Annotated in this window: 100 protein-coding genes and 1 pseudogene (2 of these 101 cut by a window edge); 59 read left to right on the top strand and 42 right to left on the bottom strand. The window is 51.8% G+C overall.

Annotated elements, in window-relative coordinates:
• The 3 genes in view from P6574_RS16005 to P6574_RS15995 are tightly spaced (each overlapping or abutting the next) and all read right to left on the bottom strand, a layout consistent with a single transcriptional unit that may run on beyond the window.
• Window positions 1–1,522 carry the 5' portion of a DUF1998 domain-containing protein gene (locus P6574_RS16005; RefSeq protein WP_310621265.1) on the bottom strand. It extends 308 nt beyond the left edge of the window, so 1,522 of the gene's 1,830 nt are visible here — the first part of the coding sequence; the start codon lies at window positions 1,520–1,522; its stop codon lies beyond the left edge, outside the window.
• Window positions 1,519–4,761 (bottom strand): helicase-related protein, encoded by a 3,243-nt coding sequence (locus tag P6574_RS16000; protein WP_310621264.1) that lies wholly within the window; start codon window positions 4,759–4,761, stop codon window positions 1,519–1,521. The genes P6574_RS16005 and P6574_RS16000 overlap by 4 nt, the downstream gene beginning before the upstream one ends.
• Complete coding sequence (locus P6574_RS15995) at window positions 4,751–7,213, bottom strand: UvrD-helicase domain-containing protein (RefSeq protein WP_310621263.1); 2,463 nt, start codon at window positions 7,211–7,213, stop codon at window positions 4,751–4,753. Before P6574_RS15995 ends, P6574_RS16000 begins: the two co-directional genes overlap by 11 nt.
• 135 nt (window positions 7,214–7,348) lie before the next feature.
• On the opposite strand from P6574_RS15995, the gene P6574_RS15990 reads away from it, so the two are divergent.
• Both P6574_RS15990 and P6574_RS15985 read left to right on the top strand, forming a co-directional pair.
• The gene (locus P6574_RS15990; RefSeq protein ID WP_310621262.1) at window positions 7,349–10,315 is read left to right on the top strand and encodes a hypothetical protein; all 2,967 of its coding nucleotides are present in this window, start codon (window positions 7,349–7,351) and stop codon (window positions 10,313–10,315) included.
• On the top strand, window positions 10,312–13,266 hold the full coding sequence (locus P6574_RS15985) for an SNF2-related protein (protein WP_310621261.1): 2,955 nt from the start codon (window positions 10,312–10,314) through the stop codon (window positions 13,264–13,266). Before P6574_RS15990 ends, P6574_RS15985 begins: the two co-directional genes overlap by 4 nt.
• Before the next feature lie 991 nt (window positions 13,267–14,257).
• Here the strand turns inward: P6574_RS15985 and P6574_RS15980 are convergent.
• Window positions 14,258–14,968: pseudogene (locus P6574_RS15980) on the bottom strand (IS6 family transposase).
• A 116-nt stretch (window positions 14,969–15,084) separates the two neighbouring features.
• On the opposite strand from P6574_RS15980, the gene P6574_RS15975 reads away from it, so the two are divergent.
• Window positions 15,085–16,113 carry an IS110 family RNA-guided transposase gene (locus P6574_RS15975; protein ID WP_310621260.1) on the top strand — a complete coding sequence of 343 codons (1,029 nt, stop codon included), beginning with the start codon at window positions 15,085–15,087 and terminating at the stop codon, window positions 16,111–16,113.
• Between the two features lie 68 nt (window positions 16,114–16,181).
• Here the strand turns inward: P6574_RS15975 and P6574_RS15970 are convergent, their stop codons facing one another.
• Window positions 16,182–16,319: a hypothetical protein gene (locus P6574_RS15970; protein ID WP_310620039.1), complete on the bottom strand. Its 138-nt coding sequence runs from the start codon at window positions 16,317–16,319 to the stop codon at window positions 16,182–16,184.
• Between the two features lie 21 nt (window positions 16,320–16,340).
• Here P6574_RS15970 and P6574_RS15965 point away from each other — a divergent pair, with 21 nt between their 5' ends.
• Window positions 16,341–16,592, top strand: coding sequence for an AMP-binding enzyme (locus P6574_RS15965; RefSeq protein ID WP_310621259.1), 252 nt, complete (start codon window positions 16,341–16,343; stop codon window positions 16,590–16,592).
• Window positions 16,593–16,754: 162 nt separating this feature from the next.
• On the opposite strand, the gene P6574_RS15960 is transcribed toward P6574_RS15965, so the two are convergent.
• A complete protein-coding gene (locus tag P6574_RS15960) occupies window positions 16,755–18,536 on the bottom strand; it encodes a Na/Pi cotransporter family protein (RefSeq protein ID WP_310621258.1) in 1,782 nt (593 codons plus the stop codon).
• A 494-nt stretch (window positions 18,537–19,030) separates the two neighbouring features.
• Entirely contained in the window at window positions 19,031–19,879 is an 849-nt protein-coding gene (gene phnX / locus P6574_RS15955) for a phosphonoacetaldehyde hydrolase (protein WP_310621257.1), read from the bottom strand.
• Between the two features lie 179 nt (window positions 19,880–20,058).
• Here phnX and P6574_RS15950 point away from each other — a divergent pair, with 179 nt between their 5' ends.
• Window positions 20,059–20,535: a hypothetical protein gene (locus P6574_RS15950; RefSeq protein WP_310621256.1), complete on the top strand. Its 477-nt coding sequence runs from the start codon at window positions 20,059–20,061 to the stop codon at window positions 20,533–20,535.
• On the opposite strand, the gene P6574_RS15945 is transcribed toward P6574_RS15950, so the two are convergent.
• The 5 genes from P6574_RS15945 to P6574_RS15925 all read right to left on the bottom strand — a co-directional run bounded on the left by P6574_RS15945 (window position 20,530) and on the right by P6574_RS15925 (window position 27,375).
• Window positions 20,530–21,593, bottom strand: a protein-coding gene (locus tag P6574_RS15945) for an IS630 family transposase (RefSeq protein ID WP_310621255.1) whose coding sequence is annotated in 2 segments (ribosomal slippage) — window positions 20,530–21,110 and window positions 21,110–21,593 — 1,065 coding nt in all. Because the reading frame shifts where the segments join, the coding sequence is not laid out codon by codon here. The genes P6574_RS15950 and P6574_RS15945 overlap by 6 nt on opposite strands.
• A gap of 366 nt (window positions 21,594–21,959) precedes the next feature.
• Complete coding sequence (gene pbfA / locus P6574_RS15940; protein ID WP_310621254.1) at window positions 21,960–23,333, bottom strand: (R)-1-hydroxy-2-aminoethylphosphonate ammonia-lyase; 1,374 nt, start codon at window positions 23,331–23,333, stop codon at window positions 21,960–21,962.
• Window positions 23,334–23,357: 24 nt separating this feature from the next.
• Entirely contained in the window at window positions 23,358–25,097 is a 1,740-nt protein-coding gene (locus P6574_RS15935) for a putative 2-aminoethylphosphonate ABC transporter permease subunit (RefSeq protein WP_310621253.1), read from the bottom strand.
• Window positions 25,098–25,100: 3 nt separating this feature from the next.
• Window positions 25,101–26,252: a putative 2-aminoethylphosphonate ABC transporter ATP-binding protein gene (locus P6574_RS15930; RefSeq protein ID WP_310621252.1), complete on the bottom strand. Its 1,152-nt coding sequence runs from the start codon at window positions 26,250–26,252 to the stop codon at window positions 25,101–25,103.
• 85 nt (window positions 26,253–26,337) lie between these two features.
• Window positions 26,338–27,375 carry a putative 2-aminoethylphosphonate ABC transporter substrate-binding protein gene (locus P6574_RS15925; protein ID WP_310621251.1) on the bottom strand — a complete coding sequence of 346 codons (1,038 nt, stop codon included), beginning with the start codon at window positions 27,373–27,375 and terminating at the stop codon, window positions 26,338–26,340.
• A gap of 321 nt (window positions 27,376–27,696) precedes the next feature.
• On the opposite strand from P6574_RS15925, the gene P6574_RS15920 reads away from it, so the two are divergent.
• From P6574_RS15920 to P6574_RS15905, 4 genes are all read left to right on the top strand, one after another.
• Entirely contained in the window at window positions 27,697–28,569 is an 873-nt protein-coding gene (locus P6574_RS15920; RefSeq protein ID WP_310621250.1) for a LysR substrate-binding domain-containing protein, read from the top strand.
• 167 nt (window positions 28,570–28,736) lie between these two features.
• The gene (locus tag P6574_RS15915) at window positions 28,737–29,462 is read left to right on the top strand and encodes a SpoIIAA family protein (RefSeq protein ID WP_310621249.1); all 726 of its coding nucleotides are present in this window, start codon (window positions 28,737–28,739) and stop codon (window positions 29,460–29,462) included.
• Window positions 29,463–29,678: 216 nt separating this feature from the next.
• Complete coding sequence (locus P6574_RS15910; RefSeq protein WP_310621248.1) at window positions 29,679–30,470, top strand: phosphodiesterase; 792 nt, start codon at window positions 29,679–29,681, stop codon at window positions 30,468–30,470.
• Window positions 30,471–30,499: 29 nt separating this feature from the next.
• Window positions 30,500–30,628, top strand: coding sequence for a SpoIIAA family protein (locus tag P6574_RS15905; RefSeq protein WP_310621247.1), 129 nt, complete (start codon window positions 30,500–30,502; stop codon window positions 30,626–30,628).
• 78 nt (window positions 30,629–30,706) lie between these two features.
• Here P6574_RS15905 and P6574_RS15900 read toward each other — a convergent pair whose 3' ends face one another.
• Window positions 30,707–31,879, bottom strand: coding sequence for a 2-aminoethylphosphonate--pyruvate transaminase (locus P6574_RS15900; RefSeq protein ID WP_310621246.1), 1,173 nt, complete (start codon window positions 31,877–31,879; stop codon window positions 30,707–30,709).
• A gap of 206 nt (window positions 31,880–32,085) precedes the next feature.
• Here P6574_RS15900 and P6574_RS15895 point away from each other — a divergent pair, with 206 nt between their 5' ends.
• Window positions 32,086–32,940, top strand: coding sequence for a GNAT family N-acetyltransferase (locus P6574_RS15895; RefSeq protein WP_310621245.1), 855 nt, complete (start codon window positions 32,086–32,088; stop codon window positions 32,938–32,940).
• Between the two features lie 66 nt (window positions 32,941–33,006).
• On the opposite strand, the gene P6574_RS15890 is transcribed toward P6574_RS15895, so the two are convergent.
• On the bottom strand, window positions 33,007–33,279 hold the full coding sequence (locus P6574_RS15890; RefSeq protein WP_310621244.1) for a hypothetical protein: 273 nt from the start codon (window positions 33,277–33,279) through the stop codon (window positions 33,007–33,009).
• Window positions 33,280–33,491: 212 nt separating this feature from the next.
• A complete protein-coding gene (locus P6574_RS15885; RefSeq protein WP_310621243.1) occupies window positions 33,492–34,091 on the bottom strand; it encodes a hypothetical protein in 600 nt (199 codons plus the stop codon).
• A 279-nt stretch (window positions 34,092–34,370) separates the two neighbouring features.
• Between P6574_RS15885 and P6574_RS15880 the strand changes: the two genes are divergently transcribed.
• Together P6574_RS15880 and P6574_RS15875 are read left to right on the top strand one after the other, a co-directional pair.
• On the top strand, window positions 34,371–35,888 hold the full coding sequence (locus tag P6574_RS15880; RefSeq protein ID WP_310621242.1) for a hypothetical protein: 1,518 nt from the start codon (window positions 34,371–34,373) through the stop codon (window positions 35,886–35,888).
• A gap of 106 nt (window positions 35,889–35,994) precedes the next feature.
• Window positions 35,995–37,158: a pyridoxal phosphate-dependent aminotransferase gene (locus P6574_RS15875; RefSeq protein WP_310621241.1), complete on the top strand. Its 1,164-nt coding sequence runs from the start codon at window positions 35,995–35,997 to the stop codon at window positions 37,156–37,158.
• A 90-nt stretch (window positions 37,159–37,248) separates the two neighbouring features.
• On the opposite strand, the gene P6574_RS15870 is transcribed toward P6574_RS15875, so the two are convergent.
• Window positions 37,249–37,659, bottom strand: coding sequence for a winged helix-turn-helix transcriptional regulator (locus tag P6574_RS15870; RefSeq protein ID WP_310621240.1), 411 nt, complete (start codon window positions 37,657–37,659; stop codon window positions 37,249–37,251).
• A gap of 123 nt (window positions 37,660–37,782) precedes the next feature.
• Here P6574_RS15870 and P6574_RS15865 point away from each other — a divergent pair, with 123 nt between their 5' ends.
• Both P6574_RS15865 and P6574_RS15860 read left to right on the top strand, forming a co-directional pair.
• Window positions 37,783–38,445, top strand: a complete 663-nt coding sequence (locus tag P6574_RS15865; protein WP_310621239.1) for a glutathione S-transferase family protein — start codon at window positions 37,783–37,785, stop codon at window positions 38,443–38,445.
• Window positions 38,446–38,515: 70 nt separating this feature from the next.
• Window positions 38,516–39,148, top strand: a complete 633-nt coding sequence (locus P6574_RS15860; RefSeq protein ID WP_310621238.1) for a LysE family translocator — start codon at window positions 38,516–38,518, stop codon at window positions 39,146–39,148.
• Between the two features lie 192 nt (window positions 39,149–39,340).
• Here P6574_RS15860 and P6574_RS15855 read toward each other — a convergent pair whose 3' ends face one another.
• Window positions 39,341–40,273 carry an MBL fold metallo-hydrolase gene (locus tag P6574_RS15855; protein WP_310621237.1) on the bottom strand — a complete coding sequence of 311 codons (933 nt, stop codon included), beginning with the start codon at window positions 40,271–40,273 and terminating at the stop codon, window positions 39,341–39,343.
• A 106-nt stretch (window positions 40,274–40,379) separates the two neighbouring features.
• On the opposite strand from P6574_RS15855, the gene P6574_RS15850 reads away from it, so the two are divergent.
• Window positions 40,380–41,231: a LysR family transcriptional regulator gene (locus P6574_RS15850; RefSeq protein WP_310621236.1), complete on the top strand. Its 852-nt coding sequence runs from the start codon at window positions 40,380–40,382 to the stop codon at window positions 41,229–41,231.
• A 92-nt stretch (window positions 41,232–41,323) separates the two neighbouring features.
• Here P6574_RS15850 and P6574_RS15845 read toward each other — a convergent pair whose 3' ends face one another.
• The gene (locus P6574_RS15845) at window positions 41,324–43,504 is read right to left on the bottom strand and encodes a xanthine dehydrogenase family protein molybdopterin-binding subunit (protein ID WP_310621235.1); all 2,181 of its coding nucleotides are present in this window, start codon (window positions 43,502–43,504) and stop codon (window positions 41,324–41,326) included.
• 4 nt (window positions 43,505–43,508) lie between these two features.
• Window positions 43,509–43,970, bottom strand: a complete 462-nt coding sequence (locus tag P6574_RS15840) for a (2Fe-2S)-binding protein (RefSeq protein ID WP_310621234.1) — start codon at window positions 43,968–43,970, stop codon at window positions 43,509–43,511.
• Window positions 43,971–44,170: 200 nt separating this feature from the next.
• On the opposite strand from P6574_RS15840, the gene P6574_RS15835 reads away from it, so the two are divergent.
• Window positions 44,171–44,776, top strand: a complete 606-nt coding sequence (locus tag P6574_RS15835) for a TetR/AcrR family transcriptional regulator (RefSeq protein ID WP_310621233.1) — start codon at window positions 44,171–44,173, stop codon at window positions 44,774–44,776.
• Window positions 44,777–44,919: 143 nt separating this feature from the next.
• Here P6574_RS15835 and P6574_RS15830 read toward each other — a convergent pair whose 3' ends face one another.
• From P6574_RS15830 to P6574_RS15820, 3 genes are all read right to left on the bottom strand, one after another.
• Window positions 44,920–45,927 carry an alpha/beta hydrolase gene (locus P6574_RS15830; RefSeq protein ID WP_310621232.1) on the bottom strand — a complete coding sequence of 336 codons (1,008 nt, stop codon included), beginning with the start codon at window positions 45,925–45,927 and terminating at the stop codon, window positions 44,920–44,922.
• Window positions 45,928–46,285: 358 nt separating this feature from the next.
• A complete protein-coding gene (locus P6574_RS15825) occupies window positions 46,286–46,495 on the bottom strand; it encodes a cold-shock protein (protein ID WP_310622179.1) in 210 nt (69 codons plus the stop codon).
• A 301-nt stretch (window positions 46,496–46,796) separates the two neighbouring features.
• Window positions 46,797–47,087: a hypothetical protein gene (locus tag P6574_RS15820; protein ID WP_310621231.1), complete on the bottom strand. Its 291-nt coding sequence runs from the start codon at window positions 47,085–47,087 to the stop codon at window positions 46,797–46,799.
• A gap of 293 nt (window positions 47,088–47,380) precedes the next feature.
• Here P6574_RS15820 and P6574_RS15815 point away from each other — a divergent pair, with 293 nt between their 5' ends.
• Window positions 47,381–47,713 carry a hypothetical protein gene (locus P6574_RS15815; protein WP_310621230.1) on the top strand — a complete coding sequence of 111 codons (333 nt, stop codon included), beginning with the start codon at window positions 47,381–47,383 and terminating at the stop codon, window positions 47,711–47,713.
• A 231-nt stretch (window positions 47,714–47,944) separates the two neighbouring features.
• Here P6574_RS15815 and P6574_RS15810 read toward each other — a convergent pair whose 3' ends face one another.
• Entirely contained in the window at window positions 47,945–48,574 is a 630-nt protein-coding gene (locus P6574_RS15810) for a glutathione S-transferase family protein (RefSeq protein ID WP_310621229.1), read from the bottom strand.
• Window positions 48,575–48,808: 234 nt separating this feature from the next.
• Between P6574_RS15810 and P6574_RS15805 the strand changes: the two genes are divergently transcribed.
• Window positions 48,809–49,492 carry a fumarylacetoacetate hydrolase family protein gene (locus P6574_RS15805; protein WP_310621228.1) on the top strand — a complete coding sequence of 228 codons (684 nt, stop codon included), beginning with the start codon at window positions 48,809–48,811 and terminating at the stop codon, window positions 49,490–49,492.
• Between the two features lie 60 nt (window positions 49,493–49,552).
• Here the strand turns inward: P6574_RS15805 and P6574_RS15800 are convergent, their stop codons facing one another.
• Both P6574_RS15800 and P6574_RS15795 read right to left on the bottom strand, forming a co-directional pair.
• Entirely contained in the window at window positions 49,553–49,927 is a 375-nt protein-coding gene (locus P6574_RS15800) for a DUF4345 domain-containing protein (RefSeq protein ID WP_310621227.1), read from the bottom strand.
• Between the two features lie 78 nt (window positions 49,928–50,005).
• Window positions 50,006–51,673: an arylsulfatase gene (locus P6574_RS15795; RefSeq protein ID WP_310621226.1), complete on the bottom strand. Its 1,668-nt coding sequence runs from the start codon at window positions 51,671–51,673 to the stop codon at window positions 50,006–50,008.
• Window positions 51,674–52,175: 502 nt separating this feature from the next.
• Between P6574_RS15795 and P6574_RS15790 the strand changes: the two genes are divergently transcribed.
• From P6574_RS15790 to P6574_RS15725, 14 genes are all read left to right on the top strand, one after another.
• A complete protein-coding gene (locus tag P6574_RS15790) occupies window positions 52,176–54,470 on the top strand; it encodes a bifunctional salicylyl-CoA 5-hydroxylase/oxidoreductase (RefSeq protein WP_310621225.1) in 2,295 nt (764 codons plus the stop codon).
• Window positions 54,425–55,225, top strand: coding sequence for an SDR family NAD(P)-dependent oxidoreductase (locus tag P6574_RS15785; RefSeq protein WP_310621224.1), 801 nt, complete (start codon window positions 54,425–54,427; stop codon window positions 55,223–55,225). Before P6574_RS15790 ends, P6574_RS15785 begins: the two co-directional genes overlap by 46 nt.
• The gene (locus P6574_RS15780; RefSeq protein ID WP_310621223.1) at window positions 55,222–55,674 is read left to right on the top strand and encodes a MarR family winged helix-turn-helix transcriptional regulator; all 453 of its coding nucleotides are present in this window, start codon (window positions 55,222–55,224) and stop codon (window positions 55,672–55,674) included. Before P6574_RS15785 ends, P6574_RS15780 begins: the two co-directional genes overlap by 4 nt.
• The gene (locus P6574_RS15775; protein WP_310621222.1) at window positions 55,671–56,480 is read left to right on the top strand and encodes an enoyl-CoA hydratase family protein; all 810 of its coding nucleotides are present in this window, start codon (window positions 55,671–55,673) and stop codon (window positions 56,478–56,480) included. The genes P6574_RS15780 and P6574_RS15775 overlap by 4 nt, the downstream gene beginning before the upstream one ends.
• A gap of 2 nt (window positions 56,481–56,482) precedes the next feature.
• Entirely contained in the window at window positions 56,483–57,646 is a 1,164-nt protein-coding gene (locus P6574_RS15770) for an acyl-CoA dehydrogenase family protein (protein ID WP_310621221.1), read from the top strand.
• A 1-nt stretch (window position 57,647) separates the two neighbouring features.
• On the top strand, window positions 57,648–59,261 hold the full coding sequence (locus tag P6574_RS15765; RefSeq protein ID WP_310621220.1) for an AMP-binding protein: 1,614 nt from the start codon (window positions 57,648–57,650) through the stop codon (window positions 59,259–59,261).
• A 145-nt stretch (window positions 59,262–59,406) separates the two neighbouring features.
• Window positions 59,407–60,516 carry an ABC transporter substrate-binding protein gene (locus tag P6574_RS15760; protein WP_405048154.1) on the top strand — a complete coding sequence of 370 codons (1,110 nt, stop codon included), beginning with the start codon at window positions 59,407–59,409 and terminating at the stop codon, window positions 60,514–60,516.
• A gap of 53 nt (window positions 60,517–60,569) precedes the next feature.
• The gene (locus P6574_RS15755; protein ID WP_310622178.1) at window positions 60,570–61,490 is read left to right on the top strand and encodes a branched-chain amino acid ABC transporter permease; all 921 of its coding nucleotides are present in this window, start codon (window positions 60,570–60,572) and stop codon (window positions 61,488–61,490) included.
• Window positions 61,490–62,473, top strand: coding sequence for a branched-chain amino acid ABC transporter permease (locus P6574_RS15750; protein ID WP_310621218.1), 984 nt, complete (start codon window positions 61,490–61,492; stop codon window positions 62,471–62,473). Before P6574_RS15755 ends, P6574_RS15750 begins: the two co-directional genes overlap by 1 nt.
• Entirely contained in the window at window positions 62,466–63,215 is a 750-nt protein-coding gene (locus P6574_RS15745) for an ABC transporter ATP-binding protein (protein ID WP_310621217.1), read from the top strand. Before P6574_RS15750 ends, P6574_RS15745 begins: the two co-directional genes overlap by 8 nt.
• Window positions 63,216–63,905, top strand: a complete 690-nt coding sequence (locus tag P6574_RS15740; RefSeq protein WP_310621216.1) for an ABC transporter ATP-binding protein — start codon at window positions 63,216–63,218, stop codon at window positions 63,903–63,905.
• A gap of 3 nt (window positions 63,906–63,908) precedes the next feature.
• Complete coding sequence (locus P6574_RS15735; protein WP_310621215.1) at window positions 63,909–64,316, top strand: acyl-CoA thioesterase; 408 nt, start codon at window positions 63,909–63,911, stop codon at window positions 64,314–64,316.
• Window positions 64,313–64,711 (top strand): RidA family protein, encoded by a 399-nt coding sequence (locus P6574_RS15730; protein ID WP_310621214.1) that lies wholly within the window; start codon window positions 64,313–64,315, stop codon window positions 64,709–64,711. Before P6574_RS15735 ends, P6574_RS15730 begins: the two co-directional genes overlap by 4 nt.
• 28 nt (window positions 64,712–64,739) lie before the next feature.
• Window positions 64,740–65,381 carry a glutathione S-transferase family protein gene (locus P6574_RS15725; protein ID WP_310621213.1) on the top strand — a complete coding sequence of 214 codons (642 nt, stop codon included), beginning with the start codon at window positions 64,740–64,742 and terminating at the stop codon, window positions 65,379–65,381.
• 6 nt (window positions 65,382–65,387) lie between these two features.
• Here the strand turns inward: P6574_RS15725 and P6574_RS15720 are convergent, their stop codons facing one another.
• The 3 genes from P6574_RS15720 to P6574_RS15710 all read right to left on the bottom strand — a co-directional run bounded on the left by P6574_RS15720 (window position 65,388) and on the right by P6574_RS15710 (window position 68,801).
• A complete protein-coding gene (locus P6574_RS15720; RefSeq protein WP_310621212.1) occupies window positions 65,388–66,353 on the bottom strand; it encodes a GDP-L-fucose synthase family protein in 966 nt (321 codons plus the stop codon).
• On the bottom strand, window positions 66,353–67,420 hold the full coding sequence (gmd, locus tag P6574_RS15715) for a GDP-mannose 4,6-dehydratase (RefSeq protein ID WP_310621211.1): 1,068 nt from the start codon (window positions 67,418–67,420) through the stop codon (window positions 66,353–66,355). Before gmd ends, P6574_RS15720 begins: the two co-directional genes overlap by 1 nt.
• Before the next feature lie 355 nt (window positions 67,421–67,775).
• Complete coding sequence (locus P6574_RS15710; RefSeq protein ID WP_310621210.1) at window positions 67,776–68,801, bottom strand: NAD-dependent epimerase/dehydratase family protein; 1,026 nt, start codon at window positions 68,799–68,801, stop codon at window positions 67,776–67,778.
• 279 nt (window positions 68,802–69,080) lie between these two features.
• Between P6574_RS15710 and P6574_RS15705 the strand changes: the two genes are divergently transcribed.
• Complete coding sequence (locus P6574_RS15705) at window positions 69,081–69,899, top strand: EF-hand domain-containing protein (protein WP_310621209.1); 819 nt, start codon at window positions 69,081–69,083, stop codon at window positions 69,897–69,899.
• A 101-nt stretch (window positions 69,900–70,000) separates the two neighbouring features.
• On the opposite strand, the gene P6574_RS15700 is transcribed toward P6574_RS15705, so the two are convergent.
• Both P6574_RS15700 and P6574_RS15695 read right to left on the bottom strand, forming a co-directional pair.
• Window positions 70,001–70,183 carry a hypothetical protein gene (locus P6574_RS15700; protein WP_310621208.1) on the bottom strand — a complete coding sequence of 61 codons (183 nt, stop codon included), beginning with the start codon at window positions 70,181–70,183 and terminating at the stop codon, window positions 70,001–70,003.
• A gap of 97 nt (window positions 70,184–70,280) precedes the next feature.
• A complete protein-coding gene (locus tag P6574_RS15695) occupies window positions 70,281–71,117 on the bottom strand; it encodes a PhzF family phenazine biosynthesis protein (RefSeq protein WP_310622177.1) in 837 nt (278 codons plus the stop codon).
• Between the two features lie 148 nt (window positions 71,118–71,265).
• Between P6574_RS15695 and P6574_RS15690 the strand changes: the two genes are divergently transcribed.
• Window positions 71,266–71,703: an Lrp/AsnC family transcriptional regulator gene (locus P6574_RS15690; protein WP_310621207.1), complete on the top strand. Its 438-nt coding sequence runs from the start codon at window positions 71,266–71,268 to the stop codon at window positions 71,701–71,703.
• Window positions 71,704–71,852: 149 nt separating this feature from the next.
• On the top strand, window positions 71,853–72,581 hold the full coding sequence (locus P6574_RS15685; RefSeq protein WP_310621206.1) for an N-formylglutamate amidohydrolase: 729 nt from the start codon (window positions 71,853–71,855) through the stop codon (window positions 72,579–72,581).
• 205 nt (window positions 72,582–72,786) lie between these two features.
• Here P6574_RS15685 and P6574_RS15680 read toward each other — a convergent pair whose 3' ends face one another.
• Window positions 72,787–73,353, bottom strand: a complete 567-nt coding sequence (locus P6574_RS15680) for a DUF6931 family protein (protein ID WP_310621205.1) — start codon at window positions 73,351–73,353, stop codon at window positions 72,787–72,789.
• A gap of 2 nt (window positions 73,354–73,355) precedes the next feature.
• Window positions 73,356–75,323 carry a type VI secretion system Vgr family protein gene (locus tag P6574_RS15675; RefSeq protein ID WP_310621204.1) on the bottom strand — a complete coding sequence of 656 codons (1,968 nt, stop codon included), beginning with the start codon at window positions 75,321–75,323 and terminating at the stop codon, window positions 73,356–73,358.
• Between the two features lie 775 nt (window positions 75,324–76,098).
• On the opposite strand from P6574_RS15675, the gene P6574_RS15670 reads away from it, so the two are divergent.
• The 20 genes from P6574_RS15670 (at window position 76,099) to P6574_RS15575 (ending at window position 99,970) form a co-directional block, all read left to right on the top strand.
• Window positions 76,099–76,869, top strand: coding sequence for a hypothetical protein (locus tag P6574_RS15670; RefSeq protein ID WP_310621203.1), 771 nt, complete (start codon window positions 76,099–76,101; stop codon window positions 76,867–76,869).
• Between the two features lies 1 nt (window position 76,870).
• Window positions 76,871–78,934, top strand: a complete 2,064-nt coding sequence (locus P6574_RS15665; protein ID WP_310621202.1) for an MFS transporter — start codon at window positions 76,871–76,873, stop codon at window positions 78,932–78,934.
• Window positions 78,927–79,937 (top strand): ABC transporter substrate binding protein, encoded by a 1,011-nt coding sequence (locus tag P6574_RS15660; protein WP_310621201.1) that lies wholly within the window; start codon window positions 78,927–78,929, stop codon window positions 79,935–79,937. Before P6574_RS15665 ends, P6574_RS15660 begins: the two co-directional genes overlap by 8 nt.
• The gene (locus tag P6574_RS15655) at window positions 79,934–81,352 is read left to right on the top strand and encodes a type VI secretion system protein TssA (RefSeq protein ID WP_310621200.1); all 1,419 of its coding nucleotides are present in this window, start codon (window positions 79,934–79,936) and stop codon (window positions 81,350–81,352) included. Before P6574_RS15660 ends, P6574_RS15655 begins: the two co-directional genes overlap by 4 nt.
• Before the next feature lie 37 nt (window positions 81,353–81,389).
• Window positions 81,390–81,911, top strand: coding sequence for a type VI secretion system tube protein Hcp (locus P6574_RS15650; protein ID WP_310621199.1), 522 nt, complete (start codon window positions 81,390–81,392; stop codon window positions 81,909–81,911).
• A gap of 12 nt (window positions 81,912–81,923) precedes the next feature.
• Window positions 81,924–82,427 (top strand): type VI secretion system contractile sheath small subunit, encoded by a 504-nt coding sequence (tssB, locus tag P6574_RS15645; RefSeq protein WP_310621198.1) that lies wholly within the window; start codon window positions 81,924–81,926, stop codon window positions 82,425–82,427.
• A complete protein-coding gene (gene tssC, locus P6574_RS15640) occupies window positions 82,427–83,905 on the top strand; it encodes a type VI secretion system contractile sheath large subunit (protein WP_310621197.1) in 1,479 nt (492 codons plus the stop codon). The genes tssB and tssC overlap by 1 nt, the downstream gene beginning before the upstream one ends.
• Window positions 83,906–83,929: 24 nt before the next feature.
• Entirely contained in the window at window positions 83,930–85,327 is a 1,398-nt protein-coding gene (locus P6574_RS15635; protein WP_310621196.1) for a type VI secretion system contractile sheath domain-containing protein, read from the top strand.
• On the top strand, window positions 85,324–85,731 hold the full coding sequence (locus P6574_RS15630) for a hypothetical protein (protein WP_310621195.1): 408 nt from the start codon (window positions 85,324–85,326) through the stop codon (window positions 85,729–85,731). Before P6574_RS15635 ends, P6574_RS15630 begins: the two co-directional genes overlap by 4 nt.
• Entirely contained in the window at window positions 85,728–87,524 is a 1,797-nt protein-coding gene (gene tssF, locus P6574_RS15625) for a type VI secretion system baseplate subunit TssF (protein ID WP_310621194.1), read from the top strand. Before P6574_RS15630 ends, tssF begins: the two co-directional genes overlap by 4 nt.
• Complete coding sequence (locus P6574_RS15620) at window positions 87,521–88,474, top strand: type VI secretion system baseplate subunit TssG (protein WP_310621193.1); 954 nt, start codon at window positions 87,521–87,523, stop codon at window positions 88,472–88,474. Before tssF ends, P6574_RS15620 begins: the two co-directional genes overlap by 4 nt.
• A gap of 10 nt (window positions 88,475–88,484) precedes the next feature.
• Window positions 88,485–91,043 carry a type VI secretion system ATPase TssH gene (gene tssH, locus P6574_RS15615; protein WP_310621192.1) on the top strand — a complete coding sequence of 853 codons (2,559 nt, stop codon included), beginning with the start codon at window positions 88,485–88,487 and terminating at the stop codon, window positions 91,041–91,043.
• Between the two features lie 3 nt (window positions 91,044–91,046).
• Window positions 91,047–91,760 (top strand): hypothetical protein, encoded by a 714-nt coding sequence (locus tag P6574_RS15610; RefSeq protein ID WP_310621191.1) that lies wholly within the window; start codon window positions 91,047–91,049, stop codon window positions 91,758–91,760.
• Complete coding sequence (locus P6574_RS15605; protein ID WP_310621190.1) at window positions 91,757–92,623, top strand: FHA domain-containing protein; 867 nt, start codon at window positions 91,757–91,759, stop codon at window positions 92,621–92,623. Before P6574_RS15610 ends, P6574_RS15605 begins: the two co-directional genes overlap by 4 nt.
• On the top strand, window positions 92,620–93,126 hold the full coding sequence (gene tssJ / locus P6574_RS15600) for a type VI secretion system lipoprotein TssJ (RefSeq protein WP_310621189.1): 507 nt from the start codon (window positions 92,620–92,622) through the stop codon (window positions 93,124–93,126). The genes P6574_RS15605 and tssJ overlap by 4 nt, the downstream gene beginning before the upstream one ends.
• Entirely contained in the window at window positions 93,126–94,445 is a 1,320-nt protein-coding gene (tssK, locus tag P6574_RS15595) for a type VI secretion system baseplate subunit TssK (protein ID WP_310621188.1), read from the top strand. The genes tssJ and tssK overlap by 1 nt, the downstream gene beginning before the upstream one ends.
• Window positions 94,446–94,454: 9 nt before the next feature.
• Window positions 94,455–95,330, top strand: coding sequence for a type IVB secretion system protein IcmH/DotU (icmH, locus tag P6574_RS15590; protein ID WP_310621187.1), 876 nt, complete (start codon window positions 94,455–94,457; stop codon window positions 95,328–95,330).
• Entirely contained in the window at window positions 95,330–98,713 is a 3,384-nt protein-coding gene (locus tag P6574_RS15585) for an ImcF-related family protein (RefSeq protein ID WP_310621186.1), read from the top strand. Before icmH ends, P6574_RS15585 begins: the two co-directional genes overlap by 1 nt.
• A gap of 48 nt (window positions 98,714–98,761) precedes the next feature.
• On the top strand, window positions 98,762–99,574 hold the full coding sequence (locus P6574_RS15580) for a hypothetical protein (RefSeq protein WP_310621185.1): 813 nt from the start codon (window positions 98,762–98,764) through the stop codon (window positions 99,572–99,574).
• Between the two features lie 102 nt (window positions 99,575–99,676).
• Complete coding sequence (locus tag P6574_RS15575) at window positions 99,677–99,970, top strand: PAAR domain-containing protein (RefSeq protein ID WP_310621184.1); 294 nt, start codon at window positions 99,677–99,679, stop codon at window positions 99,968–99,970.
• 124 nt (window positions 99,971–100,094) lie between these two features.
• Here P6574_RS15575 and P6574_RS15570 read toward each other — a convergent pair whose 3' ends face one another.
• Window positions 100,095–100,664 carry a serine/threonine-protein kinase gene (locus P6574_RS15570; protein WP_310621183.1) on the bottom strand — a complete coding sequence of 190 codons (570 nt, stop codon included), beginning with the start codon at window positions 100,662–100,664 and terminating at the stop codon, window positions 100,095–100,097.
• Window positions 100,665–100,787: 123 nt separating this feature from the next.
• On the bottom strand, window positions 100,788–101,219 hold the full coding sequence (locus P6574_RS15565; RefSeq protein ID WP_310621182.1) for a hypothetical protein: 432 nt from the start codon (window positions 101,217–101,219) through the stop codon (window positions 100,788–100,790).
• Window positions 101,220–101,882: 663 nt separating this feature from the next.
• On the opposite strand from P6574_RS15565, the gene P6574_RS15560 reads away from it, so the two are divergent.
• From P6574_RS15560 to P6574_RS15550, 3 genes are read left to right on the top strand one after another with little or no spacing between them, the layout of a single operon-like run.
• Window positions 101,883–103,250 carry a glutamine synthetase family protein gene (locus P6574_RS15560; RefSeq protein ID WP_310621181.1) on the top strand — a complete coding sequence of 456 codons (1,368 nt, stop codon included), beginning with the start codon at window positions 101,883–101,885 and terminating at the stop codon, window positions 103,248–103,250.
• 2 nt (window positions 103,251–103,252) lie between these two features.
• Window positions 103,253–104,656 (top strand): aldehyde dehydrogenase family protein, encoded by a 1,404-nt coding sequence (locus P6574_RS15555; protein WP_405048108.1) that lies wholly within the window; start codon window positions 103,253–103,255, stop codon window positions 104,654–104,656.
• A gap of 5 nt (window positions 104,657–104,661) precedes the next feature.
• Complete coding sequence (locus tag P6574_RS15550; RefSeq protein WP_310621180.1) at window positions 104,662–105,807, top strand: iron-containing alcohol dehydrogenase; 1,146 nt, start codon at window positions 104,662–104,664, stop codon at window positions 105,805–105,807.
• Here the strand turns inward: P6574_RS15550 and feoB (P6574_RS15545) are convergent.
• The gene (gene feoB / locus P6574_RS15545) at window positions 105,800–107,656 is read right to left on the bottom strand and encodes a ferrous iron transport protein B (RefSeq protein WP_310621179.1); all 1,857 of its coding nucleotides are present in this window, start codon (window positions 107,654–107,656) and stop codon (window positions 105,800–105,802) included. The genes P6574_RS15550 and feoB (P6574_RS15545) overlap by 8 nt on opposite strands.
• An 8-nt stretch (window positions 107,657–107,664) precedes the next feature.
• The gene (locus P6574_RS15540; RefSeq protein WP_310621178.1) at window positions 107,665–107,928 is read right to left on the bottom strand and encodes a FeoA family protein; all 264 of its coding nucleotides are present in this window, start codon (window positions 107,926–107,928) and stop codon (window positions 107,665–107,667) included.
• A 475-nt stretch (window positions 107,929–108,403) separates the two neighbouring features.
• On the opposite strand from P6574_RS15540, the gene P6574_RS15535 reads away from it, so the two are divergent.
• Window positions 108,404–109,906: an NCS1 family transporter gene (locus P6574_RS15535; RefSeq protein WP_310621177.1), complete on the top strand. Its 1,503-nt coding sequence runs from the start codon at window positions 108,404–108,406 to the stop codon at window positions 109,904–109,906.
• Window positions 109,907–109,975: 69 nt separating this feature from the next.
• Here the strand turns inward: P6574_RS15535 and P6574_RS15530 are convergent, their stop codons facing one another.
• From P6574_RS15530 to P6574_RS15505, 6 genes are all read right to left on the bottom strand, one after another.
• Window positions 109,976–110,107 carry a DUF2474 domain-containing protein gene (locus P6574_RS15530; RefSeq protein ID WP_310621176.1) on the bottom strand — a complete coding sequence of 44 codons (132 nt, stop codon included), beginning with the start codon at window positions 110,105–110,107 and terminating at the stop codon, window positions 109,976–109,978.
• Between the two features lie 20 nt (window positions 110,108–110,127).
• A complete protein-coding gene (gene cydB / locus P6574_RS15525) occupies window positions 110,128–111,144 on the bottom strand; it encodes a cytochrome d ubiquinol oxidase subunit II (protein WP_310621175.1) in 1,017 nt (338 codons plus the stop codon).
• On the bottom strand, window positions 111,128–112,540 hold the full coding sequence (locus tag P6574_RS15520; protein ID WP_310621174.1) for a cytochrome ubiquinol oxidase subunit I: 1,413 nt from the start codon (window positions 112,538–112,540) through the stop codon (window positions 111,128–111,130). Before P6574_RS15520 ends, cydB begins: the two co-directional genes overlap by 17 nt.
• Before the next feature lie 192 nt (window positions 112,541–112,732).
• Window positions 112,733–112,993 carry a FeoC-like transcriptional regulator gene (locus P6574_RS15515; protein WP_310621173.1) on the bottom strand — a complete coding sequence of 87 codons (261 nt, stop codon included), beginning with the start codon at window positions 112,991–112,993 and terminating at the stop codon, window positions 112,733–112,735.
• Window positions 112,993–115,329 (bottom strand): ferrous iron transport protein B, encoded by a 2,337-nt coding sequence (feoB, locus tag P6574_RS15510; RefSeq protein WP_310621172.1) that lies wholly within the window; start codon window positions 115,327–115,329, stop codon window positions 112,993–112,995. The genes P6574_RS15515 and feoB (P6574_RS15510) overlap by 1 nt, the downstream gene beginning before the upstream one ends.
• A protein-coding gene (locus tag P6574_RS15505; RefSeq protein ID WP_310621171.1) for a ferrous iron transport protein A crosses the window boundary here: on the bottom strand, window positions 115,330–115,343 show its end. 289 nt of this gene lie beyond the right edge of the window; 14 of the gene's 303 nt are visible here — the last part of the coding sequence; the start codon falls outside the window, past its right edge — the gene reads right to left on this strand; its stop codon occupies window positions 115,330–115,332.

Genomic DNA, 115,343 nt, shown 5'->3' with positions numbered 1-115,343 from the left:
GCCCGCACATGTCCTGCGTCTCCGTCGAGATATAGAGACGCTCGCGAATGGAAGCGGTGGAGTATCCGCAGTCCAGCGAAAGGCGCATGGCGAGTGCATGTGCAAGCGTGTGTATTAAGAGGAATCGCGGTGTGACCTCTGAAGATTTGGGACGATCCCCGAGGCCATCTGCCTCCCGTTTTTTCTGCATTACTTCGCTCGCTCGAGCGATACGCTCTACGACGACCTCTTTTGTCTCCCACTCTTTTAGCGCTGTCTCCTCGAGCGAGAGGAAGATTCCCTCGCCATGGACACGGATTCCTGGAAGCCAAGTCTTTGTTTCCGCTGAGAGCTTCGCCTTCCGCTCTTCGGCTTCCGGGCTCTCTAGTGGCTCTAGCCGTGAGAAGCCGGTCAGGACGCGTACTTCCCGTAGTCGCTCGACGGAGACAAGGTGCGATATGAGGTTACGAAAGCCCGATGGAATCTCTTGCGGGCGGATTGCAAAATGGCGGTGCTCGTCTCGACTGTCAGCTACATCGCTCCTTTCGGTGAAACGGAGGAATTCTTCGGTTCTGATATCTATTGTGTTATCACATAACATTGTGAGACGAGCTCGTAACTTGCGGCTGATTTCCGCCGCCGTCGCTGGGTCAGTCCCTGTGCCAGGCACCACGTACTCACGAACGAATACATCTACCTTATCAAGGTCCTTAATATTTCGTGCCCAGTCCCAAGCGTCGCCTAGTGATTCTTCAAAGCTATCGCCCCAAGGAGGGACATCGAGTGCGGAGGCAATTTCAGGAAAATAAACGTTTGAAGCACCCCGCTGCAACACCACTGGAGCGTGATTACAGGGCTCTGGAGCCACGTCAAGCCAAGGTCTATCACCGTAGCAGCTCGGCATAATTTTTCGAAGAGCGGTAGCGTCGAAAGCTCGGTCGAGGCTCTTTTCATGTCGGCAGTGTGTGCATTGAATTTTCAGGCCACGGAGACCAGCGCCTTCGCCGACAAGTTTCAATGGATGTTTGCGTTCGCAGGATGGGCTGTGTGTAGCCCATGATTGCCATGGAAAGTCGCTAAGGTGGCCGCTCGGACAAGTTACAACAAAACGGACAGGCACAACAAACATTCGGGTGCCGTGCCGCTTCGTCTGACCAGAACAGTCACGACAATATAGTCCGGGTTGCCCGTCCTCTTCTCCCCATTCATGCGACTTTCGCAGTAGATTGCACTTCGGGCAGACGTGCCAGTTCGGGAAACGTACAGCAGGGACACCCAATATACGTTTTCCCTCCCATGTCTGTTCTTCTCCGACTGGCGGTTCACGGAAGCTGCGCACCTTTAGCTGTTCCTCAAGGCGGGCGTGGTGAATCGTTGGTTTCTCTCGTTTTGCAGTGCTGCTGGGACCAAGTTTCTCCCAGCCCTCCAATCCTTTCGCTACGACGGAGATGGGTTCGCCATAATTTCCGCGGAAGTCGATGATTGCGCCTGGGCCATTGGTGGAGAGGACCTGGCTCTTCCTTATTTTCCCGATTTCGGTCATTTCGATTTTTCCCCTTGCGTAGCGCGATCTTGTCTACGTATGCGGCTGCGGGTTCTCTCTCTTCTAGGCTCCCTTTCGCGATCTCGGTCCCGGCGCGGAGCAAAGGTCCTTTCTAAAAAGAAAGTGGTGGCAGCCTCGACGCTGCGCAGGCTGTTTGGTGTGGGACGTTGGCCGGGCGCGAAAGCACGCTCATTCCGCTCGGTATAGGTCTCTGCACTGATCAAAAGGGCTTCTCGGTAGTCGTCCCAATACTTTTCCGGCGTATTGTCTGCCCAATTGTCGACGAAATGACGCAATTCCCTGAAAGCTCCTTCTGCTTCGTCTGGGTCGATTCGTCTGATCCTGTCAACGATGTCATCTACGAGATCAAGCAGGCCATCCTTGCCGCCATGGACCGCGTCGGGGCGATTGAACCCAGGTAGCAAATGTCGTGCCATGGCTACGAGAGGCGCATGAAGGGCACGGTCGCGGGCCCGCTTTGCGAATGGTGTTACGCTGGTCGCTTCAACCTCTCGATAGAGAGCCTGGTGCCAGCTTGTGAAAGACTCATATCTGCTTCGGTCTCGAGCCTTATTGGCGTTGTAAACGGATAGTACGAGGCCTGGCGCGCTTGAGTTACGGCCAACACGGCTGGTTGCCTGTATGTATTCAGCGATGGTCTTTGGTTGACCATTGACAACCATTAAACCGAGACGCGAGACATCCATACCGACCGAGATCATGTTTGACGCAAGAACAATATCTACTACGCCTTCCTCTCCGTAAATTGCTTCGAGTTGCTTGAGGTGCGCGGGGATCTCGCTGGAGGGAATACGGCTGGTGAGTTCAATTTGCGTGTCGGCACGTCGCTCGATGTCGGTTTTCCGACGGCCTTTCAGGACGGTCAGCGTGCGAGCCACGTCATCCCGCATGAGCACTAGTGAACCACCGAGTTCGCGAAGCGAATTGAAGTAGTTAACAACTGTCCAGTATCCGTCACGACAATCGTCCGGGAGGTTCGCTCCGCTCTGCAGCAGGCTTGCTTCGACCGCCTGAAGTGCGAACTTGGCGGAACGGCCAACTGTGCTCACCCCCAGAAAGCGCCGCCCAGGCTGCGTGCGGTCCTCTACTGAAAAGCCCGAGTTTGTTGAAACGAGACCGGGTGGGGGGAATTGAAAGCTGTTTCTGTCAAAGAGTCCTGAGACTTGATTTCTTGCGCGTCGGATGGTGGCGGTGGAGCCAATCACCTTGGCAGGTGCACCTTCTGATTGGCACAGTTCGTCGATGGCAACTTCATAAAGGCCAGCGAGACTTCCCAGAGGGCCCGAGATCAGGTGAAGTTCGTCTTGAATAATAAGTTCAGGCGGAAGATGGTCTGTCCCCGCGCCGAAAAGTTTGCCGGCATCTTCGGAGCGTACGATCTGGGCATACTTGTCAACGGTGCCAATGATCAGGGTTGGGAGCTGGCGATAGATATCGACATCTACTGTCCAGATGGGCAGGTGCGTTCCACTGAGTTTGCAGTTGGTGTTGATGCAGTGAAACTCAATGCGACTTTGCGTTTCGTTAGGTGCGCACCTGAGCAACGAGTGACAACAAGGGCATTTTTGCAGTTGTTTTGGGGATGCCTCTGTTTCCTTGTCAAGGGCCTCTATTGCCTCTGTTATAGTATTTGGAGTAGCTCCAGAGCCGACCCATAATCCGATGGAGATCTCAGCGTCATTGGCAAAATGTGGAGGTAACGCTACTGGTCCAGTATCAATGAGACCTCGCCGGATGAGCTCGCAGGCACAGATCAGAGCCGATGCGCGTTCAAATTGCTGAATGGTCAGTAGCCGGAGCGTATATCGCATGAAAGCTGAGACACCGGCACCGTCTGGTCCGCCGTTTGCTTCCAGACGGCGCAAGAAAATCTTGAAAGCAGTGAGGAGAAGGTAAGCTTCCGTTTTGCCGCCACCTGTTGGAAACCAGAGCAGATCCATCAGATCCCGGTCTTCGTCTTCAGAATCAGCCAGAGATCGCAAGCAAAGTAACGCAAAACCGATTTGGAACGGACGCCAGACTAATGGACGATTCGGGGCCTTCCAACTTTGTTGAAGAGCGATGGCATGGTTGGCCAAACTGAAGGCGTCGAGGGCTACATTTGAAGTATCTAAAAGATCTATACCACGTCGCATTCGAGCCGCGGCCTGTCTGCACTGATCTAAATGTTTTTCTCCCTGCACCCGCAGGAAGTCGTGTAGTGCAGCGCATTCTACCTGCCGCGCGTCGATCCAAGTTTCGTAGGCATCGACGAAACTTGTCAATGCCGGAACGATTTCCACGCGATTGGCACTTGCGAGCCAAGAGGCCCCCAGTGGCCCGGCGGCTCCACCCGCGGCGAAACGGCGGAACACATTATCGCCTTCCGCGCTGATAGGATGAATGAGTGTTTCTGGTAGCCAAGTCGTATGGACGCTTTCGACCTTTCCGTCTTCTCCCATTTGCCAGTCGGCTGAACAGTTGTGACCGACAGCATAGCTATCTACATCCCTATATAGCAGCGCTAAGGCCTTATCGTCTTCGTCATCATTACTTTGACCAGTAATCAAGTGTTCGGGCTTCGGAACAAAGTCACCGTCCAAGCACTCCACAAGGATGGATGTTTGAAACAGGCCAGCCTCTTCGCTCTCTTCACGGGATGCGCCCCGATTAAGCACTGTACTGTTGCTCACTGCGAGAGTTATGAGTAGCACTTCGTCCCACCATGTCGCTCGCATGTGCAGGGTGGCGTTGGAGAGCCCGTTGGTCGCTAGGTCGAGTGTGGTGCCCCTTGTCTCCTTCACGGGTAGACTGATTTCAGCTATTCGAGGGATGCGCTGCCAAAGCGGGGCCAGTGCGGATTCTAAGGTGGTGTCTTTGCCATCTTCCGGCTGGGCAGCTACATACCGACCAGCTCTAATCCGAATAATTAGGGTACTTTCCTGCGCTTTTGATCGAGGGCGTACGGCAAATGACAGGCCGGCAGAAGAAGGGCGGAAGGTAGAATCAGCGCGGATACTATCCATGCCAGTATCTGATTCTTGAGTGTCACTTGGCTCTCCAGATTCGTCATCCTCAGCCGCATCGCGGGCAGTCCTGATTGGGAAAAGGATCCCCGTCAAGTAGCGGTCAGATGGACGATCATCGATAATTTCATTGGGGTCGCTTGGGCCGATGATATCTTCGGTAAGTCGTTCTATGATGCTGTCTCTTGCATCTTGCGTAGTGTTAGCAGCCATCCTGTTTCGCGCTCCTGTAAAGTCTTGCAAGTCCGCCAAGCATGGGCTGTAAGGAGATCTGACGTTTTCCACCTTCCGACTTGCGCGTCACCGAGGTCGTGGCTCCAACAATACGGAAGTTTGTCAAAACGCTAGGCAGCTCATCGATTGAAGAGATGCCAGGCAGGAGTGTTAATGCTTCAGTGAAGGTAGCGGAAATTTCACCGAGAGGCTGGCCCTCAGGAGTGTTGTCGCCTCGGTCTGTGTAAATGTTCCAAGTCCGGCCACTACGGACTGCAATGGCTGCGGCATTTCGGGTTGCAGCTTGCCAGAGTTCTTGTGAGCGGCCTCGCTCCAAGGGACGTTGCAGTACTGCATCGGGTGTTGGAACATCGCCATCAAGGCCTATCTCAACTTCTTGGAACGTTTGCGTCGCTCGCCAGCGCCGTTCACCTTGTAAAGGGCGGAGATAGTTCGGGAAAATGGCGCGGGCAGTCCTGAGTTCATTTGTAGCACGTGTAGCTCCGACGAAAAGTATACGTGCTTCCTCCAGAGGATCAGAATTTTCCCGCAGACTGGGTCGTTGGAGTATAATGACTTTCGCTGCTTCCCGTCCTTTCCAAGCGTGGATCGTGGATAACAAAGGACCGGAAGCACCTTCGTGATCCAACAGAAGCTCCAAAGGGGCACCTGCATGCAGTTCCGCGGCTACTTCGCCAACATGAATTTGGTCACTTTTCTCGGGAGAAAGTTGCAGGAGCCGTTTCCAGGTTTGCTCAACGATGTCTTCTGGGACATTCTCAACGATGCGGGCTATGTTGAGTGCAATGTCCTCTCGATTGACCCGCTCCATTGTGGGCAAATCACCGATCGCAGCCGCTATCCATGGGTCAATGCGTTTAGGTCTACCGGACAAACGTATACGACAAGGCTTGCCTTCTTCACGAAAACGCGCAGCCAAAGTATGCACCTCTGCTCTGGTTCGCATCAGCATCACATGATCTGTAAGATCAGGACGGGCCACGACATCAGCGATGCCGGTTTCGACGGCAGCTTTCTCGATTCGCTGTTTTGTTGAAGCCCAGAGCTGATTCCCAGCCTCCGTGTTTGCCTGCTCTATCAGTTCACGGCGTGCATCTTGGAAAAGATTGCGGAGATGACGTGATTGAGTGCGATGGTTTTCGAGGAGGTTGACCGGAATAAAGTCGTTATCATGAGAGAGGAGCTCCATTAGCGTCTCTGTGGGCGCCTCACTAATTCCGTGATTGTAAATCGCTTGGGCGCTGTCGCCAAAAACGGTCGCACCGCAGTCGTCGTGGATTTGAGAGATCAGCTCGTTGCAGAAGTCGCACCGATCGCCTACGAGGTCTTGGGCCTCGTCAATGATGATATGGTCAAGATCGTACACAAAATCGCGGATGATCGGATTTTTGCGAAGAAGTTTTATCGCGCGGCGTATGCTAGCCTCGTGACCGAAGTTGGTCGCCTCATCAGAAGCCTTTTTGATAAGGCGGGCGGCGAAACTGTCAAAGGTAGCAATTCGGATGCGCATAGCATTGCTGGGATCTGGTAGAGCGTTCGCAATGCGGTCTCGCAACTCCGCTACAGCCACGCGAGTGAAACTTAGAATGAGTATGCGTTCCGGTTGGGTACTCTCCTGTTCCAAGAGGTGAGCGACGCGGCGGCAAGCCGTGAAGGTTTTACCTGAGCCGGGCCCTGCTTCAATGAGCTGGCGCGCATCCATTGGAGCTGAAGAGATCTCTAACTGTGCTGGTGTGAGGATTCTCGCACTCGAACTGGGTGTTTGTACTTCCGGCAAATCGGCCCAAGCGTGGATTAGCCCACGGTTAGCTTCGTCCAGTAAAATCTTGTTCTCCAAAGCGTCAAGATTCCCAAAGATACCGGCAATGCGTTCGAGCGAAGGGCCAACACCCTGAATAGGTGCGTAGAAGTTGTGTTTGATGTGATTAACAGCTTCTGGGGTTGGAGACCCGAGATACTGCGTCAGGGTAACTGCGTTTGATCTAATTTCCGGACTGGTGCGGTCAGTTATCCGTACCAGTCTCGTGTGTCCTGCTTCTGGCTCGGCCTCCGTTGCCCAGTCCCCGAGAAGTGCGTATCCGAACTTGGGAAGTTCCACGGAAAACCAGGCGACCGCGACGAGGACGGTCTCGCCGAAACATCGGCTGCGCCCAATGTCACCCACGGCTACTAGGGCATCGATAATCGCCCGAATTAGTGGTTGCACATTACCGGCAGAGGTATGAATTGTAGATAGGGTGTCATCGCACCAGCTGATCAACGCCGGCTCAGAAATAGCTCGCCGTTGCTCCACAACGAGCCGCACTAGATCAGCGATTCCGCGAGGTCGCCACTGCTGCTGGTTCCTCAGACCTGCAAAAATTGCCGGGGTGCGAGGAGAAGTGTAACCTTTTTCAGGAGTTGAGCCCATATCTCCTACTAGATTGTCCATTGAAATTCTTTGCAGTTTTTGGGGGGTAAAAGCTTTTGTGCATTGAAATTAGGATCGTTGAAAGTTGAAATGTAGTCGTGTCTTAATTGTGCCGATAACGGCAAAAATATTCAAGTAGTAGATGGATTTATCGCGATGCTTGTTGAAATAGGAAGACAGTTGGCCGAGTATTTTGGACCTCTTTCCAAAAGCCGCGGTTTGAGGAACGTCTACCTGATCGAGCATCCGCTGAGAGATAATGATCTAGAGGCGCTGTGGCAGACAATTTTTCAACAGCTCCGTTTCCATCCGCTTACGGAAAGCTACTGGGATGATCACGCGCTGGCACTTTGCATTCTCGCCACCGAAGTCGGTTATCGCTATCGGGGTACAGGGACCGATTTTTGGCCAGTGCTCTCCCGCGAGTTGGATATCACGACAACCATTGCGGAGCGCGCGCGCTTAGTCGAGCTTTTTCGCAAAATCGCTCTTCGCTACCGTATCAGAATACCCGGACCGACGCCTTGGGAGGAGCATTTCCCTCTAATCGCTTGGCCGATCGGAAATGCTGTCGCGCCTGTGGAAATTCATAGGCCCATTGCGGAAGGGCTACGGCGAACTGTCCGAGAAGGATTGCGTCCTACATCTGACAGCGAATTCCTTGCCAGACTAATACAGATTGCCGAAGGATCGTCTTCCATAAGGTTTTCCAGTTGGTTGCAGGACAGCGTTTTGGCAGTCGAGGTGTTTTCGCGTCTGCTTGGGCAACCCGTCGAAGAGCCTTGGCTTTCCGATCACGTGATTGACCGAATTGCTACCGACTTGGCGCTAGATAGGAGGGCTAACAGATCGATTTCGGAAGCAAGGGCCATACTTTCTCGTAAGAAAGGCGGACGACGCAAGATTGAGGTCGATCCTTGTAAGCTTGTTTTTGATCCGAATGGACGAAACGGTGAGCGGCTCTTCCTCCAAGGGCCGGTCCTACCAATATCGACACGTCAGGAGATTCTTTTAACTCTAGATGTTCCGGGGGACTCGATTCATATACGAGGTGCGGAAACAGTGGTTTCCATCTCGGACCTGTTGTCAGGCGGTCTAGTGCCGCTACCCTATCTCACTGAGCTTGAACCGCCGATTATCGGTAGTGAAAAAGTGATCGAAGTCGCATCTCAGGCGACTGTTGGAATACTCGCCTGTCTCGAACCATCGCGCTTCCGTGTTTTCAAAAAACGAAAAAATGAGGAGAAATTCTACTCTATACCTAAACATTCCAAGGTGGATCATTGCTCGACCTATTTGCTTGCGCCTGACACCATGGCATTTGGCGATTCAGAGTCGTGGGCCTTGCTTCGTCCTGATGTGGCCGAACACCTTAAGGTTCTACGTCAATTCCTTGGGGACGAGGGCCACATCGAAGAAGAAACTGTTCTATTCGGCCTCCCGGCTAAAGAGGGTTCAATGACCTTCATGTCTGGGTTTCCGCTATTCGGAGCTATAGAGGACTTTCCAGAATCATTCACGGCAGAGGAAGGACACGAAGGTGTAATCTTCTCTCATGTGATCACAGATTCAGATGCGAAACTAGGCTTTGTGGAACTACCAGAAGGCGTGTGGGCTACTCCGAAGGGACGGAGCTTAACAGTTGTGGATACGTCGCAAGATGCTGCAGCATCCATTGATCTGGATCCGGTGCGGCCAAGCCTTGAGGATTTTTTGAACGGGAATATTGCCGTGACGGTCTCCGCGCCGTTGCCACTAGAGAAGGTTGAACTGGAACTTCGACTTGAGGTTTCAAGTTATTCGCCGGTTATAGTGACCGAGGTGCTTGAGCGTTTACCTGCCAGACTAACCGGTTTCTCACCGTTGTTCCGAAATGCGCGAGAGCAACTTCTCGAGATTGGTACAGACATCGGAGGAAAAACGGTTGAGTTCATCCTGAATGCGCATAACTTGGTGCAAAAGGTGTCCAACCTCCGTCCAAGGGTGATCAGTTTTGAGCTGGGTGAAGACCAACGGTTTCGACCATCAGAAACAGCGGGTAGTGAGGTTGGATTAAGTTATCCGATGATAGTGGCTGATTCCGAGGCTCCTCTACTTGTCGATCCGAAGGGGGATACGTGTAAAGATGGAGCGCGATTGCTATTGCCGGATTGTGACCGCCCTGGCGCGATTTCTTCAGGAATTATCGTTGGCAGTAACGGATCAGTTCACTTAAATGAATTTGGTAAGGCGACACCCCTTCCATGGGTTCGTGAGGCCGATGCATACGAGGGGCGTTGCGGATTAAGAGAAGTCGCGCGTTCGTTGATTGGATGGCGGCTAGCTCGGACGAACAATGTGATCGGCGAACTGCATCGCCGCAGAGCGTTGGCTCGTCTGGAAGTCACGTCTGTGGGTCAGCTCTGTGGTGAGGCTTGGGCTCAGCTTGAGCAGCAAATAGATGTTACACTAGTGGATCCGCTGCAAACTTTTTTAAGGCTAGCCGGGCGGCGTGGCCTGACGAAGGGCGAGATTTTTCCCAACTTCCCTGACAGGTGCGATCAGGAACTTCTTGATGACATTCTAATACGACGGTTTAGCAGTGAATTACGTGAACCCGAGCAAGAATTGTCCTTCTGGTCCAAAGAGCGGGGAGAGGACTTAGATATGGTAGTTATAGATGCCTATGACGAGCTCCTTTCTCGTTTAGAGGAGATAGGGCGACCCTCCTTTGAGGAAGTTGATCTTTCATTTCCGCATACTCGCTGGAGAGACACACTGCGTGACGCTGTGTCAGCACCGAAGCTGACAATGTTCCATAGACTGATCCTACCCGAGGCACGCTGGCAGCGGCTCGCAGAGACAGACCATTCCCCACTGACACCTGACGGGATGATCGACTTGCTGGATTCTGTACACGTTGATGTTGGCCGCCAACCGGGTCGCAGACGTATCAGTCGAGAAGAATTAAGGGCTCTGTTGCTTTTCTGGCTCGCGCCAGCAAAGCTTATCGAACTGGGAGACTGGGTGACGCCGCTAATGTGCAGCCTTTCTGATGCATTCACTTCTCGCGCAGTCCGCTATGTGGTCTTGAGACAACGTGTAGCAGGAAAAGACCTCCCCGATGTTGTGGGGGTAGAATGATGGACAAGTACTTTGCCTTTGCGAATGCCGTTCAGGCTATGCGTCGACGGGCCGAAGCCCTTTCGAATGCGCTGGGCGGAGCACTAGGAGTAGCAGCGGAACCACTTCCCCATCAGCTCGCGAGTGTGCGCAGGATCCTCTCTGAAACAAAAATACGCCATCTCATTGCCGACGAGGTGGGGCTAGGTAAAACTGTACAAGCACTTATGATCCTGAATGCTCTGAGGTGGCAGAAGCCTGAACATCGTGCGGTTATTATTGCTCCTGAAAGGCTACTGGAACAATGGAATGGTGAGTGCTGGACACGTGCACACGTGATGACCTCAATTGATCCATTAGCGGGTGATAGATGTCCTGTGACACTTCTACGTCCTGCAGATCTGACCCTGCGTCGAGAAGATGGTGGAAGGAAGGCAAACCTCGATCCAGATGGCTACGATATGCTCATTGTCGATGAGCCGCAAACGATGTCAATGGAAGTCGCGGAACATATTGCAAGTAGATCGGAAATGTTTCGGCAGGTGCTTATTCTCTCCGCAACGCCACGCTTAGGTGAGCCGCGATGGCGAGATCTCATTATGCGAATGTTAGAACCGGAAGTGGCAAAAGAGGCAGTACGAAATGAAGTCCCGATCATCGAAGCTTTGCTACAGAGAGAGCGCGAGATGGCTGCGCTTGCGCAAATTGAAGGTCCGAAGTTTCCCTTATTCCAGGTCGCGGCCGCTAACCGTCGGATCATCCGCAACGGGCGAGCGGACTGGGCACACTACCTTCCTAGGCGACAATGCCACGAGATGGTAGTGCCGGCCAACCGCACGGAACGGCTACGGTTTGAAGTTGCATCTACTTTCCCAGTCATGGACGATAATGAGGGAACGGACCGTTCGACTTGGACTAAGGTAAAGCTACTCCAGAGAAGCGCCCGTTCCTCTCGGCAGCTTCTGCGCGAACTTGCGCAGATAGGAGGAGTAGCTGCTGAACTGGCGAATGACGCTTTGACCAATTCTATGGACGATCCCGGAGACAGCCGTCTGGAGGCGCTTTTAGATCTGTTGTCGAAGGAATGGGCAAATGACGAGGCCCAAGCCTTTGTGATTGTGTGTGGTGATACTCCGACAATGAACTTACTTGAGGTGGTGCTTCCACGGTATTTTCCTGAGTTGAAGAATCGCATCTCACATCTTGCCCGAATGTCGACTACGGAGGCTGCTAGCGAGATAACATTCCGACGTACGCGGGAGGACCTTGCGCCGCTGCTCTCTGGTGAAAATCGCGTTCTTTTGGTGGGCGAATGGGTGCAGGCTGGTCTCAACCTCCATCATTTCGCTAGGAATATTGTTTTTTATTCTGTCCCTTGGAATGTTGTTGCGATTGATCAGCTCATCGGACGGGTCGATCGCTTGCGTCCCGAGACTATTCAGGGGCATAGGAACAAGCCACAGAACATTAGGATCTGGCGATTTGTGATAGAAGGTTCGCAGGAGCAAGCTGTCGTACAGGTGTTGTCGGGAACGGGGGTTTTCGAGTGCCCATTGCCGCCGATATCAGAAGCAGAGATGGAAGAGCTTTATAACGTTCAAGCTGATGCAGCGCGTGGTTTCCTGCCCGGTAATCAGTATTGCGTAAATAAATTCGATCAAGGCGCTGTTCTGCCTTCTTCTCTAACGGAACTTGACCCGTGGGCACCAGAGCTGGCGAAGTCGTATTGGGATAGTTGGGTAGCTGGGACCATACCCGGTCCTACTATGTCAAAGCCCCGTAAGAGCTTTACTACCCCAACGGAAGCGTCGGAAGAAGCCATGGGACATTGGCTCGATCTGATGGGGCGGTCGCATGATTTTCAGATTGGCAGGAGACAAGAAAAGACGGAAAGAGGTGCCCATTTTAGCACTCTCTGGTATGCGGAAGGTGGCGATAGGCGTGCAAAGCCGCTTTTCCCATTGCCTGACATGGCGACTGGGCGTTTCCGGGACGATCATAAACCGTTTTTTCACAAACGTAGCTATTTGTCTGCTCCAGCCATACGTACGGTAGCAACAGACGAGGGCGAGGCTTCGGAGCGTCCCTTGCACTTTCTGGATCACGGAAATCGTCTACATGATGCCCTCGTCAATGGTTATCTGAATCGTGGGAGAGAAATCTTCGGAGGAGGTTCGGTGCCTCAGGTGGTAGTTCGGGCGCCGGAGGGACACCCAGCTATTGCAAATGACGGCACGGTCTTGGTTTCTGTCGGCCTGATCGATCCGCTTCCTGACACACATTTGCCTGAAATCTGGTCTGAGGCTGCCAAGGAAATACGCGCGTGCGCCACCTCCCATGCTCAGAGAACCGTCTTGGAAAGAGAGCAAGACAGACTTCGAGACAACTATTTGGCGTTTCAGAGATGGATGCGTCTTAATTTGCGTGCACGTCTTTTTATTCAAGGTAAACGCTTCGAGGAGGGCAGCTGGAAACCGCTTGAACAGGAACAGCTTGAATCCATATTGATACCGCTTGCTTATGTGAGTGAAGAAACTTCTCGGTTAGGAAAAAAGAAAATCTGGGCATGCGGGAAAGAGAAAAAAATGTTCCGCCTTCCCATTGAATTAATTACTAGAGAGCGAATAAACCAAATTTCTAGCATTCAGAAAAGCGCTCAGCAATATCTCTCCGAACACCTAGCTAACCTAGAGGATCGAGCAAACGAGCAATTGAGGAAATTCCAATTCGAACTTGATCGTATCATTTCGTTGCGCCAAGCGATTTTGGAGGACAAGCGAGCTGAGGAAGTCTCCGAGGGGAGCCAGGCTATGCATTCAGGTATGGTTGCCGTCGCTCAGCGCGAGGTGGAGATGGCCAAAATTGTCCGTAATGAGATGCTTACCTTCATGCATGAGATCTTGTTCGGAAGGGGCAAAGGTGTGTCGTGTCCCACGATATCCATCGTAATGAGTATGGTTCAAGAAGATTAGAGCATGAATTATCTGGTTCAAAACGGGACTCTTCCGGAGCCTTCTCACAATTCCCGCACCGTATCAGCAACACTACTAGTTCTCTAGACTATGCGAGAAAACAAGTTAAGATGGTTGCATGCCCGCGCAACCAAAATTATTCAAAAAGGCCCTGAGCGTTCTGCTCAGGGTCTTTTTTGTGTGCGTCAACACCACGTCAACAAAACGCCTTTACCGCGTTCAAAAGTTTAGAATAGCCGAGTGCAGTTCTTTTTCTTCATAATGGGATAAGCTACGTTTCAAGATATGAATATGTGCTAAAAGCCGTCTGGGTTATTGGGGGGCACCGGTGGTGCGCAAATATGGGTGTAGCGCTGAGCTGCGATGAGGGTTTTTGTGTTGCTGTGCCCAAAGGGGACTGACCCGTTGAGCCATTCCGTTGAGCGTCCCAGTTGGTTTGTTTCGGCGGTTTCGTTATTAGAGTGCAGGTGTTCCAGATAGTTACGTATGAACGGCTGGCGGAGTAATCTAGATATGACGCAGCTCCTGCACATTCGATTGCGCCATTTTGCTGGCTACAAACGTCTTTTCATACGATAGCTCCAAGCAGTGCAACAACGGCCCCGCTGAAGAGCGATGTATTTTCAACCCATGACCTGCCTCCAATGAAATCTTATGTTCGGCCAGTGTAAGCTCGCTCTTTTGTAAAAGCTGCACACGTATCCATTCAACAACCCCATCAAGTTTACACCTGCTCGGATTACCTTACTTTTTGAAGAGTAGCTGCCGGTTTCACGCTTCAACTTGACTATAACACTGAAAACATTGATGGAAAAATGAAAATGGGACGCACTGGATTGATGCCTATTCCCTTCCTCAATAAACTCAACGACTGCTCACACAATTCAAGTTTATATGCCTTACCCGTATGAGCCAAAAAAGAATCAAAATAGGCAACACCGGGATTGCCACGTTATCTGATGCAAGTTGAAAAGCCTTATTCAGGCAAGTCTTAGACTACCATTGCGACTGTGTAATCAGCCCAAAGTTTGAGATCATCATTTCTAGCGTGGCGATAGGAGGGAGCGGACAGATTATAACGGCGAGGACGGAAGATGGTATTGATTTGATCATGTGCTAAAAGGAAGCGTTACGCTTGCCGGAGCGACTTAAACCTCCCCATGATCTTCTCCCGTTTTCGTGTGGGGCGATGAGAGTTTTCAATGCTGTTATTCAGCCCTTCATGTGCACGGTGATCCGCGTCAGGGGCCAGAGACTTAACAGGTTTGATGTAGCTGCGTAATTTATCCGTTATCACCACCCGTGGTTCGCCAAATTGCTTGACCAGTCTCTTGAAAAAACGCTTGGCTGCCTTGGCATTCCGGTAGGTTTGCACCAAAATGTCGAGGACATCTCCATCCCCGTCAATGGCCCGCCATAGCCGGTATTTCGTACCGCTGATTGAAATGACAATTTCATCCAGATGCCATTTTCGATTAGGTTTTGGCCGGTCCCCGCGGATACAGTCGGCAAAATGGCGTCCGAAGCGGTTAACCCACAACCGCACCGTTTCACGGCTAATGATAACGCCACGTACCGCTAAAAGGTCTTCAACATCGGCTGTACTCATGGCAAAACGGTAGTATGCCCACACAGCATAAGCGATGATTTCACGAGGAAAACGGAAACCCTTCAAACGGGAATAATGGCTGGGAATTTTCATCGCAACTACGTACTTGAAAATCTAAACCCAAACAACTTGATGAAATGAACACGCCCCTCCGGCCTCGCAGTGAGGCATACTGATGTGCGTTAATTAAGCGATCAAGAGGAACGTTCATGACTAAGATTGTAACGGTTGGGTTGGAGCTTGCGAAATCCATCTTTCAGGTACACTGCGCGGATGAAGCGGGAACCCCTTTGCTTCGCAAGCGGTTGCGACGTGGTCAAGTCATAGAGTTTTTTGCGGGTATCGAGCCCTGCCTCGTTGGCATGGAGGCTTGCAGCAGCGCGCATTACTGGGCTCGTGAATTGCAAGCATTGGGCCATGAGGTGAAGCTGGTTCCACCGCAATATGTCAAACCGTTTGTAAAGAGCCAGAAGAACGATGCGGCTGATGCGGAAGCAATCGCCGAAGCGGTTCAGCGCCCGACTATGCGTTTTGCAGCAATAAAAAGCGCGGAACAGCAATCTCTTCTAGTCCTGCATCGCACTCGCGAACTTCTGGTACGCCAGAAGACAATGTTGATCAATGCAATCCGCGGCCATTGCGGCGAGTTCGGCCTCGTGGTAGGCGCTGGCGCAGCAAAGGTTAGCGAACTTATCATAGTCATCAAAGACTCGGAAGACACTCGTCTGCCAGCCCTAGCACGTAAAGCCCTGAATTTTTTGGCAGAGCAGTTGAAAGAAAAGCAAACACAGATCAAGGCGCTGGAAAGAAAGCTTAACGAGTGGCACACCGACAATGAAGACAGCAAACGGCTGGAGACGATTCCCGGAGTTGGCGTCATCACTGCGACCGCGTTGGTTGCAACAATCGGCGATGTTACCCAGTTCCGCAGTGCCCGCCAGCTTGCCGCATGGCTCGGCTTGGTGCCTAAACAGTACTCGAGCGGCGGTAAGGAAAAATTAGGAAGAATATCGAAACGCGGTGACGGCTATCTGCGCAAGCTTCTGGTTCACGGGGCAAGGGCAAGTTTGGGCTGGTCCCGGCGAAAACAGGACGGTTTGTCCCAGTGGCAAAAGGCATTGCTTGAACGGCGCCCGACCAACGTAGTCCTGGTTGCCATGGCCAATAAAATGGCGCGCACCGTCTGGGCCCTGCTCAGCAAGTCGCAAACATATCGGTACAACTCAGTGGAAGTATAAAGCGTCGTACTAAAACCAATTGCGAGGGTGATCGTGATGTGATGGCAAAACAGGGTAACCGGGACCAACTAACCCCGTGGCATTGTCGGAGCTTCGAGCTCGCCAACTTGATTGGGTGTTGGTCTACGAATTCCATCAGGGCCAGCGGAATAGACCGCGCAAACAGGCCGGATAGATGACTGAAAACCTACATTGCTAAAACTCATAAAACGCTTGCAATCCGGGGCGTGTTCATAGATGGCAATGCCCCCTGCGGTGTTGTTGGACACAAGACAGAAACCAACAATGAGAATGTGATTGCCTATGTCAGTCTAAAGTCCGGCAGTTCCTGCAGCGAAGATGACTTGAAGGAATTTTTGAAAGATAAGCTGGTCTCCTACAAACGTCCCGCTCGCATTATCATTGTTGAGAGTATGCCGATGGCTTCCAACAGCAAAATCCTGAAGCACAGGCTAAATGATATGTTTTACAGGGATTGAGCGAAAGCCATTACGTCAGTGACGTCTTTCATTGAAATACTGCACTGATGTAATCCCAGCCAGCAATAAGAGGAACCTACAGGTTCCAAATAATGGAGCTTGGTATAAGTTGTCGTTTCATGGAATCCCGTCAAACGGAACACGCACTCAAGGCAGAGTGATTTAAGCGTTTTGGAGTGCGTAGTGCTTCTTCTTGTTCCCGGATTTGTCTTTCTTTTTCAAATCATGAGCGGATTCAATGGTTGTTGGAATCTCTTTAGCGGATGGCCCGTCAGGGTGGGGAGAGGGAACCTGTGCCAAACGGCTATCCAGCAAGCCTCCTTGTTCGCTGACCAGTGGATAGGCGATGGAAGTGAACAGGGCATTGATGTTCTTTAAGTCGCGGATGGTTTCCAGATGGATGGAGCTGGTGTTGAGGCTTGGTGTTTTGCCCTGCGACAGGCGAAGAAGGTGGTTGCGACGGCTTTCCACTTCCATCTGGCGCAGTTCGTCTTTGCGGGTGATGAGCTGGCGGGCGGCTTCCAGATCACGGCTCACAAGTACATTTAAGGAGAGTTGAAGGTTCTCCAGTGTCATCCGGTGGATTGTGGAGATTTCCCGCCAGCCTTCGCTGGAGAAATCTGTATCGATTTTGTGCTTCTTTTCCGCCAGCTTGAGCAAGTTGCGTTGGATGATGCTGCCCGCATGTTCCAGCCGGACACAATAGTTCATCAAATCGGAGTATTGCTGGAACTCTTCTTCACTCATAGTCTCGGATGCGGCATTGGTCAGGTATTCCTTGATGAGCTTATGTAACTCGTCAACTTCGTCATCGATACCCATGAGCTGCCTGATCTGGCTTTTATCGCCGTTTTCAAAGGCGGTTAAAACGCCGCGCAGCATTGTGTCGACTTTTTCACTCATATGCAGCAGCTCGCGCATTGCAGTTGGAAATGCCTGGCTAGGATTTTCCTGCAGAGTTGGATCAAGCAGGCTATGGCGCTTTTCTGCGTCTAGCGGTGTATCTTCTTCAGGCTTGGAGAGCAGGCGCTGGCATAGGGCTGCCATGGGGCCGCACAAGGGCAGGCCAATGAGGGAAAGGGCCAGATTGAGCGTGCTGTGAAAGTTTGCCAAGGCCCGTGCAGGTTCTGCTCCCCATAAGGAGGGAGGAATTATCTTCTGGTTTAGGAGTACCAGCATGACGACAACACCGGCCACCTTGAACAGTAAATTTCCAAGAGCCATCCGGCGCACGTCCTGTGTTTCCTTCATTGTGAGGACAAGGGGAATAATTGCTGACCCGATGTTGGCTCCCAACACAAACAGAACAGCGTGATGAAGGGGGATAACGCCGGAACTGGCCAAGGTTATGGTGATGAGGATGACCGCAACGCTGGAATGCAGGACCCAAGTGAGGGCTGCAACGCTCAATATGGCAACAACAGGGTCTCCCGAAAGCAGGTTCAGTAATACGGGAAGCGCTTCACTTTGACGAAGGGGGGCGGAGGCCGCACTGATGAGGGAAAGTGCCAGAAGCATCTGGCCCACACCCAGAATAATCCGGCCAGCCTGTTTATGGGAGCGGGATGTGCCGCGCCAGAACAGCCCGCCGCCAATAATAAGGCAGGTGGGCAGAAGCCAGCTGATATCCATGGAAATGATTTGCACCACGAGGGTGGACCCAAGGTCTGCCCCAAGCATAATGGCTAGACTACCTGCAAGTGTGATGAGCCCGCGGCTGACAAAGCCGCCCGTTAGAATGGCCGTTGCCGTGGAACTTTGCAGTGTGGTGGAGACAACGAGGCCGGTGCCGAACCCTGCAAAGCGATTGGACGTGGAGGCATTGAGCAAGCCTGCAAGGCGGTTGCCGAAAGCGCGTTCAACACCTGTTCTGATCATGCGAGTTGCCCAGAATAAGAGGGCAATGCCTGCACACATATGGAGAATAACTTCGAATGCATTCATTGTAATGGCTCCAATACATTCTAGTAGGGAGGCCATTTATCAGGCAGGGCAGTGCGCTAAAACAATCAGAGTTCTCGGTGCATCTCCATTGAAGTTGCCAGGATAACCCTGTTTTGTGTTTTCTTAGAACATAACTCTCCGAGTTATTTGGGTGATTTATGATCTAATTCGTTGTTTTTAAGCGCATCTTCAATCAAAAATATGAGTATATTTTATGAAGATGCTAAATGAACAAAGGAAGCTGCTTACAATTTCAAGTATTTGTAATTTGCTTTCAAGTTCAATATGCACGTTACGACCTTGAATAAAGGGCCTGCTATATCTTACTATGGCTACCACTTAGCTGGCTAAATGGTCAATTGTAGGAACACTTAAAAAAACTTTATGGATAATTTTCGTTGGTGTTCCGGTGAAGGGGAGCGCGGGGTGACTTAGAGCCTTGAAAAGGTGCGGTGTAAACCAACACACCTTTTCAAATTATTGGCTTTATGCCCCTACGGCTTTTCGCCAAGGGCAAGACGGCGGTTGATGTCTTCGATCACCTCCGGCAGATCCACAATGCTGTCGATCACATAATGGGCACCAGCCTTGCGAAGAATGTTGCGGGTGGCTTCAACGCGCAGGTCGATCTCTTCCTGTGGAAGCGCTGCGGCTTCTTCATAACTGTTGATGTTCATGTAGTTGGAATAGCGGGCAACGCCCACGGCCCAGCAACCAGCGTTCAAAGCTTCATCAATGCCGGTTGTGGTGTCATCCACCTTGACCACGGATTGAATGGAGGTGATGTCCAGCATGTCCAGATTTTTATAAAGCATGTGTGGCTTTGGACGGGACCCGTTGGTCACTTCATCGCCCGCAACAGTGGAATCTGGATGGAAGCCAGCAGCCAGAACGTCCTTAAGCAGCACATCCACCATGGATTTGGTGAAGCCGGTGGTGACGCCGATTTTAACGCCGCTCTCCTGAATTTTCTTGGCAACTTCTGGAACGCCGGGCAGCAGGCCAGTGTATTTTGGCAGCACTTCCAGCTGCACGGGAACGGCTTCCTCAAACAGGATCTGAACGTCCTGATCCGTTGGGTACACGCCCTTTACAGCTTTCCAGCGCTCGCGAATGCTTGGGTCTTCCAGAAGGGTCTGGATGTGCTTATCCTTGCGAAGACCCATAGGACCTCGAGCTTCAAGCATGGAGATTTCAACGCCGTGCTTTTTGAAGATTTCGACAAAAACAACAGTTGGCGCAATAACATAGGCGTCGGCAGTTGTGCCGCTCCAGTCCAGAATTGCGGCCTTGATTTTTCCTTGATACGAACGCTTGTAGACAAAATCTGCAAGGGCACTCATGCTTTACTCCCAATGGATTTTCGGTGAACGGAGGATCCGCTAAGTCTCTGAAACTTTTATGACAAACCGCAAGATATAAGGCAAATCGTTATTTCTGATTGTTTTGATAGATATTAGTTATATGATGTGCGTATGAGTGAAGCTTGAGCCAGTGTCTAGAGTGCAGAGCAGAACTGCTTATGATCTGGATCCCGCGTCAAACGCGGGATGACGTGGGAGTGCTTTGTGAAGTGGGTTCTATTAACTTTTCGTTAATGTATATAGAGCGGCAAGAGAGGCAGTGCTTGAGCCTTTACGAATACTGGAATGAAATGAAAATAAATAACATTAAATGGCTATTTTTTTTATTAGCGGAGGCTGTCTGCAGTGTTGAATGGGGCTTGGGTAAACCCTTGCCATATCCAGTTTGGCTGACTAAGGGTGCTATACTTTTTAGTAGTTTCGTTGGCACATGTTCTTGGTGGAGGCTCTTTGGTTACACGGGGCTAAAAGGTTGGCTGAAAGCTACTATCGGTGTTTTTGGAATAACAACGACTATTTTTTTAATAAGGGGCCAAGTTCTGATTTGGTATGCAATTGCAACTAATGTACCTCCCGAAACCCCTCGTACTTATATATTCTTGATTTATACGAACTTATACCAACGGCACTTATAATTGACCTGTATGCGCCCAATTTCGTCTACCGATTGATGTGATTGTGTGGGGTTGTTGAATAAGCTTATTCCAAGCGGAACAGGCGGCATCGACAATTTCCTGGTAGTCTTGAAAGGTTCGGTTAGAGAGCCAGTTTTGCCGTAAGTACTGCCAAACATTTTCAACCGGGTTGAGCTCCGGAGAACGGGGTGGGAGCAGCAAGATGGTTATATTATCAGGCAACTTCAGTTTTGCCGTTGTATGCCAACCCGCTTGATCCATCAGGACCACTGCGTGCGCCCCTTTGGCGACGGTTCGGCTGATTTCTTTAAGGTGAAGCTGCATGGAATTGGTATTGGCTTTGGGCAAAACAAGTGCTGCCCCTTTGCCGTGGGCGGGGCAGATGGCCCCGAATACATAAGTTGATTGATAGCGCCCGTCGCTGGGAGCCCGTGGTCTCGTTCCTTTTTTTGCCCACCTTCTGGTGAGCCCATTTTTTTGACCAATGCGGGCTTCGTCCTGCCACCAGATTTCCATGGATGTTTGTGAGGGCAAGCGCGCTTTTATTTCTTTAAGCCGGGCATGGAAGTTTTTTTATATGTCTCCATAACTTGCTCGTCCTGTGCCGGGTGCTGTGACCGAACGCTGACCCGAGAAAATCCCAGAACTCTGAGGAGGCTTGAAATAGCCCTTTCGCTATAGCTGACCCCAAACTTCTGCTCGATCACACCTTGCAGATCCCGCCGACGCCAGCGAATTACGCCGTGTTGTTGTAAATCAGGCCCAGCCTCAACCAGATCTGCAAATTCAGCCATTTGCTCTTTATTTAACCACCGGACACGGCCCGGGCTCTTACGATTGTACAGGCCGTGCGGCCCTTCTGCGTTAAACCGATGCACCCAGTCTCGCAGTGTTTGGCGGTCCATGCCGCCCATGCGTGCCGCCTCCAAGCGCGACAACCCATCATAAACAGCAGCAAGAGCAAGAAGGCGGCGGCTCTGCCTGACATCCTTACTTTGACAAGCAAGAGTTCGTAACGAAGAAGCATCATAGTCTCGGCGCAATGGGATCGCTGACATTGGGAATCTCCTTTCCCAATGTTGAATCACAATTCAAGTGATTTGGGAATCCTCATCCCGAGTCAAAAACAGGTGCCGTTGGTATTAGACTCAATCATGCTTTTAGCAAGCAGCGCGCTTATTCTAGCGGGACTTTCAATTCCATATATATACCCGTTGCCTGTCTTTGCCTGTTTTATTATTGCGCAAGTCCTAGCCATCAAACTTCGAGAGCGAGAAGTGTCATAAAACACCACAGTGCACAGGTGTCATTCCGGACAAGCGAAGCTTGAGCCGGAATCTAGGGGCGTGCAGTTTGGAGGCGCGGCTTGTTGTCTGGATCCCGCGTCAAGCGCGGGATGACGCGCGCGCGTATTGAGGAGGAGGCTAAAGCCCCTCCTTCACGCACTGCTCCAGAACATCCATAGCCCACGCCATTTGCTCATAGGTTGTGATGAGCGGGGGGGTGAGGGTGATGGTGTTGCCCATGGTGATTTTGAAGCTGAGGCCGCGGTCTAAGGCGGCGTAGTAGATTTTTTCAGCCAGATCGTTTGCGGGGGCTTTGCTGGCGCGGTCTTCGACCATTTCCATGCCGAGCAGCATGCCGCGGCCGCGGACGTCGCCGATGCTGGGGTATTTGGTTTTCATCTCTTTCATGCGCTCCAAGGCGAAGGCGCCCACTTTGGCGGCGTTCTCAACGAGGCCTTCGTCTTCGATGATCTGGATTGTGGTGAGGGCGGCGCGGGTGGTGACCGGATTTTTCTCGTGGGTGTAGTGGCCAAAGGCGTAGTGACCGGCCACATCCAGCTCCGGTGCGCACAGGGTTGCGGCGATGGGCAGGATGCCGCCGCCCAGAGCTTTGCCCATGACGAGGATATCGGGCACGGTTTCATCATGATCACAGGCGAACATTCTGCCGGTTTTACCAAGTCCGGTGGGGATTTCATCAAAGATCAAAAGGGTGCCGTGGGCGTGGCAGGCTTTTTTCACCTCTTGCCAGAACCCTTCGGGCGGCAGGTAAGGGACAGCGCGGGCGGGCTCGGCTATCACAGCGGCCACATCGCCTTCCTTTTCCAAGACGTATTTGACCATGTTGGCGCAGGTCATGCCGCAGCGCTTCAAGTCCGGTGTGCCGTCCTCCTTGCAGGCGTGGCCATAGGGGCAGCGGTAGCAGCCGAACGGGGCCACATGTTCAGAGCCCGGCAGAAGAGGGCCGATGGGCCCACCTCGAAACATCTGCTCGCCGCCAACACTAGATGCGCCAAAGCCTGCACCGTGGAAGGAATCCCAAAAAGAAACCGTTTTAAAACGGCCGGTTGCCGCGCGGGCAACTTTTAGGGCCACCTCGTTGGCATCTGACCCACCGGTGGTGAACAGCACTTTACTTAAGTTACCCGGTGAAATTTCGCCAAGCTTCTCCGCCAGTTCAATGGCCGGATCACAGGTGTAGCGGCGCGGGGCGAAGGGGAGGGTGTCCATCTGGTCGGCAATGGCTTTTTTCAGGCGCGGGTGACCATAGCCGATGTGGTGCACGTTGTTGCCATGAAAGTCCATGAACTTGCGGCCACTGCCGTCTTTGATGTAGACGCCTTCCGCCTCGGTGATGACCGAAAGGCAGGGTGTTGAGACGGACTGGTGCAAGAAAGCTTCGCTGTCGCGCTTCAAGGTTTTCGCGTCTTTCTCGGAAATATTATCTTTGGCCCACTCTTTACGGCGGGGGGAGAAGTTGACTTCGCCTTCGGTCTGGCTTGGAACTGTCATGGCTAACCTATTCCTAGTAAAAAATTAAGCTGGAGAGCGGCCGTGCCGCCATGCGGAGGTGCGTTTGTGCAGCACATGCATGAGGGCGGAGTGCGCGAGCTTGACGCCGGCGGAGGTGGCCACAATCATCATGGCCATCGCGGCGGCGGGGGCTTGGTCTCCCACATCGTCCATGTTCAAAATGGAAATGGAGGCCAGCTTGGTATCGGGTGAATAGAGGAAGACAACTGCGGAAACAGTGGTCATGGCATTCACAAAGAGGTAGATGGCAACCTCGGAGATTGCGGGCAGGCAAATGGGCAGATGCACCCGCCACATGGTTTTATAAAGCGGCACTTTGAGAGACGCAGAAACCAGTTCGAACTCGCGGTCAATCTGCTTGAGAGCCGTGGAGAAGGTGAGGTGGCTGACCGTGTAGAAGTGGGTCACGGTGGAGACCACCAGAATGGTCAGGGTGCCATACATCATAGAGAGCGGGTTCTCCGGATTGGAGAAGAAGAATACATAGCCCAGACCCAGCACCATGCCTGGCACCGCCATGGGCAGCATGGCCAGCATTTGCACACTGGCACGAAGGCGCTGATAGCCCACACTCTTCTCAACGAAGAAAGCCCCAAGGAAGATAACAAGGGTGCCGATGACAGAGGTGAGCCCTGCCATTTTTAAAGAGTTATAGAACGCCGCCCAGCCGTTGGGATCAATGGCGTTGAAGTTGTAGTGGTTCAGCGTCAAGCTCATGTTGTAGGGCCAGTAGGCGATGAGCGAGGCAAGCAAAGCTGTGCCTAAAATGCTGAGAAGAAACAGGCTGATGGCGCAGCAATAAAGGAAGAAAAGGGTGTCTCTTCTTTTATTCTTGGCAGGCTGATAGGGAACCGCTTTGGCTGAAAGCTGCGCGGTTTGTTTCTTGCGCACATAGCGGTCTACCGAGAAGGAAACCACAGCTGGCAGCAACAGGAGAAGACCGACAACAGCGCCCATGGAAAAGTTCTGCTGTCCCACCACTTGCTTATAGATATCCGTTGCCAGAACATTCATCTGACCGCCGATCACCTTGGGCACCCCGAAATCGGTGATGGTGAGGGTGAAGACCACAAAGGCGGCGCTGATAAGACCATAACGGGCACCGGGAAGGGTGACGGAGAAAAAGGTTTTGACCGGCCCTGCGCCAAGGGCACGTGCTGCGTCATAAAGACGGGCGTCGGCGGTGGAGAGGGCGGTGACCATGATCATCAGGACATGGGGGAAGGTGTAAAACACCAATCCCAGTGTAACACCGATCGCCCCGTAAACCGAATGCCCCATAAGCCATTCATTGATCATGCCCTGATTGCCGAACAGATAAATCAGCGAGATCGCGGGCAGAAGGGAAGGGGCCAGAATGGGAATGGAGGACAGAACGCGAAACACCTTCTTGCCCGGCATTTGCGTGCGGGTGAGTGCATAGGCAAAACCAAAGGCAAGACTGGATGAGATGACTGTCACCAGAACGGCGATGAACACACTGTTGTAGACTGCGGTTTTGATGGAGCCCGACTGGAAATACTCTGCAAAGTTCGCAAGGCCAGCAAAGTTGCCCTCGCTGGTTTGGAAGGCCTTGGCAAGCAGCGTGTAAAGAGGCGCAAACAAGAATGCGAGCAAAAACACGGAGATGCCTACCAAGGCGATGAGCATGAGCAGGTTGTCGCCATTTAGGCGTTTTGCTTTGCTGGCAAAGGTTCCATGCGCGCTAGAGGCCGCGCTGGCTGGCTGGGTAGCTATGGACATGCATCACACTCCCTGATTTAGAGAGGTGTGGGCCTCGGAAAACAGGTGCAGGCACCTTATTGGCAGGGCGATCAGGGTTTCGTCTCCCACCTTCAAAGCATGGTCACGCATGAGGTTCATGGAAACGTCACAGATAAGCGGTTTGCTGCCGAAACCTTCCGCCGTCATAGAAATGCGGCAGAAGGAGCCAAGAAACTCGATATCTTTCACGCTCACTCGCACACTGTTTGGAGTGTCCGCCTTTACACCGCGCATCTGAACATCTTCGGGGCGGATGCACACGGTGACTTGTGAACCGGCGAGGAATGACTTGTCATTACTATTTGTGCGCAGGCGCTGGGTGCCAATGCGCACATGGCCTGAAAGACCTGGCACATCGCTTTCAACGGAGCCACTCCAGAAATTCATTTCGCCGATGAAATCCGCCACATAAGCCGATTGCGGGTTGCTGTAAATTTCTTCGGGTGTGCCAACTTGCTCGATGTGGCCGTGGTTCATCACCACAATGCGATCGGCCATGGCAAGGGCTTCTTCCTGATCGTGGGTGACCATGATTGTGGTTATGCCAAGGGTACGTTGCAGCTCGCGCAGCTCGTGGCGCAGGTGCACCCGCACTTTTGCATCCAGTGCGCTGAGCGGTTCATCCAGAAGTAACATGCCCGGCGATGTGGCAAGGGCTCTAGCAAGGGCAACCCGCTGCTGCTGTCCGCCTGAAAGAGCGGCGGGGTATTTCTTGCCGCTATCGGGCAGGCCCACTTGGGTCAGCAGCTCCTGAACCCGTGCCTCCACGGCGCTCTTTCCCAGTTGCCGTTTTGAAAGGCCATAGGCGATGTTCTTTTCCACGCTCAGGTTTGGAAACAGGGCGTAGGACTGGAACACAATGCCAAAATCCCGTTTCACCGGTGGCAGGGCGGAGATGTCCTTTCCCTTTTGGAAAATCTGGCCGCTGGTTTGATAGTCAAGGCCGGCAATGGCGCGCAGTAATGTGGTTTTTCCGCAGCCCGAGGGGCCAAGGAAGCAAACAAATTCACCTTCATTGATGGAGAGGCTGATGTTTTCAAGGGCAGTAAAATTTCCGAAATTTTTATTGAGGCCATGAACCTCCAGAAAGCGTTCATTCGTTTTTAAACTACTGTTATCGACGGATTTTGTCATAGGAAGGGGCTCTCTGGAAAGCTTAGTGGTATGCTATGGGGAAGCCCTGCTCAAAGTTCCGAGCAGGGCGATCTTAAATAAAAAATTATTTAGGAGCAGCTTTACTGCCGTAGCGGCTGTCCCATTCTTTCAAGATGCGCGCGCGGTTGTCCGCAGCCCACTGGAAGTCGTTCTTGATCATCTTTTCTTCCAGTCCAACAGGCATGTTGGCAACAGGCTTGGCAACACCCTTCATGGCCACAACTGCGTAAGCTTGGTTGTACATTTCGTTGGCAGCTTTTGTGACGGACCAGTCTGCAAAGACTTTCGCAGCCTCAATGTTTTTCGCGCCTTTAATCAGGCCGAAGCTTTCAAGATCCCAACCAACGCCCTCGGTTGGAGCGATCACTTCCACAGGTGCGCCTTGAGTTTTCAGCTGAGCGCCTTTGTAAGCAAAGGAAATACCGATGGGGAATTCGCCTTTACCCGCCATTTTGCAAGGGGCCGAGCCGGAGTGGGTGTAGATGCCAACGTTTTCATGCAAGGAATCCATGAAGTCCCAAGCCTTCTCTTCGCCCCAGATTTGCATCCAGCTGGACACATCAAGGAAACCGGTGCCGGAAGAGGCAGGGTGCGGCATGACCACAGCGCCTTTGTAGACAGGCTTGGTCAGGTCTTCCCAAGACTTGGGCATAGGCAGATTGTGCTTTTTGGCTTCAACTGTGTTGTAACAGATGGAAGCAATCCATGCGCGCTGGCCAACCCAACTGGGCTTTTCCTTTGCGTCATAAAAACCTTTTTGCAAAGCATCCAAGCCTTTAGGTGCATAACCTTCCAGCATTCCCTTGCTTTCCATCATCAAAAGGGAGGTTGCCGCAACACCCCAAACGATGTCAGCCTGTGTATTTTCGCCTTCAGCCAGAAGTTTTGCGGTTATAATTCCAGTGGAATCACGAACCCACTGAATGTCGATGTCAGGGTTATCTTTTTCAAAGGCATTTGCGAATATAGAAAGCTCTTCCGGCTCTACGGCAGTATAAACCGTGAGCTTTGTTTTTGCTTCAACTAAAGCCGTGGTTGCTCCAAGAGCCAACGCCCCTACAACCGCAGAGCTGATTAAAGACTTTACACGCGCGAACTTCATTCCAGATACCCCCTTTAGGATACATTTTGTTAAGTGCAGCAGTGTTTTCTAGTTTTGTTTGCAACAGGAATCATTCTTGTCAGCATACTGCCCTGTAAATCTTCCTAGTTGTAAATAATTTCTAGAATTGCACAAATATCGAACAGATAAAGATGAAAATTCAAGCTCTTTGTATAAAAGCAATACAAAGAGTGTCTGCCATATACTTGAAGCCTGTGACAGTTTTATAAAGCTATAAAATGCAAAGACTTAGTTGATCTTTAGGGAAATTGCGTCTATAAGTCAATTTTTGATTGTAAATAGTATCTATAGGCGTTGCTTATGTTTTCTTCTCAATTTCGGGCATTTCATGCGGTTGCAACCTATGGAGGGTTCTCCAAGGCTGCTGAAAAACTGGGCCTGACCCAGCCCGCTATTTCCGATCAGGTTCGCAAGCTGGAGGAGCGCTATGGAGTGCTGCTGTTTAACCGGCACAAACGCTCTGTTTTTCCCACCGAGTTGGGAGAACAGTTGTTTGAGCTGACCAAACGACAGTTTGAGATTGAACAGCAAGCAGTCGAATTGCTTTCCGACACGAAGGAGCTGCGCAGGGGACACTTGAAAATTTGCGCCGATGCGCCGCTGCATGTGATGCAGATCATCGCCGCTTTCCGGCAAAATTATGAGGGGATCAACGTGACCCTCCAGATCGGCAATTCGGATGTGGTGCTCAAGCGTCTTTATGATTACACGGCGGATGTGGGCGTTCTGGCGCATTTTTCCGATGACCCGCGGCTGTTGTCCATTCCGCTGCGCAATGATCCGCTGGTGGCTTTTGTATCCAAAGATCACCGCTGGGCCCACCTTGGGGAAATTGATCTGGCAAGCTTGAGTGACGAGCCTTTGGTGCTGCGTGAAGTTGGCTCCAGAACCCGCGGGCTGGTGGATGACGAGTTTTCCCGCAAGGGCCTGCCCATGAACATCGCCATGGAAGTGGAGGGGCGGGAGAGCGCTCGTGAAGCTGTTGCCGCTGGCATTGGTGTGGGCATTGTTTCCCAGCCGGAGTTTGGCCATGATGACCGCTTGGTGAGCCTGAGCCTGACCGACTGCGAGAACCGCATGTATGAAGCACTGGTCTGCTTGAAAGAGCGGGCGCATCTTGGGGTGATCAGCGCTTTCAAGGATATTGTTGAAGCGCACGTTAAAGGCCTTTAAAGCCTGAGAGGGGCTCTATGCGGGTGGGGCAAGCTCCCGGCCGGTTGTACACGAAGAGCGCGCCCATATCTCCTTAACCCTCCCGCCAGATAATAGTAGAGCTGCCGCAATCAAGCGCTACACTTGCACTGCAAAGTTCTAGGAAAATACACGGGGTTGGTGAGTTCATGATAGAAGTTCTGAGCGACAGTATGGACCGCAATGTGGCCGTGAGGCTGAGCGGCAAGATCACCAGTGAAGACTATGCGGCCACCTTCATTCCTGCCATGGAAAAGGCTCTGCTGGAGCATGAGCGTCTGCGCATTCTGGTAATCACGGCGGAAGACTTTGACGGCTATTCTCTGGAAGCGATTTTAGATGATGCCCGCTTCGGTCTGGCCCACTGGAGGGGTTTTGAGCGCATTGCAATTGTGAGCGATGTGGGCTGGCTGCGGGCCAGTATGAAGATATTTTCCGTTCTGGCACCTTGCCCCATGAGGATGTTTAGAAACGGGGAGGAGGATGAAGCGGGGCTGTGGCTGCGCGAGGCATTTGGAACCGTGCACATTAACCCGCGTGACGATGGTCTCTTGATCACCAAATTTATCGGTAAACTGGAGCCGGATGCCTATGACAACATCAACGAAGACATGGCTCTGTTTATCAACAAGCATGGGCGTATTAAAGTACTGATTGATCTACGGGATTTTGACGGATGGGAGAGTTTGAGCGCTTTTGAAAGCCATTTTGAACTGGTGAAATCCTACCACCATGCCCCCAAACAAGTGGCCGTGGTGGGCAATGCTCGCTGGCAAAACCTTGCCGAACGGGTTTTCTCAAAGTTCGTGGACGCGGATGTTCAATATTTCCCTGCGCTGGATATTGAAAAGGCAGAGCGTTGGATTGGGGTTTGAGGGGCGTTCTGTATGCGCCCTAGTATTCTAGGTCCAGCTATGAGAGAAGTTTGAAAAACACGTCTAAACCGAGCTGTGTTTTGCAAGGCAATGCGCCTGACAAAACTTGATATTTTTTCTAAGCTTCTGTTCAATCCGATTAATTTTTATTTCGAGGGAATTGGGGTAGGTTAACTAGCTAGGCCTTCATACAAAAATACTTTTGAGGAGATATAAGTGCTAAAAGCAATTTGGATGTCTGATCCGCACTTTATGCAAGAAGGTGATGTGATGGGGCATGATCCTCGCGTTCGGCTACAAGCTGCTGTGGACCATATTAATCGCCATCACGTTGATGCGAGCTACTGTATTATTTCAGGTGACATGGTCAATCGGGGAACTCACGCAGATTACGGCGCACTGCGAAAGCTATTGAATAAACTCGAAGTTCCATTCCTGCCAATGGTTGGCAACCATGATGAGCGTGAACTGTTTCGGACAATGCTGCCCTTGCCAAAGTCTTGCATGGCTGATTTTGTTCAATATTCCATCTCGACTTCAGACGGATTAATCGTTTGTTTGGATACACAAAAAAACCTATCAGATGCAGGGGAGTTCTGCGAAGAGCGCCTTGCCTGGCTACAAGATACACTGCAAAAAGCTGCTGATATACCGGTCTACATATTCATGCACCATCCCCCTATGTCTCTTGGGCTGCCGATGCAGGATACGGCAAACATGGAAAATGGTGATGACTTCCTTGAATTGCTTTCTAAGTATGATTCTGTGAAATATTTGTTCATAGGACATGTTCATCGGCCAATTTCCGGTACTGTGAGAGGTATCCCTTTTTCGACCATGCGTTCTATTCTTTATCAAGCTCCTGCTCCAAAACCCGACTGGAACTGGGAGAGCTTCAAACCAAGTGAAGAAGCACCCAATTTGGGCGTGCTTACAATTGAGAGTGCGGCCGTAAACCTCCAGTTCGAACAGTTCTGCAATTTTGAAGTTGGGGTAACTAGCACGTAGTGTAAAGGGGCTCTTAATAACCCCTAAGCATGGCCGTGGTGGGCAGTGCCCGTAGGCAAAACCTTGCCCAACGGGTTTTCTCATGGTTCGTGGATGCGGATGTTCAATATTTCCCTGCGCTGGATATTGAAAAGGCCGAACGCTGGATCGGGGTTTAGCTCGGCTTCTTGCTAAGAAAAAGGCACCTTGAAACAGGTGCCTTCGGGTATAATCCAGATTGTTTTGGGAGTGTTTTTTTAACGTTCCTCTGGCGGAGAGCGGTCGGTGACGCCCATGGCATCACAGGTCTCGCGAATGGCTCGCAAGACGCCGTGCATTGTGTCGGCGTGGAGCTGGCCGATGCAGCCGATGCGGAAGCTGGCGATATTGGTGAGTTTGCCTGGATAAATTATGAAACCGCGTTTTTTGATCTCATTGTAAAATGTCTGGAAATCGAAGTTCTCGTGTTTGGGACAGAAGAACGTGGTGATGATTGGTGAGATCCACTCGTCTTCCAGCAGGGTTTCAAAACCCATTTTCCGCATGCCTTCAATCAAGATGTCCCGATTGCCTGCATAGCGAGCCAAGCGGCCTTCCACGCCGCCTTCTGCTTCGTGCTGTTTCAAGGCTTCCAGAAATGCCACAACCGTGTGGGTTGGCGGGGTGAAGCGCCATTGGCCGGTTTTGTTCATCACCGCCCACTGGTCGTGTACATCAAGGCTGAGGGAGTGGCTGTTGCCTTTGGCCGCCTCCAGCTCGCTCTTTTTCGCCAAAATGAAACCGAAACCGGGCACGCCCTCGATACATTTGTTGGCGGATGACACCATACAGACGAAGGGAATATCTTTGACGGATAGGGGCACAGCGCCAAAGGCGCTCATGGAATCGACAATAAGCTTGCGGCCATGCTTTTGCACCGCATCGGATATGCCCTGAAGCGGGTTGAGAATGCCGGAGCTGGTTTCGCAGTGAACGGCAATCACGTGGGTGATCTCCTTGTCCTGTGCAAGGATCGCATCCACTTCTTCTGGCATAGGCGGCAGGTAGTCGCCCTTGTCCAGTGCCACATAATCACGGTCGATATACTGCAAGGTCTTGCTGGCGCGCTGTCCGTAGGCTCCGTTCATGAGCACCAGAGCTTTGCCATCCTTGGGGATGAAGCTGGCAAGGGCGGCTTCAACGGAAAATGTGCCGCTGCCCTGCATGGGCACACAGTCATACTCGTTCCCGCCATCGCACATCTCAACAAGGCGCGTGCGAATCTCGGCTGTCACGGCCTTAAAATCCCCATCCCATGAGCCCCAGTCGCGCAGCATGGCCTGCTTGGTGCGCAAGGATGTTGTCAATGGGCCGGGGGTCAGCAGGTAAGGGTCACCGCTCTTAGATGAAACAGGGGTAACAGGATCAGCGATGCTCGCCGTCTTAGTCATGACTTATGCCTTTTGGAAAACGCTTTTGTTTCTAGCTTTGGGCATTTAAGGGTGCGCAAAAAGATAAGTCAAATCGCTAATTTAGATTTAATCTATCAGTATTAGCTATAGTATTGTGACTGTGATGGAACATTGCACTTAGGCGGTAGTTTTAGTTAGATAATTAAATTATCTTTTTAAGTTCAATGGAGTTAGGCTGGGTAGCGATGGACGAAAAGGCAAAAGTTCTCACGGGCGTTCCCATTGAAGAGATGCATGAAGCCATGCAGCGTGCTTTTTCTGACTACGTTGTGCCCATGCACATGAGCCCCGCGCAATTTCAAGGGTTTTTGGAGTGGCGTGGTTACTGCCCACAAACCTCCGCAGGCCTTTGGGTGGAGGATAAACTTGCCTGTTTCTGGCTGAACTCCAAGCCCCTGCCAGAGCTGAAGGGGCGCTGCTATACGTTGAGTACGGGAACAGTTCCCGAACAACGGAAAAAGGGCCTGCTTTCCAAAGTGTGTCATGAGGCCATTGAACTGGCGAAAGCGCAGGGTGGGAAGGGGCTGCAACTTGAAGTGATTGAGAGCAATAAAGCCGCCCGCACCGCCTACGACAGGCTGGGATTTGAACGGGCGCGCCGCTTGAGCTGCTTTGAAATTCCGGCGCCCCATGTTTCCGCGCCAAAGCTTGCGGGCTGTGCATTTCGCAGCATACCCATGGACGCCCTGCCGGATGAGCTTGGCTATTTTACTTTCCAGCCAACAGTGCAAAACAGCCGCGGTGCGTTGCAGCGCTTAGGGGAAGGGGTGCATGTGATCGGCTGTTTTAACGGCGCTCGCCTTTGCGGCTGGCTTGCCGTGATCGAGGCCAGCGGCACCATCGCCCAGCTTGCGGTTCATGAAGAGTACCGCCGCCAAAACATAGCCTCCACCCTGTTGCACAAAGCGGCAGCACATACCGGCGATACAATCTTCCGCTTTCTCAACATGGACAGCCGCGATGAAGGCTTTAAACAGTTTGTAATGGCGCTGGGCGGACGCGAATATTTGGCGCAGGAGGACATGGTGCTGGGGTTTTGAGTCCCTAAGCACCCAATGATACATGCACTAAAATAAATAGTTACAGGCTAATGGTATGCCTAATTCTTACATAACAATAAGCCAGCCAATGAGAGTGGCAACCAAAAACAATGGATAGGAGAATAGGAAACGGCCCCTTTCACTAACCTCTTCACCGGCTGGAAAAACGCCATGAAATATTTTGGCTCTCTTGCTCTCATAGTTGGGGTCTCCTCTCAAGTAGAGAATGAGGTCCCTAATAAAACGGTAGTAGATTAAGGCCATAACCCATGTACTTCCCGGTATAAAAAATAGCGCTGTAATGAGAGAAACTTCGTCGTTTGAACTACACTGGAACATTTGTTTTCCTAGCAATAGGCACAGGTCAGAATCACATAGGAAAGTGACCATAGGTAGTTAGTTTATACGTGCCGATGCCCAGCCTCGCGATAGCACCAATTACTAATTCCCTTAGGAATTGAGATGCCAATCTTTGCCGAGTTAGAGAGTTTTTACATCGGGCTATTGGCGAAGTCGAACTTGCGCCCAAGAAGGCCTAAAGCCTTGTGGCCCTAAAGAAGTGCACTCCCTGCAAAATACAGGAATGCGGCGGAGCCGAAGAACATTGAGGTGCGCTGGAACCGGTGAAGGTAGGTGTTTTCCCGCCACTTGGGGGAGGGCGTTTCTTGTAGGGCCTTTCCTTGGGGCCAGTCCACTCTGATGACCTGCGGAATTTCCCTATCTTTTTGAAGCATGTTCAAGGTGATGGTTTCATTGGCATGTAGCCTGTCTATGACCAGTTGAAACCGGCTATCCTCATTGACCTTGCTTCGGTAATTCACGGCGGGGTGAATATCGAAATTCTGGGGTTTGCTATTAAGCAGCACACGTACATTTTGGAGTGTTTTTCTTCCTGTATTTTGCAGGTAGATATGTGAAGTCTTGTAGGTGTTTATTGTATCTTCGAGTTTCAAACCTCTTTTCCCATGGGAACCAGTGAAGGTTTGGGGGTATAGGTTATAGCCTGCAGCATAGCCCCAAGTCAGCTTGCCTGTGGGTTTTGTAATATGTGCCGTGAACTGAAAGAGAGCTGTGGCAGATGCTGTAATGAGCGCTGCGCGTGAGTTCGGATCTGCAACGATGCCTAGTATTTTACCTAGTTCTTCAAGCATAACTTTTCCAAAACTAATACTATTATAAGTGATAGTTAAAATACTCTTTTAATTTATTGGGGTGACCTTATGCCGTCAATGGTAAATGTTTTTGTGTTATTTATCACTGACTTGCACTTCTTCATGTTTCATAGAATTAATAGGAATGGGAGTAAACGGGTTGTTTTGGTGAATCTGCACCCGCCACTCACATGATTATGAGTGTGGAATTGATAGTTTCACCCTGATAACAAGTGAGTAGGGGGATACTCCTGACAATTGCTTTTTGGATCCTACTAAATGACAGAAAAAGCACTCTTTCACGGCCATATTTGCGAACAGACATCGCAGCTTGTTGAGTTTTTTGATGCTCATAAAGCTCCCTTGATCACCGATATTTCGCTTGGTCACTATCATCCTTTGGGAATTATTGAGGAACTTGGCTGGCAGCATTCTGAAATCGGGAAGTTTGTGCGCGATAAAATCAGGTATTCGATTGGGACTGAGGACTTTGTTCTCAGCCAGTTGGCCGGTGATTTTGCCGTTCTGACGGCGCTGGAGGCAGCGCAAAGGCTGAGAGATGTTCTTTGTGGTGAGACGCGAGAACTGATTGTGATTGCCCCAAGGTTTGGCCTTCCTTGGGGGGAGTTCAATGCGCTGTTATTCTATTTTCTGGGAAGTGATCGGGAAATAGCCGATCGGATCAAGTTTGTCAGTTGCGAGGCTGCGAGCCATGGCACTGCGTATTTTGACATGAAGTGGACTGGGCCCGCCCTAAGGGGAGCTAGTGGCCTTGAGCGGTGCGGACACGAGATGTCAGCGATATATGAACCGGGCCTCGCGCCTTGTAATGCGTCTCCTGAATGTTTGATCACTGTCTTGGAAAGCGTTGCTCTGGTTAACCCGTTTTTGCGCCGTGATCCGCAAACCAGCACCTATCCAGCGCCGGATTTCAATAAGGAGCCCGCCAAAAAGAATGTTGTCTTTCACCTGCTTTATGGGTCCTGTGTGATCCCACAGGACATTCTCATTAAAGCCGCCGAGCTTCATGCGTTCAATGGCGGGGGGAAGGACTGGGTTGTTATGCTGTGTCAGGCTGGCATCAAAACCCTTTCACTTGATAGCACCAGCTTTGCGCTTTCGGCAATACGATTGCAGCGGATCTTGAATCAACAACGGGAATTCTCGCCAACTCTCCCCTTACTGGAGGATCTGGAAGGGCTGCCGGAGGAAACGCGCATCTTTTACGGATACTCAACAGGGGCCTATTTGGCGATTAAAAAGGAAACGGCACTGGCGGCGAAGTATCTGGAAAACACAGAGTATTACCGTCAGCACCTAACGCCTGTACAATATGGTTACTACCTCAACTCCAAGGCCTTTAACCGGTGGCAGGAGAGTGGCTTTCTTGCTGCCATGGAACTGGAGGAGGAAATTGTCAGGCTTATCAAGGCCGGAGAAATTCAGTCGGACCTACTGGATTTTGTGGCCCATTTAAATATTGCGCGCCTCTACATGTCTGAGGGGAAATTCGAGCAGGCCCTTGCAGCTATTAGCGTGAGTAACGACCGGTATTTGTCCCGGTTTCACCAAATAGGTGTTCTCTGGTTTCAGGTAAGGCTGCTACGAAAGCTGGGGCGTGACAGGCAAGCCAATGAGCTGCTTAGCCGGTGCGCCGAGATTTTTTCCTGCCTGCCGGTTCCCCAGATGGCGTTTCCTATCCGTTTGGCCTCCACTATTGTTAAGGGGACGAGTTTTGAAGGTCGGTTGGAGCTGGTGGAGCGGCTTTCCGAGTTGTTTGCTGGTGATACGGCTTAAGGGGGGAGGCAGGACCCTCTAATTTTCGGGTTGTAACGAGACTGGGCTTGAAAGAGCGCTGCGAAGTGTTGAACACTGGGGAAGCTGATCGGGGGAGGGGTTAAGCATGTCAGTCTCGCGCTTGAAAGATATTCCTGGAATTGGTGTGGACAGGATGGGAAACGCCGCAGATGCGCTGAATAACTCGGAGATTTTGCGGCTGGAGAATCTTGATACGGATTTTTCGCCGCCGCCTGAGGCAATTGAGGCAACCATAGCTGCGGTTACCAGTGATTCTGCAAATAGCTATCTGCCGTTCTTGGGGGATAAAACGCTTCGGCAGGCGGTTAGCGCAAGAATGAAGGCCTTAACAGGTGTGTCCTATGACTGGCAGAGCCAGACTTTGATTTCTGCTGGCGGTTTGTCCGGTGTGCTGAATGTGCTTCTGGCGACACTGGAGCCGGGCGACGAAGTGATTGTAACCGATCCGGTTTATGGTGGGCTGCTCAATCGTATCCGGTTGGCGGGCGGGGTGCCCAGATTTGCACCTCTCACCGTTGTGGATGGGGAATGGCGGCTGGACCTTGAGCGCTTTCAGGATGCGATTTCGCCTAGAACCAAAGCTATTTTAACGCTCAGCCCCTCCATGCCCACTGGCTTTGTTATGAATACTTTGGAATGGCAAGCGGTGGAGCAGGCCTGCGCGGAAACCGGCGCATGGATTATTCATGATGCGGCAATGGAACGGATTGTGTTTGATGATCTGCCACTCATCCATCCCGCCAGTATGGAAGGCTTGCGGGAGCGAACTATCTCCATCGGCAGTGTGTCCAAGGAGTACCGCATGATAGGATGGCGGGTGGGCTGGATTACAGGCCCTACTGAGATTATCCATGATGTTGGTCTGGCTTGCCTTTCCAATGTGGTGTGTCAGGTGGGCATTGCCATGCCAGCAGCAACGGCTGCGCTCAACTCCAAAAATGACGGCGTTCAGGCGGCAATCCGCGAGTGGCAAAGGCGGCGGAATTTTCTTTTGGAAGAGCTTCATGACCTTCCTGTGGTACGCCCGCAAGGTGGGTGGTCTTTGCTCATTGATACCAAGGCCCTTGGAATTGCCCCCAAAGAGGCCTCGCGTCTGCTGTTACAGCGCGGACAAGTGGCAGCCACCGCCATGACAGGCTGGGGCACAGAGGAGATTGCAGGGCGATATTTGCGTTTTGTTTATTCCAATGAGTCCGTAGAGCGCCTGAAAGACATTCGGGAGCGCATTCGAGTGAGTTGGTCCTTGTGATTTACTTGTTTTTGAGAAGCGCACTTAAGTGCTGTAAAGTAGGTAAGCTCACTTCAATGTAGCTTTAAGCATCGCTAAAGTATGCAAGGCTTACTTGGTTTTCTGCATCCCCTCCAAATCCACCGGATCACAATGCTCCCTGAGCGAGCGACCCCATTCAGAGAGGTTTTTAGCACTCTCAGGGTCTGCTACGCCGTTTTCGGCTCCCCAGATGATCATTTCAACCAGCACCGGAGCAAGGCGGGTGCCTTTTTCCGTCAGGGAGTAGAGGAAGACCTTTTTGTTATCATCCGCCACCCGTTTTTGAAGAATGCCAGCACCCTCCAGCTTTTGCAGACGGTTGCCGAGGATATTGGTGGAAATGCCTTCGGCGGAAGTGAGGAACTCTCCGTAGGTTTGTTTTCCATTAAAAATCAGATCACGGATGATCAACAGGCTCCACGTATCTCCAAACAGTTCCAGTCCAAAATTGATCGGGCACGACGACCTAGTAGATTTCATGGGTTTTCCTCAATTCAATTTACTTGCAATTTACAAGTGAAATGGAATCTGTCAAGTTACAGGCTCATCAATTCAGCAATGAAACAGATCGTTAGCCACAAGATCAAATCAGGAGAGAAATCCATGAAACTTTATGGTGTCGTCGGTTCGCCCAATACCAGAAAAGTCTGTGCTGTCATCAATCATTTGGGTCTGTCCGTTGATGTGAACTGGGTGGATTTTCTTGCAGGGGATTTGAAAAAGCGCTCGTTTGCGGCCTTGAACCCTAATGAAATGGTGCCCGTACTGGAAGATGGCGACTTTGTGCTGTGGGAGTCCAATGCCATTAACACATACCTCTGCGAAAAGGCAGGGGACACCAAGCTTTACCCGACAGCACTGCGGGAACGCGCTTTGGTGAACCAGTGGCTCAGCTGGGAGGTGGCGCACTATAATAACCACCTTGGCGTGGCAGCTTTTGAGGCGGCGGCGAAACCCCGGTTGAATCTGGGGGAGACGGACCGGCACTTGGTGGAGGTTTCCCTGCGTAAGCTTGCCCGCTTCGCGCAGGTGTTGGAGACACATCTACAGGGGCGGGAGTTTATGGTTGGCAATGACTGGACGTTGGCCGACTACGCCGTTGGGCACGTTGAAATGTTCATGGAAGCAGTGCCGTTTGACTGGTCCGCCTATCCCAACATTGTGTCCTTCTATAAGCGCTTTAGAGCAAACAGCAATTGGGAGAAAACGGCTCCGGCCTCGCTTGAAGGTCTGGGCCGCGCACCGGAGACAGCGACAGCAAGTTAAAAAAGCAATTGCATTTCAGCAATTTCCTGATACTTGAGAATTCCGGCTCCAATATTTTTGAGGAAGTACAATGCCGGAATTCTCTGTTCTTTTAATGTTTGCAGCAGCGAGCCTTGCGCTGACCCTGACACCGGGGCCGGACATGCTGCTGATCGCCTCGCGCAGTGTGGCGCAAGGGCGGACCGCAGGTTTTCTGACCTATTTTGGCATTGCCGCCGGGTGCTATGTTCACGCGGTTCTGGCCGGACTTGGGCTGGCGCAGGTGTTTGAAGTTGTGCCGGTGGCCTATGATGTGGTGCGCTATGCGGGCGCGGCCTATCTGCTTTATCTGGCATGGAAAACGCTCTTTTCTAAAGCGACTGCCTTGAACCCAAACGGCAATATCGCCCGCATTTCCAAACGCCGAATTTTCAGCGAAGGTTTGATGACAAATTTGTTGAACCCCAAGGTAGCCTTGTTCGTGCTGGCTTTGCTGCCCCAGTTTGTTGACCCTGCACAGGGCAGTGTGCTGGTGCAGATGTTGGTTCTGGCAACACTGCTGAATCTGATTGGTTTGGGAGTGAACGGCTCCGTTGTTATGCTGTCCGATCGCTTGGGCGGCGCGGCAGCCAAAAGTGCGCGCTTTCAAGCCCTGTCAAACTATCTGCTGGCAACCGTCTTCGGCGGGCTGGCCCTGCGGTTGGCGTGGAGCAGCAAGGACTAATACCAGCTAAAACCTATAGGGTTCCTTCTGGATCCCGGCTCGTTGGCCGGGATGACCTCGTAAAAAGACAAGGGTACCACCCCGGATTTGATCCAGAGTCCAGTTCCATCTGAGTTAGAAAACGAGTTTCTGTAGGTTCCAAATAATGCAGCTTGGTATAACACGAAAAATATCCTGTTGCCTCAGTTTTTCCTATGAATAACTCAAGGTAACGCCTTCGGAAACCAGATCAAGATTGGCGGAGGAGCTGGCAAGTGCTTCCGCCAGTTTCCATGCCGGCTCCCGATAAAGGGCATAGGTTGAGTGGTGTATGGGCAGGATGTGCTGTGGTTTCAGCTCTTCAGCCATCTGCGTAACTTCCACCGCGCCCATGCTGATTTGTCCCAGAGTACCCGCCGCGCCCACATTGCCTGCATGGGGGATCAGAATGTCAATCTCGCCCAAGGATTTGACTTGCTCCAGCACTTGCGGGGTAGGGAAGGTGTCACCTGTCCAATAGAGGGTCTTGCTGAAACTACCTTTCTGGAACGTGAAGAAATACCCGCTGCCTTGCCCGAGGAACTGCATGACTTGATTTTTGGGGGAGTGTGTTGCTCTGATTGCGGTTATGGAGATGGTTCCATTGGCGGTTTTTACCTGCTGCGTGTCTCCCCACGCCAAGCCTTGTGCATTTTGGAAGTCTTTTTCCTGCAGGGCCTTCAGGTCGTCTGGATGGGCGATGATTTTCAAGTCTTTTGGTAGGGCTTGCTCTGCGGCCCTATCAAAGTGGTCGGGGTGCATGTGGCTGACCAGCACCATGGAGACTTTGGAAAGGTCAATCGGTGGAAGCGGGGTGAAGCGGGGAATGGGAGTAAGCTTTAGTGTCTGGCTCATATCGAGAGCGCTGTTCGGGTCAGGCATCATCAACGCCTTCTCGCCAACACCAAAGGCAGGATCGGTGAGAAGGGTAACGCCATCAAAAGAAATCGTCATGGTCGCACCGCCCAGCCATTGCACATCCACGGATACTCCTGAGGGGAGGGAGCAGACGGCGCTTTTTTTTGCGTGCGCGGCAAGGGGGAAACCCAGAGCCAGAGAGGTTGCCGTCGCTGCACCTGCTGTTTTGAAAAATCCACGTCTGTTCATTTTGCCATGCCCTTAGCTGTTTAATTCCTGTGGGCTCAACCTAATCAATATTGAGATGTTAAATAATTGGGATAATGTTGACAGGATTTGACGAAAAGAATGGCCAATGACAAATATAGTCCAACTGCAAACCTTTGTGGAAGTTGCCAGCTTGAAGTCTTTTACAGCTGCCGCAAAGCGCCTGCACGTGCCGCGCACAACTGTGACCGCCCGCATTCAGGCGCTGGAGCTCAGACTGGGAGTGCAGTTGCTTCAGCGCACCACGCGCAAGGTGTCCCTCACCACGGAAGGGGAACACTTTCTTGAACAGTGTAAACCTGCCTTATCCGCGCTAAATCAGGCGGAAGGGGAGATTTTGGAAAGTGGAGAGTTGAGGGGGCTTATCCGTTTTTCGGTTCCGCTGGACTATCCCGGAGACCGGCTTTGCGCGTTACTGGAGAAGTTTCGTTTCCTGCATCCATTGGTCCGCTTTCAGGTGGATACGAGTGATCGCAATGTAGATTTTGTGCAGGAAAATTATGATCTGTCGATCAGGGGCAAGAACCCCGGAGAGGAGAACCTGATTGCACGAAAGTACTTTTCAGATCATTCGGCTTTTTTTACTACAGCGCAGCACAAGGAACAGTTTCCAAAAATGTTGGGACTGGAAGACCTGCGGGGGCGGGAGATAATGGACCCCGGACACTTTCTGGGGGAGCTGGGAATTGAGGGAGTTGTGGAGCCGCCTGTGCTTACAGCCGGTTTCGGATTGACGAAGACAGTTCTAAAAGCCACCGGCGGGCTGGCTGTCCTTCCCGTTTCCTTATGTAGACAGGAAGAAAAGCGCGGCGAACTGGTGCGCCTGCCCTCTTCCTTTTCGTTGCCAGACATTCCGCTGTTTATTGTTATGCCCGCCCGCCAATACCGCCCCAAACGGGTGCGGGAGTTTATTGACTTTTTATTGGCTGAAAAAAACTAGAGAGCGTTACAGGAGAAGTCACTGGACGCGAAACAACCGCGTGCTGGGGGGCAAGCGGTTGTTTCTATACTGTCGGATAAGGTGGGGAGGCGCTAAGTGAACTCAGCGCCGTTATTGACCATCGGAAGGTGGGTGATCCGCGGACCACCGACAGCAATTGCGTTGGCCAGAGCGGGGCCTGCCGGGGGAGTTCCGGGCTCGCCCACGCCTGTTGGCGCTTCTTGTGATTGCACAATATGTACATCAATGGATTTGATGTCATGAATGCGCAGAGGCTCATAATCGGGGAAGTTCTGCTGGACCACTTCACCGTTTTCCAGAGTGATTTCGTTGCGCATGACAGCGCCGAGGCCGTAGCCGATGCCGCCTTCCATTTGCGCTTTCACCACATCGGGGTTGATGACAGTGCCGCAGTCTACCGCGCAGGTGATGGCTTCAATTTGGACGACGCCGTCACTATCACGGGAGATTTCCACGACCTCAGCCACAAACGACTTGAAAGAGTGGTGTGCCGCGATACCGCGTGTGCGGTTCTTATCTAGCGGTTGGTCCCAGCCACTTTTTTCCGCAGCCAGTTTCAAAACACCTGCAAGGCGTTTTTGTTCCGGCTTGTCCCCTTGGAGGTAGTCCAGACGGAAGGCAACAGGGTCACGGCCCGCCGCTTGCGCAGCCATATCCATCATGCTTTCCATGACATAGCCGGTGTGGGAGTGCCCCACAGAGCGCCACCACAGAACTTTGACAGATGGAGCTGAATCGGTAAGCCCAACGTGGAAATCCGGGAGGGTATAGGGGGTGTCTGGCACACCTTCCACGGAAGCGTGGTCAACGCCGTTTTTCACGGTGAAGGCCTCAAATGGCGTGCCTTTCATGATGGATTGACCGGCAACGCGGTGATCCCAAGCGGTGATCTTGCCTTGCTCATCCAGACCAATGCGCACTTTGTGGGCAAAAGCGGGACGGTAATAGCCCCCCGTTATGTCATCCTCACGGGACCAGACCAGTTTCACGGGCTTTGTTTTGTCACTCAACGCGAAAGCCATGGCAGCTTCCACATGGTAATCCGCATCCGTGTTTGCACGGCGTCCGAAAGAACCACCCGTGAACATGGTTTTGATCTCGACCTTGGACGGGTCCAGCTGCAAGATGGAGGCGATTGTGGGATGGGCAAGAGCCGGGAACTGGCAGCCATCATGTACAACAACACCGTTTGCAACCGGCTCGATGGTACAGTTGAGCGGTTCCATTGGAGCGTGCGCAAGATTTGGGAAGTAGAACTCTGCCTCGACCACCTTATGAGCGGCCTCTAGCTTGGCTTTAGTCTGTTCCAGATCGGTTTCAGGTGTCGCGGAAAACTCGCTGGGCGCGTTCACCTTGGCAAGCAGGTCCGCTTTGATTTCCTCGCTACTGCGGTTTTCGGCAGCGGAGAAATCCCAGTTAACTTCTACAGCGTTCTTTGCCTGAAACGCTGCCCATGTGTTGGTGCCATACACAACAACGCCAGCTTTGTTTGGCATAGCTTTGGCCCCAAGGAAGCCTTTCATGCCCTTGGCTGCGCTGTCATCGAACGATTTTAGTGTGGCACCAAGGCGCGGCGCACGCAGGACGCTGGCAATAATCTGCCCGTCCAGTTGCATGTCCATGCCGAATTTGGCTGTCCCATTTATCTTCGATGGCGTATCTTTACGGGTGCTTTTTGCGTTACCAATGATTTTGAATTCACTGTTTGGCTTCAGCTTCGGTTTTTTTGGCGGTGTCAATGCAGAGGCTGCGGCAACAAACTCGCCAATGGGCGCGGATTTACCAGCGCCGGAAATTACGCCGCCTTCTAGGGTGAGCTGTGCCGGGGAAAGATCCCATGCATTGGCGGCAGCTTGGAGAAGCATTTCACGGGCAGCGGCCCCTGCTTGGCGATATTGCATGTAGGAGTTGGCGATGGCCGTGGAGCCGCCTGTTCCTTGCGCACCAAACAGAAGGTTGGCATAGCGTGTGTTGTCAGCGGGCGCAAATTCCATTTGCACGTCTTCAAGCTTGGCGTTCAGCTCCTCGGCAATGAGGGAGGTGAGGCCGGTTGTGGTGCCTTGACCCATTTCAAAGTGCTTGAGGACTGCCGTGATGGTGCCGTCGCTGGAGATTTTCACGAAGGGAGAAAAAGTGCCATCGCCTGCGGAACTAGCGAGCACGCCCTTGGCTGTGGTGCCGACAATAAGCACCGATGCAACACCTGCCGCCGCGCCTTTGAGGAAATTTCTACGGGAAGTTTGAACTGACATGGACTTAAGCCTCCAGAATTTCAGAGGCACGGCCAACAGCCGCACGGATACGTTGATAGGTGGCACAGCGGCAAGCATTGCCATCCATATAGTCGTCGATTTCCTCGGAGCTCGGCTTTGGATTTTCGCTAAGGAGCCCAACCGCCTGCATTATCTGGCCTGACTGACAGTATCCACATTGCACCACATCCAGTTCCGCCCACGCACTTTGAACCGCTTTGGCAACTTTGCCACTGGCGCCTTCAATTGTGGTGAGTAGTGCATCTTCCACATCTTCAATAAATGTTTGACAAGAGCGAACAGGTTGTCCATCCAGATGAACGGTGCAGGCGCCGCAAGATGCAACTCCGCAACCAAACTTGGTACCTGTGAGCTGGAGTTCGTCACGAATAACCCAAAGCAATGGAGTGCCCGGTTCGGCTTCGACGGATCGTGCCTCACCGTTAATATTGATTGTATATGCCACGGCGGATCTCTCCCTAACGGCTAAAATGGGGGGCGTTAACTGAGTGTTCTATGTGTGTAAACTCGGCAGTTTACATTGCACAGCTTAGAAGTAATGTAAACTACAAAGTTTACAAGGGAGGGGGGTGTGTTAATGAAGGTCGGCGTAGACTTGGCTACGTGCAGGCTGAAAATGTTTGGTAATGCGAGGCTTTGGGACTGATGGCGGACGCGACGTGCGCACTGATTAATAAAAATATACAGATCTTGGAAGCTGCAAATGCGGAGTTTCTGGAATGCGGCTTTGTTGGAGCAAGTATGGACCGCATTTCCCAGCGGGCCAATGTGTCCAAACGCACTGTTTACAAGCACTTTCAAAGCAAAAAGAACCTGTTTAACGCCATTATTTCCAAGCTTGCCTGCCATATGGATCAGGCGCTCGATATTGAAATTGATAGCTCATTGCCCATTGAAGAGCAATTGATGGTGCTGGGACGCGCGGAGGCTTCGTTTTTCTCCTCCAGTCAGGTCATTTCCATGAGCCGGATGGTTATGGCGGAGACAGTTCGTACGCCTGATCTGGCCAGCTCCATTTATGAGAAGCTGGATGCGACCATTCCAATGGCCCGCTATATGCGCAGGTTCAAGGAGGAGGGGCTTCTTGCCGTTGAGAGTGAAGAAGATGCCGCGATGGAGTTCATAGGGCTACTCAAGGCAAAAGCATTTTGGCCTGTGGTACTTAGGATGAAAACAGTGAGCGAAAGCGAGCTTGAGGATGTCATTAGTTCGGCTGTGAAAATGATGATGTGCAGGTATGCGCTAACATAGGGGCCAGCCCCGCGATTAGAGCGCGTTCCGTTTGATTGGGTTCAATCAAACGACAAGAATTCGCTCAAAATAAATAAGTTAGAGTGCACAGCGTGAATGCGAATGAACGCGATGTGCTCTAGGTATCGGGGTATGGGGGGAGACTACTGGTCTGGATCACTTTCCACTTGGTTTTCCTGTTTGTGAAGCCAGGATGTGATCTCTTCAATCACTATTTGATTCTTTGGGGTTTTTGCGAGGTCACCTACAATCAGGTGGTTTTGCGTATTTGCCGGTTGTCGGATAAGGAGCCGCTCGGTATTCGGGCCCCATGTTCCATAGATCTGGGTTGTAAAGGACGCGTTGGCAATTTTGTCTTTCAGGTCGTAGATGAACAGCGTGGGTATTGAAACCGGATCACGCGAGGTGGTTGCTTCTTGAGAAAGCAGGACGAACTGACCAAGAGTTTTGAGGGACTGTGGTGCAATGCAGTTGGTCCATTGATAGAGTTCCATCATATCTGCTTTGGTGTTGAAGCAAAAAATGGTCCCCAATGTGGCGCGGATGAAGAGACCTGCAAAAGGAACAGTGAATAAGGTTGTGCCTGTTTGTTCGAGCTGGAAAGCGGGCGATACCAAAATGATGGCAGCAATGTCCTTCTGGAGGACTTGGCCACTCTTCACGGACCAAGCTGTGAGCGCTCCTCCCAAAGATGTGCCCATGACAATGACCTTGTCTCCAATTCTGCGCCCGACTTCAAAGGCTTCCGCCACATCATTGACCCAGTCGTTGTAACTGGCTTCCCCCAATGCTGCATAGGTTTGCGCGTGCCCTGTCAAACGGGTGTAAAACAGGTTTGCATTCAGTTGAAACGCCAGATCGTCGGGGACGGGCCTGATCTCTTCTTTGCTGGCTGTGAAGCCATGAATGTAAACAATGGAATAGGGGGTCTTGTTTTTTGTTTCCGGATTGTTCCAGATGATCTGTTTTTGCAGACCGGGCTTGATGTCTTTAAACTGTGCCTCTTCATCCTGGATGTAGCGCTCCACGTCCTTAGGGATTTGTGAGGGGGAGAAGCTGACTGAAATTGGGGTGAAACTGTTCGTGATCCAGCCATATCCTATGATGACAATAATGAGAGCTAAAAAGACTTTCAACAAACTGATGCGCATTGTTGTGCCTGTAAACGCTCGGGCACCATTGCTTTAAGCGAGGATTGCCGTGAAGCAAACCATAGCTGCCCGCGGAAATTGATAGGGGAATATAAAAATACCTGCTGAACTATTAAAGATCCTTGATGCAAGTATCTTCTTTAGTTTGAAAAGCTGGCTAGGGGACCCCGTCAGTTCCTATGGTTAAGCAAGGGAATACGACAGCCTATCGATTAGCTGATTCGGAAAACGTGATTGAGGAGGGGAAATCTAAAAGGCAGATATAAAAAAAGGCCAGACAAAAATGCCTGACCCTACTTGGCTGTTTGCTCTCAACAATGCCAGTACATCCGTGGTCAAAGGAAAGCAGAGGCCAAACTTAAGCAGCTGTAAGGTTACAAGCAGCCATTTTGCCGGACTTTCTGTCGCGCTCAAGTTCAAAGCCAATTTTTTGACCTTCAACAAGCTCAGACATGCCAGAGCGCTCTACAGCGGAGATGTGAACGAATACGTCAGCGTCGCCGTTGTCAGGCTGGATGAAGCCGAAGCCTTTAGTGTAATTAAACCATTTAACTGTGCCAGTGGTCATAACAAACCCTTTCATAGCAGTGTAGATAACCCTCAATGATATTTCATATTGGGCTGTGATAACGATTTTTGAAGGGAAAGTTCGTTCATGGCGTAAAATAATTCACGCGGTAACCATAGCTCAGCAAGCAAATATCGATGAGCTAACCTCTAAACATCGTCGGCGTTACTGTCAACTATTAACTTTCAAAGTTCTATAACTAGTTTTACGGGTTCCCCTCATTTCAGGCTTTTTTGAATGGGGATAACCGTATTCTCATACGGCCTGTGATGGAGAAGTAACAGGGGACGCATGCGCCCAACTAGTGACTTTTATCGCGAGAGGATGTGCGGTGATGCTCTCTGGAGGATTCCTTGTGATCTCGCTTCTTGGGAGCATGATGGCGATCATCGCTATGCGAGGAACCTTCGTGGGATTTGAGGGTGTGCTTGTGTCCCTCGGGGTTCCCGCCGTGCTCCGTATGTGGATGGCTTTTCTCGTGGTCCCGATGGTCCATATGGGCTTTATCGTGCTTGTGATCCTGATCTTTTTCGTAGCGCCGCGCCATTTTCTCTTCGGTCTGTGTGGAAGTGTGTTGACGTTTTTCGGTCATGGTATGGCTCCTGTTTAAGGCAAGTCCATAGGAGACCAGATAAGGGTGTTATTTTGATAAACACTTGATCGCAGTTTTTATTCCATCTTCTCAGGGCCTGTTTGGAACTGTTTAACTTATGGCCAGATAAAGCCGCCAATAGCCGCGGTTATTTTAGGGTTCCGGGGATCAATTACGTTCACATTATTTTAACTTTCATGGATGTCATGTAACTTTATTTTTTAAAGCTTTCATATCAAATTATCCTTAATGGTTCCCAAGGGGGAAGCAGAGTTAGATAGGAAGTGATAACCATGGCTGATGACACCTTCTTTTTTGATATGACCTCTCCAGAAAACGATCAGTTTGATTTTTCAGGGTACGACGATAACGATGAACTTCCCCCTGGTGATTCTGAAAATGATGCCAATAACCAAGGAGCAGCTGGTTCTGGTGATGAGGGGGGCTCTCAGATAGAGTTTTACACTGATGGCGAGTATAGCTTCCCTGTTGATTGGAGAGATATTAAAGAACATTTAGTACCCACCTCAGAGGGTCGCCTTATTGGAGAGTCCGACCACAAAGAAGACTATCAGGATCTGAATTATTCAGGCGCAGATAATGGGGATGATTTCGGTCTTAGTTAATATCTATCCCAGTTCGGCCTTGGGTAAGAAAAATATGAATGGACCCCTTGAAAGGTGTGATAATTTTCTTGGTCGCACCCTTCCGGTCCTGTTTCCAGATATCTTGATTTAACCAGTGAACTGGTACCGCTTCCCTACCTGAAGAAGGGGGCTGAATTCTGGTTTTCATGTCTCCAGCAGCGGACTAGGAAAGGTTGTGGTCTGCGGTTTCTCCTTCCATAAAACATAAGCTCATCCAACCGGTATCCCCCCCATGGGGATGGGGATCTGATAGGCCCGCTGTACTGCGGGGCGTGTGGCCATGTGGTTGTACCAGCGGCGTACATTGGGAAAGTTTTTCAAATCAACATTCTGCCATTCAAAGCGAGAAACCCAAGGCCAACAGGATATGTCGGCAATTGTATATTCCTCGTTGATGTAGTCTTTATTTTCCATATGACGGTCTAAAATTCCATAGAGATTTTTGACTGCAGCAACGTAGTGGTTGGTGGCATATTGTGATTTATCTGGTTTGATTTTGACAAAGTGGTGGGCTTGCCCCGCTATAGGACCAAGGCCAGCCATTTGCCACATGAGCCACTGCACTGTCTGCCAATATCCAGTAAGTTCGCTGGGAAGAAACTTTTTGTTTTTGTCCGCCAGATAAAGAAGGATCGCGCCTGATTCGAAGAGGCCGACGCCAGTTTCATTGTCAAAGATCGCAGGTACCTTTTTAAAGGGAGTCGCTTGGAGAAATTTGGAATGAAGCTTCTCGTTTTTCTCAAGGTTTATGGGATGAACTTTGTAGGGCACGCCAAGTTCTTCCAGCAAAATGGAGACTTTCAAGCCGTTGGGGGTACTCCACGTATAGAAATCTATCATATTCTCTCCCCTTTTCAGCGACTGGCTACTGAGCTTCTAAAGCCTAGTGTCTTTGAGTAGGAGTGGTTTTGGCAAGGCCTTAAAATGATGATATCTTTTACTGAGACATTTCACCGTTTGAAGTTGCTTTTGCGGGTGTCTTGATCCTAAAACCGGCTGTTACCTTTCAGTGGTATATTATGAGCCTAATTCTTATTGGCTTTGGTTGCAATTCGATGAAAAATGAGAGGCCAAATGACTTATGTTTTTACTCCTGGGCCGCAGGTAAGCGCTCCGGTTGAGGGAACTGGTGAGCTTTTTCCTGTCCGCCGGATCTATTGTGTTGGGCGCAACTATGCAGCTCATGCGGTTGAAATGGGGCATGACCCCAAGCGCGAACACCCGTTTTTCTTTCAAAAAAATCCGGATAATCTGGTGCTTGACGGTAAGTTCCCTTACCCAGAGGGCTCTCGGGATGTGCACCATGAAGTGGAGCTGGTTATGGCCCTTTCAAAGGGAGGACGCCATATAGAGCGGGATCAGGCCATGAACCATGTTTTTGGTTTTGCTGCTGGTCTGGATATGACCCTTCGGGATGTGCAGAGTGATTTGAAAAAAACAGGCAGGCCTTGGGAGGTGGCTAAGGCGTTTGAACACTCGGCGCCAATGGGTGCGATTGTTCCTGTTGTCCAATCAGGCTTGATGGAAAGCGGTGCCATTGATTTGAGCGTGAACGGGCTGCCAAGGCAAAGCGGTGATCTCAATCAACTTGTGTGGAAGCTGCCGGAAATTATCTGTGCTCTGTCCCGTCATTTTGAGCTGGCAGCAGGGGATCTGATTTTTACCGGAACGCCCGCCGGTGTCGGGCCGGTGCAAAAAGGGGATCATCTTGAAGCAAGGATTGCAAGGCTTCCCACGTTGAGTGTGGAAGTGGTTTAGAGGTTTGATTAAAGCCTTGAGGAGCTTTGTCGAAACACCTCAAGGCTTTCGCATTGAAGACTATCTTTTGCGCAGCAAAACGGCTGCAAACAGGCCTCCGGCCAGCTCAAGCACCATTGAGCCCACAAGTAAAATGCTGGCTTCGCCATCAATAGTAAGACTAAGGATGCGCCCAGCTGCCAGACCCCACATGAAGACCAGCATACTCCAAAGGGCCGGACGGCGCAGGTCGCTATTGAAAGCGCCGCATAACCAAAACAAGGCCATGGCCAAGTAGAGCCCCATGATTGCACGGAAAATGTGGATCTGATTGAGAACGAGATCGTTAATGCCCAGTAGATCAGGTAGGATCGTTTGTGGAGCTGCCCCATAGGCCAGACCAACGGGGACAAGCCCCAGTGCTACCAAAATCAAATAGATGCTTCTTATATCCATCCTATGTATTCCTCCCATAAACATAGGGGCTCACTATTCACGGATAGGGGTTGCAGGGCAAGGAGCCCTGCAACTTTTTTATTTGTTGGCTGGCGGTGGTGTTGACTGCGCAGGTGCCGAGGTGTTTGCAGGTGCACTGCTTGAGCTGCTAGGTGGATGGGTTGGCAGATTCTCCACTGGCACATATTTGATGTTTGGCGGCTGTAGGCCACCTTCCTGCTTTCTGGCAGGGAAGTTATTAAATGACTGCTGGTGAAGATTTATGAGTAACTGGAAGGGCACCACCATCCAGACCCTTTCCATGTCCCACTTTACATGCATGCCAGATTCTTCAACATCCTTTTCCCAGGGATCTCGGCGTAGATTGTACATCTGAGGGACTTCAAGTTTTACTTTTGGGCCGAACCATCCTTCGGGCTGAATGATCAAGTGGGCCTTCCAGTCTTGAAAACGGATAGCCTGAAGGTCATTGCCTTGATACAGGAACACTTCGTTTCTGGCAGACTTTCCCTTTCCGGTTATCAGGTCAAGCTGGTTATATCCATCCAGATGAACCTTGTAGTCCTTGTATCCCAGTTGTAATTGGGAAACCAGATCTGAAGGTCCACCTGCGGCGGCCACCAGTGTTGGCATCCAGTCAGTTGCGTCAAAAACCCCGTTTTCAACCACGCCAGCGGGAACATGTCCGGGCCAACGAATAATGGTTGGAACTCGAAAGCCACCTTCCCATGTGGTTCCTTTGGAGCCTCTGAACGGTGTTGTTCCTCCATCTGGCCATGTGATTGTTTGCGGGCCGTTGTCAGACGTGAAAATAACGATGGTATTGTCGGCAATTTTCAGGTCATCCAAAGTTTTAAGGACAACGCCGACATTATCGTCTACTTCCCGCATGATAACATCTTGCAGACCGGTATCGGCATCCAGCATTGCCTGATATTTATCACTAAGATATGTGAAGACGTGTGCACGCTGGGTATTCATCCAGACAAAGAAAGGCTTGTCGGCTTTGGCTGAACGCTCGATGAAGTCAACCGTGTGCTTGGTGATTTCTTCATCCAGTTTTTTCCGGCGTTCGACGGGAGCTGGACCATCATTTTTGATTTTCTGCTTACCCACTCTTCCCCAACGCGGGTCGATTGTCGGATCATCTTTTTCCTGTGCCCAGCTATAGATGAGCTGGCGGGGACCGAACTGATTATTAAATTCCGGCTGGTTTTTGGGCCAGTCAGCTTGGTATTCGAAAGAGAGAAAGTCCGGAGCATAAAGATACCCCCAAAACTCATCGAAACCATGCACTGTTGGTAGATACTCGTTCAAATCTCCCAAGTGGTTTTTACCGAACTGGGCCGTGACATAGCCTTCCTGTTGCAGGAATTTGGCCATTGTAGGGTCTGAAGCTTGTATGCCTCCGGGGGAGCCGGGGAGCAAAATAGCATAGAGGCCTGTACGTATGGGCAGCTGGCCGGTGATGAAGGCGGAGCGGCCTGCGGTGCAGCTGGGCTGGGAATAATAGTCGGTGAAACGCATCCCTTCTGCAGCAAGTTTGTCGATGTTTGGTGTCTTGATGCTTTTGACACCTTGACTATAAACGCCCACATTGTCCCAGCTCACATCATCAGTCATGATGACGACAATATTGGGTTTTTTGTCTGGTTGTTTGTTTTGCTGAGCCAGCGTGGTTGCGCTGCCGAGACAAAGGGTACTGGCTGCGATGAATGCAGATACAGTCCAGCTGTGCAATTTCATGGTCTCATAATCCCCCTTACGAGGTGTTGATATTGAGCACAGCCTATTACACAGGTCTTCAAAGAGACTTTCAGCTTCCTTTGAAATGTGGGGTATTGAAATAACCAGTCGTTGAGCAATTTGGGTGAAAGGCTTTAGAATCCAATTTGGCCAGTGTTAACTTTATCCTTTATCTCTCCTGAGAGGAATTAGATAAGTAAGTGTAACTGTGTTTGAAGTAATGTTCTTTTGTCTCCAATATTATGATAAGTATTTATGGGTGGCTTATTAGTGATTCTATTTGAAGAGTTTTTGTTCTGAAATTTGGGGTTAATTTTTGACTATTCCTCAAAATAAATTCCCCTAAGAAATGCACTGTTATCATAAGTTTAATGTTTACAGTACCTTACGCTTAACAGTTTTAAATTGCTTTAGACTTGAATTACTCTTTATAGTTCATTAGTATTAATACCTATTGATGCCGCGCTGAGCGACTTAACACACGTAAACAAAGGTGACTTTGATGAAAATCGCGTGTTTGGGGGGAGGTCCTGCCGGTCTTTACTTCGCTATTTCTTTGAAACTTCGTCGCCCCGGCGATGAGGTGACCGTTTTCGAGCGGAATCGAAGTGACGACACTTTTGGGTGGGGAGTTGTTCTTTCCGATGAAACTCTTGAAAACCTGCGGGTGAATGATCCGGCCAGCGCGGCATCAATACGCCAGCACTTTGCTTATTGGGATGACATTGCTGTTCACTATCGTGGTGAGAAGCAGCTTTCGACCGGTCATGGATTTTGCGGTATCGGGCGCAAGCAATTGCTGCTGCTGCTGTATGAGCGGGCAAAAGAGCTGGGAGTGAATTTGCGCTTTGAGCAGGAGATTGCGAGCGCTGCAAACTTTGCAAAAGACTATGATCTGGTGGTTGCCAGTGACGGCCTGAACTCAAAGGTGCGCGAAGAGTTTGCCCATGTTTTCAAGCCCAATATTGACAGGAGAGCCTGCAAGTTTGTCTGGCTGGGAACAAAGCAAAAGTTTGAGGATGCTTTTACCTTTATTTTCAAGGAAACAGACAAAGGCTGGGTGTGGGCCCATGCCTACCAGTTTGACGGGGATACGGCCACATTCATTGTAGAGTGCAGTGAGGCCACGTGGGCGGCCTATGGCTTTGAGCAGATGAGCCAGAAAGATTCCATCGCGGTGTGCGAGGAAATTTTTAAAGATTACTTGGACGGTCATCAACTGCTTAGCAATTCCGCCCATATGCGCGGGTCTGCGTGGATCAACTTTCCCCGTGTTCTTTGTGAAAAGTGGCATCATGAAAACGTCGTTCTCATGGGGGATGCAGCTGCGACGGCCCACTTCTCCATTGGTTCGGGGACAAAGCTGGCCTTTGAAAGCGCCATTGCTCTGGCAACGTATTTGAGCGAGGAAGAGGAGTTCTCCAAAGCCTTTGCCAAGTATGAGGACGGGCGGCGGCTGGAAGTGCTGCGTTTGCAATCTGCTGCCCGTAATTCCATGGAATGGTTTGAGGATGTGGAGCGCTATCTGGGACTTGAGCCAACCCAGTTCAACTATGCTTTGCTCACCCGGTCCCAGCGTATCAGCCATGAAAACCTTCGGCTGCGTGACCCAAAGTGGATGGAGAGCGCTGAAAAGTGGTTCCAGAGCAAGGCCGGTGTGCCGGAACATGAGCCCGTACGTGCGCCCATGTTTGCCCCGTTTATCCTGCGGGATATGGAACTGGACAATCGTGTGGTTGTCTCGCCCATGGCGCAATATAAGGCGGAGGATGGTTGCCCCACGGATTGGCATCTGGTGCATTATGGCGAACGGGCCAAAGGCGGTGCGGGGCTTGTTTACACGGAGATGACCTGTGTTTCGCCGAAAGGGCGCATCACCACCGGTTGTCCGGGCCTTTATGACGAGCGCCATGTGGATGCATGGCGGCGCATTACCAGCTTCATTCACCGCGAAACCCACGCCAAGGTGTGTTGCCAGATCGGGCATGCGGGGCGCAAAGGGTCCACCCAGCTGGGCTGGGAGGAGATGGATGCCCCCATGACCAAAGGAAACTGGGAGCTGATTTCTGCCTCCTCTATTCCTTGGGCTGCGGGAAGTCAGGTTCCCAAGGCAATGACGCGTGAGGATATGGACCGCGTACGGGGGCAGTTTGCCGCTTCTGTTGAAATGGCTGAGCGGGCGGACTTTGACATGATCGAGCTGCATGCCGCCCACGGCTATCTCATGTCCTCGTTCATCTCGCCGCTGTCCAACCAAAGGCAGGACGCCTACGGCGGTTCCCTTGAAAACCGGATGCGCTATCCGCTGGAAGTCTTTGGTGTGATGCGCAAGGTCTGGCCGCAGCACAAGCCCATGGCGGTGCGCATTTCTGCCCATGACTGGGTGGGGGAGCTTGGGGTCGAACCGGAAGAGGCGGTGAAAATCGCCAAGATGTTTGTTGAGGCCGGAGCCGATATTATCGACGTTTCTGCGGGGCAGACCTCGCTTGAGGCCAAGCCCGTTTATGGCCGCATGTTCCAGACACCGTTTTGCGACCGTATCCGGCAGGAGGCGGGCGTTAAGACCATGGCGGTGGGAAATATTTATGAACCGGACCACGTGAATTCCATTTTAATGGCGGGACGCGCAGACCTTGTCTGCCTTGCGCGGCCCCACCTTGCCGACCCCTACTGGATGCTCCATGCAGCAGCCCGGATCGGGGACAGGCATGAAGCATGGCCGCTACCTTATCTTGCTGGGAGAGATCAGGCGTGGCGGCTGGCAGACCGTTTGGGAGAAGCGGAGTTGAAAGTGTGAAAGAGCTTGAGAAAAAACACGTGTTTATCACCGGCGGGGGAAGCGGTGTAGGCGCGCAAACCGCCCGACTCTTCGCAGGTTCAGGGGCCTTGGTAACTGTGGTGGGCCGGAGGGAGGACCCGCTGAAACAGCAAGCCGAAAACCATGGTATTTCCTACCAAATCTGTGACGTGACGGACCCCGTTTCTGTGGCCGCAGCCATTGAAGGAGCGCGCGCAGTAAACGGCCCGATTTCCGTTTGCGTTGCCAATGCGGGCAGTGTGAGGACCAAACCCTTTGCCAAAATGAAAATTGGCGAATTCTCTCGCATGTTGGATGTGAACCTGAAAGGGGTTTTCAATGTGTGGCAGGCGGCTTTGCCCGATATGCAGGCAAGTGGATGGGGCCGTTTGATTGCGGTGGCCTCTATTGCAGGGCTAAAAGGGTTTCCCTATGCGGCGGGTTATGTCTCCGCCAAACACGGGGTGGTTGGGCTTACACGCTCGCTGGCTGTTGAGTTGGCGAAAACGGGTGTCACGGTGAACGCCATTTGCCCCGGCTATATTGATAGCCCCATGCTGGAGGGGGCTGTTGAGATTGTCTCCCGTAATACTGGTTTAACCAGCGAGGAAGTTGCCCGAAAAATGAATGAGGGCAATCCGCAGGGGCGGCTGATCGAGTGTGACGAAGTGGCAGAAACGGCCCTTTGGCTGTGCTCCAAAGGCGCGCGGTCCATCAACGGCCATACGCTTGCAATGACGGGAGGCGAGATATGACCTATAGCACCTCTAAATCCCGCCTGCGCCTGTGGCTGCGCCTATTGAAACTGAGCCGGATTGTGGAAGCCCAGCTGCGGGAAAAAATGCGGCGTGAATTCAACAGCACACTGCCCCGCTTTGATGTGCTGGCGGCCTTGAGCCGTACGCCGGAGGGGCTACGCATGAGCGACCTTTCTTCCACGCTCAAAGTATCCAACGGCAACGTAACGGGCATTGTGGACCGGCTTGTGAATGATGATCTGGCCACAAGAGTGCCGGTGCCCGGTGACCGGCGTGCCGCTAAAATCTGCCTCACCGCCAGTGGCCGCAAGCAGTTTGACATTCAAGCAAAGGCCCATGAGCGCATGATCAACCAGCTGCTTGGGGGATTTTCTGCGGAAGAGGCGCAAACGCTCACCGAGCACTTTGACAGTATCTTGCGTATGCCCTTGGGAGAGCGGGCATGAGTGCAACTTTCCATGAGACAACCCATTTTTACAGTTCAGTGGAAAACGGTATCGCAACGCTGCACCTAAAGGGAGCCGAGCGTAAGAACCCGCTGACCTTTGAAAGCTATGCGGAGCTGCGGGACTGGTTTCAGGCCCTGAAATATTCCAGTGGCATCAAAGTCGTGGTGTTTGCCTCTCATGGAGGTAACTTTTGTTCTGGCGGCGATGTGTACGATATTATCGCTCCCCTGACTAAAATGGACATGAAGGAACTGCTGGCCTTCACCCGCATGACCGGCGATCTTGTGAAAGCCATCATCTCCTGCGGCAAACCGCTGATTGCGGCTGTCGACGGGGTTTGTGTGGGGGCTGGCGCTATTCTTGCCATGGCCAGTGACATGCGATTGGCAAGTGAGAGGGCCAAAACTGCCTTCCTGTTTACCCGTGTGGGGCTGGCGGGCTGTGATATGGGCGCGTGCGCCATGCTGCCACGCCTTATCGGGCAGGGGCGGGCGGCGGAGCTGCTCTATACAGGCCGGACCATGAGCGCGGAAGAAGGATTGAGCTGGGGCTTTTATAACCGGCTGGTGAGCGCTGAGGAACTTAGCGGGGAAGCCCTGCGCCTTGCGGAGAAAATCGCGGCAGGCCCCGGCTTTGGACACATGATGACCAAGACCATGTTGGGGCAGGAGTGGTCCATGTCCCTAGAGCAAGCCATTGAGGCGGAAGCACAGGCGCAGGCGATTTGTATGCAAAGTGCAGATTTTGAGCGTGCTTTCAAAGCATTTGTAGCAAAGGAAATACCTGTTTTCAAAGGAGACTAAGCGTGGACAAGAGTTTTCTGGACTGGCCGTTTCTGGAGCCCCATCACAAACAGTTGGCGCAGGAGCTGGAGGAGTGGGCAAAACAACACCTTACCAAGCTGGACCATGAAGACACGGACACGGCCTGCCGCAAACTGGTGCGCAAACTTGGGGAAGAAGGCTGGCTCACCTATTCCGCTGTTGACCCCAATGACCCGCAGGACCGGCTGGACGCCAGATCACTCTGCCTTATCCGCGAAACTCTAGCTCGCCATGATGGACTGGCTGATTTTTCTTTTGCCATGCAGGGGCTGGGCACGGGGGCTATTTCCCTGTTTGGAACCTCCCGTCAAAAGCAGGAGTGGCTGCCGCTGACCCGCTCCGGGCAGGCCATTGCCGCCTTTGCTCTCACCGAGCCTGAATCCGGTTCGGACGTGGCCAGCAACACCATGACAGCGCGCCGAGACGGAGACCACTTTATTTTAGAGGGTGAAAAAACATGGATCTCCAATGGCGGTATTGCCCATGTTTACACGGTGTTTGCCCGAACGGGGGAGGGCACCGGCTCAAAAGGCATGTCCGCCTTTGTGGTACCTGCCGATACTGCTGGACTTGAGGTGGTGGAGCGGCTGAACACTATTTCTCCGCACCCGCTGGCGCGGCTGCGCTTTAACCGCTGCCGGGTGCCGCGTTCTACCCTCTTGGGGGAGGAGGGGCACGGCTTTAAAGTGGCTATGTCGGTGTTGGATGTGTTTCGCCCCACGGTTGGCGCGGCGGCGCTGGGTTTTGCCAGACGGGCGCTGGATGAAGCCTTGTTCCGCTGCTTTAACCGCGAGATTCAAGGCGCGCCTTTATTCAGCATGCAGATGGTGCAGGGGCACATTGCCGAAATGGCGTTGGATGTGGATGCAGCCGCCTTGCTCATTTACCGTGCCGCCTGGGCCAAGGACAGCGGCGCGCTGCGGGTGACCCGTGAAGCGGCCATGGCCAAACTATTTGCAACCGATCAGGCACAGCAAATCATTGATAAAGCGGTGCAGCTGCACGGCGGTGAAGGGGTTGCCTGCGGCACCACAGTGGAGCGGCTTTACAGGGAAATACGGGCGCTTCGCATTTATGAGGGTGCCTCGGACGTTCAGAAAGTGATCATTGCACGCCAGACCATGGCGGCCTTTCAGGGAGGGTGACATGCTGGGACCAAGCGCGCACAAAGATGAATTTTCCCGCAATAACTTGCCCCCGATGGCTGAATGGCCTGACTTCCTTCTCGATGAATTCCAATATCCAGACTATCTCAATGCTGCAGTGGAGCTGACTGATGCCATGGTGGGTAAAGGGTTTGGAGACCACATGGCCCTCATAGGCAATGGACGACGGCGAACCTACAAAGAACTGACAGACTGGACCAACCGCCTTGCCCATGTGTTGCAAGAGGACTTGGGGGTTGTGCCGGGCAACCGTGTGCTGATCCGCTCCGCCAACAATCCGGCCATGGTGGCATGCTGGCTGGCGGCAACCAAGGTGGGCGCGGTGGTGGTGAACACGATGCCGATGCTGCGGGCCGGAGAGCTGAAGAAGATTGTCGACAAGGCCGAAATCTCCCATGCGCTTTGTGATAGCCGTCTGCTGTATGAGCTGGAACAGTGTGCGGCCCAATGCCCTCAGCTTAAAACTGTGGTGGGCTTTGATGGCACATCCAACCACGAGGCTGAGCTGGACAGACTGGCCCTTGAAAAGCCCGTGCGCTTTGAGGCCGTGAAGACGGGGCGCGATGATGTGGCCTTGCTGGGGTTCACCTCAGGCACCACCGGAGCCCCCAAGGCGACCATGCATTTTCATCGCGACCTGATGATTATTGCCGATGGCTATGCCCGCGAGGTGTTGGGGGTGACGCCGGAGGATGTGTTTGTGGGCTCGCCGCCGCTGGCATTTACTTTTGGTCTTGGCGGACTGGCCGTCTTTCCCTTGCGTTTTGGGGCCGCAGCCACACTGCTGGAAAACGCATCGCCTCCCAATATGATCGAGATTATTGAAAAATACCGCGCCACCATTTGCTTCACCGCGCCCACGGCCTATCGGGCCATGCTTTCCGCCATGAAAGAGGGGGCAGACCTTTCCTCATTGCGTCTTGCTGTTTCTGCGGGCGAGACTTTGCCTGCGCCGATCTATGCGGAGTGGCTGGAAAAAACCGGTCGGCCTATGTTGGACGGGATTGGGGCGACCGAGCTGTTGCATATTTTCATTTCCAACCGGCAACAGGATCATGCTCCTGCCTGCACAGGTAGACCTGTGACAGGCTATGAGGTGAAAGTGGTTGGCGAGAACGGAGAGGAATTGCCACGCGGAGACGTGGGCCGCCTTGCCGTGCGCGGGCCAACAGGATGCCGATATCTGGCAGATGAGCGGCAGAAGAACTACACGCTGGATGGCTGGAATATTACGGGTGATGCCTTTTCCATGGATGCGCAGGGCTACCTGCATTTTGCCGCCCGCAATGATGATATGATCATCTCCTCAGGCTATAATATCGCTGGGCCAGAAGTGGAGGCGGCGCTGCTTGCCCACCCCCATGTGAGCGAAACGGCGGTGATTGGGGTGCCCGATGAGGAGCGCGGCTCCATTGTGGAGGCCCATATTGTGCTGCGGGATGGAGTGGATGCCAGCGAGCTCACTGCCAAGACCCTGCAGGACTTTGTCAAATCCACCATTGCTCCGTTCAAATATCCCCGTTCTGTGAAATTTCGCGCCGAGCTTCCCAAGACCCAGACCGGAAAAATTCAGCGGTTCAGACTGCGACAATGAAAGACGTAGGCTGGCGAGAAGCTCAATCACTATTTGAGAAATTATCGTTTGAAACTATTGGTAGTATGAGCCAGTTTTAAAAAACTAATAAGTGGAGGGGATTAGGATGAAGAAGAAGACACTGGGCATTGCCCTGTCCGCCCTTATGTTGGCAGCAGTGCCAGCACAGGCGCAGCTGGATGAAGCGGTGAAAGTGGGCATGATCACCACGCTTTCGGGCGGCGGCGCTGGTCTTGGCATTGATGTGCGTGACGGGTTTATGCTGGCTGTGAAAGAGGCGGGCAACAAATACCTTGAAGTGATCATTGAGGATGATCAGCGCAAGCCTGAAGTTGCTGTGCAGTTGGCCGACAAACTGATCCAATCGGAAAAAGTGGATGTGTTGACGGGCATTATCTGGTCGAACCTTGCCATGGCGGTTGTGCCAGCGGCAACGGCGCAGGGCAAGTTTTACCTTTCTCCCAATGCAGGGCCTTCACTGCTGGCGGGAAAGGGCTGCCATCCTAATTATTTCAACGTCGCATGGCAGAACGACAACCTGCATGAAGCAGCCGGTGCTTATGCCAGTGATGCAGGCTTTAAAAACTCCTTCATGCTGGCCCCAAATTATCCAGCGGGCAAAGACGCTTTAACGGGCTACAAGCGCTTTTACAAAGGGGAAAAAGCCGGTGAAATTTACACCAAGCTGGGGCAAACAGACTATGCAGCCGAGATTGCCCAGATCAGGGCGTCTGGCGCGGACAGTGTTTATTTCTTCCTGCCCGGCGGCATGGGCATTTCGTTCCTCAAGCAGTATGCAGGTTCGGGCGTGGATATTCCGGTGGTTGGACCGGCCTTCAGCTTTGACCAAGGCATTTTACAGGCCGTGGGGGATGCTGCCCTTGGTGTGAAAAACACATCCCAGTGGAACAAGGACTTGGACAACCCTGCCAACACAGCATTTGTGGCGAACTTTCAAAAAGAGTATGGCCGTTTGCCATCCCTTTATGCCAGCCAAGGCTACGACACAGCCAACTTGCTGCTCAGCGCTATGAAAACCGCCGGTATTCAAGACAAGGACGCATTTCGGGCCGCTTTGAAAAAGGCTGACTTTGCCTCTGTGCGCGGGGACTTTTCCTTTAGCTCCAACAACCACCCAGTGCAGACCATTTATGTCCGCGAGGTGGTGAAAGAGGGCGATGTTTACACCAATAAAATCGTCGCCACCGGCCTTGAAAACCATGGGAATGCCTATGCGGCATCCTGCAATAATTAAATGGAATAGGTCAGGCAGTGGCAATCTGCCTGACCCTTTTGAAGGCTTTTTTCATGTCCATCGTTCTTTTGTTGGAGCAGCTCTTAAATGGTCTGCAATTCGGGATCATGCTGTTTTTGATGGCGGCTGGCCTGACCTTGGTGTTTGGGGTGATGGGCCTTATTAATCTTGCCCATGGCTCACTTTATATGATTGGCGCGTTTGCAGCAGCGGCAGTTGCTGCGGCAACGGGGTCGTTTGTGCTGGCCCTGGCCGCAAGCTTAGCGGCTGCAGCGGCAAGTGGTGCGCTCATTGAAATTCTTGTGGTGCGCCGCCTTTATGAGCGGGATCATCTGGACCAAGTGTTGGCAACCTTTGCGCTTATTCTCATATTCTCGGAAGGCACCCGCTGGCTGTTCGGCTCGTTTCCTTTGTTTCTGGATGTGCCCTCTTATCTTTCCGGCGCGGTGATGCTGCCCTTTGGCATTGAGTACCCACTTTACAGGCTTGCCATTATCGGGGTGGGGTTTGTGATTGCGGGCCTTTTGTTCCTGCTGGTTTCTAAAACGCGGCTCGGTATCCAGATCAGGGCAGGCGAGGCGGACAGGGAAATGATCGCGGCCTTGGGCGTGGATATTTCCAAGCTCTACACAATTGTGTTTGCCCTTGGAGCCGCGCTGGCGGGTCTTGCGGGGGCGCTTGTGGGGGCAATTCAGTCTGTGCAGGTTGGTATGGGCGAACCGGTGCTTATTCTGGCATTCGTGGTGATTGTGATTGGCGGCATTGGCTCCATTAAAGGGGCGCTGATCGGCTCCATTGTGGTGGGCATGACGGACACATTGGGCAGCCTGTTTTTGCCCATGGGCCTTGGTGTTTTCATGGAACCTTCTTCTGCGGCCTCCGTTGGCGCGGCGCTGGCGTCTATGTCGATTTATATTGTTATGGCAGGGGTTTTGCTTGTTAAACCTTCCGGCCTTTTCGGGAGAGCTGCGTGATGACCCGCGAAGTGGTTTTAAACTGGGCGCTGGCTCTGGCCCTTCTTGCTGTGCCTTTGGGGGCATTTGCCATGGATGAGCCCTATATTATCACCTTATCCACCAAGGTTGCTATTCTGGCTCTTGCGGGCGTGGGACTGAACATAGCGCTGGGTTTGGGCGGTCTTGTGAGCCTTGGTCATGCTGCATTTTTCGGCCTTGGAGGTTATGCCATGGGCATTTTGGCAAGCCATGCGCAAGCCTATGCACCGTTGATGGAATGGCCCTTTTTGCTGGAAGGAACCAAATCCATGCCCATCATCTGGCTGGCGGCGGTGCTGGTGAGCGGGCTGGCGGCGCTGCTTATTGGTGCCTTGTCTTTGCGCACTTCGGGTGTTTATTTCATCATGATTACGTTGGCCTTTGGGCAGATGATTTACTATTTCGCCATCAGCTGGCCTGCTTACGGGGGCGAAGACGGGCTTTCCATTTACGTGCGCAACAGCTTCCCCGGCCTGAATACGCTTGTCCCTCTTCAGTTCTTCGCAATTTGCTATGGCCTGCTCATGGTGGTTCTACTGTTTGCCTCAAAACTTGCCAGTTCTCGCTTCGGCCTTGCGCTTGCAGCTGCGCGGCAAAACGAGGAGCGGGTGGAGACCGTTGGCATCCAGCCCTACACCGTGCAGCTGATCGCCTTCGTGATTTCAGGGGCCATCACCGGTCTTGCGGGCGCTTTGTTTGCCGACCTCAACCGCTTTGTGAGCCCCACCATGTTCAGCTGGCAAATGAGCGGGGAGATTATGGTCTTCGTAATTTTGGGCGGGGTGGCGCGTCTTTATGGTCCCTTGGCGGGGGCTGCCCTTTATATCATGCTGGAGCATTTTCTAGGGCCTGTGAGTGAGTATTGGCAGATACTCCTCGGGCTGCTGTTGTTGCTGGTGGTGCTGTTTGCTCGTGGAGGGCTGATTGGCATGATGAGCGGGCGGAGGATTGCCCATGCCTGATGTCATTTTGGAAACCAAAGGCATTTGCAAAAGTTTTGGCGCTCTAAAAGCCAGTGACAATATTTCTCTGGATGTGCGGGCTGGAGAAATACATGCACTCATTGGCCCCAATGGGGCGGGCAAATCCACCTTGATCAAACAGCTTGCCGGTTCGCTGAAGCCCGATCGCGGTTCCATCCATTTCTTGGGGCAGGATGTGACAGGGCAAGGAACCGTGGAGCGGGCACGCATGGGCTTTGGCCGGACGTTTCAGGTCTCCGCCCTGCCCATGGACTTTACCGTTTTAGAAAACGTAGTGCTGGGCGCTATGGGGGCAAGTAAAAAGCCCTTTCGGTTTTTTAAAAATGTTTTGAAAGACCAAGACCTTCTGGAGCAGGCACACAGTGCCTTGGAGCGGGTGGGACTGGAAGATGTGGCGGGCATGCGGACATCGGAAGTGTCCCACGGCCAGCGCAGACAGCTTGAAGTGGCCGTGGCGCTAACGGCCAAGCCCAAGTTGTTCTTGATGGATGAGCCCATGGCAGGTGTGGGGGCAGAGGGCTCCAAACACCTGACCGAACTGCTGTCCGGCTTGCGGCAAGAGGCCCCTATTCTTCTGGTGGAGCATGACATGGAAGCGGTGTTTCAACTGGCCGATCGCATCTCTGTGCTGGTTTATGGCCAAGTGATTTCCAGCGGCAGCGCGGCAGACATCAAGGGGGACGCGCAAGTGCGCAAAGCTTATCTTGGGGAGGATGCGTAAATGGCTCTTCTGGAACTGGAAGCTGTGAGCGCCTTCTATGGCAAAGCGCAGGCGCTTTTTGATGTGTCGTTTCAATTGGGGGAGGGGAAATTGCTGGCGCTTATGGGGCGCAACGGCATGGGAAAATCCACCTCCATCAAAACCATTTGCGGCATGCTGCCCGTGGGGTCTGGTCAAATTCGTTTTGAGGGCAAAAGTCTGCGCGGTGTTCCCTCCCACAAAGTTGCCCGTCTTGGTATTGGACTGGTGCCCGAAGGGCGACGGTGCTTTGCGGGTTTGAGCGTGGAAGAAAACCTGATGGCGGCGGCGCGAAAAGGCCATTGGACCTTTGAGCGAGTGGCAGACCTTTTTCCAAGGCTAGCCGAGCGGCGCGGGCAGAATGCGGCCTCTCTTTCAGGAGGAGAACAGCAGATGCTTGCCATTGGCCGCGCCTTGATGACCAACCCGCGCCTGCTCATCTTGGATGAGGCAACCGAGGGGCTAGCCCCTGTTGTCCGTGCTGAGATCTGGGGGGCGATTGCGCGTTTGAAAACCAAAAGCGGGCTTTCTTTGCTGGTGGTCGATAAATCTATGAAGGAGCTGTCCCGTGTGGCGGACCAAGCCGTTATTCTGCAAAAGGGCTTGAGCGTGTGGAGTGGAGATTTTGCCGCGATCACGCCGCAGGTCACGCAAACCTATTTGGGAGTGTAAACCGTGGCCTATGTGGTTCATCAAAAAGTTCTGTTCAAGCACTGCGACCCGGCGGGCATCGTGTTCTATCCGCGCTATTTCGAAATGATTAACGACTGTGTTGAGGCGTTTTTTTGTGATGTGGTCAAGGTGCCCTTTGAAGAATTACTAGTGAATGCTGGGGTGCCAACCGCGCAAATTTCCGCCGATTTTACTGCTCCGAGCCGACACGGGGACCAATTGGAAATTCGAGTGAACCCAAAGAGTGTCGGGCGGTCCAGCCTGCAATTGGAGTTTGTGGGGCAATGCAGTGAACAAGCCCGATTCACTGCGAACGCCCGACTTGTTTATACGGATGCAGCTGGCAAGTCAGCCCCATGGCCGGATGACATGCGGGCGCGCATTAACGGGGCAATGGAGGAGGCAAAATGACCAATCAGATCGTCGAGCCAGAGGGGTGGCTTCCGGCTAAAGGCTATGCCAATGGGGTTCTTGCGCACAGTGGCCTGTTGTTTGTTGGCGGGCAAATTGGCTGGAACAGCCAGCAGGAGTTTGAAACGCACGACTTTGTCGAGCAAATGGAGCAGGCCCTGCAAAATATCAAGGACGTGCTGCAAGAGGCTGGGGGCGCGCCGGAGCATATCACCCGCCTTACATGGTATGTGATTGACAAACGAGAGTATCTGGAACGGCAAAAAGAAGTGGGAGAGGTTTATCGCCGCGTGATGGGGCGGCACTTTCCGGCCATGACCATGGTGGTTGTCGCAGGCCTTATAGAAGATGAAGCTCTGCTTGAGATTGAAGCAACGGCGGTTATTGCTCCGTGAAAGCTGCATAAATTGGAATATTTTCTTGATGTCGAACTACATATTTTACTTCTCGCGATCCGGCAATAGCCTGCGGGCTTCCATCGCACTTGAGCTCTCTGGAGTTTTAGCTGAAAGCTGCTTCATTGATCTGAAGAAAAAAGAGCACAAGGCGCCGGAATTTATGCAGGTAAATCCGGCGAGGACTGTGCCGGTATTGGTGAAAACGGGGCAAGGTGGTCAGCCTTCAATGAAGCTTACCCAGTCCGGTGCAATTATGGATTTCCTGCTGGAAAAGTACCGCCCCGATCTCATTCCTGAAGCTCTGGAGGCGAAAGCAGAGGCGAGGGCACTCGTTTACAGCGCTGTGAGTGATATTGCCGTTCAAAATGCGCTCTCCTTTTACATGGGCGAGTATGGGGGGGAGCGCAGGGAGAATACCGCGTTTTTGAATTCACGCCTTCTCGATTCTGTACGGGCGTCGTTTCAGCCAGTGGAGGAACAGAAATATCTGGGAGGGGCGAGGCCCAATATAGCTGATTACGCCCACTTGCCGGTGATTTATATGCGCGAAACATTTTTGACAAAGAGCCGGGATACAAAACCAATCATAAGCTGGATGTACCGGATGCTGGAAGAACCCGCTGTTACCCGTGCGCTTGAATATGCCGGATATCAGCGGGAAGATTGAGAGACATTATTCAACCACTTCCTCTACCTCTTGCTTTTCAATAATGTTTTTCAAATACCAGCGATAGGTTTGGGCGAGGCCCTTCTCCAGCGGAGTGGAGGGGCTCCAGCCCAGTTCCTTCAGTTTTTGCGAGTCGATCAATTTACGCGGGGTTCCATCCGGTTTGGACAGGTCCCTTTGGATGTAACCATTAAACCCCACGGTTTTAGAGATTTTTTCTGTCAGCTTAAGAATGGACAGGTCTTCTCCAGAGCCGACGTTGATGGGTGTATCTCCATCGTAGTTTTTGAGCAAAAACACCAAAGCGTCAGCCAGATCATCCACGTAAAGAAATTCCCTGTGTGGGGCGCCGGTGCCCCAAATATGCAGGGTTTTCTCATCGTTTGTTTTTGCTGAATGAGCCTTGGCTAATAAGGCTGGAAGAACATGGCCGGTTTCAAGATCAAAGTTATCGGCTGGTCCATAAAGGTTGGTGGGCATTGCGCTTATATAGGAGCATCCGAATTGCTTACGGTAGCTTTCCACCAGCTTGAGGCCTGCAATTTTTGCAATGGCGTACCACTGATTGGTGGCCTCCAGAGGCCCTTGCAGCAGGGACAACTCTTTGATGGGTTGGGGCGCAAACTTTGGATAGGCGCAGCTTGAGCCCAAAAACAGCAGGCGTTCCACATCGGCCTCATGTGCGGCGTGAATGATATTGGCCTCAATCATCAGGTTCTCATAGAGGAACTCCGCCGGTTGCCGGTCATTGGCTAGAATTCCCCCGACCTTGGCAGCCGCAATGATGATGATATCCGGTTTGTTGGTTTGTAGAAAATTTTCTACCGCGCCTTGCCGCGTCAGGTTCAGTCTTTTGCGTGAAGCCGTTAGAACTTCGCAGTCAATGCGTTTTAAGCGCCGCAGCAGGGCGCGGCCTACCATGCCCGTATGGCCTGCTATCCAAATTCGCTTACCTGAAATATCATAGTTCATTAATAGCGATCCCTCCGGTTGCCTTCTTTTTCTATTGTGATGAGGTCGGCTGCGACCATGTCTTCCACCAGCTCTTGAAAACTGACCTGTGGTTTCCAACCGAGATGCTCTCTGGCTTTTGTGGCGTCGCCCAGTAAATGATCCACTTCAGCGGCTCTAAAATACCGAGGATCAACGGCCACGAGCACCTGATTGGTACGCCGGTTGATACCCTGCTCCTCAACGCCGCTGCCTTGCCAGCACAGGTCGATGTCAACAGATGCAAATGCGGCTTCCACAAACTGGCGAACACTGTGAGCCTTGCCCGTTGCAAGTACATAGTCATCGGGTGTGGGGTTTTGGAGCATGAGCCACATGCCCTTCACATAATCGCTTGCGTGGCCCCAATCCCTTAGTGCATTCAAATTGCCAAGGTAGAGTTTGTCCTGAAGCCCCTTGCAGATGGCAGCGACTGCCCGCGTGATTTTGCGCGAGACAAAAGTTTCTCCCCGCTGAGGGCTTTCATGGTTGAAAAGAATGCCGTTGGAGGCGTGCAGACCATAGGCTTCGCGGTAATTGACTGTCGCCCAGTAGGCATAGAGCTTTGCTGTTGCGTAAGGAGAGCGGGGAGCAAAGGGGGTCTTCTCGTTTTGCGGGGTTTCTTGTGCCTTGCCGTAAAGCTCTGATGTGGAGGCTTGATAAAAACGGGTCTTGTTTTCCAGACCGAGTAAACGCAGGGCTTCCAGCAGGCGCAAGGAACCGAGACCATCTGCGTTGCCGGTGTACTCCGGAGTTTCAAAGGAGACCTGCACGTGGGACTGGGCCGCCAGATTATAAAGCTCATCGGGTTGGGTCGCCTGTACAAGGCGAATCAGATTGCTGCTGTCTGTCATGTCTCCGTAGTGGAGGTGGAAGCGCACATCTCTCTCGTGCGGGTCCTGATAGAAATGATCGATTCTGTGAGAGTTGAAAGAGGACGCGCGCCGCTTTATCCCGTGAACCTCATAGCCTTTTGCAAGAAGAAACTGGGCCAGATAGGCCCCGTCCTGTCCGGTCACGCCTGTTATCAAAGCGGTTTTTGCCAACAAATATCCCCTAGTAGATTACTTGCGAGGTTGTGAGGGGATTTACTGACCGTTTGGAGACGGAAGACTGGTTTGCGGCCTTGAACGCGAAATATTGGAGAAACACCAATCTTCTGAACTTCCAGCAAACCCCCTGTGAGAAAGAACCTAAAGGGTCACGCGTGATCAGCAATGGTGAAAAGTTGGAGCCATGATATTAAAGGGGCTCCCCTTGCAATTGGTATGCTATTGAAAAGTCGAAATATGTGCCTGTGACATTTGACACAATATAAAAACGTAGGGGGTATAAGTAAAGGGGGGATGCCGGATGAAGGGCGGAGAGGGTCGTAATCCCCCTCCGGTCTATGCGTACTAGGTGCTATTTAGTGCCATAGAACTGGCGGTACCAGTCCACAAAGGCAGCGACGCCATCTTCCACCGATATGGCAGGTGTGAAGCCGGTGAGTGCCTGAAGCAACTCTGGCGAGGCATATGTGCTGGGTACATCCCCTTTTTGCATGGGCAGCATGTTCAGCTGAGTCTTCTTGTTCAGGCAGGATTCAATTGTCTCGATAAACTGCATCAATCCGTAGGGCTGGCCACCTGCAATATTTACCGCACGCCATGGCGCAACCGGAGATAAAGTGTCTCTGACTTCGTCGTTGACAAGGGGCTGACCCGCCTTTGGAGGGGTCCCCATAAGCCGGACAATACCTTCAATGATATCATCAATATAGGTAAAGTCCCGCCCCATATCACCGTGCCCGTAAACGTCGATCGGGCTTCCTTCTTCAATGGCTTTGACAAACTTGAATAAAGCCATGTCAGGACGCCCCCAAGGGCCGTAAACGGTGAAGAAACGGCAACAGGTGGTCGGCAGTTTCCACAAATGGGAATAGGAGTGCGTCATGGCCTCCGTCGCCTTCTTTGTGGCGGCGTAGATGGTCAGGGGGTGGTCTGTGGCATCTGTTTCATAAAACGGCATTTTTTCGTTGCCGCCGTAGACCGAGCTGGTGGAAGCGACCAATAGGTGCTTTGGAGTATGCCGACGGGCAGCTTCCATGACATGAAAGGTGCCTTCCAGGTTAGAACTGACATAGGTGTCCGGGTGCTCAAGGCTATAGCGAACCCCCGCCTGCGCTGCCAGATGAATGATGATATCTGGCTTACATGCGTCCACCGACGCATCAAACGTGTCTTTATCCTCCAGCATACCCGTATGGTGTTGGTAGCCATTGGTTTTTTCCAGCAGGGCTACACGGGCCTGTTTCAAGGTAACATCATAGTAGTGGGTCATGCCGTCATAACCGTCCACCAGATACCCTTCGGCCAACAGGCGCTTGGCTAGGTGAAAACCGATGAAACCGGCAGTACCGGTGATAAAAACCTTCTTTAATGCGTTCACGTCGTGGGCCTTGTTAATCTTTCTTATGCAGGTGTTATATTCAAACTTTTTTAGAAGGCCATAAAAAACCGCAGAGAAGTTTTACTCGTTTCGCCAAAAGCATAAATTACTTATTGGTAAGGTTGTATCATTTTGTCTTAGAGTAGTCACTCGGTGACATGCAGTGACACTTTTGCCGGTTTTTGGATATTTTTCTACGACAATTACCTCCTACATTCAAACTCATCCAAGCGACAAGCCACCACAGACCTCGCCTTGGAGTTAAAAGGAGATTTTTCGATGAAAGTATTTGGATCAACTATTTTAGCTGCAACTACGCTTGCTCTGGCTGGAACTTCGGTCGCGTCTGCTATGCCGGGTAATGGCGGCTTCATGCAAGGCAAGCCTGCCCCCTATGAACGTCTGTTCGACCGTTTCGACAGGAACGGTGATGGCTCTTTTGACCAATCGGACGTTAATCAGGTTGTTAAAGAAGAGTTCACGCAAATCAACCGCTCTGGCGGGGATGGATTTACACTGGAAGACTGGCAGACTTACAAGGCAACCAAAAACGACCCCAAAGCCGTGCGCATGTTCCAGCGTTTTGATACAGATGGAAACGGGCAAATCACCCGTGAAGAGTTTGTAGAAGTGGCAACAGACGCTGCCAATCGTATGAATGAGCGGAAAGAACGGGCAAAGGGTCCACGAAACGAGCGTGGTAAAGGGCACGAAAAGCACATGCGTGGTCATGGCGGCGGGCACAAGCACGGTCTGAAAGCGTTTTTCGCTCAGGTTGATACCAATAATGATGGCAAAATCAGTGCAGACGAAATTGCAGTTGTTGCCGACCAAGTCTTTGCTAACGGCCCGCTAACTTTGGAAACCTTCAAACCCGTTGCAGCCCAGTTCAGCAAGCCAATGAGTGTTCGCTCATTCCAGCGCATGGATGCCAATGGCGATTTGCAGGTAACCTTTGAAGAATACTCAAAGGGCTATGACAATTTTGTTGAGCGGATGGACCGGAACAACGACGGTGTTGTGACCAAGGCCGACCTGAAGAAGCATAAAAAAGGCAAGGGCGGCCATGGTCCGCATGGAGAGCGCAAGGGAAAATAAGCTGGAGTGGCAGTACAAACGGTCCGGCTCACTGAGGCATTCAAACTCAGGACTGTGAACTGTACCCAGTTTAAAAGAGGTTCCTATCTGGAACCTCTTTTTTAGCTGAACAGTGGAATTAAGCTAAAAAGGGCGAGCCCGATCAGGACCGCCAAAACGAAAATGTAGAGAACTTTTGCGAGCTGGTTTTGAAAAGGGGAGCGCCTCCCCCCTTCTAGGTCAGGATCAAGAGGAAGCTTTCTTTCTCTGACACCGAGACGGTGGAATTTTACGACCTTTCCCATTCTTCTTGCTTTCGTGGAGTACACTAGTTTTTAGGTGGGTGTTTTTCACGAAAATTCAATGGATGAAAGGGAGGGAAAATCCCGTTGGCATTACGTTTTATCCCATTTCCCGCGCACTGCCGCTGATGCGGATGCTTGTACCTTTTTCGGAAGGAATTTGCGCTGTGATGAGAGATTTCATGCCCATATCCTCGCCCTGAGTGATGTGGATCTGCCCCTGATGGGGCCAACCGATATCTCGCAGGTAACCTGAAAAGGCTGAGGCTGCGGCTCCTGTTGCCGGGTCTTCGAAAACGCCAGCGGAAGCAAAAGCATTGCGAACATCGAAGCTTTGATCATCGCGGGCGTAGACCAGCATGATAGTCGCCACCTTTTGCGTGTGCATGAAGGCTTTGCCCCGCTGCAAGTCATAGGACAATCGGGTGAGAGTACGGCGATCATTTACCGCAAGAAAAAGATGATCGGAACCTCCGTGAATACGGGCGGGGGACAGGCGCTCGTCCAAGTCAGAGGGGGCGAGAGAGAAGAGGGTGAGAAGGTCACTTACACTCTGTTCATCCAGCTTTTTACTGTGGGTACTTGGAGATTGCAGGGCCACTTGCATGGTATCCTCCTCCACCCAGCTTTCAACGCTGATTTCGGCATTATTCAAAGTGAGAGGGTAAACTTTAGGGCCGTACATCCGGCCCAGAACAGCTCCAAGTGCAATGGTGGCATGGCCACAGAAGGGGACTTCTGTTTCCGGTGAGAAATAGCGGGTTCGGTAACTCTCACCATTTGGCGCGCGGGCGGCAAATACAGTTTCGGAAAATCCAACATCGGCGGCGATTTTCTGCATGACAGGCGCGCTGGGCAGGATTTTTGCAACGACAACACCTGCTGGATTTCCACCTACACCACTGTTGGAAAATGCTGCAATTTTCCAAACTTTCAAGTTTGTTTCAGACATTTTGTTCTCCGTAAATTCTTGATATTTAAAGCGTAGCCAAAAAATTTTAGGTTTTGAATTTATAGATGAAGGCAACCGGGCTAATTTTCCTATAAAACTTAGGCATAATACTAAAATCGCTTTGGATGCGAATATGATTGATGAAACGGACGCTAGAATTATAGAGATTTTGGAGCGGGACGGGCGCATTTCCATGAGTGAACTTGCCGCCCGTGTTGGCATGTCTGGCCCAAATGTCAGCGAACGGGTACGCAAACTGGAACATGAGGGGGTGATCAAGGCGTTCACCATTGAATTCTCACCGCGAGCACTTGGCTATACGCTGGAGGCAATTGTACGGGTGAAGCCTAGCCCTGGCGCTTTGCATATTGTGGAGCAACTTATTCTGGAGCAGCCTCGCTTTACCGCTTGTGACAAGGTGACGGGGGAGGATTGTTTTGTGACACGGTTGCTACTGCGCGATATCAGTGAGCTGGATGACCTGCTGGAACCGCTGCAAGACAAAGCCGTGACCAATACTGCAATCATTAAGGCCACTCCCTTGCGCAGCAGAATGCCGCCATTGCGTTGAAACAAAAGCTTTACACTCTGCTCAGGTCATCCCTACGTGTTCTTGCGAATTTATGATGATTGTGAAATATTTTCCAGAAATTTTGGTCTTGGGAATATTGAAGAACGAAGCCTGCCTTTGCGAAGGTGGTGCACGTGGTGGGGGATAGTTTGGTAGAAGTTCAGAACTTAGAGGGCAGCAGCTCTTTTGTGCTTATTTGCGAGCACGCTTCCAAGTTTATTCCTGCCGAGTTCAAAGGACTTGGACTGGAGAGCGAGGCGCGGGTGAGCCATGTTGCCTGGGACCCCGGCGCACTGGCAGTTGCACAGCATATGTCTTGGCTTTTGGATGCTCCCCTGATTGCCCAAGAGGTTTCTCGGTTGGTTTATGATTGTAACCGGCCACCCCATGACCCCACTGCAATGCCAGAGAAAAGCGAAATCTACCAGATACCCGGCAATGCAACTCTGTCCGAGGCACAAAGAGCCGAGCGGGTAACGCGGTTTTATGAACCGTTTAGGCATCGCCTTGCCTCGTTGATTTGTGAGAGGGGGGAGTGCGAAAAGCCTCCGGTTCTGCTGACCATACACAGCTATACCCCCATTTATAATGGGAAATCGCGCGCCGTTGAAGTCGGCATTTTACATGATGACGACACCCGCTTGGCAGATGCGTTGCTGAGCTGCCTGCAAGGCTGCTCTTTCAATGTGCAGCGCAATGCGCCCTATGGCCCTGAAGACGGGGTGACCCACACTTTAAAGGAGCACGGACTGAAAAACGGGCTTTTGAACGTGATGGTGGAGCTGCGCAATGACCTGATTGCCACACCGGAGCAACAAGGGCAGATGGCCGAGCTGTTAAGCAAGGCCCTGCACAAAGCCTTGCCCATGTGCGAGTAGCAGCAACGGCCTTCTTCCAACCGTCTCATCCAAGACATATACGGTTTGTCTTTGAACCCCGGAACGGCGGCGGGGAGCGGCTGTGTAAGTTAGGTTGCCGCTTTAAAACGATGAGAGTGTTTATCGAAATATATCAAAGCTTTAATCTGCAGTTTAGGCGCGTATCTTTAACAGAAAACCGGTATCCACTTTTCGGTGATACGCGTTAGAAAACAGTTGGCCAGTCACCGTTGGCAACTTGAAGCGTGGCCTTATGCGCTGTTTTGAGGAGGCTTTGAATTTCTCCTTCAGAGTTTATCGGGATCAACGCCACAGCCCCCAGCAATGCCTTGGCGTGGAGATAGGGAGGGGGCAGGACAACAGGGCCTTTGGGGTCTGCAATGCTTCCCGAACCATTCCAGCCAACCGCATAACACAGCCAGCCAGTGGGGACAGAGGTTCCCACTTCCTCCGCTTTTGCCAATATCTGGCGGCGTTTGTCCTCGCTTGGGGAGTGCACCCAGCTTCGAACTGCCTCGCGAATTTGGGGGGCTTCTTGTGTGTCTTTCAGGAAATAGTCGTGTTGGATGGCCAACGCCCAGCAAATTCCTTCTCGTGGGGGCAAGGCATGGGCTACAAAATTCACATAGTCCGTGAGAAGTGACGCCTCAATCAACCTCTCCATAGCTTCGAGAGGTGAAAAGCGGGGCTGAAGGAGTGGCTTGGCCTCTGCGCTCAAGGCGAAGCGTGCCAGAATTTCCTTGGTGCCCGTGAACGGAATTTTCTTAAGCATGTTTAGTTAATCATCGTTGGTAGGCCCTTGAGCATCAATGGGCCTTGGCTGTTGACTTCGCTGAGTGGGGCTTTGATGGAGACCTGAGCTTGACCTTCCATTGTCACTTGCAGGCCCGTTACATTATTGGTTGTCTGCGCTTTTAATTCAGTACTCAGCCCCTCCAGAGAAAGGGGGCCGCTGGACTTGCCATTTAACTGGGACTTGCCTTCCAGATTAAGCTGCGCCGCGCTGATGGTGATGGCGGAGGGCGTGATCTCAAGTTTCGAGCTTCCAACCTTCAAGGTGATTTTCGTGTCGGCGGACAGCTCGATCTCCTGAGCTGCAAGGCTATCCTTTTTCTCGGTTTTAACCTCACGTTCGCCCGTTGAAAAATCCGTCTTGTTTTTTACAACTGTCACCTGATCCTGCCCGATGGTCAGGTTTGATGTTTCTCCGATTGTTGTGGTCTCGAGTTTTTTAACATCCTTGAGTGCGTTTTCCTCAACCAGAACCTCGAGATCTTTCGCAGCCCGTACGCCAATCTTCTCGTTGCCTTCCGCGTCCTCGAACTCAAGTTCGTTGTTCTTTTCTCCAAGGCCGGTAACGAAACCGGACCTTGTTGTATTTGCTGAAGAAAAAGGATGCTTGTGCTGTTCGTTGTAAATCTGCCCGGTAATGATGGGGAGGTCCGGATCGCCTTGAAGAAACGAGATCAAGACTTCCTGACCAACGCGGGGCAGGAAAAGGGCGCCTTTTGCATTGCCGGCGAATGTTTCGGCAACTCGAATAAAACCCGATGTTTCCTGCTGATCTTCGGTGATATCCCAAAAGAACTTGACCTGAACACGCCCTTGTTCGTCACAGGCCGGAGAGCCTTCTTTGGAACCGATGACAACCGCGTTGTGCACACTGGTCATTTGTGGCTTTGGCAACCGCTTTGGAAAGAGCTTGAGTTCTTGCGGCGTGGCTTCAAATGTTGCGTGTAATGTGCTGCCACGGCTCCAGCTGTAGGTGAAGGCAGTGAGCGTCAGGTTTTTTGGCGGAGCGTTGAACGTGTTTGAGCCAAGATTTATGGTTTGGCCGATATGAAGAGCGGGGTGCTCGGTTACACCTTTGAGTGTGACCTCACCGGCTTGTTCCGCGCCAGCTACTTTTCCCATTTCCGCAGAGGACAGAACATCTCTTGCCAGAGGAATATAGCGATAGACGGAGGGTTTTTCCTTGATGCTTAGCGAGCTGGAACTCGCCGGACCTGCTTTGAGGGTATGCACTTTTTGAGCGTCATAGGTGGCGATTTGGCTTGTTGCTGGGGTTAGCCTGTGGGTATGATCCAGCTCTTTCGCATGATAGGTGCCTCTGTCTGCAATGCCCAGAACATCTTCAAGTTCAATGGCCTTTCCAAATGAGGGGAAAGGCTTGGAAGGGTCATGAATTGTCAGGGCCTCGGGGTCTTTACCATCTGAAAAGAAATAGACATGGCCTTCTTCAGAAAGCAGCCTTTGGCAAAAGGCCAGATCGTCCTCTTCATACTGAATGCAGGTCCCTCTAGGGGGAAGGGATCTGACGCCGCTGAGCTTCAGGGTGGATACATTATTGTTCTCCAGCACCTTCCCCCAGATCTCAATGGTATTCAGGTTTTGATAGATGGCCGAGTTTTTGCCTAGCTCCAGAATACAAAGGGAAGGGCGAACCAGAAGCTGGATACTGGCAAGGCCGTTGGCGCCAAGTATCCTTTGTGCTTTTACAATGATGCCTGCAAACGAGCGGGGCTTCACATTGTTGGTGTAGACAGCTTTACTGCAGGCTAGGTTTGTGTGCTTACCAATAAGGTCTGCAAGAGGAGTTGAGATATCTGCAATAACCAGCTCGTAAGTTGGTACTTGTGAAAGGCGCTCCTCAACCTGCAAACTCTCAACCACATAAGATGCGCCGTCCATATTGAGAAAAAATGCAATATCCTCGGAACTATCGGTGGCAGATTTACTCATAATGGGGCCCTACAAGAAGAAATACTGTCTTTGTTCTTAACGAGGACATCCAGAGTATACCTCGGCAGTTCAGCGCAAATATAACCAATGAATAATGAAGTTCAATCATTCAAGTGTAGTTTTGCAAAAGTGATTTAAAATAGAAATTATCATCTAATTGGAAAAGGGGAGATGAAAAATGAGAAATTATTTTTTCTTCTCGAAATTCATCCTTTCAGGTTGGTTTCTTCCGCTGAGGGAGGGAGAAATTGATAATCCACGTCAATTTTTGCTTGGTTGACTATTATGTCTGGCCGCAAAACCTAAGTAAAATTAAGGTTTTAGAATAACAAATGAGAGGGGTGAATCTAGCTCACAGAAATTTGATTGAATTCTAACAGTAAATTGAGTTTGACATTTCTTTTGGGAAACATATAAGACTTAAGTATATATATCTATGAATATCTTTGAAATATTCTTGGGTTGTTGTCCAAAACTCTATGCTGCGGGAGGTAATGTGAAGTTTTGGTAATGTTTAAATATATTTATACATGATCTGTCTGTGTATAAATATATTTATATTTCCTTATGGTGAACAAATACAAGAAATGTATTTGAGTGCTGCTGCTCTCAAAATTAAAATAAGATTTTATTGATAGAGTGCTAGATGAAGAATATTTATTTTAAATGTACTGATGCAAGCATTGGGATGCGTTTCCGGCAATTAACTAGTTATGCCTCTTGGAATCTTAGCTGTGAGGCCTTTGCTCCCAGCTTTAGTAGTTGAGGCAGTCTCATGTTTCACGGTGCCTTGTCCTTCTTTAATCTTAGAATTACGCTGTCAATATTAGTAGTGATTGCAGGAGTACTTGCTCTTCAAAGCATTCTAAGCCCCCTTAAATTTCGCTCTCTCGTAGCTGAGGCGGTTTCCTCTCGTCTTCAGGTGGTTGCCGGTGCTGTTGAGACTCTGGTGCATCGGGGAGAGGGAGTTGGCATGTCTTTAAAGGAGATGTCAGGCTTGGCGGGTCTTGTTCTGCGAGAAAAAGAGCGGGGCGAGCAAATCCAGCATATTCTCGTTGTTTCTCCTAAGGGAGATATCATTGTGAGTGCCGGAGGTTTGCAAATTCCTCAAAAGGATCGGGGTGCTGTAATGCGGCGCGTTCTGGGGAGCGGGGAGAAGATCACGACAGTTGATAGGGGAGAGCTTTTATACTCCGGTCGCCTGTTGTTCGATTCTTCCAACTCAGTCATGGGGGCAGTGATTGTTTCCTCCAGCGCCAAGCATTTCATGAAGGATGTTTCACAGACAACCTCGCGGTTGAACTGGGCGTATTTGAGTATTTTTGGTCTGATCCTTGTTTTTCTGGTTCCCCTTGTTTTGATGGGCTTCGGGAAAATCAATCAATTCTATTACTCACTGACCTCTGAGAGTTTGCGGGATGGCTATGCAGCCCAGCAAGGGGCAGTGAGCGGAAAAATTTCGGAAGGGAATGAGGTCTACGAAGGTGCGTGGTCCGAACTCCAAAAGGTTGCCTCTAGCGCTGAAAAAGAGCGTGGGGGCGTTTGATATGCAGATTTTAGCCGGTTTTTCCAAGCGGTACTTCTTGAGCATGGTTGTTGCCATGACTTTGGCAGCAATTCTCAGCATTGCTGTAACTCTGGCGGAATTCAGATCGGGGCTGCACCCTTACCTTCTTTCAAAAGCTGATAGCGTGACGCTTTCTGTTAAGCGAAACTTGGAGTATGCCACGGAAATCGGGATCCCGTTCCATGAAATTCGTGGCATTGAGACGTATCTGGAAGAACTGGAGCGCACCAATCCAGAGATCAGGGAAATCTCGATCATTGATGGTGCTGGTGATGTTCTAACTCGAGGTGGCAGCGGAAGTCTGGCAACCGAGCTTGAAGACGAAGTAGGGCGGCCCACAGCGTTTCTTCAAGGTATTTTGGGTTCGCTTTCAGAAGTCGGTGAGGTTCTTTTCGGGGCTGAAGAGCACGATCTGATTGCGGAAGCTGCTATTCATGCGGGCGGGGTAAGCGTTGCCAAGGTTCGCACCACTATTGATCTTGATTATGTGAACAGCAAGCTCTCAAGCGTGTTCTTCGATACTCTCGTGCTGTTAATTGCGGTTTGCTTGATTGCAGTTGAGGTGATGGTTGTTTTCCTGAACTCAACCATTGCCGAGCCCCTGCGTCTGGTGGAGGCTGCAATTCTCAAGCGCTCTAAAGGATACCTAGGGACGCATGAAGGAGGGGCGCGCAAGGATCAGGTCGGGCTGTTCATTGGAGAAATGAACCGGCAAAATGACAGGCTTCGAAAGCTGGTGGAAGGCTTGCAAGGCGCCTCCAGTGCAATGCTTGAGCAGATGCGTGCCTTTGCTGCGCGATATAGCCTTTTTTCAAAGGATGAGGCGAAGAAGGTCTCTGTCATTGATGCGCGTATTCCGCTGTTCGTTTTTTGCTTTGCCGAAGAGTTGCAAAAATCCTTTTTGCCGTTGTTTGTGGCGGAGTATTACAGCGATACGGATCTTCTTGATAAAGACATTATGATGGGTTTGCCAATTTCGGCGTTTATGCTGGTTTTAGCGGTGATTACGCCGTTTGCAGCCAGCCTGATTGACCGTTTTGGAAATAAAACCCTGTACTTGGCAGGGCTTGTTCCGGCAATCGGCGGATACTTGTATTGCTGGCTTGCCCAAAGTGCGACGGATATTGTGCTTGCCCGCTCCATTACCGCTGTAGGCTACGGCATTATCACGATCAGTTGCCAAAGTTATATTGCGGCGGTGGCCAGCAATGGAAACCGGGCGCAGGCAATGGCCACGTTTGTTGGTGTTTTGATGACCGCCACCATGTGCGGAACCGCCATCGGCTCCATTTTTGCAGATTGGCTTGGGTTTAAGTCGGTATTTCTTGTCTCCATTGCCCTGAGTGCGTTTGCCGGTTTGCTTGGCTGGAAAATGCTGCGCAGTAAGCTTCCTGAGGAAGAGCCCAAAGTAAAGGGAACGCCCGCCAAAACCTCCGGTTCACTGGCGGCACTGCTGGGAAATAAACAGTTTGTGACGCTTTTGCTGTTTTGCGCCATTCCGGCCAAGGTGGTGCTGACTGGCTTCTTGTACTTCTTTGTTCCCATTTATCTGGCAAGCCTTGATGCAAGTCAGTCCGAGATCGGGCGTACGATGATGGTCTATTCCTTGATCATTATTCCGATCAGTCCCTTGGCATCGCGTTTTTCCGACCAGCTGGGCAAGAATTTGCTGACCGTGATCTTTGCAACGATCGTATCGGGAATTGTTCTTTTGGGGCTCTATCAAAGCTCAAGTGTTGCCATTGTTCTGGCTGTTGTAGCGCTGCTGGGACTGGCCCATGCTTTCCTCAAAGCACCACTGATTGTGGCAGCCCTAGAGGCGGCGGAAAAGAGCCCAGATGCCAGCCGGACAGCGGCTCTCAGCTATCTGCGCATGTTTGAAAGAGTGGGGAGTGTGGCCGGACCGCTGGTTGTGGCGGGGCTGCTTGTGAAACTGGACTTTGGCAGCGTTGCGGCTGTTCTGGGTCTGACTATCGCCGTTGCCGGTGTCGTCATGATGTTCATCTCCCGTTCCAATCAAAGGGGTGAAGTGAGCCATGCCTAAACTTTTGCAACTGGTTGTTTTCGCAGTGAGCACTTTGGTACTGGTCTTTTCCGCAGCTGCAAAGGTCCAGCCACTCACCACTAGCCGTGTGCACATGGTGGTGTGGCGTGGATGCGAAGAGGCATGTCAGGGATTTATCCGCTACTTTGAGGAGAGGGAGCTTCCCGTCAAAGTATCTGTCACGGATGTTGCCCGGGATAAAAGTGCTCTTGAGGCGGTGAAAGAAAAGATTAACGCCAGCCGTCCTGATCTGGTCGTCACTTGGGGAACAACGGTGACGCGCAGCCTCATCGGGACCATTGAGGATCATGGCGCTGAAAGCGGTTTGGGGGATATTCCGGCCCTGTTTATGATTGTGGCTGACCCTGTACGCTCCGGCATTATTGAAAGCTATGCAACATCTGGTCGCCCGTTAGTGACCGGTGTTCACAACAGGGTGAAAGAGGAAGTCCAGCTTAATCAGATTTTCGAATATCACCGCCCCAAACGCCTTGCGGTGATCAACGATCCAAGTGCAATCAATTCCTCGTTGAATACTCAGACCCTGCTTGGTCTATCCAAGAAAATGGGGTTTGAACTGCTGCAATTCGAATATGCGTTGAATGAGCGCGGAAAGCCGGATCCGGTTCAAATTCCCGCGCTGATCGCGCAGGCGAAAGAGCAAGGAGCCGAGGCTATTTATGTGGGTTCCAGCTCGTTCAATTTGGAAAATCGCGGTGCTTTCACAAATGAGGCAGTAGCGCAAAACCTGCCGGTTTTTAGTGCCTACGAACAAATGGTGCGCGATGGCATGGCCTTGATGTCCGTCTCGAACAGCTATGTGAATGTTGGCAAGCTTGCCGCATCGCAGGCAGCGAAAATTTTGCTTGATGGAATGGAGCCGGGGCAGCTGCGTGTGAAGGCGCTCGATCGTTATTCCTTATTTGTCAACATGCGGGCAGCGCGTCAGCTGAAGCTTTACCCCCCTCTACCGATTGTAAACATGGCGGAGATTATTCAATGACGGCAGCGGTGTTAACCTCCCCCATTTCTGAAAAGGCGGTCGCGGGTATCTACCTGAAAGGGGACCGGAAAGCCTATCGGAGTTTACGCAATGCTTTCAACGCAGCGCAAACGTCCTATCGGGCTTTTTCAGAGTCTTTGGAATCGCTGGAAGACCGTGCTTTGGAAGAGGCCAACCGGGCAGCTTGGGCGATCTTGAAAGAAGTTTCCCAAGAGACGCTGGTGAACACATCAAAGGATATCGAGGTGTTCTCCTGGTATCTGGCTTCTCTTTTACATGGGGCAAATCCGGTTTCTGAGTTGCTTGCAGGCCTCACTGCTTTTGTTGAGCTGGCCGAGCAAAACATTGATGGCCTTCAGCCAATCCCGCCGGCAGAAAAGTTGCGCGGTGCTGGCGAGAGTGAGCAGGCTATCGAGATTGCCGAGCTCAAACTCAGGCCAATCAGCCAGTTATTCGGAGATATTGAGGGCAGCGGGCTTTTATATGCTCCGCTCACGAACCTGCACCTGATAGGTGAAGTGTCTTTTGGGCAGTTCCTGATTGCCGAGAAGAAAGGCGAGCTGGCTCCCTTAAAAGAGCCGCTGGTTGCGTTGATCCAAACAAGCGAGGAGGAGGTTCGCCAGCTTTCCCGTGATCTGAATGCCATGATTGACGTGAGCGAGCGGCTTGATGGCACGGTGAAGAGATATGCGCAGGCGCATGAGCAGCCGGTTTGTTCGCTGGGTTATTTTATCCGTCATTTGAAAGAGCTGGTACGAAGCGTTCAGGTGTTGTGCGATGGAGTAATTCCTCCAGACACACTTGAGACGGCAGAGGCCGTTGAAGCTCTGGTATCTGAGGAAAAGGCGGGTACTCAAGACGCAGATACGCCCCAGCAAACAGCGGCTGTCCCGTCGCCGCAGACGGCTCTTCCAGCCAGTACCGGAAGCTGGTCCTCTCAGGTCTCCTCCCGCGATGATGCATTGGCAGCAATTGCTGATCTGGCTGGATATTTCCGTAAAACCGAGCCCCATTCTCCCATCTGCCTGTTGCTGGACCGCGCAGTTCGTTGGGGGCATCTTTCCGCTGGTGAGCTCTTTCAGGAAATACTGAGCGAGGGCAGTGTGGGGATGTCGCAGATGTCCTTGATGACTGGCTTGGAAAGTCAGGGCTATTCAGAGACTTACCGCTCAAATAGTGCCCGTCTGCCCATGCAGGCAGCGCCTCCCAAACAAGTTGAACACCCACAAACAGGAACTGCCTCAACAGCTGTTGAGGTGCGCGAGAGTGCGCCTGCTCCAGTGGTAACTCCTGACAGGGTGCACGAACAAGCGCCTGATGCTGAACAAAACGTGGAACGGGAAAATTCCGCTGCACAAGACTCCTCTGAAGCCACCACACAAGACAACTTAGAAGTGGCTGATTTTGAATGGTAGGGCGTGGACCCTGCGAGAATAAGAAAGGAAGAAAAATATGTCCGGATACTACATGCGAATTGATGGTATTACCGACTTTAAAGGGATGGCAACTGTCAAGGAGATTGCTGGCAAAAAGGGCTTCTTCCCGATTTCCAACATGGGCTTTTCCTTCTCCCGCTCCATCTTCGTAGCCGTTGGCTCTGCAGGCGATGCGGAAACCGGTATTCCGGCTGTTGGCGATATCAATATCGAACGCGGAAATGATGCGGCCTCCGCCATTTTGGAAACAATGTTCTTTGCCCCTGGCGCAAAGGGCAAGACGATTGAGATCGTTACCACAAAAACAAAGAATGACGGCAAGGGCCTGCAGCCAACACTGGTGCTGACATTGGAAGAAGCACGTATTTCTTCCTACGCTTATGCGGGTGAGCAGACTTCCCTGTCCATCGCCTACACCGTTGTTTCCATTGCCCACTACTTCGAAACTGAATCTGGTGAGGTCGTTAAGTCCGATACCGTGAAGTTCGATCTGAAATCCGGCGAGCTGGTTTCCGGCAATGCGGACGCTCAAAAATAGTAAGAGGATCTGATGGCGCTTAACGCACAACATAAACGGATTTCAAAGAACCGTGTTTCCATTACCTATGATGTGGAAGACGGCGGCGCGGTTCAAACGAAAGAGTTGCCTTTTGTTGTCGGTATGATCGGCGGCTATTCGGGTGATCGGCAGGATAAGGAGGCTCCGGAAGACCGGACCCTTTATCAGGTCGACAAGGACAACTTCAACGATGTGATGGCACGCATTGGACCAGAGCTGTCCTACCGCGTTCCGAACATGATCGAGAACGACGATTCTGAGATTGAAGTGAGCCTTTCTTTTAAGTCCATGAAAGACTTTGAGCCCGATGCTCTTGTTGAGAAGGTTGAGCCACTCAGGAAGCTGGCTGAAACCCGAGAAAAACTGATGACACTCGTTGCCAAGGCTGACCGGTCTCGCGACTTGGAAAAGGTCTTGAAGGAAATCTTGCAGGATCAGGATCTAATCAAGTCACTGGGCGATGAGCTGGGTGTTGCAAAAGAGGGAGATGCGTAGTGTCAGAGACAGAAAGTGTAGGCGCTGGCTCTGCTGGTGTAGCAGAGCAAACCAGTCTTCTTGATCGGGCTTTGGAAGCCACTTTGCAAACGCCTGAAGATACAACAAAAGAGCTTCTTACCGTTTTAACCTCTCAGGCGATGGAAGGTACGATTGCCTGGGACAAAAATGTTGGCGTTACGATCCGCAAAGCTGTTGCTGAAATTGATCGGCTGATGTCCAAACAGATGTCAGCCATTATTCAGGAAGACAAATTCCAGACACTGGAAGGCTCGTGGAGAGGCTTGCAGAAGGTTGTACGTGAAAGCGAGATTGGTCCACAGCAGAAGATCAAGCTGCTGGACTACAACAAGGAAGAGCTTCTGGAGCAGTTTGAGGATGCTCCGGCCATTGACCGGAGCCCGCTGTTTGAACGCCTGTACCAGCAAGAGTTCGGAACCGCTGGCGGTGAGCCTTACGGCGCCTTGATCGGTGATTACTACTTCGGATTTGGCGACGAGGATGTTGCCCTTCTGACCTACATGGCAGAAACAGCTGCAGCGTGTCATGCGCCATTCGTGGCGGCCTCTGGTGCTGGCATGTTTGAATACAACTCGTTTGAGAGTTTCAATGAAGGCCGCCCTGTTGCAGCAGGGTTCGACAGCCCCACTTATGCGGCGTGGAATGCGTTCCGTGACAGCGACGAAAGCCGCTATGTTACGCTGACACTGCCTTCGACACTTGCCCGCCTGCCATACGGGCAGAACGGCATTAGTGCCAAGACCTTTGACTTTAACGAGTTGGATACGGATGCAGATGGTAATCAGCGTCCTGCAGAAAATTCTCAGCTGGTTTGGTCCAATGCTGCCTATGACATGGCCCTCAAGATGAATCAGGCATTCACCGCTTTTGGGTGGTGTACTGCAATTCGTGGGCTTGAGAATGGCGGTAAGGTGGAGCAGCTGCCGAACCTGATCTACAAGTCCGATGCTGGTGATGTGCAGCAGCAGTGCCCGACAGAGGTGAACCTGACGGACGAGCGCGAAAAAGAGCTGTCTGATCTGGGGTTCCTGCCTCTGGTTCACTACAAGAACACAAACTATGCCGTCTTTATTGGTAGCCAGACTGTTCAGCGTCCTAAAACCTACACAGACCCTGATGCCACATCCAATGCGGCAATCTCTGCACGTCTGCCGTACATGATGGCCTCCAGCCGGATCGCCCATTACCTGAAGGTGATTGGTCGAGATCGTCTTGGCTCCAATCTGGAAGCTGGCGACATCAAGGCAGAACTGCAAGCCTGGATCGATCAGTACACCAATGCCGGTGCAATGGGGAATGCCGAGCGCTCCCGTACGCCGTTGGCTGAAAGTGCGATTGAGGTTGTGGAGCAGCCGGGCAAGCCGGGTGCTTATTCTGCCGTGGCGCATCTGCGTCCTTGGTTGCAGCTGGAAGAGCTAACCACTTCGGTTCGAATGGTTACTAAAATTCCGGGTTAAAGCCCTAAGGAACTTGTGAAGGCTATGGATATCAATCAGTCCGTTCTAACCACTGTTGAGACTGCCGGGCCCTCCCTTACATCTGTAGGGGAGGCGCTTGAGCATGCCTTGCGCCAGCCAGAGGGCGGAGTGGATGGTGTGATATCCATGCTCTTACGAACAGCTTTAGCTATTCAGGAACGCATGAATGCACAACTGAATGCTATTATCGAAGCAGATGCCTTTCAAAAAATGGAGGCGCGCTGGCGCAGCCTCCAAAATACGGTTTGGTCTAAAGGGACGAACAAAACCGTCAAAATTAAGGTTTATGATCTGAGTTGGGAAGAGCTGGCTCGGGACCTGCACTATAACAGTGACATTCATCGCACTTCTCTTGTTCGAAAACTTGGCAAGCAGGAGTATGAGACGCTGGGCGGCGAGCCATTTGGCATCATGATTGTTGATCATGCGCTCAGTGTTGATGTGGAGACCGAGTATGATCAGCTCTACACCGCGCAGCTTTTGGGGGACTTGGGGGCGGCTTGCGTGTGTCCGATTGTTTTGGATGTCTCCGATGACTTTTTGGGCGAAAGTGATGCGGCTTGGTATTCGGACACAACACGGGTTAAAAATGTTCTGGGCAGCAGCGACTATGAGGCGTGGGCACGCCTGAGAAAGGCGCCCAACTCCCGTTTTTTGGGGCTGGCCATGCCGCGCCATCACCTGCGTGGCCGCTATGAAGATCTGGACATCGGCTTTCGTTTCCACCAGTGGCCCTCCCAAAGCAATGGGCTGTGGGGAGGCGCTGCCCCCTGTTTTGCGCAGACAGTTATTGCTGAGTTTATTTCCCGTGCGTGGTTCGGCTTTTTGAAGTTGGTGTCCACCCATTCCGGTTCGGGAGCTGTTCTTGCGTATAGTGGCACTCCAGTGCCGGAGGGAACAGCGCCGGTTCAGCGTGCGCGCATCAGGTTGACGCACCACATGGCCCGCTTTTACTCGGAGGAGGGTTTTATTCCTCTTGCTGAAAGTACCAAGTCCAACCAGCTTTACTTTGTGGGCAACAGGTCGGTTCTGGATTGTGAAAGCAACCCCATGAAAGAGGTTCTAACCCAGCTTCAATCTGTGCTGATCGCCTGCCGGCTGGTGCATTATGTGAAAGTGAAAATCCGCTATCTGATCGGGCAGGTTATAACCGTTCGGGAGTGCGAGGAACAGCTCAACAGCTGGCTGGAACAGTATGTCTCCACTTCCGCCATGGCCAATAGTGAGCACCAGTCCAAATTTCCGTTTCGCGGTGCCCGTGTGAAGCTTGCTGCCGATCCGGCAGACGCTGCGCGGTACTTTTTCGAAATCCTTGTTCAGCCCCAGTACCAAATCGACCACGTCCTTGGGGAAATTGCTTTGGCAACTGACTTTCTGGCACCTGAAGGGAAATTGAAATGAAGTTTGGTGCTGCTTTTCTTGGACGTAAACTGGAAGATGGTATTGATACGCAGATTGCGGAAAACATTGACAATTTGCTGCAAACTGTCTCGCCAGAGGCCCAAGTTGCGCCGGAGCTGGAGAATGTGATCGCCTCCAACCTGTGCTACGGGCTGCCCATGAACTGGGCTTTGCAGGAAGCCAGCCGCAACAACCAGCTGCGTGAGGAGCTGCGCAAGCGTCTTCACCGCTTTGAGACGCGTGTGGTTGAGGTCTCGGAAATTGACTTGAGCGAGGATGCGCAGGGAAACTGCGTCAAATTCTACATTGCAGGTGCGCGGGAAGCTGATGGCACCAAGGACGCCATAGCAGTTGAGGCGAAGCTCTCCAGAATGGATCAGGCCCAGTTGGAGGAGAGCGAATGACCCGTTTGTTCAAGTACTACGAGACCGAGCTGGACTACATGCGGCGGGCGTTTACGGAGTTTGAGGCCAAGCATCCGCAAACTGCTAAAACCCTTGGTGTGAATGCGGGAAAAAGCTCTGATCCCGATATTCAGCGCTTGTCAGATTCTCTTGCGCTCATTGCCGCGCGCATGACTATGCGCATGGATGATACGGTTCCTGAGATGGCACTGGATCTGACGCGCATTATCAGCCCCGCATTTTTGCTGGGTGCGCCCAGTTACTGTCCGGTTCAGGTGTCTTCCAGTGCTTCTGCCCTGCGGGAATTGAGCGTGATTAAAAAAGGGCAGGAGATTTCTTTCAGCCAAGCGGGGGAGGGAGCAAGTTGCCGTTATATGGCGGCGGCTGACAGTACCATTGCCCCGATCTCGGTTTCAAATGTCAAACTTGAGACGAGCCCCCTTGCTTTTGAAACACCCCAGACCTTGCAGGATGTGGAAGCGGCGCTCACGTTCACCGTGTCTACATGGGATGCCAAATCCAGCTTGCAGGCTTTGGACATGGATAGATTGCCGTTTTATGTCTGCGCTCCGGCTGGCCGTAAAAAGCGTTTGATTAACCTGCTGGCCGGTGAAGTTCTGGCGATCGGTATCGGCACTGAGGGGCAAAAGGCGACCCACTGGCTTAAAAAAGAGTCCTTGCAGCTGAGCCTGCTGAATAAGGACTACACCTACCTTCCCTCTACCCAAAGCGGTGCAACGGGTTTTGACCGGCTAAGGAATTTCCTAGCCTATCCGGATCAAGGTGCTTACTTTGAGCTTTCAGGACTGAAAGAAGCTCTTTCCAAGTTGCCGACTGGCCGAGTGAGCCTGCGCTTGTTTATAGGCGGCCTTGCCGCGAAAAATCTGGGTGATGTTGCCTCTGGTGATTTAGCGGGAAACGTTATTCCGCTGGTGAACTGCTATCAAGACAAGTCGCAGCCGGTTCGCTATGACTTTGCCCGTTCGCAAGTGCCTCTTAAGCCTGTGTCTGCCTCGAAAATGGAAGCTGTGACCCTGCAGGTTTCCGGCATTGATATGCTCACGCCAACCGGTGCTGTGGCATTGCCAGCCATGACCACACCGGAACGGCGCAGAAATGACAGGGGCCCAGTGTGGCAGGAGCGCCATTTCCCAAAGGAGTTCGATCACAGCAGGAAATGGGTGAGCTTTTCCGTTCCTGAACTGAAGGGGGAGGGAGAAAGTGCTCAACTGGAGCCCCTTGATCTTGTTGCGTCTCTCGTATGCTCCAATGGCAGTGCGGCCACGACGGTGAGGCCCGGCACTGAAAGCAGTTTTGAGCATAAAGACTTATCGAAGATCCCGTTTTATATCCTCAGTGAGCCGAGCCTGCCGGTTTTTCCTGAAGACAACCCCGAGCAGCACTGGAATGCTCTGTCGTTAATCAATGCTAACTTTGCTTCCATTTTTGAGGTTGAAGATCCGGTTAAAGCCCTGAAAGAAGCGCTGCATTTGTGTGCGCCGACCGATTTTTGCATGGCTGCAAACGCCATATGGGCGGTGAATATGTCCAGATCCGTTGCTCCGGTTCGCGTGAATGGTGCTTCACTGTTAACCGCAGGAAGCTCTATCGAGATTATTCTGGATTTGGCGAGTCTGCCGTTTTCTGCGCAGGTTTTCGCAGTGGTGCTGCATAGTTTCTTGGGAAGTTTTGTCAGCTACGACCGGTTCTACCAACTGAGTGTGAGAGAGCGCGGGAAAGATGATCCTTTCTGCGTCTTTCCACGAGTTCATGGGGGGACGGTTGGAGGATGATGCATCAACCACAAAGAACTCTCATAGATATTCCGCTTGTACAAGCCGCGCGCATGGGGCTTGCGGATTACGAACAGGCATTGAAAGCGGGTCGCTTCAATCCTTTCCCAACAGGAAGTCACAGTGTCGGACGGGAAGAAAATCGGGGAGGCTGGGAGAAAGAGAGTACTTTTGGCGAAGAGACCTCTTTGAATGCGCCTGTTCTTTCCAGCTTTGACGGGGTGCTGCCCGATTACATTCAAGAAGCCATGCAGCAGGGGCTTCATCAAGATGATGCAAGCTTGAGGGACTTTCTGGCGATTTTTGACAGCCGGATACTGGAACTTCAGGTTCGCTCGCAGTGTGCGCAAATCCTTGTTGCGCTGGATGATGACAAGAACGGTGAAACCGTCAGTTATCTGAAGCGCTTATTGCAGCTTATCTCGGCACCGCAGGAGAGTACCCAGCATCTGGAGATGCTGTTGCCGCTTTTGTCGCGCAGCCGGTCTTTGGATACCCTGCGCGCTCTTATCGCTTGGTGGTCTGGACGTGATGTGCGGGTTGTGGCCCGTTTTGGAAAGTATTTTCCAATTGAAAAGAGCAGCCGAAGCCGCCTGAGTGCGCGCAAAAGGGATGAGGCCCAACAACTGGGGCAAGGGGCTATTCTCGGGCGTTTTGGCACAACCGCCATGGCGCATATTGGCATTTATCTGACTTGCCATAACCCGCAGGATCTGGAGCGGCTCACCAGTGACATGGCGCACTTGCAGCAACTCAAAACAGTCAGCGTCAAATATCTGCGTGATGCGGTGCCGATCACCATTTATGCCGATATACAGCGCAAGCATCTCATGGCTCCAAAACTCTCGGCACGCTGCCAAAAGGACCGGCTTGGGCAGTACAGCATTCTTGCTCCTTATGCGCACCCGGAACAACAAGCCTCACTCAAACTCATTGAACGTGCATTTTAAGGACTAAACCATGACCAGCCTCACCAAACTTGTAAGCTGCTTGACGCCGACTTTGAAAAACGCACTTGAAAACGGCGTTGGTGAAGCGATCAAGCGCAAAGCGGTCACCGTTGAGATTTCCCATTGGGTCTACCAGCTCCTCTTTGGAGGAAAACATGAAGAGCTGTGCGCGTTCTTGGAAACACAAGGTGTTGTGCTGAGTGTGCTTCAGCGCGAACTGGAACAGCAGATGCCATATGCCTCCACAGCCGGTGGCCAGCAGCCGACGATCTCCGGTTCCATAGAAAAGCTGTTGGAACAGGCGTGGATGATTGCGTCTGTGGAGATGGGGCAAAACGCTATATCTTGTGAAGTTCTGCTGCTTGCCGCCCGTACGCCCGGAACGCTGGGCGTGAGCCTTTTTCCGGTAAAAGCCCTGCAACCTGTCTCAACCGATGCCCTGCGTTCATTTGCGTTGCAAAAGGCAAATGGCGCGGACAGAGGGCCGGTGGCTTTGGCAGCTGACATGAGCGGGGACGGGGATGCACTAGCCAAATATACCATTGACCTGACACAGCAAGCGAACGAGGGAAAGCTTGATCCTGTTTTGGGACGCACTGAAGAGGTTGCAACCGCAATTGATGTGCTGCTGCGTAAACGGCAGAACAACCCCATATTGCTTGGGGAGCCGGGGGTTGGAAAAACCGCTGTTGTGGAAGGACTTGCCTATAAGATTGTGTCGGGAGATGTGCCTGTACACCTGCAAGGTGCCCAACTGCGCAGTCTGGATATGGGCCTTTTACAAGCCGGTGCCAGTGTTAAAGGCGAATTTGAAGAGCGCTTGAACAATGTGATTAAGGAAGTGCGCGCCAGCCAAACGCCTATCATCATTTTCATTGATGAAGCGCACACCATGATCGGGGCAGGTGGAGCGGAAAGGCAAAATGATGCTGCCAACCTTCTAAAACCAGCTCTGGCGCGAGGTGAGTTCCGCACTGTTGCTGCCACAACTTTTGCTGAGTACAAAAAGTATATTCAAAAAGACCCAGCTCTTGCGCGTAGGTTTCAGCCAATTACCGTTGAAGAGCCCAAACGGGATGCGGCGGTTAATATCCTTCGCGGTGTGGCAAACGGGCTGAGTGATCATCATAAAGTCCTGATCCGGGAAGAGGCGATTAAAGCTGCGGTGGACCTTTCAACGCGCTTTATTCCTTCGCGCCGTTTGCCGGATAAGGCCATCAGCCTTCTGGATACGGCATGCGCCCGCGTCGCTCTTTCACAAAACTCCCGCCCCAAACTGATTGAAAAGCTGGAGGAAGACCTCCGATTTGCCCAAGTAGAGCTGGACAAAAGCCGTGAAGAGGCACGCCTGTTCGGGGATGTAAGCATTGATGAAGCGCTTTTGAGTGACAGTGTTTCTTCGCGCGAAGTGGAGCTGGGTGAGAAAGTTGCAAAGTGGGAGCGGCAGAAAGAAGAAGTTGAAGCGCGCTTGATGGCAACAAAAGTGCAGGAAGGCGGTGAGAGCGCTTCTCCAGCGGTTTCTGGCAGTGCCGAGGTTGAAGGCGAAGTTTACGTGCACCCTTGGGTGAGCGAGGAGACAATTGCCTCTGTTGTCTCGGACTGGACCGGTGTTCCGGTTGCCAGTTTGAGTGCCAGTGAAGCAGAGCGGCTGCTAAATCTGGAGGACACCCTCAAGTCTAGGGTTCTTGGTCAAAATGCGGGTGTCGAGGCGATTTCCAGATCGTTGAAGATCGCCCGAGCAGGGTTGACCGACACGCGCAAGCCCATTGGTGTGTTTATGATGTGCGGCCCTTCCGGCGTTGGTAAAACCGAAACGGCACTGGCCATAGCCGAGCAGTTCTTTGGCGGCGAAGACGCAATTACGACCATTAACATGACCGAGTTCAAAGAGGCCCATAAAACGTCCATGCTGCTTGGGGCATCCGCCGGATATGTGGGCTACGGCAAAGGCGGGGTTTTAACCGAAGCCGTGCGTAACCGTCCCTATCAGGTTGTTCTTCTTGATGAAATGGAAAAGGCGCACCCGGAAATTCAGGATGTCTTCTTCCAGATTTTTGACAAGGGCTACATCTCCGATAGCGAAGGAGTGAAGGTCGACTTCCGAAATACAATCATCATCATGACCGCCAATGCAGGCGGTGAGGAACTGCGTGAATACTATGAAAGTGGTGAGGGGGAAAAGACTGATGCACAGATGACTGAGTATCTTCGTCCGCTTCTTCTTGAACACTTCAGCCCCGCTTTCATTGCGCGCACAGAGGTGATTGCCTATCGGCCTCTGGATATGCATGTGAGCGCCAAGCTGACTAAAATTCATATGAACCGCATCAAAAAACGCATTGCGGCCAAGTATGAGGCGGAGCTGGTTTGGGACAGCAGCTTTACCGAGTTTGTGGTGAAGGCCAACAATGACCCGCTTTCCGGCGGGCGTGCCATTGAAGCGATCATTAACAAGAGTTTCCTGCCAAAACTGGCGGAGGAATGCATTACACGGGTTATTGAAAACAAGCCGCTCAATACAATTTCGGTCTCTCACTCAGACAAAGACCTAAAGCTGGTGGTGGACTAGGGAATGCGGCTCTTCAAAGTCTTGCTTGGCATAATAGCCCTTTGCCTGTCAGTGGGTACGGCCCATTCCCAAGCCTATGGCGTACTTCGGTTGGCAACCCAGCAATTGCCCCCCTACCAGATCCTGGAGGGGGAGACGCTGGGTGGCATTGCCATTAACCGGATCATGTGTGTTCTGGATAAAATTGGAATGCCCTATGAAATTGTGGTCACAGGTTGGTCTCAAGCACAGCTGGGGACTGAGATGAATGACTACGACGGCTTTTTCGTCGGTTCATCAAACTCGGCAAGAGCCCGTTATTCGGTGCCATCCGCCCCTGTCGTTTCCGATACGCTTGTGTGGTACATGCGCCGTGGTACAGATGTTGACCCCAATAATGAAACGGATGCGCTGCGCGCCCGTTATTCCGCTAAGTTTGCCACCACCAAGTGGCTGAGCTTGAAGCGCAATGGCTACAACGTTGTCAAAAAGCCCCGGGATGCAGGTGCCTTGCTCAACATGTTGCTGGCCGGCGATATCGACGTTGCTTTGGAATATGAACTTATTTTTGAACACTTCATGGAAAAACGCGGGATTTCCTCGGAGGGGTTCACCAAAATAAGCAATGAAACCAAAGACCTTAGTGTCCACTTCTCCAAAAAATTCCTGAAGGTAAATCCATTGTTTCTGGATCGGTTTAACTCTGAGCTCCCAAGCTGCAAAGGGGAGACGTTATGACTTTAAGCATCCAACTCCTGCAAATACCGGAGGGCTGTACCGCCCTGCAGCGGGAATACTATCTGGATCAGGGAAGCCTGAAAATCGGTAGGGATTATGAGGCGGACATTTGCCTGCAAGATCAGGTGGGCACCTTGTCTCGCACCCATCTGGTCATTGCGCGTGAAGAGGATGGTCAGCATAGGGTTGTTGATACATCAATAAACGGAACGTACCTCAACAACACACGCTTGCAGCGTAATGAGCCTTGGGTGCTGGCCGATGGGGATGTGCTGAGCTTTTGTGATTACAAGCTTCTCATTGGCATTGTGGTGCGCCGCGAGGTGAGGGAACCGGAGGCATCGCCCAAACAGCCTCGCTTGTCTTTGCAAACGGATATGAATTCCACGGTTCCTTTTTTCCCCGAAGCCGAAGTTGAGCCTGTTCCCCAGAGCCGGAAAGAAGGCTTTCAACAAGAAGACGTTCAATTCGAACAAGACTTGATGTTTGACCCGTTTGCAGAAGGGCCGGGCCTGAAAGTAGAGCCTGAAGACTTTCAAAACACCGCTTTTGAAGAAGCCGAAAACCTTTCCATTCGCGAGCAGGAACTGGACGCGCTGACCAGCCCCTTGGTGAATGGCCAGCACATGCGTGCATACAGAGAGAATATTTCGGAGGCTATGGAGCGGGCGCTGGAGCGCTTTTTATCCGAGATAGACCCGGAAACACTGCAAAGTGATCTGGAGGCCTATGCGCCTTGGTTCGCCAACAAGCAAAAACGGTATTGGCAGGTTTATCGCAACCAGTTTTCAAGAAAGCGCGCCAACCGCGAGTTCCATCGCACTTTTCTTGCTCTATTTGCCGAGGAGATGCGCCGCGGATGAGACATTTCCTTATTTTGGCGGTTTGCCTGCTTGTTGCAGCTTGCGCGGGTTCCAAAGTCAGTGTGCCCGAGCAGAAGGTAGTGGGGCTGTCGGGCGGGGCAAACATTAACCGGTACAATGACAGCTCCAACCCTGTGGTGCTGCGGTTCTATCAATTGTCGAGCCGCTCTCAGTTCGAATCTGCGAGTTTCTGGGAAATCTACAATGACAGTAGTGAAGAACTGGCCGGTGTGATTATTGATCGGGAAAGCATTGCAGCGCTTTACCCGAAAGAAGCGCGCCTTGTGAATATTGAGCTTCAGCCGGACACCCGATATCTGGGCGTTTTTGCTGAATATGCGGACTATGAAACTCAAAGGTTCCGCGCTTCGCTCCCAATTTCTCCAGAAACATTTGAGAAGGGGGTAACCGTTTCGGTTGGTGCGTCCGGTGTAGAGATCCACAACCGCAAAAGCCCCCTCATTCGCAAAAAATCCTTCTTCTCTTGGGGAGACGATAGCTAATGGTTGCCCGCATTGTGTGGACAGAGGGCATGTTTATTGCCCCTCAGCACTTCCAGCATTCCGATAAATCGATCCGAGCATATGTAGATGCCGTTTCCCAGTTGGACCTGCGTGGTTCAGATTATGGCGTTAGCTCATTGGAGTTGAATGACAATGCCTTACAGATTGGAAAAATATCCATTCGCAAGGCGGCGGGTGTTTTCCCTGATCGCTTGTATTTTGAGCTGATACAAGAGCTGACGCTTGACGTTCCAGAGGGGACCGTTGACGAGATCGTATATCTTGCAGTTCCTCTTGCAGTTTACGGGGCTTGCGAATTTGGGCCATCCAGCGGGCAGCACCGTTACGCAACAAGCCCTCAAGAACTTCGTGACCTGCGCGATACTGACAATGAAGCCGTTGAGACGGAAGTTGCCGCAGTTGGTGTTACCCTCAAGCTTGGGACCTCAGACCTTTCCGGCTTTGCCACCATACCGGTTGCTCGCATATTGGAGAAATCGGCTCAAGGCCGTGTCATTCTGGACCGGAGCTATATCCCTCGAGCCCTTTCCATAGAGGCTTCCTCGGTTCTTATGGAACGGTTGGACGAAATCCTTTCACTGGCAGGTGTTCGGGCAACCAATGCTGCCAGCCGTATTGAATCGCAGCTGAGAACCCATAGTGAAAGCAGTTTGTTTTCAGAGCGAATGGAACTTCAAATTCTCAATAGCTCTTTGCTTGCTTTACAAAATCTACTGGCCAACACAAAGCTGTCTGCAAGGGAGTTTTACAATGAGGCGGGTGGACTTCTTGTAAAGCTGGAGGCTATGCAGGCCAGAACGACTGACCCTTCGCTGGTTTATGATCCTACCAATATGGGGGGGAGCTTTGAAGGTGTGTTTGGCAAACTGCGCGCGGCTTTGACCCTTGAACATACATCTAAAGTTGAGACTTTGGGCTGGAATCGGGAGCTTTTTGAAAAGAGGCGGCTTCTTCGGGTTGTTGTTCCCACCCGTTTACTGGGTGGAAACTACAGACCGGTTCTTGCTCTTTCTGGGCCGGATGGTGCTGCACACCTGAGTGAAATTGGCTCGCTTGCGTGTAAGTTGGCGGGCCTGTCGTCCATGCCGGAACTGGTCAGCCATGGTTTGCCGGGTGTTGAGCTGGCACCTCTTGCAACGCCGCCAGCGGAACTGCGCAACCGCTCTGATGCGGCTTTTTTCTCTATCGGTACAAGCAGTGCCCTTTGGCAACGGTATCTGGAAAAGCATGAAGCTCTGGCTTTGCATGTTGATGACCGGATCCAGTCGCTCGATGCAACTTTATACCTGTTGGACTAGGGAGTGATGATGCAAGTTTCCACTCCAACACTCACAGTGACGCCTGAAGGTGTTGTGCCGCCAGACCAGAGGGATAAGGCGGGCACCGCACTGGTGCGCCTGTCCTCCAGCGATATTCAGAAATTTGTTCGCTTGCTCGCCCATTATTCTGGCTCGAAAAATGCTTTGATCAATATATCAGCGGACTTGCTGGGAGTGTGCGGGACTATTCGCCGTCTGTCGCCGGAAGAAGAGCTGAGTACGACACGGCTTGAGCTTACAAGGACAATTATTGATCTGAAATACAAAGTGGTTCAACTGGATTATCCGCCATCTGTGGCGGAAAACCTTTGCTTGCTCTTTGCGATTGTGTTGGATGAATTCATTCTTTTGAGGGAGTGGGGACAAGATAGCGGCTGGGAAAACCGTACTCTGGTGGCGGACCTTTTCGGTTTTCGTGATGGGGGAAACCGCTTCTATGAGATTACCGAGCGAGCCTTGATGCAGCCAAAAGTACTGCGTGATTTTCTTGAGATCATCTATGTGTTTTTAAAACTCGGCTATCGCGGCAAATACAGTCACGGTGATGAATATGAAAGTGAACGCCTGATTGAAAGGTTGGAAACCAGCCTCAATCTTGTGCCCTTGCAAATTCCCAAAAAAATGCCGGGGCGGGCACTTCAGGAAACAACCGCGCCTAGCCCCGGTATCTCGGTCAGGCTCAAGCTTCTCAGCGCAGGAGCGGCCATTGTGGTGATGTGCCTGATAAGTTGGAGTTCGCAACTGTTAGAAGCGCAGTCGGTGCACGAAAGGTTTGCAGATGCCCGCGCTGCCGCTGCATCTGAAGGGGCGAAAGAATATATTTATTCCAGCCAAAGCGGAACAATGAAAGTGGAGAGACAATAATGAGATCTCTACGCATAGCTTTAGGCGTATTTACAGCACTTGCTGTCCTCCAGCTTCTTGTTTTACTGGTGCTGCTGTTTACCGGTTTCTTGTCTGGATTTGCCTCTGGAATTTGGGCGCTCTTGCTAGCTGTGGTGTCTCTTTGTGTTGGAGGTGCAGCTTTTTATTTCCGCTCAAAGATCTGGGTTGAAGATAGAAATGCGCAAGTCTTAAGGCGCCTTCGCAGCTCCATTCAAAAGCAGTATCGCAAGCTCAAGGAACGCTCGCGTACCATTGACCGCAATGACTTTTCAGTGCCTTGGAATTTGTTTCTGGCAATGGACAAGGGAAAGCGAACAACAACCATGGCTGAACTGGGCTATGTTTGCTTGGGCGCCCCAATTCACTCCAAGGGCTTGAAGGTGTCTACCTGGACCTCGCCCACCGCTGTTGCCTACCGCATCGAAATTGCGCCGGAAGTGGACCTGTCGTTTGACATGATCAACATTTTATTTGGTCAAATCCTGTCGCACCGGCCAAGTCTCGCGGTGAATGGTGCTTATGTGGAATATGACCTTGCTGGGCTCATGTCGCCGGATGTGGCGGAAACAAATAACATCTCTGCTATTAACCGGATCCTGAACGTTGCCTGCAAAACCTTTGGTATCGACATACCGCTACACATCACGTTGAGCGGGCTTGAGCATATTCCTGACTTACACAAAGCGGCAACGCATTCCGGCTTGCTTGGTTCTGATGCGATTTTGGGCGGATTTATTGAAAAAACAAGCGGCCAGCAGGCAGACAATATTGACCGGTTATTCAATGACCTTATCAGCTCACTGAATAACAACCAGCTGGAAGTTCTGGAAAAGCAAGTGGTGTCAGAGGAGAGCGCTTCTGTTGTCAATGCGCCGATGCAGCTAGCGCTTATTAAGGCACAGGCAAAAGAGCGTATTACGCAGCTGACGAACGCACTGCCTCCACGGCGAAAAAAGCTAAACCTTCAAAGTGTTGCCTTTGTCGGAGCCAGTGAGGATATGTTTGGCGTTGATCCTTTGGGGCAAGTGAGCGGCCAGCGTTTTTTCCAGTCTCCACCTGTCTCTCAACTTAATACGGATAGGGCGGACAGTGTTACTGCGAAGAGCGCGAGCTTGCTTGCAGCTGCTTACCACAAGGAGAGCTTTGGCATTGAGCCCAATAAGCGCTTTGTTATCAAAGGCAGGTTCAAATCACTAGCCTTGACGTCATCACTCGTCGTGCTCGTGACAGTTCTGGGTGCTTTGATTTGGAAAAATCACCGGGATTATGTGGCTCTCAATGGGGATGTCGGGCGGGCATTTGACAGCTATTACTCAAAAATTGGAGCCATCGGAAAGGGCGCGGATACGCTTGCAATGCGAGTTGAACTTCTTGCGCCGCTGCATCAAGGCATGCAAGCCTATAAAGTGCTGGATGAAAGCTTGGTCCGGAAGGTGCTGCCCAATGGCTCTCTACACTCAACCTATAAAAAACTATACGATCAAGAGATTGTCGAGGGGCTGCAGTACGCCCTTTTTGACCACCTTGAAAAGGATATGTTCGCCTACAATGCACTGGTAGACGGGGTTGAGCTGGTTTACTTGGCCTCGCTCGATGCCCAGTTCCGGCAGGATCAGGCAGGAAACGCCAGTAATCTAACTTATTACTATGTGTCATCGCTGGCGGAACAGGGCGAAGTCTCCCAAGGTTTTCAGAGGGTTTTTGCTGCAGTTCTCAATGACTTGTTTACGTTAAATCAACCTCTTGTTCTAAGAAACGAAGAGCTTCGTCAAGTGGTTGTGAAGACTTTGTCGGGTCTTGAAACGGCTGATCTTTTGTATGAAGCCCTTATGAGGCGCAGTGCATTTGTGGAGCGCGTGGATTTGCGCCAGCAGATTGGGCCACGCTTCACCGCTGTTTTTGAGGAAATTGCAACACCTCAGGCATATCTGGTGCCGCGCGCCTACACCAAATCCGGGTTCCAAGCTCTCTTTGAGGATGAGGGGATGCCGGAGCTGGATGCTCTGATTTCCAGCTATGAAAGTGTTATCGGCTCGTTGGATGAAGCGCAGATCAGTATCATTCAGCGGAGTATCGCAGATCGTTACAAGGCGGATTATATCGCTGTCTGGACGCGGTTTATCGACTCTTTGCAATTACGAGAGGCCCAGAACTGGGCTGACGCACAGATCCTGATCAAGGCCTTTTCAAGCGCCAATGAAAGCCCGATGAAAGGGTTGGTTGCAGCAATTTTGACCAATACCGTGCTTGAAGTGACACCTTTGGAGACGGAAGTAAATACTGGGACGGGTGTGAGGGACCGCACACTTGCATTCAGCCTTGAACATGATGTCGCGCAGAGCATTCGCGGGGCCTTCCGTCCTTATGTTGAAGCTGCGCAAGCGGCGGAGGGTGGCAAGAGTGAATTTGACCTGTTTGTCCAGTATTCCCGCGCGGTGATGCTGTGGCTGGATAATATTGCAGGCTCTTCGGATGGAGCGGGAAGAGCCCTGTTTGACCAGTTTCAGACAGTTGGCCAAGAAACGCCGCTCTCGGAACTCTATGTGCTTTCCTCTCGCTCTGAGTTGGACATTCTTCGCAATTTCGGCAGGGCGCTCTCTGTAAGCCTTGATAGGTCCGCTATGGAGTTCGTTTACTCCTATATTGATCGTCAGTGGCAACTCCAGATTCTAGATCCCTATGAGTATCTGTTTTTGGAAAAGTATCCATTTGCAATTGAAAGTACCCAGAACTTTCCGCTTGCAGTTTTTACTGAACTGTTTGGAGACGAAGGGAAAATTCAAAAGTTTGCCGATGGATACCTTGCAAGATTCAATAATGTTGAAGGCCCGCAACAGACCTTTATTCCCTCTGGAACTGCCCAGTTATCTGAGCAGGCTCAAAACACTTTGAAAAGAGCATCACAAATCCATGAAAGCATGTTTGCCGAAGGAAAACCGTTCCTTGCGTTCAATGTTCGCACCAGCTTCATGGACAGTCGGCTTAGCCGAGTGAACCTCTCGTCAGGGGTGACACTACTACAATATACCCACGGGCCAATTATTTGGCGTGAGCAGAACTGGCCTTTGACCGGGATAAAAAATGGCGATTTAACTCTGCGGATTTTCCAAAGATATAGCCCGGTTATCACGCGCAGTTTTAAGGGACCATGGTCATGGTTCCGCCTTGTCGGCAGAGGTAACGTATCCATAAACCCATCTCTCGGCGTTACCGACTCTGCTTTCTCGAAGGAAGGAAAGACAACAACTCTGCAATTTAGCACGGACAAGAAATACAACCCGTTTTCTCCGGGTTTCTTTTCCGATTTGGAACTTCCCTACAGCTTGTTTGAGCGCAGTGGGGAAGAGCCGAAAGTTATGTGAAGTGGTGCTTTCCAAATTTAATAAATATCAAGAACAAAGGAGACCTTTATGGGAGAAAAACTGGACACGCTGAAGGACGAGACGGAAGCTGCTATCTGGCTATTTGCCGAAGAGTTTGCTCAAAGTACTTACGGTGACTACACAGTGAGTGCTATTAAAGGCTTCCACTACTTTCGGGATAGATTAGGGTTGGAGAAATTTGACTCAAAGCTACCACCAAATCTGCTGTTTGCGGTAAATGGCCATGGAGGAGATTCTCCCAAGACAGCCCAATACAAAGTATCCAGATCCCGTTTGGGTATTTTTTCTAGTGGTGTTTCAACCATTAGTCACGTATCGTCGCAAGTTACTCAGGTTGATCTTGCAGGGGTAATTACTTCAATCAATGCAACTGGCTCCACTGCAGCCCACATGAAAATGCTACGGGACATAGCCAGAAAATACCCCAAAAGTAAAACAATTCAAGATTGGATTCAGGTTTGTATGGTTGCAAAGGCTGCCAAGGCAGCTGGCCGCACAACTGATTTGATCGGGGCCGCTGTTCCCATTGGTCTGGTTGGGACTGTTACCGGTGGGATTTCTCTGGCAATGGGAATGGGCCTTAGATTGGGGTACGGAACCGTTATTTCACGCACAGCCATGGAACTGCATTGGCGGGCCTACTTGGAAATGCGCTTGGGTTCGTTGCTGCATAGAAACGGAAAAGCCTTAAACAAGCCAAACGGCCCAGCAAGTGCGGTGATCTTCGAGCTGCTGAAACGCCGCGGGGCAACGCGCTTCTTGGGGCAGTATGATACAGCGGCCATTATTTCCGAGCCAGCTGGCTGGGAGACCGTTAAGGACAAATTGCTCCTGATGTAAGTTTTTGACACATCGCCCCTTTCGTGAGTTTCTCGCATAAAGGGGCGATGGGGCACTGAAACGCCCAACACTAACCTATACCAAATTCTAGGGGAAAGCAGGATGGCAGGACTTCCAGCCTCGCGGGTAACGGACATGCATTTATCACCGATGGCAACCGCGGGTGTTCCCCATGTGGGAGGCCCAATTCTGCCCCCCGGGACTACCAGTTGCCTCATCGGCGGGCTTCCGGTTGCCACAGCCACAGCTACAGCCACATGCGTTGGTCCGATAGATACAATCGTTGCCGGAAGTGTGACGTGTTTGGTTGAAAAACTTCCCGTTGCGCGAATGGGAGACACCTGCGCGCAAGGCGGCACAATTATCACCGGTAATGCGACCTGCTTGATCGCGTAGGTGGGCCGCTCTTAAGCTACTTTAGAGCGCGTTCCGTTTGATTGAGTTCAATCAAACGACAAGAATTCGCTCAAAATAAACAAGTTAGAGTGCACAGCGTGAATGCGAATGAACGCGATGTGCTCTAAGTGTTTTGGAAGACTTTATCGAGGGCGTAAAAGTCCAGCTCGGGGCGCACCAGTCCGCGCCCCCAAATTTGGTCGGGGTGGGTAAAACCGGGTTGAACGGCTCGAAAGGCCGTATTATCCAGCCGGTTGCCAATTTCCAAGGCGTGCTCCCAATCAATTAAAACCGGCCCCTCTTCGTTAATGACAATATTTTCCGGCGATATGTCCCCATGAATCCAGCCAAGCGTGTGAACCTGTGAAAGGCTTGTTTCAAGCTGGTTTCGAATCCGTTGACGCCCTTCCAACCCATAGTCAGAGAGTTTAAAGAGTGGACCTGAGATGTAGCTACGAATGAGGGTGAGGTGGTCTTCATTCCTAACCACCTCAAGAAGGCGGGGAGCGAATATGCCACCTATCGCCTTTAGGGTCCGGGCTTCATTGCGAAGACGCTGATCTGTGACCTCACTTGTCGACACCCGTTTCCAAGCCTGAGTGCCGTTCCAGACCACCTTATATCCAGAGTGACTTCTGGTTGTCTCCATTTCACGCCAATCCCCGCTGCTTTGGTTCAGGTCGGGTATATACAATATCTACTCCCCAAGCGGGAGAGGCACTATGACAGAGTATATTCCCGATCTTGGGTGCGGGATTTTTCGTAGGTGACTGCATGACGGAGCCTTTTAAGGTTCGTCATGCAGCTGTTGAAGTCATCACACACTTGTTAGAAGTTCATTCTCTTGAGTTTTAGAAAGCCCGTTAAAGTCCCATTCATCTGTCGATAGACGTGCGCTATTCAGTTCCTCAGTGGTTGGAGGCAAGGCCCACATGACATAGGTGTCGCGATATCGGTTGTTGATGTTGTCGATGCTATGCAAGCCTTGATAGTTTTTATCAAACTCTGAAGCCTGATGTCCGGCTGCTGAAAGGGCAACGTGCGCGCATTGACCCCAGACAATGATATGCCCCGCTGGGATAGCGCCGTTTGGTATCCCATTGCGATCCTTATACAAAAGGCCAGCTCTATTGGCATAGACATAAGTTGCCAGCGCATTGTGGCGGGTTGTGGCATTGACCTGACCGGCTAGCCGGATCGCTTCATCTGCAAAAATACCTGCCCTGTTACCTGCAATAAAAACGGCCATCCAGCAATTACATAGAGAACTTTGATAGTCTGGGACCAGTCCGGTGCTTTTAGTTCCGTTTTGTTTTAGCGATCTAAAAGGTCTTATTCGGGCACCATATCGAAAATTATTTCGGACCCAGACCATGTGGCGATGCCAGCTTGCAATTTGTGTTTGGTTTAGATTCAAAGGCATGCAGAACGTCCCTTCATTGAAGTTACATCAAGTCAAGTAGCAGCTCGAAAGCAATCAAAACTATGTGTCTATTGCGCAACCTGAATTTGTAAATGAGATTCGCAATTATCACTAGTGTTAAACCATAGTGAGAAAAAGATATACTTTGCTAGATAAAATCAAGTTCCTAAAATTCATTACTTACATAGAGACTCTACTTAACCTAAGCGACTGTTATGAAAGTATTAGTGGCGTCTTTTCAAGGATCTCACCCAAGGGAGCATGAGCTCTCACGCCCCATTTCCTCCTTTGTATTGACCAATCCCGTTCTAGTGGCCAACATTATCACTTATGCGGGAGGGATTCATTTTGGCACAGCTTGAAGTGGGGGAGAATGGTTGGGAGAGCGAGCAGGGTTTGGAGGAAACACCAGTCCGGATGATTTTAACGCAGATCTCATGTGCTGATCAGGGCAGAAATATTACTCATACATTTGAAAAGAGGACTTAAATGTCGGGCAAGTTGACATTTGAAGCGTTGAAACAAGCCGTGGCATCTGGCGAGATTGATACGGTGATTGCGGCGCAAGTGGATATGCAGGGCCGCCTGATGGGCAAGCGGTTTCAGGCCGAGTACTTTGTTGAGAGTGCATGGGAAGAGACCCACAGCTGCAACTATCTGCAGGCCACTGATATGGAAATGGCAACCGTTGAGGGGTACAAGGCGACCAGCTGGCAGACGGGCTATGGCGATTATATTATGAAGCCGGACCTTGGGACATTGCGCCGTATTCCATGGCTGGAAGGCACGGCGCTGGTTTTGTGTGATGTTCTGGACCACCACACCCATAAAGAAGTCCCCCATTCGCCTCGCTCTATTTTGAAAAAACAGGTTGCACGGCTTGAGGCCATGGGCATGCAGCCCTTTATGGCCAGTGAGTTGGAGTTCTTTTTATTCAAAGAAAGTTATGAGCAGGCCCACGATAAAGGCCTGAACAGCTTGACCCCCATTTCCACCTATAACGAGGATTACCACATCTTTCAGACCACTAAGGAAGAGGATGTGATGCGGGCGTTGCGCAATGGATTGCAGGGGGCGGACATACCTGTAGAGAACTCTAAAGGTGAGGCGGACGCAGGGCAGGAAGAGATTAATGTGCGCTATGCCGAAGCGCTGACCATGGCGGACCGCCATGTAATTATTAAAAACGCCACCAAGGAAATTGCATGGCAGAACGGCAAGAGTGCCAGCTTCATGGCCAAGTGGGACGACAAGGCGGCGGGCAGCTCCTCTCACATTCATCAATCCTTGTGGAGCGGTAAAGGTGAGTCCCTGTTCTATGATGCGGGTGACAAACACGGTATGTCAGGCTTGATGAAATCCTACCTCGCGGGGCTTTTGAAACATGCCAGCGAGATCACCTATTTTCTTGCACCCAACATCAACTCTTACAAACGCTTTGCCGCTGGAACTTTTGCGCCCACCAAGGCGATCTGGTCTTTGGATAACCGTACCGCCGGATATCGTGTGTGTGCACAAGGAACAAAAGCGGTGCGGGTGGAATGCCGTGTGGGCGGGGCAGACCTGAACCCGTATCTGGCCATGGCCGCTCTTTTAGCCGCTGGAATTGAGGGCATGGAAAAAGAGCTGGAGCTTGAACCGCAATTCGTTGGGGATGCCTATGGGGGCGAAGGTGTACGCGAAATTCCCAAGACTTTGAGAGCGGCAACACAAGCGCTTGATGGATCAAAAATGCTGCGCAGTGCATTGGGGGATGATGTGGTGGACCACTACGTGCATGCCGGGCGTGTTGAGCAGAACGAATACGACAAAGTGGTGACAAATTGGGAAGTAAAGCGCGGTTTTGAGCGCTCTTGAGGATGTTGGACATAGAGGCTGGAATGATAAAATGCTTGAAGTGTATCTCTCCCATTGACGGGACTGTGTTGGCCGAGCGCCCAGTGGCCAGCGGGCAAGAGGCGGTGGAGGCAATTACAAAAGCACGGGCTGCACAAAAAAGCTGGGCCGCTCGCCCATTGAACGAGCGCACCGAGCTGGTAATGGCAGGTGTTGCCCGCATTGGCGAGATGAACAGCGAGATTGTACTCGAACTTGCCGAGATGATGGGGCGGCCTGTGCGCTATGGCGGCGAGTTTGGCGGATTTAAAGAGCGGGCCAGTTATATGGCCCAGATTGCACACGAAGCGCTCCGGCCCATTCTCATTGAGGCGAGCAGCCAGTTTGAACGGCGCATTCACCGAGTTCCCCACGGGGTTGTTTTGGTCATTGCACCATGGAACTACCCATATATGACGGCCATCAACACGGTTGCCCCAGCCTTGATTGCGGGCAATACGGTGGTGATTAAACACGCAACGCAAACCTTGCTGGTGGGCGAGCGCATGGTGAAAGCGTTTGCCGAGGCCGGTGTTCCAGAAGGTGTGTTTCAAAACCTTTTTCTCGATCATGAAACCACGGGTGAATTGATCGGCTCCAAAAGCTTTGATTTTGTGAATTTTACAGGATCGGTTGAAGGCGGGCGGGCGATTGAGAGGGCTGCGGCGGGCACTTTTACGCCTCTGGGACTGGAGCTGGGGGGGAAGGACCCCGGGTATGTGCGTGAAGACGCAGATATAGACGCAGCCGTTGCAACCCTTATAGACGGGGCCATGTTCAACTCCGGCCAGTGTTGTTGCGGAATTGAACGTATTTATGTGCACCGCTCCCGCTATGAGGAATTTCTAGGCAAAGCCGTAGAGTTGGTTTCCACCTATAAACTTGGCAACCCTAAGGAGGAGGCGACAACGCTGGGACCAATGGCGCACCCCCGCTTTGCCAAGGTTGTGCGTGAACAGATTATTGAAGCTGTGGAGCAGGGGGCAAAACCGATGATTGATCCGGCATTGTTCCCGCAAGATGACGGCGGGGCCTATCTCATGCCGCAAGTCCTTACCAATGTGACCCATGAGATGCGGGTGATGAAGGAAGAGAGCTTTGGGCCAGTGGTGGGAATTATGCCCGTGGAAGATGATGCAGAAGCGATCCGTCTGATGAATGACAGCGCGTATGGGCTGACAGCTTCCGTATGGACGAGTGACGCTGAAGTTGCGGCCCGGGTTGGTGCCGAGCTGGAGACGGGTACCGTTTTCATGAACCGCGCCGATTATCTGGACCCCGCCTTGTGCTGGACTGGGTGCAAGGAGACGGGCCGCGGCGGAGCGCTCTCTGTCATCGGCTTTCACAATCTCACCCGCCCTCAGTCATTCCATTTCAAAAAGGCATAAAAAGAATGGTTCTTAGTGCAAACTGGAGCTACCCCACCGCAATTCGTTTTGGCGCTGGGCGTATTAAAGAGCTGGCTGAGGCGTGTGGCGCCGCTGGCATCAAGCGCCCGTTGCTGGTGACCGACAAAGGTCTTGCCGCCCTGCCTATTACACAAAATGCGCTTGATATTTTAGAGGCGGCTGGGCTTGGGCGGGCGATCTTTAGCGAGGTGGACCCGAACCCGACGGAAATTAATTTGGAAGCGGGGGTTACAGCCTTCAAGGCGGGCGATCATGACGGGGTGATTGGCTTTGGCGGTGGCTCCGGACTAGACCTTGGCAAGCTGGTGGCGTTTATGGCAGGGCAAACGCGGCCGGTGTGGGACTTTGAGGATGTGGATGATTGGTGGACGCGCGCCAACGCAAATGCCATTTACCCAAATATTGCGGTGCCGACCACTGCGGGAACCGGCTCGGAAGTGGGACGGGCAGGTGTGCTCACCAACTCGAAATCCCATGTGAAGAAGGTCATCTTTCACCCAAAAATCCTGCCAAGTGTGGTGATTTGCGACCCCGAGCTGACAGTGGGCATGCCGCAGATCATCACCGTTGGCACCGGTATGGACGCCTTTGCCCACTGTCTGGAAGCCTTCAGCTCGCCGTTCTATCATCCCATGTCGCAGGGAATCGCCTTGGAAGGCATGCGCCTTGTGAAGGAAAGCCTGCCCAAAGTAGTTTCCGACCCAGAGGACTTGGAAGCGCGCGGCTATATGATGAGCGCCGCAGCCATGGGGGCGACAGCCTTCCAGAAGGGGCTTGGCGCTGTGCATGCGCTCTCGCACCCAATCGGCGCGGTTTACAACACCCATCACGGCATGACGAATGCGGTGGTTATACCTCCAGTCCTGCGGTTCAACCGCCCAGCCATCGAGGACAAGCTGGCACAAGCGGCAAATTATCTTGGCATTTCCGGCGGGTTTAACGGGTTTTATGATTATGTCATGCAGCTGCGTGAGGAGCTGGGGGTGCCCGACCGTCTGCGCGAATTAGGTGTGGGCTCCGACAGGATTGACGCGCTTGCCCAAATGGCTGTTGAAGACCCAACCGCTGGCGGCAACCCCGTGGAGCTGACCGTGGATGCGGCCAAGCGGCTTTTTGAAGAATCTATTTAAACCCCAGCAGTAGGCCGCCTTGGTAGACCAGAAAGGCCATAAACCATGCGTAGAAGAGGGAAAGGAGCACGGAGCCTACCGTAAAGCGCCATGACTTTCCCTCTGTTTGCACTGTGGCAACTGTTGTGAGGCAGGGGGTGTAGAGCAGGCAGAATAGGCAGAAGGCGTAGGCTTGCAAGGGAGTGACTGTGAGGCCGATTTGGGTGGCCACTTGCCCAGCTGACATGGAATAGATGGTGGAGAGGGAGCCGATGACCACCTCTTTGGCGATGAAGCCGAAGATGAGGGCGAGTGTCAGATAGGGGTTGATGCCGATTGGCTCCATGACGGGTTGTAAAAACGTGCCGATTTGCCCACCGATGCTTTGCAGGCCATGCGCGCCGATTGGCAGATTGGTGAGCACCCAAACCGCAAGGCACCCTAAAATGATAAAGCGGGTGGCGCGGCGCAAGAATTGCCGTACTTCCCCCCAACCGCGATAGATAACCTGCTTTGCCGTGGGCAGGCGGTAAGGGGGAATATCCAGCACAAAGGGTTCATGGGATTTAAACTGGGAGGATATGCTCATGATGGCGGCGGTGGAGAATGCGCAGACAAAGCTGATCACATAGAAAGAAAAGATAACAAACGCGCCGCTGGAGTTCGGAAAGCTGGCGGCGATAATGAATACGAACACGGCAAGGCGGGCCGAGCACAGGGAAAACGGGATCACCAGCATGGACAGCAGCCGCAAGGGGCGTGCGCGCATGATGCGGGTGCCCATGAGGGCGGGGACATTGCAGCCAAAGCCCATCATCTGCATGACAAAGGCGCGTCCATCCAGTCCGACACGGCGCATGAGCGCATCCATAAGAAAGGCTGCGCGGGCCAGATAACCGCTGTCTTCAAGCGCTGCCATGCAAAAGAAAAACAGCACCAGAAGCGGCACAAAAGAGGCGACAGTGGAGAGGCCAAGCCAGATGCCGTTGATGAGAAAATCCTGCAGCCAAACAGGCCCAATGGACAGGACTGGCACGAGCCACGCGGTCTGGATCCATTCCGCAGCCGAGCTTACAAGGTCTTGTGCTGGCAGGCCTACTTCCCAAATGAAAATAAAGACAGCCAGCATGCCCGCCATGAATAGGGGCAGGCCAAAAACCGGATGCAGCAGGAACTTGTCTATCTTTTCTGAAATGGTTTCCGGCCATTCCTCGGGATAGGTGACGCTGCCCTCCAAAGTCTGATCAAGATCATCGGAGGTAAGCAGCGAGAATTTCAGGTGCTGGTAGTTCGCAATACTGGCGGGCACGCCGGAGCGTTGGCCAAGGCATGTGGTTACCTGAGACATGGCCTCGCTAAAACCCTGCCCGTATTTAGCGCTGACCAGCGCCACAGGCATGCCAAGCGTTTTTTCAAGAGCTTTTACATCGAACTTAATACCCAGTTTTTCCGCCTCATCGCACATGTTCAACATGACAACGGCAGGAAGACCCAGCTTCTTTACTTGTAAAGGAATGAGGATTTGCCGGTCTATTTGGGTGGCATTGATGACGATGATTGCAAGGTCAATGGCATAGGAGCTCAGAAACTGGCAGACGATTTGCTCGTCATCCGTGGAGCCTTCCAGATTGTAGATGCCGGGCAGGTCCACATATTCAACTGTTTCCTCGCCCAATGTTGCATTGGCTTTGAGCAGGTCTACCGTAATTCCCGGCCAGTTGCCAACAAAGGCGTTTGACTTTGTGATGCGGTTGAACAGCATTGACTTGCCGGTGTTGGGCTGGCCGATGAGGGCAATCCGCGGTGGGGCGCTGTGCTTTGCTGAATTTCCCCCTTGATAGACACCTAGCAAATCTGTGTTGAACCGCATGCGACAACCTACTTTCTAACGACAAGGATTCTTGAGGCTTCCGAACGCCTGATGGCAACTTGTGTGGAAGACCCCACGCGCACAATGAGGGGGCCGCCCAACTTTGCTGCAGTGATGACCTTCAGTTTTTTTCCGTTGATGATGCCAAGGGCATTGAGGCGGGTGTGGAGTTCTTTTCCTGATTGGGAGACGTAGGGTGCAAGATTGAACACACTACAGTTTTGTCCGCTGGGGACTTGATCAAGGGATGTGCGCTGCGTTTTTTCGTCCATAGGCATCTAAACTCGATTGAGGCTACCTGAGCGATAGAAACGACCATAGATTAGTGCTGAAAATAAGGAAGTTTCTTTAAAATAGTGGTGGGTCCGATTATTTTTATAGTTAAAGAAAACTATAGTTTATCTTTCTGGCAAGTGCTTAGTTTACATGGCTTTCAAACTGTTGGATGAGCTTTGTAAAATTTTTCAGCGCCTGCGTAAGTATTCATAGATTCTGCAAATCTGATGAATAAGTGACCGCTTTATAAATATCGGGTTGCAAACGAAACTATAAATGGTTACTAGGCCAACTTTAGCAGTAAAATTTATATGGACTGGAATAGGTCTCGAATATGCATGTAGTGAAGCTACTGGCAAACCGTCAGTGCTGCGCTTTTTCTACGCGCATAGATCTATGTAATCTGTTTTTCTCTTGCGTTTCGCGGGAATACTGCCTGTTGTTTTTGTTTTACATCGGGATATAAGAAATATGGCGCAAAGCAAAGTGAATGACGGGACGTCTTTGGACGAATCTCGACTATTAGAGGCTGCAATTCTGCCGGTTTGGCTTAATCAACGCGCTATCAGCAACTGGGGCTATGTGGGGCTGTGGATTTCAATGGCCGTGATTATCGCAACTTTCCAGCTGGGCGCTGGCGGGGTGAGCGGGCTTCCTTTGTCCACTGTGCTTATCACCATTGTTGCAGCCAACCTTTTGCTGGGCGTTGTCATGTCTTTGACAGCGGATGTGGGAACAGAGCACGGCATATCCTTCGCGGTTTATTTGCGTGCGCCCTTCGGTGTTTTGGGAACCCATATTCCCTCTATCACACGTGGTATTGTAGCCGCGGCATGGTTTGGCATTCAAACCTATCTGGGCGCGCTGGCTCTGAACGGAATTTTTGCTTACCTGACAGGCTTCGATAACTGGATCGTTTGGTATGTGGGCTTCTCCATTTTGCAGGTTGCCAACACTGCTATGGGTATTCGGGCAGTTGAGCGCCTTGCCAAAATAGCGGCACCCGCCATTATCGCAATTTCTGTCTGGATGTATTTCACACTGGACAATCTTGCCACGGAAAGCGGCAAGGATATCTGGACTTTCACCGGAGATGTGGAGATGACCATTGTGGCGCTTTTGGTGGCGAACATGGCGTTCTGGTCTTCTCTGGCCGTGGATATTCCCAATATCACGCGCTTTTTGCAGGTGCAAAGCGGAACCAAGAGCTTCTTCAAGCGTAACAAGAACGTGTTTCTGGCTCAGTTCGTGGCTCTGCCAACTGTTCAGGCGTGGATTGCCTTCATTGGTGCTATCTCCTTCATTGCGACGGGTGACTGGAACCCGATCACTGTTATTCAAGGGGAGGGGACGGGAGTTACTCTGGTTGTCCTGCTGGTAATGGTGGTGCTGGCTCAGTGGTCCACCAACACAAGCGCCAACCTTATTCCGGCAGCCTTGACTTTTGTGAACGCCGGTGCCCCTCACATCACCTACGCAGTTGGCCTTGTGATTGCAGCGATTGTTGGCACTTTGACCATGCCTTGGTGGATTTTGAACCACCTGTTCACGTATCTCAGCCTTTATGGCGGTGCGTTGGCGGCACTGGGTGGCATTATGGTCTGTGATTACTATGTACTGCGCAAGCGTCGTTTGAATGTGCCGGATCTATACCGTGAAGAGGGACAGTTCAAATTTGCGGGCGGTGTGAACCCTGCGGGTTTGATTGCATGGATTGTGGGAAGTGCACTGGCAATTTCCTACATTGATATGTCCTATATCGTCGGCTTTCCGGTCGCGTTTGTGCTCTACTATGTTTTGATGAAACTCTGGATTTTGCCGCAGTATCGTCAGGCGGAAATTGAGGAGCCTTCCGATGAGAAATATCTGGCCACCAGCATTGGGCTGAACTGGGTTTATGTTGAAAAACAAGGGATGGTTCTCAAACCAACCAAGGATATCCCAGCGGACGCCATTGCCCGCGAAGACCTGTAGCCTCCCATACTCTACGCATAAAACCTCCCGAAATTCGGGAGGTTTTTTCGTTAGGTAAGGTCTGCCCCCTTATGTGATCAGGGCGCGTATGGAATAGGAGATCACCGTGATGGTGCCAACGCCAACCAGCCACAGCATGGCGAACCAAAGCAGGCGCTTTACTGTGCTCGGGCGTTGGTCCGGCGTTTGGTGATCCTCCATGTTTTTACTATCAGTGCCGATCAATGGTAATGCTCCCCGGGTTTGACCTTGCCGCGGAAGACCCAATAGGCATAGGCGGTGTAGGCTAGGATAATGGGCAGTAAGAACGCAGCGCCCACAAGCAAGAACTGCAAACTGCGTGGGGGGCCTGCTGCATCCCAAACGGAGTATACGTGGGGAACAACATCAGGGAAAATACTGATGCCCAAACCGATATAGGTCACCAGAAACAGCAGGAGCGTAGAGACAAATGCACGCCCGTGATGACGGGGATCTGTAATACCGCGCCACATGATATAGGCCAGTATCACCACCAGAACAGGAACTGCACTGGTGTAATAAATGTAGGGCGTCTCGAAATAATGCATCATTGCACTGGGGCTTTTGAAGGGCATCCACGCGCTGACCAGAACAATGAAGGCCAGCAAAATGATGGCGCAGGGCTTTGCGATCTCCCTGAAATGCTCTTGGGGGCGGCCCTCCAGTTTCATGATAAGCCATGTGGAGCCCAGAAGGGCGTAGCCAGCGACAAGGGCAAAACCGGTCATGATGGTGAACGGGGTGAGCCAGTCCCACCAGCCGCCAGCATATTGCCTGTCAACAACCGTGATGCCTTGCACCAGTGCGCCAAGAATGACCCCTTGGGCGAAGGCCGCCAGAAGCGAGCCCCAGAAGAAGGACAGATCCCAATAGTGTCTGCGTTTATCCGAGGCCTTGAATCTGTATTCAAAGGCAACACCACGGAACACAAGCCCAAACAACATTACAAATATGGGGGCGTAAAGCGCGGGCATGATGACCGCATAGGCCAGTGGGAAGACGGCAAACAGACCGCCGCCGCCTAAAATGAGCCATGTCTCGTTACCATCCCAAACGGGAGCAACGGAGTTCATCATCAAACTGCGCTCCTCCTCGTTTTTGTTGGTGGGAAACAAGATTCCGACGCCAAGGTCAAACCCATCCAGAATCACGTAGCAGAATATGGCGACAGCAATTAAAAAACCCCAGATGAGAGGGTAATCAAGATGCTCCATCATTGTGGCCTCCATTGCTGTCTTGCAGGGATTGAACGGGAGTGATGCCCGCTGTGCGTGTTACGATGCCCGGGGTTGGGCCTTCCCCCAAGTCTGGAGAAATGCGCATGAGTTTCAAAATGTAGGCGATCCCTGTTCCAAACATAATACAGTAGACGATGATGAAGATGGCCAGCGAGGTGGCAACTGCCGGAGCTTCAACGGGAGATACAGAATCGGCTGTGCGCAGCAAACCATAAACGGTGAAGGGTTGGCGCCCCACTTCTGTTGTTATCCACCCTGCCAGAACTGCGATAAAGCCGGAGGGACCCATGATCACCATGTAGCGCTGGAGCGTTCGCGATTCAAACAAGGTGCCTTTTGTGCGCGCCCACAGGCTCCACAGCCCGGCAATAAGCATAAGAACACCAATACCGACCATGACGCGGAATGACATAAAGATGATGGTAGCGTTTGGCCAGTCTTCGCGGTCAAAGGACTTGAGGCCGGGGACCTTTCCATCCAGCGAGTGCGTGAGAATTATGCTGGATAGGTAGGGGATCTCGATCTTGTAGAGGGTCTCCTGCTTTTCCATATCCGGCCAGCCGAAGAGAATGAGTGGGGCCGGGCTTTGATCCTCAAAGTGGCCTTCCATTGCCGCGATTTTTGCAGGCTGGTGCTCCAGAGTATTCAGCCCGTGCAGATCTCCTACAAACATTTGAATGGGCGTGATGATGAGGATGAGCCACAGCGCCATGGAGAACATGACCTGTGCGCCGCGGTTGGTATAATCTTTCAGCAGATGGAATGCGCCCACTGCCCCCACGACAAAAGCCGTTGTCAGGTATGCGGCCATCAACATATGGAAGAGGCGGAAGTGGAAGGAAGGATTGAAGACAATATATAACCAGTCTTCAGGAATAAACTGGCCTGCTTCATTGATGGAATAGCCCACGGGTGTCTGCATCCAGCTGTTAGCGGATAGAATCCAGAAGGCGGAGAGAGCCGTTCCACATGCCACAAGGACGGTTGCCATAAAGTGTAGGTGCTTGCCCACCTTGTTCATTCCAAACAACATGATGCCTAAGAAACCGGCTTCCAGAAAGAAAGCGGTGAGCACCTCGTAGCCGATGAGCGGGCCGAGGATCGGCCCTGTTTTATCAGCATAATTGGACCAGTTGGTTCCAAACTGGTACGTCAGCACAAGACCGGAGACGACACCCATCCCGAAATTGACAGCGAAGATCTTGAGCCAATACCGGAAGACGCGCAGGTATACATCGCGGCCAGTAATTAACCAGAGCGCTTCCAGTACGGCCAGATAGCTTGCAAGCCCAATGGTCAGTGCTGGGAAAAGAATGTGGAAGGAGACAGTAAATGCAAACTGAAACCTGGCTAGATCTACGGCTAATGTGTCCATAAACACACCTTTCCTGAGATTGCTCGGGTCTTTAGTCTTAGCTTAAACAGCGCGGACTTAAGACTCTTAATCCAGTTCCCCAAGATTTGGGATTTGGCGTGCTTGAAACCGGTTTAATTGGTTATAGGATAACTATAATCTTTAAAATGATGTTTGGAAGGCGGCCTTGGTTCTGACCGCCTGCCTGTTTAACTAAGAAAATACCTTGGTTTTTGAGGAGCAGTTGGCTTTTGCTGAGCTTCCTGCCTGTGAACCCACCAGCACATAAACAGGGTTGCTGGAGGCAGAACAGCCCGAGCACCCTCCGCATTGTAACGGCTCGATCTTTTTATGGGTCAGCAGCTGTTCCAATAAAAAGCGCGCCTGTGAGGGGGGGATGTTAAAGGCGGCAGCAACATCCACTGCGGTTCCTTGTTCACGCTCTTTGAAATAATTTATCAGCTCCAGCAGCATCATGCAGTCCTTACTTCAGTTTGAGCAAGAGATGGGGTGGGACGGGACGCCATATGGCGCATGATCAGTATAATACTTGCCAAAAGCCCGAGGGCAGCTGCGATCCAGAGCACCGATGTTTGCGGATGCCGGGTGAAGGTGCCTAGCTGATAGGCCATGACAGAGCATGAATAGGCCAGTACTGTTGTCCAGAATGCAGCAAATAGTGCCCAGTTTCTACCAACCTCGCGCCAGATTGCAGCCAGTGCTGCCGAACATGGAAGATAGAGGAGAACTGCAATCATGTAGGCGAAAGCGCCGACTTTTCCGTCGAAATGTTTTTGCAGTGAGGTAAAGAGTGAGACTTCAACATCCTGCTCCTCGGCGGCGGTTTCCAAGCTGGAAATGTCTCCCACATCTATGCCAAGCGGATCAAGAGCTGCTGCTGCCAGCCCCATCAATTCACCTTGGAAAGCCTCAAGTGCGCCGGAAATTGTTTCCAAAGGAGCTGGAACTTCGTCTTCGTGTGCCGGTTCGCTGTAAAGCTCTTGCAAGGTGCCGACCAAGGCCTCTTTTGCGAAGATTCCGGTAATTAGTCCAACCGTTGCAGGCCAGTTGTCCTGCTCAATTCCCATAGGAGAAAGCACAGGGGTTACTTTTTGAGAGACAACGGCAAGAACGGAACGTCCGTTGCTCTCGTTGCCCACATTTCCTTCCAAGTCTATAGAATTTAAAATGGCCAGAACACCAACCACTATAATGATGATTTTCCCCGCTCCGATAATAAACAGCTTAAGGCGTGACCACGTGACCTTGAGCCACTGCTTTAATGGAGGGAACTGGTAAGTGGGAAGTTCTATGGCCAGAGGGGAAGCTGCACCGGCATAATAGGACCGGCTGATAACCAGACCAGTGCCAATGGCAGCTAAAACTCCCAGAAAATACAGGAGGAACACCACGTTCTGACCGTTTTCCGGAAAAAAGGCTGCTGCAAAAAGAGCGTAGACGGGCAATCGGGCGCCGCACGACATGAACGGTGTCATCATGGAGGCGACCACGCGCTCGCGCTGGGTTTCCAAAGCTCGGGTGCTGACAATTGCCGGAACTGAGCAGCCGAAACCCAAAATCATGGGTAAAAAGGCCCGACCGGACAGGCCAAGGCGGCGCATAAGCCGGTCTGTGACAACCGCCACACGGGCCATATAGCCACTTTGTTCCAGAAAGGTTTGGCACAAAAACAAAAGGCCAACCACGGGAATAAATGTAACCAGAGTTTGAAGGCCGCCGCCAAATGCAGAGGTGAGCATCAACAAGAGTTCATGGTTAAACGGCGTACCCATCAAAAGGAGGGTCGGCGTCTCCACAAACAGGGCAGCCCCCAACCCGTCGAACAGCTCAATCAGGCCGCTGGATACATTGATGGCAATGAAGAACATGAGATACATGACACCTAGAAAAACAGGAACGCCCAAGTATCTGGATAAGATAATTCTGTCGATTTTGTCGGAGGGGCCGCGCAGGGCTTGCGGGTCGGGTAATTGGGCACTTTCGACAAGATCTAGAGCGCGGGTGCTTTGCGCATCCACCAACATCAGGGAGAGGGGAAGGCCACTTAGTTCTTCATAGTCCTGCGCCACTTGTTTGGCATAGGAACGGGTTGCTCCATCCATCATCTGCCCGCTCAGATCGTCTTCTTCCAAAAGACGGTGTGCCAATGCTTGCGAGCGGGCAGTGCTCCACTTGCCTTGCTGGGCTATCATGCAAGTCAGTTTGTCAACGGAACTTTGTAGGTCATCCTCCAGAGCGAGGCTGGAAACAGCGCAAAGCTCTCTTGAAATGAGAGTGTTCTTCAGCTCCGCAACGCCATTCTCTGTCTTGGTTGACAGGGCGATAACCGGTATTTTGAGGGCCTGCGACAAGGCTTTTGCTGCTGATTGCGCAACGCCCTTTGGCCATAAATCAGCCTTGGTCATGGCTGCAACAACGGGCATTCCATAGTCCAGCGCCTGCAGGACCAGCGTGAGCGAGCGCTCCAGCAATGTGGGGTCGAGAACAATCAGCAGGATGTCATTCTTACTGCTTAACAGGGCTTGCCGCGTGATACGCTCATCCAGTCTTTCGCTTTCCGGGGAGGAAAGGGACATGACGCCGGGCAGGTCCACCATGTTGAACGAAGAGGATTCGTGGTGGAACGTTCCTTCCTTGCGATCAACTGTGACACCGGGCCAGTTTCCAACTTTCTGGTTTTGACCTGTGAGAGCGTTAAAAAGAGAACTTTTTCCGGCATTGGCATTGCCGAGTAAGAGAATCTGCTGTTTGGAAGAGGGGAGGGACGTTGTGGGGGAGTGACAGGACATTCAGGCGATCTCTT

The sequence above is a fragment of the Pseudovibrio sp. M1P-2-3 genome (assembly GCF_031501865.1).
Lineage (GTDB): Bacteria > Pseudomonadota > Alphaproteobacteria > Rhizobiales > Stappiaceae > Pseudovibrio > Pseudovibrio corallicola.
The sequence above is the reverse complement of the archived record's forward strand: the minus strand, read 5'-3'. Positions and strand labels throughout refer to the sequence as shown.

Excerpts from the sequence above, each read along its gene's own strand:
- P6574_RS16000 (WP_310621264.1), bottom strand. The coding sequence starts at position 4,761 with ATGGCTGCTAACACTACGCAAGATGCAAGAGACAGCATCATAGAACGA.
- P6574_RS15995 (WP_310621263.1), bottom strand. The coding sequence starts at position 7,213 with ATGGACAATCTAGTAGGAGATATGGGCTCAACTCCTGAAAAAGGTTAC.
- P6574_RS15990 (WP_310621262.1), top strand. The coding sequence starts at position 7,349 with ATGCTTGTTGAAATAGGAAGACAGTTGGCCGAGTATTTTGGACCTCTT.
- P6574_RS15985 (WP_310621261.1), top strand. The coding sequence starts at position 10,312 with ATGATGGACAAGTACTTTGCCTTTGCGAATGCCGTTCAGGCTATGCGT.
- P6574_RS15975 (WP_310621260.1), top strand. The coding sequence starts at position 15,085 with ATGACTAAGATTGTAACGGTTGGGTTGGAGCTTGCGAAATCCATCTTT.
- P6574_RS15970 (WP_310620039.1), bottom strand. The coding sequence starts at position 16,319 with ATGAGTTTTAGCAATGTAGGTTTTCAGTCATCTATCCGGCCTGTTTGC.
- P6574_RS15960 (WP_310621258.1), bottom strand. The coding sequence starts at position 18,536 with ATGAATGCATTCGAAGTTATTCTCCATATGTGTGCAGGCATTGCCCTC.
- phnX (WP_310621257.1), bottom strand. The coding sequence starts at position 19,879 with ATGAGTGCCCTTGCAGATTTTGTCTACAAGCGTTCGTATCAAGGAAAA.
- P6574_RS15950 (WP_310621256.1), top strand. The coding sequence starts at position 20,059 with ATGATCTGGATCCCGCGTCAAACGCGGGATGACGTGGGAGTGCTTTGT.
- pbfA (WP_310621254.1), bottom strand. The coding sequence starts at position 23,333 with ATGACAGTTCCAAGCCAGACCGAAGGCGAAGTCAACTTCTCCCCCCGC.
- P6574_RS15935 (WP_310621253.1), bottom strand. The coding sequence starts at position 25,097 with ATGTCCATAGCTACCCAGCCAGCCAGCGCGGCCTCTAGCGCGCATGGA.
- P6574_RS15930 (WP_310621252.1), bottom strand. The coding sequence starts at position 26,252 with ATGACAAAATCCGTCGATAACAGTAGTTTAAAAACGAATGAACGCTTT.
- P6574_RS15925 (WP_310621251.1), bottom strand. The coding sequence starts at position 27,375 with ATGAAGTTCGCGCGTGTAAAGTCTTTAATCAGCTCTGCGGTTGTAGGG.
- P6574_RS15920 (WP_310621250.1), top strand. The coding sequence starts at position 27,697 with ATGTTTTCTTCTCAATTTCGGGCATTTCATGCGGTTGCAACCTATGGA.
- P6574_RS15915 (WP_310621249.1), top strand. The coding sequence starts at position 28,737 with ATGATAGAAGTTCTGAGCGACAGTATGGACCGCAATGTGGCCGTGAGG.
- P6574_RS15905 (WP_310621247.1), top strand. The coding sequence starts at position 30,500 with ATGGCCGTGGTGGGCAGTGCCCGTAGGCAAAACCTTGCCCAACGGGTT.
- P6574_RS15900 (WP_310621246.1), bottom strand. The coding sequence starts at position 31,879 with ATGACTAAGACGGCGAGCATCGCTGATCCTGTTACCCCTGTTTCATCT.
- P6574_RS15895 (WP_310621245.1), top strand. The coding sequence starts at position 32,086 with ATGGACGAAAAGGCAAAAGTTCTCACGGGCGTTCCCATTGAAGAGATG.
- P6574_RS15890 (WP_310621244.1), bottom strand. The coding sequence starts at position 33,279 with ATGTTCCAGTGTAGTTCAAACGACGAAGTTTCTCTCATTACAGCGCTA.
- P6574_RS15885 (WP_310621243.1), bottom strand. The coding sequence starts at position 34,091 with ATGCTTGAAGAACTAGGTAAAATACTAGGCATCGTTGCAGATCCGAAC.
- P6574_RS15880 (WP_310621242.1), top strand. The coding sequence starts at position 34,371 with ATGACAGAAAAAGCACTCTTTCACGGCCATATTTGCGAACAGACATCG.
- P6574_RS15875 (WP_310621241.1), top strand. The coding sequence starts at position 35,995 with ATGTCAGTCTCGCGCTTGAAAGATATTCCTGGAATTGGTGTGGACAGG.
- P6574_RS15870 (WP_310621240.1), bottom strand. The coding sequence starts at position 37,659 with ATGAAATCTACTAGGTCGTCGTGCCCGATCAATTTTGGACTGGAACTG.
- P6574_RS15865 (WP_310621239.1), top strand. The coding sequence starts at position 37,783 with ATGAAACTTTATGGTGTCGTCGGTTCGCCCAATACCAGAAAAGTCTGT.
- P6574_RS15860 (WP_310621238.1), top strand. The coding sequence starts at position 38,516 with ATGCCGGAATTCTCTGTTCTTTTAATGTTTGCAGCAGCGAGCCTTGCG.
- P6574_RS15855 (WP_310621237.1), bottom strand. The coding sequence starts at position 40,273 with ATGAACAGACGTGGATTTTTCAAAACAGCAGGTGCAGCGACGGCAACC.
- P6574_RS15850 (WP_310621236.1), top strand. The coding sequence starts at position 40,380 with ATGACAAATATAGTCCAACTGCAAACCTTTGTGGAAGTTGCCAGCTTG.
- P6574_RS15845 (WP_310621235.1), bottom strand. The coding sequence starts at position 43,504 with ATGTCAGTTCAAACTTCCCGTAGAAATTTCCTCAAAGGCGCGGCGGCA.
- P6574_RS15835 (WP_310621233.1), top strand. The coding sequence starts at position 44,171 with ATGGCGGACGCGACGTGCGCACTGATTAATAAAAATATACAGATCTTG.
- P6574_RS15830 (WP_310621232.1), bottom strand. The coding sequence starts at position 45,927 with ATGCGCATCAGTTTGTTGAAAGTCTTTTTAGCTCTCATTATTGTCATC.
- P6574_RS15825 (WP_310622179.1), bottom strand. The coding sequence starts at position 46,495 with ATGACCACTGGCACAGTTAAATGGTTTAATTACACTAAAGGCTTCGGC.
- P6574_RS15820 (WP_310621231.1), bottom strand. The coding sequence starts at position 47,087 with ATGACCGAAAAACGTCAACACACTTCCACACAGACCGAAGAGAAAATG.
- P6574_RS15815 (WP_310621230.1), top strand. The coding sequence starts at position 47,381 with ATGGCTGATGACACCTTCTTTTTTGATATGACCTCTCCAGAAAACGAT.
- P6574_RS15810 (WP_310621229.1), bottom strand. The coding sequence starts at position 48,574 with ATGATAGATTTCTATACGTGGAGTACCCCCAACGGCTTGAAAGTCTCC.
- P6574_RS15805 (WP_310621228.1), top strand. The coding sequence starts at position 48,809 with ATGACTTATGTTTTTACTCCTGGGCCGCAGGTAAGCGCTCCGGTTGAG.
- P6574_RS15800 (WP_310621227.1), bottom strand. The coding sequence starts at position 49,927 with ATGGATATAAGAAGCATCTATTTGATTTTGGTAGCACTGGGGCTTGTC.
- P6574_RS15795 (WP_310621226.1), bottom strand. The coding sequence starts at position 51,673 with ATGAAATTGCACAGCTGGACTGTATCTGCATTCATCGCAGCCAGTACC.
- P6574_RS15790 (WP_310621225.1), top strand. The coding sequence starts at position 52,176 with ATGAAAATCGCGTGTTTGGGGGGAGGTCCTGCCGGTCTTTACTTCGCT.
- P6574_RS15780 (WP_310621223.1), top strand. The coding sequence starts at position 55,222 with ATGACCTATAGCACCTCTAAATCCCGCCTGCGCCTGTGGCTGCGCCTA.
- P6574_RS15775 (WP_310621222.1), top strand. The coding sequence starts at position 55,671 with ATGAGTGCAACTTTCCATGAGACAACCCATTTTTACAGTTCAGTGGAA.
- P6574_RS15765 (WP_310621220.1), top strand. The coding sequence starts at position 57,648 with ATGCTGGGACCAAGCGCGCACAAAGATGAATTTTCCCGCAATAACTTG.
- P6574_RS15760 (WP_405048154.1), top strand. The coding sequence starts at position 59,407 with ATGTTGGCAGCAGTGCCAGCACAGGCGCAGCTGGATGAAGCGGTGAAA.
- P6574_RS15755 (WP_310622178.1), top strand. The coding sequence starts at position 60,570 with ATGTCCATCGTTCTTTTGTTGGAGCAGCTCTTAAATGGTCTGCAATTC.
- P6574_RS15750 (WP_310621218.1), top strand. The coding sequence starts at position 61,490 with ATGACCCGCGAAGTGGTTTTAAACTGGGCGCTGGCTCTGGCCCTTCTT.
- P6574_RS15745 (WP_310621217.1), top strand. The coding sequence starts at position 62,466 with ATGCCTGATGTCATTTTGGAAACCAAAGGCATTTGCAAAAGTTTTGGC.
- P6574_RS15740 (WP_310621216.1), top strand. The coding sequence starts at position 63,216 with ATGGCTCTTCTGGAACTGGAAGCTGTGAGCGCCTTCTATGGCAAAGCG.
- P6574_RS15730 (WP_310621214.1), top strand. The coding sequence starts at position 64,313 with ATGACCAATCAGATCGTCGAGCCAGAGGGGTGGCTTCCGGCTAAAGGC.
- P6574_RS15725 (WP_310621213.1), top strand. The coding sequence starts at position 64,740 with ATGTCGAACTACATATTTTACTTCTCGCGATCCGGCAATAGCCTGCGG.
- P6574_RS15720 (WP_310621212.1), bottom strand. The coding sequence starts at position 66,353 with ATGAACTATGATATTTCAGGTAAGCGAATTTGGATAGCAGGCCATACG.
- P6574_RS15705 (WP_310621209.1), top strand. The coding sequence starts at position 69,081 with ATGAAAGTATTTGGATCAACTATTTTAGCTGCAACTACGCTTGCTCTG.
- P6574_RS15700 (WP_310621208.1), bottom strand. The coding sequence starts at position 70,183 with ATGGGAAAGGTCGTAAAATTCCACCGTCTCGGTGTCAGAGAAAGAAAG.
- P6574_RS15690 (WP_310621207.1), top strand. The coding sequence starts at position 71,266 with ATGATTGATGAAACGGACGCTAGAATTATAGAGATTTTGGAGCGGGAC.
- P6574_RS15680 (WP_310621205.1), bottom strand. The coding sequence starts at position 73,353 with ATGCTTAAGAAAATTCCGTTCACGGGCACCAAGGAAATTCTGGCACGC.
- P6574_RS15675 (WP_310621204.1), bottom strand. The coding sequence starts at position 75,323 with ATGAGTAAATCTGCCACCGATAGTTCCGAGGATATTGCATTTTTTCTC.
- P6574_RS15670 (WP_310621203.1), top strand. The coding sequence starts at position 76,099 with ATGTTTCACGGTGCCTTGTCCTTCTTTAATCTTAGAATTACGCTGTCA.
- P6574_RS15665 (WP_310621202.1), top strand. The coding sequence starts at position 76,871 with ATGCAGATTTTAGCCGGTTTTTCCAAGCGGTACTTCTTGAGCATGGTT.
- P6574_RS15660 (WP_310621201.1), top strand. The coding sequence starts at position 78,927 with ATGCCTAAACTTTTGCAACTGGTTGTTTTCGCAGTGAGCACTTTGGTA.
- P6574_RS15655 (WP_310621200.1), top strand. The coding sequence starts at position 79,934 with ATGACGGCAGCGGTGTTAACCTCCCCCATTTCTGAAAAGGCGGTCGCG.
- P6574_RS15650 (WP_310621199.1), top strand. The coding sequence starts at position 81,390 with ATGTCCGGATACTACATGCGAATTGATGGTATTACCGACTTTAAAGGG.
- tssB (WP_310621198.1), top strand. The coding sequence starts at position 81,924 with ATGGCGCTTAACGCACAACATAAACGGATTTCAAAGAACCGTGTTTCC.
- P6574_RS15635 (WP_310621196.1), top strand. The coding sequence starts at position 83,930 with ATGGATATCAATCAGTCCGTTCTAACCACTGTTGAGACTGCCGGGCCC.
- P6574_RS15630 (WP_310621195.1), top strand. The coding sequence starts at position 85,324 with ATGAAGTTTGGTGCTGCTTTTCTTGGACGTAAACTGGAAGATGGTATT.
- tssF (WP_310621194.1), top strand. The coding sequence starts at position 85,728 with ATGACCCGTTTGTTCAAGTACTACGAGACCGAGCTGGACTACATGCGG.
- P6574_RS15620 (WP_310621193.1), top strand. The coding sequence starts at position 87,521 with ATGATGCATCAACCACAAAGAACTCTCATAGATATTCCGCTTGTACAA.
- tssH (WP_310621192.1), top strand. The coding sequence starts at position 88,485 with ATGACCAGCCTCACCAAACTTGTAAGCTGCTTGACGCCGACTTTGAAA.
- P6574_RS15610 (WP_310621191.1), top strand. The coding sequence starts at position 91,047 with ATGCGGCTCTTCAAAGTCTTGCTTGGCATAATAGCCCTTTGCCTGTCA.
- P6574_RS15605 (WP_310621190.1), top strand. The coding sequence starts at position 91,757 with ATGACTTTAAGCATCCAACTCCTGCAAATACCGGAGGGCTGTACCGCC.
- tssJ (WP_310621189.1), top strand. The coding sequence starts at position 92,620 with ATGAGACATTTCCTTATTTTGGCGGTTTGCCTGCTTGTTGCAGCTTGC.
- tssK (WP_310621188.1), top strand. The coding sequence starts at position 93,126 with ATGGTTGCCCGCATTGTGTGGACAGAGGGCATGTTTATTGCCCCTCAG.
- icmH (WP_310621187.1), top strand. The coding sequence starts at position 94,455 with ATGCAAGTTTCCACTCCAACACTCACAGTGACGCCTGAAGGTGTTGTG.
- P6574_RS15585 (WP_310621186.1), top strand. The coding sequence starts at position 95,330 with ATGAGATCTCTACGCATAGCTTTAGGCGTATTTACAGCACTTGCTGTC.
- P6574_RS15580 (WP_310621185.1), top strand. The coding sequence starts at position 98,762 with ATGGGAGAAAAACTGGACACGCTGAAGGACGAGACGGAAGCTGCTATC.
- P6574_RS15575 (WP_310621184.1), top strand. The coding sequence starts at position 99,677 with ATGGCAGGACTTCCAGCCTCGCGGGTAACGGACATGCATTTATCACCG.
- P6574_RS15565 (WP_310621182.1), bottom strand. The coding sequence starts at position 101,219 with ATGGCCGTTTTTATTGCAGGTAACAGGGCAGGTATTTTTGCAGATGAA.
- P6574_RS15560 (WP_310621181.1), top strand. The coding sequence starts at position 101,883 with ATGTCGGGCAAGTTGACATTTGAAGCGTTGAAACAAGCCGTGGCATCT.
- P6574_RS15555 (WP_405048108.1), top strand. The coding sequence starts at position 103,253 with ATGTTGGACATAGAGGCTGGAATGATAAAATGCTTGAAGTGTATCTCT.
- P6574_RS15550 (WP_310621180.1), top strand. The coding sequence starts at position 104,662 with ATGGTTCTTAGTGCAAACTGGAGCTACCCCACCGCAATTCGTTTTGGC.
- feoB (WP_310621179.1), bottom strand. The coding sequence starts at position 107,656 with ATGCGGTTCAACACAGATTTGCTAGGTGTCTATCAAGGGGGAAATTCA.
- P6574_RS15540 (WP_310621178.1), bottom strand. The coding sequence starts at position 107,928 with ATGGACGAAAAAACGCAGCGCACATCCCTTGATCAAGTCCCCAGCGGA.
- P6574_RS15535 (WP_310621177.1), top strand. The coding sequence starts at position 108,404 with ATGGCGCAAAGCAAAGTGAATGACGGGACGTCTTTGGACGAATCTCGA.
- P6574_RS15530 (WP_310621176.1), bottom strand. The coding sequence starts at position 110,107 with ATGGAGGATCACCAAACGCCGGACCAACGCCCGAGCACAGTAAAGCGC.
- cydB (WP_310621175.1), bottom strand. The coding sequence starts at position 111,144 with ATGATGGAGCATCTTGATTACCCTCTCATCTGGGGTTTTTTAATTGCT.
- P6574_RS15520 (WP_310621174.1), bottom strand. The coding sequence starts at position 112,540 with ATGGACACATTAGCCGTAGATCTAGCCAGGTTTCAGTTTGCATTTACT.
- P6574_RS15515 (WP_310621173.1), bottom strand. The coding sequence starts at position 112,993 with ATGCTGCTGGAGCTGATAAATTATTTCAAAGAGCGTGAACAAGGAACC.
- feoB (WP_310621172.1), bottom strand. The coding sequence starts at position 115,329 with ATGTCCTGTCACTCCCCCACAACGTCCCTCCCCTCTTCCAAACAGCAG.